This is a genomic window from Mycobacterium dioxanotrophicus, from assembly GCF_002157835.1.
Classification (GTDB): Bacteria; Actinomycetota; Actinomycetes; order Mycobacteriales; family Mycobacteriaceae; genus Mycobacterium; species Mycobacterium dioxanotrophicus.
The window spans coordinates 5362987-5473688 of the sequence record NZ_CP020809.1 but is presented as its reverse complement, the minus strand read 5'-3'; the positions used below and the strand labels follow the sequence as shown (position 1 = coordinate 5473688).

117 protein-coding genes and 3 pseudogenes (2 of these 120 only partly in view) are annotated in these 110702 nt (G+C 66.6%); 69 read left to right on the top strand and 51 right to left on the bottom strand.

Annotation, left to right across the window (positions count from 1 at the left end; translation table 11 throughout):
- The 3 genes in view from BTO20_RS26680 to BTO20_RS26670 are tightly spaced (at most 58 nt apart) and all read left to right on the top strand, a layout consistent with a single transcriptional unit that may run on beyond the window.
- On the top strand, positions 1-18 hold the end of the coding sequence (locus tag BTO20_RS26680) for an RNA polymerase sigma factor (protein ID WP_087079006.1). Its footprint begins 519 nt before the window's first position; 18 of the gene's 537 nt are visible here — the last part of the coding sequence; its start codon lies beyond the left edge, outside the window; its stop codon occupies positions 16-18.
- Positions 15-734, top strand: coding sequence for a QcrA and Rieske domain-containing protein (locus tag BTO20_RS26675; protein WP_087079005.1), 720 nt, complete (start codon positions 15-17; stop codon positions 732-734). The genes BTO20_RS26680 and BTO20_RS26675 overlap by 4 nt, the downstream gene beginning before the upstream one ends.
- A 58-nt stretch (positions 735-792) precedes the next feature.
- Entirely contained in the window at positions 793-1068 is a 276-nt protein-coding gene (locus BTO20_RS26670) for a hypothetical protein (protein ID WP_087079004.1), read from the top strand.
- Positions 1069-1075: 7 nt separating this feature from the next.
- Here BTO20_RS26670 and amaB read toward each other — a convergent pair whose 3' ends face one another.
- Complete coding sequence (gene amaB, locus BTO20_RS26665; protein ID WP_087079003.1) at positions 1076-2626, bottom strand: L-piperidine-6-carboxylate dehydrogenase; 1551 nt, start codon at positions 2624-2626, stop codon at positions 1076-1078.
- 59 nt (positions 2627-2685) lie between these two features.
- Between amaB and BTO20_RS26660 the strand changes: the two genes are divergently transcribed.
- From BTO20_RS26660 to BTO20_RS26645, 4 genes are all read left to right on the top strand, one after another.
- Positions 2686-3150, top strand: coding sequence for an Lrp/AsnC family transcriptional regulator (locus tag BTO20_RS26660; RefSeq protein ID WP_064945715.1), 465 nt, complete (start codon positions 2686-2688; stop codon positions 3148-3150).
- Between the two features lie 52 nt (positions 3151-3202).
- The gene (lat, locus tag BTO20_RS26655; RefSeq protein ID WP_087079002.1) at positions 3203-4621 is read left to right on the top strand and encodes an L-lysine 6-transaminase; all 1419 of its coding nucleotides are present in this window, start codon (positions 3203-3205) and stop codon (positions 4619-4621) included.
- Between the two features lie 306 nt (positions 4622-4927).
- Positions 4928-5221, top strand: coding sequence for a hypothetical protein (locus BTO20_RS26650; protein WP_087079001.1), 294 nt, complete (start codon positions 4928-4930; stop codon positions 5219-5221).
- Positions 5222-5304: 83 nt separating this feature from the next.
- Positions 5305-5784, top strand: coding sequence for a polyhydroxyalkanoate synthesis regulator DNA-binding domain-containing protein (locus BTO20_RS26645; RefSeq protein ID WP_157680330.1), 480 nt, complete (start codon positions 5305-5307; stop codon positions 5782-5784).
- A gap of 12 nt (positions 5785-5796) precedes the next feature.
- Here BTO20_RS26645 and BTO20_RS26640 read toward each other — a convergent pair whose 3' ends face one another.
- Positions 5797-6348: a restriction endonuclease gene (locus tag BTO20_RS26640; protein ID WP_198344075.1), complete on the bottom strand. Its 552-nt coding sequence runs from the start codon at positions 6346-6348 to the stop codon at positions 5797-5799.
- A gap of 74 nt (positions 6349-6422) precedes the next feature.
- Here BTO20_RS26640 and BTO20_RS26635 point away from each other — a divergent pair, with 74 nt between their 5' ends.
- Genes BTO20_RS26635 through BTO20_RS26625 form a run of 3 tightly spaced genes read left to right on the top strand, consistent with a single transcriptional unit; the run spans position 6423 to position 7790 of the window.
- Complete coding sequence (locus tag BTO20_RS26635; protein ID WP_087078999.1) at positions 6423-7112, top strand: PAS and ANTAR domain-containing protein; 690 nt, start codon at positions 6423-6425, stop codon at positions 7110-7112.
- A 59-nt stretch (positions 7113-7171) separates the two neighbouring features.
- Positions 7172-7420: a hypothetical protein gene (locus BTO20_RS26630; RefSeq protein ID WP_087078998.1), complete on the top strand. Its 249-nt coding sequence runs from the start codon at positions 7172-7174 to the stop codon at positions 7418-7420.
- A 1-nt stretch (position 7421) separates the two neighbouring features.
- On the top strand, positions 7422-7790 hold the full coding sequence (locus BTO20_RS26625; RefSeq protein ID WP_087078997.1) for a hypothetical protein: 369 nt from the start codon (positions 7422-7424) through the stop codon (positions 7788-7790).
- An 86-nt stretch (positions 7791-7876) separates the two neighbouring features.
- Here the strand turns inward: BTO20_RS26625 and mbp1 are convergent, their stop codons facing one another.
- Entirely contained in the window at positions 7877-8119 is a 243-nt protein-coding gene (gene mbp1, locus BTO20_RS26620) for a microaggregate-binding protein 1 (RefSeq protein ID WP_087078996.1), read from the bottom strand.
- Positions 8120-8320: 201 nt separating this feature from the next.
- Here mbp1 and BTO20_RS26615 point away from each other — a divergent pair, with 201 nt between their 5' ends.
- Positions 8321-8989, top strand: a complete 669-nt coding sequence (locus tag BTO20_RS26615; RefSeq protein ID WP_087078995.1) for a HemK2/MTQ2 family protein methyltransferase — start codon at positions 8321-8323, stop codon at positions 8987-8989.
- Positions 8986-9189 (top strand): CDGSH iron-sulfur domain-containing protein, encoded by a 204-nt coding sequence (locus BTO20_RS26610; protein WP_087078994.1) that lies wholly within the window; start codon positions 8986-8988, stop codon positions 9187-9189. Before BTO20_RS26615 ends, BTO20_RS26610 begins: the two co-directional genes overlap by 4 nt.
- On the opposite strand, the gene BTO20_RS26605 is transcribed toward BTO20_RS26610, so the two are convergent.
- Entirely contained in the window at positions 9169-10188 is a 1020-nt protein-coding gene (locus BTO20_RS26605; protein ID WP_087078993.1) for an iron-containing redox enzyme family protein, read from the bottom strand. The two genes, BTO20_RS26610 and BTO20_RS26605, sit on opposite strands and share 21 nt — an antisense overlap.
- Before the next feature lie 161 nt (positions 10189-10349).
- On the opposite strand from BTO20_RS26605, the gene BTO20_RS41525 reads away from it, so the two are divergent.
- Positions 10350-10448 (top strand): DUF2795 domain-containing protein, encoded by a 99-nt coding sequence (locus tag BTO20_RS41525; RefSeq protein ID WP_456299077.1) that lies wholly within the window; start codon positions 10350-10352, stop codon positions 10446-10448.
- Here the strand turns inward: BTO20_RS41525 and BTO20_RS26600 are convergent.
- Positions 10445-11323 (bottom strand): PfkB family carbohydrate kinase, encoded by an 879-nt coding sequence (locus tag BTO20_RS26600; protein ID WP_232491274.1) that lies wholly within the window; start codon positions 11321-11323, stop codon positions 10445-10447. The two genes, BTO20_RS41525 and BTO20_RS26600, sit on opposite strands and share 4 nt — an antisense overlap.
- A 127-nt stretch (positions 11324-11450) precedes the next feature.
- Here BTO20_RS26600 and ctaD point away from each other — a divergent pair, with 127 nt between their 5' ends.
- Positions 11451-13178: an aa3-type cytochrome oxidase subunit I gene (gene ctaD / locus BTO20_RS26595; protein ID WP_087078991.1), complete on the top strand. Its 1728-nt coding sequence runs from the start codon at positions 11451-11453 to the stop codon at positions 13176-13178.
- Positions 13179-13257: 79 nt separating this feature from the next.
- Entirely contained in the window at positions 13258-13575 is a 318-nt protein-coding gene (gene usfY / locus BTO20_RS26590) for a protein UsfY (RefSeq protein WP_087078990.1), read from the top strand.
- Positions 13576-13589: 14 nt separating this feature from the next.
- Here the strand turns inward: usfY (BTO20_RS26590) and BTO20_RS39520 are convergent.
- Together BTO20_RS39520 and BTO20_RS26585 are read right to left on the bottom strand one after the other, a co-directional pair.
- A pseudogene (locus BTO20_RS39520) lies at positions 13590-13760 on the bottom strand (NAD(P)-dependent oxidoreductase); the annotation flags it as partial.
- Positions 13760-13954, bottom strand: coding sequence for a hypothetical protein (locus tag BTO20_RS26585; protein WP_087078989.1), 195 nt, complete (start codon positions 13952-13954; stop codon positions 13760-13762). The gene BTO20_RS26585 and the pseudogene BTO20_RS39520, both read right to left, overlap by 1 nt.
- A gap of 80 nt (positions 13955-14034) precedes the next feature.
- Between BTO20_RS26585 and BTO20_RS26580 the strand changes: the two genes are divergently transcribed.
- Both BTO20_RS26580 and BTO20_RS26575 read left to right on the top strand, forming a co-directional pair.
- Positions 14035-15006: a glycosyltransferase gene (locus BTO20_RS26580; protein ID WP_087078988.1), complete on the top strand. Its 972-nt coding sequence runs from the start codon at positions 14035-14037 to the stop codon at positions 15004-15006.
- A gap of 20 nt (positions 15007-15026) precedes the next feature.
- Positions 15027-16262 (top strand): glycosyltransferase, encoded by a 1236-nt coding sequence (locus BTO20_RS26575; protein ID WP_087082726.1) that lies wholly within the window; start codon positions 15027-15029, stop codon positions 16260-16262.
- On the opposite strand, the gene BTO20_RS26570 is transcribed toward BTO20_RS26575, so the two are convergent.
- Positions 16256-17146, bottom strand: coding sequence for a glycosyltransferase family 2 protein (locus tag BTO20_RS26570; protein WP_087082724.1), 891 nt, complete (start codon positions 17144-17146; stop codon positions 16256-16258). The genes BTO20_RS26575 and BTO20_RS26570 overlap by 7 nt on opposite strands.
- Positions 17147-17186: 40 nt before the next feature.
- Here BTO20_RS26570 and BTO20_RS26565 point away from each other — a divergent pair, with 40 nt between their 5' ends.
- The 9 genes from BTO20_RS26565 to BTO20_RS26525 are packed head-to-tail and all read left to right on the top strand — an operon-like array spanning position 17187 to position 27128.
- Positions 17187-18143 (top strand): NAD-dependent epimerase/dehydratase family protein, encoded by a 957-nt coding sequence (locus tag BTO20_RS26565; protein WP_198344074.1) that lies wholly within the window; start codon positions 17187-17189, stop codon positions 18141-18143.
- Between the two features lie 10 nt (positions 18144-18153).
- Complete coding sequence (locus BTO20_RS26560; RefSeq protein ID WP_087078986.1) at positions 18154-19767, top strand: carbamoyltransferase family protein; 1614 nt, start codon at positions 18154-18156, stop codon at positions 19765-19767.
- The gene (locus BTO20_RS26555) at positions 19764-21239 is read left to right on the top strand and encodes an HAD-IIIA family hydrolase (protein WP_232490860.1); all 1476 of its coding nucleotides are present in this window, start codon (positions 19764-19766) and stop codon (positions 21237-21239) included. Before BTO20_RS26560 ends, BTO20_RS26555 begins: the two co-directional genes overlap by 4 nt.
- Positions 21236-22255 (top strand): glycosyltransferase family 9 protein, encoded by a 1020-nt coding sequence (locus BTO20_RS26550; protein ID WP_087078984.1) that lies wholly within the window; start codon positions 21236-21238, stop codon positions 22253-22255. The genes BTO20_RS26555 and BTO20_RS26550 overlap by 4 nt, the downstream gene beginning before the upstream one ends.
- The gene (locus tag BTO20_RS26545) at positions 22252-22833 is read left to right on the top strand and encodes a D-sedoheptulose-7-phosphate isomerase (protein WP_087078983.1); all 582 of its coding nucleotides are present in this window, start codon (positions 22252-22254) and stop codon (positions 22831-22833) included. The genes BTO20_RS26550 and BTO20_RS26545 overlap by 4 nt, the downstream gene beginning before the upstream one ends.
- Complete coding sequence (locus tag BTO20_RS26540) at positions 22833-24215, top strand: PfkB family carbohydrate kinase (protein WP_087078982.1); 1383 nt, start codon at positions 22833-22835, stop codon at positions 24213-24215. The genes BTO20_RS26545 and BTO20_RS26540 overlap by 1 nt, the downstream gene beginning before the upstream one ends.
- Positions 24212-24898 (top strand): SDR family oxidoreductase, encoded by a 687-nt coding sequence (locus BTO20_RS26535; RefSeq protein ID WP_232490859.1) that lies wholly within the window; start codon positions 24212-24214, stop codon positions 24896-24898. Before BTO20_RS26540 ends, BTO20_RS26535 begins: the two co-directional genes overlap by 4 nt.
- Positions 24889-25839, top strand: a complete 951-nt coding sequence (locus BTO20_RS26530) for a glycosyltransferase family 9 protein (protein ID WP_087078981.1) — start codon at positions 24889-24891, stop codon at positions 25837-25839. The genes BTO20_RS26535 and BTO20_RS26530 overlap by 10 nt, the downstream gene beginning before the upstream one ends.
- A complete protein-coding gene (locus BTO20_RS26525; RefSeq protein WP_087078980.1) occupies positions 25836-27128 on the top strand; it encodes a UDP-glucose dehydrogenase family protein in 1293 nt (430 codons plus the stop codon). The genes BTO20_RS26530 and BTO20_RS26525 overlap by 4 nt, the downstream gene beginning before the upstream one ends.
- Positions 27129-27174: 46 nt before the next feature.
- Here BTO20_RS26525 and BTO20_RS26520 read toward each other — a convergent pair whose 3' ends face one another.
- From BTO20_RS26520 to BTO20_RS26495, 6 genes are all read right to left on the bottom strand, one after another.
- Entirely contained in the window at positions 27175-28188 is a 1014-nt protein-coding gene (locus BTO20_RS26520; RefSeq protein WP_087078979.1) for a DNA topoisomerase IB, read from the bottom strand.
- A 30-nt stretch (positions 28189-28218) separates the two neighbouring features.
- Positions 28219-28677 (bottom strand): STAS domain-containing protein, encoded by a 459-nt coding sequence (locus BTO20_RS26515; protein ID WP_087078978.1) that lies wholly within the window; start codon positions 28675-28677, stop codon positions 28219-28221.
- 284 nt (positions 28678-28961) lie between these two features.
- Entirely contained in the window at positions 28962-31070 is a 2109-nt protein-coding gene (locus BTO20_RS26510) for a catalase (protein ID WP_087082719.1), read from the bottom strand.
- A 73-nt stretch (positions 31071-31143) separates the two neighbouring features.
- Positions 31144-32166: an alpha/beta hydrolase gene (locus tag BTO20_RS26505; RefSeq protein ID WP_198344073.1), complete on the bottom strand. Its 1023-nt coding sequence runs from the start codon at positions 32164-32166 to the stop codon at positions 31144-31146.
- A 101-nt stretch (positions 32167-32267) separates the two neighbouring features.
- Complete coding sequence (locus BTO20_RS26500) at positions 32268-32885, bottom strand: flavodoxin family protein (protein ID WP_087078976.1); 618 nt, start codon at positions 32883-32885, stop codon at positions 32268-32270.
- A gap of 28 nt (positions 32886-32913) precedes the next feature.
- On the bottom strand, positions 32914-33138 hold the full coding sequence (locus BTO20_RS26495; RefSeq protein ID WP_087078975.1) for a hypothetical protein: 225 nt from the start codon (positions 33136-33138) through the stop codon (positions 32914-32916).
- Positions 33139-33225: 87 nt separating this feature from the next.
- On the opposite strand from BTO20_RS26495, the gene BTO20_RS26490 reads away from it, so the two are divergent.
- The 4 genes from BTO20_RS26490 to BTO20_RS26475 are packed head-to-tail and all read left to right on the top strand — an operon-like array spanning position 33226 to position 37215.
- Complete coding sequence (locus tag BTO20_RS26490; protein WP_087078974.1) at positions 33226-35010, top strand: thiamine pyrophosphate-requiring protein; 1785 nt, start codon at positions 33226-33228, stop codon at positions 35008-35010.
- 10 nt (positions 35011-35020) lie between these two features.
- On the top strand, positions 35021-36082 hold the full coding sequence (locus tag BTO20_RS26485) for an SDR family oxidoreductase (protein WP_087078973.1): 1062 nt from the start codon (positions 35021-35023) through the stop codon (positions 36080-36082).
- A gap of 32 nt (positions 36083-36114) precedes the next feature.
- A complete protein-coding gene (locus BTO20_RS26480) occupies positions 36115-36669 on the top strand; it encodes a ferritin-like domain-containing protein (protein WP_198344072.1) in 555 nt (184 codons plus the stop codon).
- A gap of 30 nt (positions 36670-36699) precedes the next feature.
- A complete protein-coding gene (locus BTO20_RS26475; RefSeq protein WP_087078972.1) occupies positions 36700-37215 on the top strand; it encodes a DUF6328 family protein in 516 nt (171 codons plus the stop codon).
- A gap of 7 nt (positions 37216-37222) precedes the next feature.
- Here BTO20_RS26475 and BTO20_RS26470 read toward each other — a convergent pair whose 3' ends face one another.
- Entirely contained in the window at positions 37223-37786 is a 564-nt protein-coding gene (locus BTO20_RS26470) for a nucleotidyltransferase (protein WP_087078971.1), read from the bottom strand.
- A gap of 88 nt (positions 37787-37874) precedes the next feature.
- On the opposite strand from BTO20_RS26470, the gene BTO20_RS26465 reads away from it, so the two are divergent.
- The 5 genes and pseudogenes from BTO20_RS26465 to BTO20_RS26445 all read left to right on the top strand — a co-directional run bounded on the left by BTO20_RS26465 (position 37875) and on the right by BTO20_RS26445 (position 46677).
- Positions 37875-38639, top strand: coding sequence for an endonuclease/exonuclease/phosphatase family protein (locus BTO20_RS26465; RefSeq protein ID WP_087082715.1), 765 nt, complete (start codon positions 37875-37877; stop codon positions 38637-38639).
- 74 nt (positions 38640-38713) lie between these two features.
- Positions 38714-39463: an HAD family hydrolase gene (locus BTO20_RS26460; RefSeq protein ID WP_087078970.1), complete on the top strand. Its 750-nt coding sequence runs from the start codon at positions 38714-38716 to the stop codon at positions 39461-39463.
- Positions 39460-41819 (top strand): annotated as a pseudogene (locus tag BTO20_RS26455) (glycoside hydrolase family 65 protein). Before BTO20_RS26460 ends, BTO20_RS26455 begins: the two are co-directional and overlap by 4 nt.
- A 315-nt stretch (positions 41820-42134) precedes the next feature.
- Entirely contained in the window at positions 42135-46406 is a 4272-nt protein-coding gene (locus tag BTO20_RS26450) for an HAD-IC family P-type ATPase (RefSeq protein WP_232490858.1), read from the top strand.
- A 1-nt stretch (position 46407) separates the two neighbouring features.
- Positions 46408-46677 (top strand): hypothetical protein, encoded by a 270-nt coding sequence (locus tag BTO20_RS26445; RefSeq protein ID WP_087078968.1) that lies wholly within the window; start codon positions 46408-46410, stop codon positions 46675-46677.
- Positions 46678-46686: 9 nt separating this feature from the next.
- Here the strand turns inward: BTO20_RS26445 and BTO20_RS26440 are convergent, their stop codons facing one another.
- Complete coding sequence (locus BTO20_RS26440; RefSeq protein ID WP_087082713.1) at positions 46687-47010, bottom strand: hypothetical protein; 324 nt, start codon at positions 47008-47010, stop codon at positions 46687-46689.
- A 96-nt stretch (positions 47011-47106) separates the two neighbouring features.
- Between BTO20_RS26440 and BTO20_RS26435 the strand changes: the two genes are divergently transcribed.
- A complete protein-coding gene (locus tag BTO20_RS26435) occupies positions 47107-48258 on the top strand; it encodes an AI-2E family transporter (protein WP_087082711.1) in 1152 nt (383 codons plus the stop codon).
- Complete coding sequence (locus BTO20_RS26430; RefSeq protein ID WP_087078967.1) at positions 48255-48908, top strand: UdgX family uracil-DNA binding protein; 654 nt, start codon at positions 48255-48257, stop codon at positions 48906-48908. Before BTO20_RS26435 ends, BTO20_RS26430 begins: the two co-directional genes overlap by 4 nt.
- A gap of 42 nt (positions 48909-48950) precedes the next feature.
- On the opposite strand, the gene BTO20_RS26425 is transcribed toward BTO20_RS26430, so the two are convergent.
- Together BTO20_RS26425 and BTO20_RS26420 are read right to left on the bottom strand one after the other, a co-directional pair.
- Entirely contained in the window at positions 48951-49442 is a 492-nt protein-coding gene (locus BTO20_RS26425; RefSeq protein ID WP_332460232.1) for a flavin reductase family protein, read from the bottom strand.
- A gap of 82 nt (positions 49443-49524) precedes the next feature.
- Positions 49525-49794 carry a hypothetical protein gene (locus BTO20_RS26420; protein WP_087078966.1) on the bottom strand — a complete coding sequence of 90 codons (270 nt, stop codon included), beginning with the start codon at positions 49792-49794 and terminating at the stop codon, positions 49525-49527.
- A 267-nt stretch (positions 49795-50061) separates the two neighbouring features.
- On the opposite strand from BTO20_RS26420, the gene BTO20_RS39515 reads away from it, so the two are divergent.
- On the top strand, positions 50062-50493 hold the full coding sequence (locus BTO20_RS39515) for a DUF302 domain-containing protein (RefSeq protein ID WP_157680329.1): 432 nt from the start codon (positions 50062-50064) through the stop codon (positions 50491-50493).
- A gap of 180 nt (positions 50494-50673) precedes the next feature.
- Here BTO20_RS39515 and BTO20_RS26410 read toward each other — a convergent pair whose 3' ends face one another.
- Entirely contained in the window at positions 50674-51648 is a 975-nt protein-coding gene (locus BTO20_RS26410; RefSeq protein WP_087078964.1) for an AraC family transcriptional regulator, read from the bottom strand.
- Positions 51649-52113: 465 nt separating this feature from the next.
- On the opposite strand from BTO20_RS26410, the gene BTO20_RS26405 reads away from it, so the two are divergent.
- The gene (locus BTO20_RS26405) at positions 52114-52515 is read left to right on the top strand and encodes a heme-binding protein (protein ID WP_087082707.1); all 402 of its coding nucleotides are present in this window, start codon (positions 52114-52116) and stop codon (positions 52513-52515) included.
- Positions 52516-52557: 42 nt separating this feature from the next.
- Here the strand turns inward: BTO20_RS26405 and BTO20_RS26400 are convergent, their stop codons facing one another.
- The 3 genes from BTO20_RS26400 to BTO20_RS26390 are packed head-to-tail and all read right to left on the bottom strand — an operon-like array spanning position 52558 to position 55688.
- Complete coding sequence (locus tag BTO20_RS26400; RefSeq protein WP_087078963.1) at positions 52558-53670, bottom strand: M42 family metallopeptidase; 1113 nt, start codon at positions 53668-53670, stop codon at positions 52558-52560.
- Positions 53667-55217, bottom strand: a complete 1551-nt coding sequence (locus BTO20_RS26395; protein WP_087078962.1) for an FAD-dependent oxidoreductase — start codon at positions 55215-55217, stop codon at positions 53667-53669. Before BTO20_RS26395 ends, BTO20_RS26400 begins: the two co-directional genes overlap by 4 nt.
- Before the next feature lie 54 nt (positions 55218-55271).
- The gene (locus BTO20_RS26390; RefSeq protein WP_157680328.1) at positions 55272-55688 is read right to left on the bottom strand and encodes an STAS domain-containing protein; all 417 of its coding nucleotides are present in this window, start codon (positions 55686-55688) and stop codon (positions 55272-55274) included.
- 314 nt (positions 55689-56002) lie between these two features.
- Between BTO20_RS26390 and BTO20_RS26385 the strand changes: the two genes are divergently transcribed.
- On the top strand, positions 56003-57463 hold the full coding sequence (locus tag BTO20_RS26385; RefSeq protein ID WP_087078960.1) for an aminotransferase class I/II-fold pyridoxal phosphate-dependent enzyme: 1461 nt from the start codon (positions 56003-56005) through the stop codon (positions 57461-57463).
- 16 nt (positions 57464-57479) lie between these two features.
- Here the strand turns inward: BTO20_RS26385 and BTO20_RS26380 are convergent, their stop codons facing one another.
- The 4 genes from BTO20_RS26380 to BTO20_RS26360 all read right to left on the bottom strand — a co-directional run bounded on the left by BTO20_RS26380 (position 57480) and on the right by BTO20_RS26360 (position 63080).
- Entirely contained in the window at positions 57480-58049 is a 570-nt protein-coding gene (locus BTO20_RS26380; protein ID WP_087078959.1) for an isochorismatase family cysteine hydrolase, read from the bottom strand.
- A complete protein-coding gene (locus tag BTO20_RS26375) occupies positions 58049-60991 on the bottom strand; it encodes an FAD-binding and (Fe-S)-binding domain-containing protein (protein ID WP_087078958.1) in 2943 nt (980 codons plus the stop codon). The genes BTO20_RS26380 and BTO20_RS26375 overlap by 1 nt, the downstream gene beginning before the upstream one ends.
- Before the next feature lie 276 nt (positions 60992-61267).
- Positions 61268-61606, bottom strand: a complete 339-nt coding sequence (locus BTO20_RS26365; RefSeq protein ID WP_083169050.1) for a PE-PGRS family protein — start codon at positions 61604-61606, stop codon at positions 61268-61270.
- Between the two features lie 76 nt (positions 61607-61682).
- Entirely contained in the window at positions 61683-63080 is a 1398-nt protein-coding gene (locus tag BTO20_RS26360) for a bifunctional lysylphosphatidylglycerol flippase/synthetase MprF (RefSeq protein ID WP_232490857.1), read from the bottom strand.
- A gap of 129 nt (positions 63081-63209) precedes the next feature.
- Between BTO20_RS26360 and BTO20_RS26355 the strand changes: the two genes are divergently transcribed.
- From BTO20_RS26355 to usfY (BTO20_RS26345), 3 genes are all read left to right on the top strand, one after another.
- Positions 63210-63419, top strand: a complete 210-nt coding sequence (locus BTO20_RS26355; RefSeq protein WP_087078956.1) for a hypothetical protein — start codon at positions 63210-63212, stop codon at positions 63417-63419.
- A 40-nt stretch (positions 63420-63459) separates the two neighbouring features.
- Entirely contained in the window at positions 63460-63615 is a 156-nt protein-coding gene (locus tag BTO20_RS26350) for a DUF6131 family protein (RefSeq protein WP_087078955.1), read from the top strand.
- Positions 63616-63743: 128 nt separating this feature from the next.
- A complete protein-coding gene (gene usfY / locus BTO20_RS26345; protein ID WP_087078954.1) occupies positions 63744-64052 on the top strand; it encodes a protein UsfY in 309 nt (102 codons plus the stop codon).
- A 66-nt stretch (positions 64053-64118) separates the two neighbouring features.
- Here the strand turns inward: usfY (BTO20_RS26345) and BTO20_RS26340 are convergent, their stop codons facing one another.
- A complete protein-coding gene (locus tag BTO20_RS26340) occupies positions 64119-64463 on the bottom strand; it encodes a hypothetical protein (RefSeq protein ID WP_087078953.1) in 345 nt (114 codons plus the stop codon).
- Between the two features lie 50 nt (positions 64464-64513).
- Here BTO20_RS26340 and BTO20_RS26335 point away from each other — a divergent pair, with 50 nt between their 5' ends.
- The 4 genes from BTO20_RS26335 (at position 64514) to BTO20_RS26320 (ending at position 67473) form a co-directional block, all read left to right on the top strand.
- Positions 64514-65500, top strand: coding sequence for an LLM class F420-dependent oxidoreductase (locus BTO20_RS26335; protein ID WP_198344071.1), 987 nt, complete (start codon positions 64514-64516; stop codon positions 65498-65500).
- Positions 65501-65793: 293 nt separating this feature from the next.
- On the top strand, positions 65794-66210 hold the full coding sequence (locus BTO20_RS26330) for a ChaB family protein (RefSeq protein WP_087078951.1): 417 nt from the start codon (positions 65794-65796) through the stop codon (positions 66208-66210).
- 91 nt (positions 66211-66301) lie between these two features.
- Positions 66302-66724: an ATP-binding protein gene (locus BTO20_RS26325; protein WP_198344573.1), complete on the top strand. Its 423-nt coding sequence runs from the start codon at positions 66302-66304 to the stop codon at positions 66722-66724.
- A gap of 26 nt (positions 66725-66750) precedes the next feature.
- A complete protein-coding gene (locus BTO20_RS26320; protein ID WP_232491273.1) occupies positions 66751-67473 on the top strand; it encodes an RNA polymerase sigma factor SigF in 723 nt (240 codons plus the stop codon).
- On the opposite strand, the gene BTO20_RS26315 is transcribed toward BTO20_RS26320, so the two are convergent.
- Positions 67444-67773, bottom strand: coding sequence for an STAS domain-containing protein (locus tag BTO20_RS26315; protein WP_232490856.1), 330 nt, complete (start codon positions 67771-67773; stop codon positions 67444-67446). The two genes, BTO20_RS26320 and BTO20_RS26315, sit on opposite strands and share 30 nt — an antisense overlap.
- A 267-nt stretch (positions 67774-68040) precedes the next feature.
- On the opposite strand from BTO20_RS26315, the gene BTO20_RS26310 reads away from it, so the two are divergent.
- A complete protein-coding gene (locus BTO20_RS26310; protein ID WP_087078947.1) occupies positions 68041-68589 on the top strand; it encodes a nucleotidyltransferase family protein in 549 nt (182 codons plus the stop codon).
- 27 nt (positions 68590-68616) lie between these two features.
- Here the strand turns inward: BTO20_RS26310 and BTO20_RS26305 are convergent, their stop codons facing one another.
- The 5 genes from BTO20_RS26305 to BTO20_RS26285 all read right to left on the bottom strand — a co-directional run bounded on the left by BTO20_RS26305 (position 68617) and on the right by BTO20_RS26285 (position 73783).
- Entirely contained in the window at positions 68617-68949 is a 333-nt protein-coding gene (locus tag BTO20_RS26305; RefSeq protein WP_083169037.1) for a hypothetical protein, read from the bottom strand.
- Positions 68950-69024: 75 nt separating this feature from the next.
- Entirely contained in the window at positions 69025-70821 is a 1797-nt protein-coding gene (locus BTO20_RS26300; protein WP_087078946.1) for an acetyl-CoA carboxylase biotin carboxylase subunit, read from the bottom strand.
- Between the two features lie 186 nt (positions 70822-71007).
- Positions 71008-72336: an alpha/beta hydrolase gene (locus BTO20_RS26295; protein WP_087078945.1), complete on the bottom strand. Its 1329-nt coding sequence runs from the start codon at positions 72334-72336 to the stop codon at positions 71008-71010.
- Between the two features lie 140 nt (positions 72337-72476).
- Positions 72477-72881, bottom strand: a complete 405-nt coding sequence (locus tag BTO20_RS26290) for a SufE family protein (protein ID WP_087078944.1) — start codon at positions 72879-72881, stop codon at positions 72477-72479.
- A gap of 2 nt (positions 72882-72883) precedes the next feature.
- Positions 72884-73783, bottom strand: a complete 900-nt coding sequence (locus BTO20_RS26285; protein ID WP_087082703.1) for a sulfurtransferase — start codon at positions 73781-73783, stop codon at positions 72884-72886.
- A 165-nt stretch (positions 73784-73948) separates the two neighbouring features.
- On the opposite strand from BTO20_RS26285, the pseudogene BTO20_RS41400 reads away from it, so the two are divergent.
- Positions 73949-74179 (top strand): annotated as a pseudogene (locus BTO20_RS41400) (hypothetical protein); the annotation flags it as partial.
- On the opposite strand, the gene BTO20_RS26275 reads toward BTO20_RS41400, so the two are convergent.
- From BTO20_RS26275 to BTO20_RS40710, 3 genes are all read right to left on the bottom strand, one after another.
- Positions 74155-74409, bottom strand: coding sequence for a hypothetical protein (locus tag BTO20_RS26275; protein WP_232490855.1), 255 nt, complete (start codon positions 74407-74409; stop codon positions 74155-74157). The pseudogene BTO20_RS41400 and the gene BTO20_RS26275 sit on opposite strands and share 25 nt — an antisense overlap.
- A gap of 185 nt (positions 74410-74594) precedes the next feature.
- Complete coding sequence (locus BTO20_RS26270) at positions 74595-75314, bottom strand: cutinase family protein (RefSeq protein WP_232490854.1); 720 nt, start codon at positions 75312-75314, stop codon at positions 74595-74597.
- A gap of 21 nt (positions 75315-75335) precedes the next feature.
- A complete protein-coding gene (locus BTO20_RS40710; protein ID WP_232491326.1) occupies positions 75336-75728 on the bottom strand; it encodes a hypothetical protein in 393 nt (130 codons plus the stop codon).
- Here BTO20_RS40710 and BTO20_RS26265 point away from each other — a divergent pair.
- Both BTO20_RS26265 and BTO20_RS26260 read left to right on the top strand, forming a co-directional pair.
- Positions 75657-76604, top strand: a complete 948-nt coding sequence (locus BTO20_RS26265) for an alpha/beta fold hydrolase (protein ID WP_232490853.1) — start codon at positions 75657-75659, stop codon at positions 76602-76604. The genes BTO20_RS40710 and BTO20_RS26265 overlap by 72 nt on opposite strands.
- A gap of 177 nt (positions 76605-76781) precedes the next feature.
- Positions 76782-77465, top strand: coding sequence for a hypothetical protein (locus tag BTO20_RS26260; RefSeq protein WP_087078941.1), 684 nt, complete (start codon positions 76782-76784; stop codon positions 77463-77465).
- A 68-nt stretch (positions 77466-77533) separates the two neighbouring features.
- Here the strand turns inward: BTO20_RS26260 and BTO20_RS26255 are convergent, their stop codons facing one another.
- From BTO20_RS26255 to BTO20_RS26240, 4 genes are all read right to left on the bottom strand, one after another.
- The gene (locus BTO20_RS26255) at positions 77534-78427 is read right to left on the bottom strand and encodes a manganese catalase family protein (protein ID WP_087078940.1); all 894 of its coding nucleotides are present in this window, start codon (positions 78425-78427) and stop codon (positions 77534-77536) included.
- A gap of 91 nt (positions 78428-78518) precedes the next feature.
- Complete coding sequence (locus BTO20_RS26250) at positions 78519-79157, bottom strand: Maf family protein (RefSeq protein ID WP_087078939.1); 639 nt, start codon at positions 79155-79157, stop codon at positions 78519-78521.
- 48 nt (positions 79158-79205) lie between these two features.
- Entirely contained in the window at positions 79206-79469 is a 264-nt protein-coding gene (locus BTO20_RS26245) for an acyl-CoA carboxylase subunit epsilon (protein WP_087078938.1), read from the bottom strand.
- Complete coding sequence (locus BTO20_RS26240; RefSeq protein ID WP_087078937.1) at positions 79466-81103, bottom strand: acyl-CoA carboxylase subunit beta; 1638 nt, start codon at positions 81101-81103, stop codon at positions 79466-79468. The genes BTO20_RS26245 and BTO20_RS26240 overlap by 4 nt, the downstream gene beginning before the upstream one ends.
- Before the next feature lie 126 nt (positions 81104-81229).
- Between BTO20_RS26240 and BTO20_RS26235 the strand changes: the two genes are divergently transcribed.
- From BTO20_RS26235 to BTO20_RS26205, 7 genes are all read left to right on the top strand, one after another.
- Entirely contained in the window at positions 81230-82372 is a 1143-nt protein-coding gene (locus BTO20_RS26235; RefSeq protein ID WP_087078936.1) for a PucR family transcriptional regulator, read from the top strand.
- A 115-nt stretch (positions 82373-82487) separates the two neighbouring features.
- Positions 82488-83042 (top strand): nuclear transport factor 2 family protein, encoded by a 555-nt coding sequence (locus BTO20_RS26230; protein WP_087078935.1) that lies wholly within the window; start codon positions 82488-82490, stop codon positions 83040-83042.
- Positions 83043-83053: 11 nt separating this feature from the next.
- Positions 83054-84703: an AMP-binding protein gene (locus tag BTO20_RS26225; protein ID WP_087082696.1), complete on the top strand. Its 1650-nt coding sequence runs from the start codon at positions 83054-83056 to the stop codon at positions 84701-84703.
- Entirely contained in the window at positions 84700-86295 is a 1596-nt protein-coding gene (locus tag BTO20_RS26220) for an FAD-binding protein (protein WP_087078934.1), read from the top strand. The genes BTO20_RS26225 and BTO20_RS26220 overlap by 4 nt, the downstream gene beginning before the upstream one ends.
- The gene (locus BTO20_RS26215; RefSeq protein WP_087078933.1) at positions 86288-87415 is read left to right on the top strand and encodes a Rieske 2Fe-2S domain-containing protein; all 1128 of its coding nucleotides are present in this window, start codon (positions 86288-86290) and stop codon (positions 87413-87415) included. The genes BTO20_RS26220 and BTO20_RS26215 overlap by 8 nt, the downstream gene beginning before the upstream one ends.
- Before the next feature lie 27 nt (positions 87416-87442).
- A complete protein-coding gene (locus BTO20_RS26210; protein WP_087078932.1) occupies positions 87443-88243 on the top strand; it encodes a biotin--[acetyl-CoA-carboxylase] ligase in 801 nt (266 codons plus the stop codon).
- A gap of 9 nt (positions 88244-88252) precedes the next feature.
- Positions 88253-88771, top strand: coding sequence for a PH domain-containing protein (locus BTO20_RS26205; RefSeq protein WP_087078931.1), 519 nt, complete (start codon positions 88253-88255; stop codon positions 88769-88771).
- On the opposite strand, the gene BTO20_RS26200 is transcribed toward BTO20_RS26205, so the two are convergent.
- The gene (locus BTO20_RS26200) at positions 88726-89388 is read right to left on the bottom strand and encodes a GtrA family protein (protein ID WP_087078930.1); all 663 of its coding nucleotides are present in this window, start codon (positions 89386-89388) and stop codon (positions 88726-88728) included. The genes BTO20_RS26205 and BTO20_RS26200 overlap by 46 nt on opposite strands.
- A 114-nt stretch (positions 89389-89502) precedes the next feature.
- Here BTO20_RS26200 and BTO20_RS26195 point away from each other — a divergent pair, with 114 nt between their 5' ends.
- Together BTO20_RS26195 and purE are read left to right on the top strand one after the other, a co-directional pair.
- Positions 89503-90705, top strand: coding sequence for a 5-(carboxyamino)imidazole ribonucleotide synthase (locus BTO20_RS26195; RefSeq protein ID WP_087078929.1), 1203 nt, complete (start codon positions 89503-89505; stop codon positions 90703-90705).
- Positions 90695-91213, top strand: a complete 519-nt coding sequence (gene purE / locus BTO20_RS26190) for a 5-(carboxyamino)imidazole ribonucleotide mutase (RefSeq protein WP_198344070.1) — start codon at positions 90695-90697, stop codon at positions 91211-91213. The genes BTO20_RS26195 and purE overlap by 11 nt, the downstream gene beginning before the upstream one ends.
- Before the next feature lie 33 nt (positions 91214-91246).
- Here the strand turns inward: purE and BTO20_RS26185 are convergent, their stop codons facing one another.
- Positions 91247-91900 (bottom strand): TetR/AcrR family transcriptional regulator, encoded by a 654-nt coding sequence (locus tag BTO20_RS26185; RefSeq protein ID WP_087078928.1) that lies wholly within the window; start codon positions 91898-91900, stop codon positions 91247-91249.
- A 136-nt stretch (positions 91901-92036) separates the two neighbouring features.
- On the opposite strand from BTO20_RS26185, the gene BTO20_RS26180 reads away from it, so the two are divergent.
- Complete coding sequence (locus BTO20_RS26180; RefSeq protein WP_087082692.1) at positions 92037-93206, top strand: acyl-CoA dehydrogenase; 1170 nt, start codon at positions 92037-92039, stop codon at positions 93204-93206.
- Positions 93207-93298: 92 nt separating this feature from the next.
- Here the strand turns inward: BTO20_RS26180 and BTO20_RS26175 are convergent, their stop codons facing one another.
- The 4 genes from BTO20_RS26175 to BTO20_RS26160 form a co-directional block, all read right to left on the bottom strand.
- Positions 93299-95131, bottom strand: coding sequence for a glycoside hydrolase family 15 protein (locus BTO20_RS26175; RefSeq protein WP_087078927.1), 1833 nt, complete (start codon positions 95129-95131; stop codon positions 93299-93301).
- A 2-nt stretch (positions 95132-95133) separates the two neighbouring features.
- A complete protein-coding gene (locus BTO20_RS26170) occupies positions 95134-96138 on the bottom strand; it encodes a glucose 1-dehydrogenase (protein WP_232490852.1) in 1005 nt (334 codons plus the stop codon).
- 178 nt (positions 96139-96316) lie between these two features.
- Complete coding sequence (locus BTO20_RS26165) at positions 96317-97033, bottom strand: TIGR03089 family protein (RefSeq protein WP_087078925.1); 717 nt, start codon at positions 97031-97033, stop codon at positions 96317-96319.
- Positions 97030-98514, bottom strand: a complete 1485-nt coding sequence (locus tag BTO20_RS26160) for an LCP family protein (protein ID WP_087078924.1) — start codon at positions 98512-98514, stop codon at positions 97030-97032. The genes BTO20_RS26165 and BTO20_RS26160 overlap by 4 nt, the downstream gene beginning before the upstream one ends.
- Before the next feature lie 66 nt (positions 98515-98580).
- On the opposite strand from BTO20_RS26160, the gene rfbD reads away from it, so the two are divergent.
- From rfbD to manB, 3 genes are read left to right on the top strand one after another with little or no spacing between them, the layout of a single operon-like run.
- Positions 98581-99477, top strand: a complete 897-nt coding sequence (gene rfbD, locus BTO20_RS26155) for a dTDP-4-dehydrorhamnose reductase (protein ID WP_087078923.1) — start codon at positions 98581-98583, stop codon at positions 99475-99477.
- A complete protein-coding gene (locus BTO20_RS26150; RefSeq protein WP_198344069.1) occupies positions 99474-100370 on the top strand; it encodes a glycosyltransferase family 2 protein in 897 nt (298 codons plus the stop codon). The genes rfbD and BTO20_RS26150 overlap by 4 nt, the downstream gene beginning before the upstream one ends.
- 1 nt (position 100371) lies before the next feature.
- Positions 100372-101451, top strand: a complete 1080-nt coding sequence (gene manB, locus BTO20_RS26145; RefSeq protein WP_087078922.1) for a mannose-1-phosphate guanylyltransferase — start codon at positions 100372-100374, stop codon at positions 101449-101451.
- A 20-nt stretch (positions 101452-101471) separates the two neighbouring features.
- Here the strand turns inward: manB and BTO20_RS26140 are convergent, their stop codons facing one another.
- From BTO20_RS26140 to cofD, 3 genes are read right to left on the bottom strand one after another with little or no spacing between them, the layout of a single operon-like run.
- On the bottom strand, positions 101472-102038 hold the full coding sequence (locus BTO20_RS26140; protein WP_087078921.1) for an NUDIX hydrolase: 567 nt from the start codon (positions 102036-102038) through the stop codon (positions 101472-101474).
- A 28-nt stretch (positions 102039-102066) separates the two neighbouring features.
- On the bottom strand, positions 102067-103410 hold the full coding sequence (locus tag BTO20_RS26135; protein ID WP_087078920.1) for a coenzyme F420-0:L-glutamate ligase: 1344 nt from the start codon (positions 103408-103410) through the stop codon (positions 102067-102069).
- Entirely contained in the window at positions 103407-104414 is a 1008-nt protein-coding gene (cofD, locus tag BTO20_RS26130) for a 2-phospho-L-lactate transferase (RefSeq protein WP_087082688.1), read from the bottom strand. The genes BTO20_RS26135 and cofD overlap by 4 nt, the downstream gene beginning before the upstream one ends.
- A 292-nt stretch (positions 104415-104706) precedes the next feature.
- Between cofD and BTO20_RS26125 the strand changes: the two genes are divergently transcribed.
- Positions 104707-105096, top strand: coding sequence for a WhiB family transcriptional regulator (locus tag BTO20_RS26125; protein WP_064949766.1), 390 nt, complete (start codon positions 104707-104709; stop codon positions 105094-105096).
- 116 nt (positions 105097-105212) lie between these two features.
- Here BTO20_RS26125 and BTO20_RS26120 read toward each other — a convergent pair whose 3' ends face one another.
- Positions 105213-105677, bottom strand: a complete 465-nt coding sequence (locus BTO20_RS26120) for a metallopeptidase family protein (RefSeq protein ID WP_083167927.1) — start codon at positions 105675-105677, stop codon at positions 105213-105215.
- 89 nt (positions 105678-105766) lie between these two features.
- Between BTO20_RS26120 and BTO20_RS26115 the strand changes: the two genes are divergently transcribed.
- The 4 genes from BTO20_RS26115 to manA all read left to right on the top strand — a co-directional run bounded on the left by BTO20_RS26115 (position 105767) and on the right by manA (position 109973).
- The gene (locus tag BTO20_RS26115) at positions 105767-106186 is read left to right on the top strand and encodes a DUF3499 domain-containing protein (RefSeq protein ID WP_087078919.1); all 420 of its coding nucleotides are present in this window, start codon (positions 105767-105769) and stop codon (positions 106184-106186) included.
- A gap of 100 nt (positions 106187-106286) precedes the next feature.
- Positions 106287-107675, top strand: a complete 1389-nt coding sequence (locus tag BTO20_RS26110) for a phosphomannomutase/phosphoglucomutase (RefSeq protein ID WP_087078918.1) — start codon at positions 106287-106289, stop codon at positions 107673-107675.
- Positions 107672-108742, top strand: coding sequence for a TobH protein (locus BTO20_RS26105; RefSeq protein WP_087078917.1), 1071 nt, complete (start codon positions 107672-107674; stop codon positions 108740-108742). Before BTO20_RS26110 ends, BTO20_RS26105 begins: the two co-directional genes overlap by 4 nt.
- A gap of 4 nt (positions 108743-108746) precedes the next feature.
- Positions 108747-109973 carry a mannose-6-phosphate isomerase, class I gene (gene manA / locus BTO20_RS26100; protein ID WP_087078916.1) on the top strand — a complete coding sequence of 409 codons (1227 nt, stop codon included), beginning with the start codon at positions 108747-108749 and terminating at the stop codon, positions 109971-109973.
- Positions 109974-109988: 15 nt separating this feature from the next.
- Here the strand turns inward: manA and BTO20_RS26095 are convergent, their stop codons facing one another.
- Positions 109989-110702: the 3' portion of an FAD-dependent oxidoreductase gene (locus BTO20_RS26095; protein WP_232490850.1), read on the bottom strand. Its footprint extends 723 nt past the window's final position; 714 of the gene's 1437 nt are visible here — the last part of the coding sequence; the start codon falls outside the window, past its right edge; the stop codon is at positions 109989-109991.

Sequence of the window (110702 nt, the reverse complement as noted above, 5' to 3'; positions counted from 1 at the left end):
GAGGGAGGGGCACCGTGACCAGGCGCGGGGTACGCAAATACGTCGACGATCTGCTCGCCGGCCGGCGACCGGAATCCTTCCCCGCCGACGACTTCGAAGCCGCGCAGATCCGCACCGCGATCGAGCTGCGGGCAGCCCGGCCCGGTGCCGACGAGCCCCGCCCGGAGTTCGTCGACGGCCTCAAGAACCGTATCGCCCAACAGCTTTCCCATGAGCAGCCGGAGGAACCGGCCCCCGCTCGGCAGGGGGCGTCGACCACGCGTCGGCAGGTCATCGTCGGTACCGCCGCGGCGGCCACGGCAGCCGTCGCCGCCGTATCCATCGATCATGTGGTCACCGGTAGGCGCGCGCCGACCGACTCGCACGAGGCCGACAGCTCCCAGCTGGTTCCCAACGACGGTGCCTGGCTGCCGGTGGCAAAAAGCGCCGAGCTGAACGAGGGGTCGGTTCTGCCGTTCGATCTGGGTACCGTGTCGGGATTCGTGCGGCGGGCTGCCGGGGGCCGCGTGGAAGCGGTGTCAGGGGTGTGCACGCACCAGGGATGCAAATTGTGGTTCGACGACTCCGCTGACAGTCTGCGGTGCCCGTGCCACGTCACCTCGTTCTCGCCTGCCGGGCAGGTGCTCACCCACCAATTGCCGATTGCTCCGAAACCGCTGCCGCACTTCGATGTTCGAGAGCATGACGGTGTCATCGAGGTGTTGGCGCCCGCCCCTCCGGCCCAGCCGGCATGAGGACGCTGTAACCGTCGCACATATCGATTGTCGCAGGACTCATGCAGGAGGTCCGGAGATGAACAGATCGATATGCGCACTGGCTGCGACCGCATTCGCCGCGGTGGGCTTGGCGGGGGTGGCGGTGGCCGCACCGACCGGGGGCATGAAGGCCCCGGATGTGGTGCGGGACTTGACCGAAGCCGGTTACTCGGTTCAGGTCAACGGCGCCAACGGGGTGCCGCTGTCACAGTGCACGGTGACCGGGGTGCACGGGGTGCCGGTCGGCACTCAGGTGACCGCGCAGCGGTTCACCACCGTCTACGTCGACGTCGAGTGTGAACCCGACGGCTGACCTGGCGCTAACCGAAGTGCACGCCTTGGGCCAGGGGAAGCTCTGACGAGTAGTTGACGGTGTTGGTGGCGCGGCGCATGTAGGCCTTCCAGGCGTCCGATCCGGATTCCCGGCCGCCGCCGGTCTGTTTCTCGCCGCCGAATGCGCCGCCGATCTCGGCGCCGGACGTGCCGATGTTCACGTTGGCGATACCGCAGTCTGATCCGTCGGCGCCAAGGAACCGTTCGGCCTCGCGGACATCGGTGGTGAAGATCGCCGATGAAAGACCTTGCGGCACCTCGTTGTTCAGGGCGATGGCTTCGTCGAGAGAGTCGTAGGTCAGCACGTAGAGAATCGGTGCGAACGTCTCGTTGTGCACCACGGCCGTCTGGGCCGGCATGCGCACCACCGCGGGCGCCACGTAGTACGCGGCTTCGTCACCCATGTCGTTGCGCTCGCCACCGAACACCTCGCCACCGTCGGCGCGAGCCTGGTCCAGCGCACCCACCATGTCGCGGTAGGCACGTGCGTGGATGAGCGGGCCGACGAGCGTGCCGTCCGCTCCGGGCACACCGATCGGCAGACTCCGGTAGGCCGCGACGATCCGCGACACCAATTCGTCGGCGACGCTTGAGTGCGCGATCAGCCGGCGAAGGGTGGTGCATCGTTGCCCGGCCGTGCCCGCGGCCGAAAAGACAATGGCGCGCACCGCGAGGTCGAGATCGGCCGATGGGGTGACCACCGCCGCGTTGTTGCCGCCCAACTCCAGCAGGACCTTGCCGAACCGGGCCGCCACCCGTGGGCCGACCTCCCGGCCCATCCGCACCGAGCCGGTCGCGCTGAGCAGCGCCACCCGCGGGTCGTCGACCAGGCGTTCGCCGAGTTCCCGGCCGCCGAGCACCAATCGGCTCACCGACGCCGGGGCGCCCACATCTGAGGCGGCCCGTTCGATCAGGGCCTGGCAGGCGATGGCGGTCAGCGGCGTCAGCTCGGAAGGCTTCCACACCACGGTGTCGCCACACACCAGCGCGACGGCGGTATTCCATGCCCATACCGCGACGGGGAAATTGAAGGCGGTGATGACGCCGACGACGCCCAGCGGATGCCAGGTTTCCATGAGTCGGTGACCCGGGCGCTCGGAGGCGATGGTGCGCCCGTAGAGCTGCCGGGACAGCCCGACGGCGAACTGGCAGATGTCGATCATCTCCTGCACCTCGCCGAGGGCCTCCGAGACGATCTTGCCGGCTTCTATGGTGACCAGTGCCGCCAGTGCGGCCTTGTGTTCGACGAGCAGTTCACCGAGCCGGGCCACCAGCGCGCCGCGTACCGGTGCGGGTGTGGTCCGCCAGATCGAAAAGGCTTGGGTGGCTTCAGCTATGGCGGTATCGACTTGTTCTGGGCTGTCTTCGGCGATGGTGAACAGCACGTCCCCGGTGATCGGGGTACTGGCGGGCACGCCGGCCGGATGGGCTCCGGGCGGGCCCAGCGTGACCGTTGCGCCAACGGACTCGAAGGCCTGACGCACCTGCACGCGCAGGTCATCGGCGGTGGGCAACTCGGTGCGTTCGGTCGTGGTCATCGTGCGCCTTTCTGATCTGCCCGGAATCGGATCGGGGTCAAGGGGTTACAGTTCGGGCCATGGGCGAACCGGACGAACAACCTCTGGATGGGATCGACCGGATCCTGGTTCGTGAGCTCGTGGCCGACGGCCGAGCGACCCTGGCGCATCTGGCTTCGGTCGCCGGATTGTCGGTGTCGGCGGTCCAGGCGCGGGTGCGGCGGCTGGAGGCGCGGGGCGTGGTGACCGGGTATTCGGTGCGGCTCAACCCCGAGGCGCTGGGCAACATGCTCTCGGCGTTCGTGGCCATCACTCCTCTCGATCCCTCTCAACCCGATGATGCGCCCGCCCGCTTGGAGAGCATCCCCGAAATCGAATCGTGCCACTCGGTCGCCGGCGAGGAGAGCTACATCCTGCAGGTGCGGGTCGCGTCAGCGCGGGCGCTTGAGGACTTGCTGCAACGGATCAGGACAGCGGCCAACGTGCGTACCCGGAGCACCGTGATCCTGCAGACATTTTACACCGGACGGAACTACATTCCGTAACTATTCCGGTTGTCAACCTACTCGAACGTAAAAATCGCGTTAAAATGGCGCTATGACTGCCGTGCTGACCTCCATCACGCCCGGTCGTGTGCGCGAAGTGCTCGCTCGCAGCATCCTGACCGACGGCTACGACTTCGTGCTCGACCTGGACCGGTCGGTGGGTTCCTATCTGGTGGATGCCACCACCGGTGAGCGCTACCTGGACATGTTCACGTTCTTCGCGTCGTCGGCACTGGGGATGAACCATCCGGCCCTGGCCGACGATGCGACGTTCCATGCCGAGTTGCTGCAGGCCGCGCTGAACAAGCCGAGCAACTCCGACATCTACAGCGTCCCGATGGCACGCTTCGTCGATACTTTCCGCCGGGTGCTCGGCGACCCGGCCCTGCCGCACCTGTTCTTCGTCGACGGTGGCGCACTGGCCGTCGAGAACGCACTCAAGGTGGCGTTCGACTGGAAGAGCAGGCACAACGAGGCGCGCGGTATCGATCCGGCGTTGGGCGGCAAGGTATTACATCTGCGCGGGGCGTTCCACGGGCGCAGCGGCTACACGTTGTCGCTGACCAACACCGATCCCAACAAGGTCGCCCGCTTCCCGAAGTTCGACTGGCCGCGCATCGACGCTCCCTACCTCAGGCCGGACGCGGACATGGACGAGCTCGAAGCCGAATCGTTGCGTCAGGCCAGGGCGGCCTTCGAGTCGGCTCCGCACGACATCGCGTGTTTCCTGGCCGAGCCGATCCAGGGGGAAGGTGGCGACCGGCATTTCCGGCCCCAGTTCTTCGCCGCGATGCGCGATCTGTGCGACGAGTTCGACGCCTTGCTGATATTCGACGAGGTGCAGACGGGGTGCGGGATCACCGGGACCGCTTGGGCCTACCAGCAATTGGGCGTGGTTCCCGATGTCGTGGCGTTCGGTAAGAAGACGCAGGTGTGTGGCGTCATGGCGGGCGGCCGCGCACGCGAGGAGCGAATAAGGCCCGGCGCACGCGAGGAGCGAATAAGGCCCGGCGCACGCGAGGAGCGAATAAGGCCCGGCGCACGCGAGGAGCGAATGAAGACCCGCGTGGACGAAGTCGCCGACAACGTGTTCGCCGTGAGTTCGCGGATCAACTCCACGTGGGGCGGCAACCTGGCCGACATGGTCCGCTCGCGGCGCATCCTGGAGGTCATCGAGACCGACGGGCTGCTGGGCCGTGCCGCGTCGACCGGCCGGTATCTGCTCGGCCGACTGCATGAGCTGGCGCATGACTTCCCGGATCTGGTGCTCGATCCGCGCGGGCGCGGGCTGATGTGTGCGTTCAGCCTGCCGACGCCCGCCGATCGGGATGCGCTGATCGGCCGGCTGTGGGACCGGCACGTCATCATGCTGCCGAGCGGCAGTCACAGTGTGCGGTTCCGGCCCGCATTGACGGTGTCGCACAGGGAAATCGACGCCGCGGTGCAGGAAGTGCGCGCCGCGCTCCGGTAGCGGCGACGTCGAGCTGGACGGCCCGTAGGGCTGCTGTTATGACGCACTGCGTATCAAACGCGTCGCGCTGTTTCCGTTGCGTCCCGCGAGGGGGCTTCGTGGCGATGAAGAGGCGTTGTTCCAGGTAATGCGGATTTTTGAGTCCGGTTTTGGCCCATCTGGTTGGTTTGCGGATGGTGTTTTACGCACCGAGTAACGGTGGTGTACATCACAACGCATTGCGTAAAATTTCTGCGGCGCGTAATTTTTGTGGTGCGTAAGGAAACGCAAACAAGACCGAAAACCCGATCAGAAAGCGAGCCGACCATGGCCACCAAGACCGCCACCAAGACCGCCTCGAAGAAGTCCTCCGCCACGGAGTCGGCCGTCACCGAAGCCCACCTGACCAGCTATCTGTCCAGCGTTATCGACAGCGCCAAGAACATCGTCGACGACCTGCTCGATACCGCGGGTGACGTCGAGAAGTCCGCTCGCGACCGCGTCGGTGACGTGCGCGACCGGATCGTGCCGGACAGTGACAGCATCGACAGCCTGCGCGGCAAGGTTGCCGACCTGACCGATCAGGTCGAGAAGCTCGCGCGGATCCGCAAGGGTAAGTGACAAGACGTATCTTGGCGTAGGGGCTGACGCGCCCCTGCGCCAATGATGCGTTCGGGACACGACTATGAGTCAGGATGAGATCCATGTCCGATGACCACGTGATCAAGCGCTACGCGAACCGCAAGCTCTATGACACCGTGCGGCGCCGGTTCACCACGCTCGACGAGTTGGCGCAGCTGCTCGAGTCCGGCGTGCGTGTAGTGGTGCGTGATCACAACACCGGGGCCGACCGAACCGACGAGGTGCTCGCACAGGTGGTCAGCCGTCAGGTCAAGAACATCCCCGGCGGCATCGACATGCTCGCCGGTGTCCTGCGCGCTCCGGTCAACGTCGCTCTGGGTGTGGCCGGGTCGGTCGCAGCATCGACGCCCGCGGCGCAGCCCGCCGCGACGCCGACGCCGGAGCCGGCCGAGGAGCCCGCCAAGCCCAGCGCCGAGGAAGAGATCGACCGCCAGCAGGCCGAGATCCGCGAACTGCGCGAACAGGTTTCACAACTCACCCAGGCGGTGACCATGTTGCTACAGGACAAGGTGCGTGACACCGAGCAGAAGCCCGCGGACTGACGACGGGCCGGGCTATGGCACGGTGGCCCGGCGGATCACCGATTTCAGCCTGGGCAGGTCGGCCCCGCCGACCAGTTCGCAGCCGTGCAGCTCGGCCAGTTTGCGTGCTGCCGGGGTGAACTCGTGATTGGTCACCACCATCGTTCTGGCGCAGTCCTGCATAGGCGCGCCCGCGACCACCTCCTGGACAGCGCCCGCGCCGACCGGGCGGGACTGCCGTTTGCATTGAACGGCAAGCCGATTGGGCCGGTGTCCGACGATCAGATCGACGCCCCAGTCTCCGCTGAGAGGCGTCATGATGACCGGAACACCGCAGGATCGAGCGACGCGCGCCACGTAGTCCTCGAACTCCAGCCCGCTCATCTCGCCGGTCGTGTCCTCGCGCTTACCCGGGGTGCTCGCGCCTGCCACGGCGGCGATGAGGAAGCGAGGCGCAATCGTGAGCGCGAGCGGCAGGCACACTCCTGCCCCGATGCTCACGCCGGGACTGACACCGTACACGTGGAGTGCGGCGGCGCACGCCACCCCTGCCACCAGATAGAGCTTGAACCTCAGCCGCCTCACGCACCGCACGCTAGTTGCCGGCACCGACAGATCGACGCCGTTCAGACCTGCCGGTGAACGGGTAATTTCGTCATATGACGGATGATCCAAATCCGATTGGCGTCGAGTCGCCCATCGAGCATGCGCTCGCGGGCGGCGAACCGCAGCGCGTCGGCTGGTTCCGTTTTTATTTCGCCGACGAACGCTGGGAGTGGTCGCCGCAGGTCGAGCGGATGCACGGATACTCACCCGGTACGGCACAGCCGACGACCGAGCTGGTGCTGTCGCACAAGCACCCGGAGGATTACGGGCAGGTGGCGGCCACCCTCGACCAGATCCGCCGGACCGGCGGCGCGTTCAGTACACGCCACCGGATTCTCGACACCGACGGCAACGTCCACTATGTCGTCGTCGTGGGAGATCAACTGTTCGACGACGACGGCACGGTTGTCGGCACCCACGGCTTCTACGTCGACGTCACCAAGTCGATCGCGGCGGCGCGGGAACGACTGGTCACCGAAACCGTGGCCGAACTCGCCGAAGCCCGCGGCGCCATCGAACAGGCCAAGGGCATGTTGATGGTGCTGTACCGGATCGACGCCGATGCCGCGTTCGAGCTGTTGAAATGGCGATCACAGGAGACCAACACCAAGCTGCGCGTGTTGTCCGAACAGATTGCGCACGACTTTCTTCATCTCGACTACAGCGAGACGTTTCCCAACCGCATCGTCTTCGACCGACTCCTGCTCACCGCCCACCTACGGGCCGTGGATCGGGAGGTTTAGCCCGCCGCGTTTCGGGGAAGTCGCTTCGGCGACATGCGCGCGGATTTCCGGGAGGCGATATGGCGATTTGCGCCACCTGCGGCAACGACTACGACAAGGCGTTCACGGTCAGCTGGAACGGACTGACCGAGACGTTTGACAGTCTCGAATGCGCGGCCGTCCGGGTGGCACCGGAGTGCACGGCGTGCGGATGCCGGATCCTGGGACATGGTGTCGAGGCGTCGGGAATCATGTACTGCTGCGCGCACTGTGCGCGGCAAGCCGGACATCCCGCGATGGTCGACCGGCAGAGCGCGATCGGCGACTGAGATGCTCCACAATTCGGCCCATCTCGGGCCGCGCGACATGCATGGCGATTCGGATTCGCACGCCGCGACGCGGTTTGGGTTCGCGGCCGCAGGCGTCGGGGCGGTGTTGCTGGTCGCGGCGGCCGCATGGATCAGTACCTGTGCCGGGGCGACGGCCGGCGGTTTGGCATGCGGCGCGCCAGAGCGTTCCCTGTTGGCTTTGGCGGCGCCTGCCGTGCTGTTGGTCGCCGGCATCCGTGCGTTCGCGCGGGCTTACCATGCGTCCCGGCAACGCGAGAACTGGCGCAACTGGCAGTGCGCCGCTTTGGCGTTGATGGCCCTGACCCTGCTGGCGCTCACCCTGGCGCTGTCAATGCTGGCCAGGACGTGACCGCTCGCCACGAACTGACGACACGAAAAATGGCTTGTCACAATGGCGATGGCCCAGCCGTACCGGCTGGGCCATCGTCGCGACTACTACGGCCGTTGATGGGCCTGTTCGCGCTCTTCGGCCGCCTTCGCACCTGCTCGGGCGGAATCGGCCTGCGCCTCCTTCTTGGCGGCGTCCTGCTGGGCATCAGCCTTGTCCTGCTGGGCCTTACCCTCTCGGACCATGTCATCGCGCCCGGTTACCGTGCCGACGGCTTCCTTGGCCTTGCCCTTGGCGTCTTCGACGACGCCCCTGACTGCTTCCTGAGGACCTGACTTCTTCTCGGTCATACTTACCTTTCCGCTACTGGAGTGGATTGGTCACTGCACGCGCCGTTGCGTGCACGGCCCGTATTCCCGGATGCCCCCGCGATCAAACGTGGGGCCCGATCGTGGCGGCCAAAGCGGTTATCAGCCGGTCTATCTGGGTCATCGGCGTTTGTGGTCGGCTGCGCGCGGGTACCGGAGGTAAGGCCACGCGAAAGGAATGAGATGACAGCTTTTGCCCTCGACGGTGTGTACCCGCCGCAGGAGGATTCCCAGCTGCTGATCGACGTGCTCGCCGGAGGCGCTCCGCTCAAGGGACGCAGCGTCGTTGATCTCGGCACGGGCAGCGGAGTGGTAGCGGTGGCGGCGGCCCAACTGGGCGCACGGTCGGTCACCGCGTTCGACATCTGCCCGACCGCCGTGCGCTGCGCCCGCGGGAATGCGTTGGCCGCTGGCGTGGAGGTCCATGTTCGGCTGGGTTCTTGGAGTCAGGCCCTGGAATGCGAGCCGTTCGATGTGGTGGTGTGCAATCCGCCCTACGTCCCGTCCGGCGCCGAGGTTGACACCGGTTCGATCCCGCCATGGGCGGGCCCGATGACTGCGTGGGATGGGGGAGAGGACGGACGTCTCGTCCTGGATCCATTGTGTGCGACAGTGCCGCAGATGTTGAGCGATGACGGAGCCCTGCTGCTGGTCCAATCCGAGTTCTCGGACATCGGGAAGTCGGTGACACTGCTGCGCGAGGCCGGTCTGGAAACGAAAATCGCTGCTGTGCAATCTATTCCGTTTGGTCCGGTGCTGTCGGCGCATGCCAGGGAGTTGGAGGCGTCCGGTCGGCTCACCGCTGGCCGACGCCACGAGCTGTTGGCGGTCATCAGGGCGGAAAAACGATGAGCGAGTTCCGGACCGTGCGGGTGGTGGCCGGCGGGCCGATCTTGGTCGAGGGGCCGGTCAAGATCGAGACGCCCGACGGCCGCGTGGTCGAGTCTTCCCGGTTCATGGTCGCGATCTGCGCGTGCCGGCGGTCGAAGAACTACCCACTGTGTGATACCAGCCATCGCAAGGCGCGACGTTCAGTCGAGCGGCCGAAGTAGCGAACTACGCCCGCACGTCCAGCATTTCATCATCCAGTAGGCGAGCCGGTCCTCGACGACTTCCCAGGCGCGGATCCCGAACACCACGTCGTCGGCCAGAGTCGGTTCGCTGCACAGCAAGCTGTTGATCACCTCGGTGCGGACCACCTGCTCGTGCACGGCGTCGGCTTCGACATGCTCACGGTAGAACTTGATGCATGCCTCGGGCGCCTGCATCCGTTGCAGCGCGGCCACCAGCCGCTGTGAGCCCGGGGACGACGTGATCTCCGTCGCCGCGAAATGCCCGACCGCCGCACCCCGCAACCGTCGGTGCAGGCCGAACAGCGACATGAGGTTCACCGCGATCAACGCCTCCGCCGGCACCGCCCCCAGGTAGGCCAGGTAACCGCTGTCCAGTTCTGCGGCCGCCATCAGATCGGCGAACAACTGTTGGTGCACTTGGCTTCCCGAGCCGGCCCCGAACTCGTCGTATTCGACGGCCACGAACGACGCCTTCGCCTGCCCTCCCAACCGCGGGATCAACCACGCGTGCGGGTCGCCCTCCTTGAGGTGGTACACCGAGCGGTGCGCGAAGTATTCGCGCATCTGCTGCCAGGTCCCGTGATCGCGCAGATGGTAGCTGGGCCCGGTGCCGTCCGCCGGTTCGGTCGACAACCGGTCCATCTCGGTCGCCGGCGTGGCGTCCGCCTCGATCGTCCCGACCTCGCGGCGAATCGCCGCGAGGAAGGCATGTTCCATACGCGAGCGCAGGTGCAGCAGACCGGCGTTCCACTCCCATGCCGGGTCGACACCGGCGAAGTCCCGGTAGTGCAGTTCGTAGCACACATAGAGCGCCAGTTGAAGGTCGAGCCCCAACGGGTCGGAGTCGTGCAGTCGTGCTTCGACCGGTTCGAGGTGGGTATGCGGTGCGCAATGAGCGAGCAGTTCGATGACCGCAGCCGAAACGGGTCCGCGGGCGTCGGGCAGCTTGGGCTGTGCGGCGATGGGCAGTGTTGTCATATCGCCGGGGGGTATTCCCAGCGGCGGGCGTGTCAAAACGTCGGTGGGTTGCCGAGCCGACGACGGGGTATCACTGAGGTACCAGACGTCGTCAAACCTGTCGGTCGTCGCGGAACCTCGATCGACAGGTTTGACGCTCGACAGCCGGGTATCGCGTCGGCATGGGATTTCAAGTGACGGAAGTACAGCGGTACCTCGGCGGATTCGACTACCCCGGATCGCCGAAAGACCTTGTGGCCCATGCCCGTCCTCAGCTCTAGGCGTGCCGCAGGCCGTCCAGGTGCGGCCTGCCGCCCAGATGCCCGACTGTGGACCTCGCGGCGGCGGTGGCGAGGTGGCCGGCCTGCACGGGATCGGCGTCTCGGCGTAGCGCCGCGATCAGCCCTGCCATGAACGCGTCGCCGGCACCGGTACGGTCGACCACCGGGGCATCCGAGAGCGGAAACAACTGGCTGCCGCCCCGCCAGACCAACAGGTCGCCGACACCGGATATCGCGAGCGCGACGAGCACCGGGCCTTTGCGCAGGATCCGGTCGGCCAGCACCCTGGCCGCGGCGGGCGTCTTCACAGGTTCGCCGGCGAGCAGTTCGGCTTCGTCCGCGTCCGCGCGAAACACGTGCACGAGCTCGAACAGCTCGTCGGCATGGTCCGGATAGACCGCACCGTCGGCGACAACGAGGGCACCGGCTTGCCTGCCTTGCCGCGCCGCACGCAGGGTCGAGGAGATGGGCTGCTGCAGCTGCACGGAGACGGTGTCGGCGGCGAGCAGACCCGCCCGCCCCCGGTCGATGTCATCCGGCGTGAGCAGCGCGTGCTGCGGAACATGTTCGAGCAACAGCCGATTCGCCGCGTCGTCGATCACGCTCACCAGCAGCGCGGTGGTGCCGCGTCGGACCACGTGGACGGTGTCGATGCCGTCGGACGCTGCCTGCTGCAGTGCTGCGGCACCCGGTTCGTCGGCACCGACCACGCCGATCAGGCCCACCGGAACGCCGAGCTGGGCCAGCCCGACGGCCTGGTTGGCGCCTTTACCGCCTAGCATCTCCCTGCGCTCTTTGACCGGGTGGGTGCCGCCGGTCCCCGACAGTTCCGGTGTCTGCAGCACCACGTCGCGGCCGATCTGGCCGACCACCATCACGCTCACCGCACACCTCCTGTGTGCACTTAGCGCTACCCGGTGGCCGAGCCGCGCAAACTGCCGGGGCGCCGCGTTTGGATGTGCCGGATCCCGGGAAACCGCATCCTGACGAACGGAGTTCGCGATGACGGCTGACGCCCTCGCCCCACCGAAACTCGCGCCGCACCGCCCATTCCCGGCGCGCCTCGGGCCACGTGGCAATCTGGTCTACAAGCTGATCACCACCACCGATCACAAGCTGATCGGCATCATGTACTGCGTCGCCTGCTTCGTCTTCTTTTTCATCGGCGGACTGATGGCGCTGCTGATGCGAACGGAGCTGGCCGAGCCCGGCCTGCAGTTCCTGTCGAACGAGCAGTACAACCAGTTGTTCACGATGCACGGCACGGTGATGCTGCTGTTCTACGCGACGCCGATCGTGTTCGGCTTCGCCAACCTGGTTCTCCCATTGCAGATCGGCGCTCCGGACGTGGCGTTCCCGCGCCTGAACGCACTGTCGTTCTGGTTGTTCGTGTTCGGCGCGCTGATCGCGCTTGCGGGATTCATCTGCCCGGGCGGCGCCGCGGACTTCGGTTGGACGGCGTATTCGCCGCTGACCGACGCGATCCACTCGCCCGGTCCGGGCGGTGACCTGTGGATTCTCGGACTGGCCGTGGGTGGTCTCGGCACCATTCTGGGTGGGGTCAACATGATCACCACCGTGGTCTGCATGCGGGCCCCCGGCATGACGATGTTCCGGATGCCGATCTTCACCTGGAACGTCTTCGTCACCAGCATCCTGGTGCTGCTGGCCTTCCCGATCCTGACCGCGGCCCTGTTCGGGCTGGCGGCCGACCGCCACCTGGGCGCTCACATCTACGACCCCGCCAACGGGGGACCGATTCTGTGGCAGCACCTGTTCTGGTTCTTCGGCCACCCCGAGGTGTACATCGTCGCGTTGCCGTTCTTCGGCATCGTCACCGAGATCATCCCGGTGTTCAGCCGTAAGCCGGTCTTCGGCTACACGACGTTGGTCTATGCCACCGTCTCGATCGCGGCGCTCTCGGTAGCGGTCTGGGCGCACCACATGTTCGCGACCGGCGCTGTGCTCCTGCCGTTCTTCTCCTTCATGACGTACCTGATCGCGGTGCCGACCGGCATCAAGTTCTTCAACTGGATCGGCACCATGTGGAAGGGGCAGTTGACGTTCGAGACGCCGATGCTGTTTTCAGTAGGTTTCCTCGTCACGTTCCTGCTCGGCGGTCTGACCGGGGTGATGCTGGCCAGCCCGCCGCTGGACTTCCACGTCACCGACAGCTATTTCGTGGTGGCGCACTTCCATTACGTGCTGTTCGGCACCATCGTGTTCGCGACGTTTGCGGGCGTGTACTTCTGGTTCCCCAAGATGACGGGTCGACTGCTCGACGAACGTTTGGGCAAGTTGCATTTCTGGTTGACCTTCATCGGGTTCCACACCACGTTCCTGGTGCAGCACTGGCTCGGGAACCAGGGCATGCCGCGGCGCTACGCCGACTATCTGCCGTCCGACGGGTTCACCGCGCTCAACGTCGTCTCGACCATCGGCGCATTCATCTTGGGCGTCTCGATGCTGCCGTTCGTCTGGAACGTCTTCAAGAGCTGGCGTTACGGCGAACCGGTCACTGTCGATGATCCGTGGGGTTACGGCAATTCACTCGAGTGGGCAACGAGTTGCCCACCGCCGCGGCACAACTTCACCGAGCTGCCCCGGATCCGTTCGGAGCGACCCGCATTCGAGCTGCATTACCCGCATATGGTCGAGCGGATGCGCACGGAATCTCACGTCGGGCGTGACCATCGGACCGCGGTGGAACAGGCAGATGCCGCCAGCTGACCCGTCGACCAGCGTGTCGTTTCGGAATGACGCGAGGCGGGTAGCTCCTATGCCAACGACCGAGCCGAGAGGAGCAGTGATGGGGGACACCGCCAAGGACCCAGTGGATCACGCTCGTACCACCCGACCGCACGCCGGCGAGACGATGAAAGACACCAAGAACATGCCGGCGATCGTTCTTCTGTTCGTTGGCGTCGTGTCCTTCGTCGCATGCCTCGCCGCATTCGCCACCTCGCACGGTGACGTCGGCACGTGGTTGGCAGTACTCGCCGCCGTCTTGTTCGTGGCCTGCGCAGTGTGGTTCGGCGTGGAGCATTGGCGCGTGCGCCGCAGGGAAGTCGAGTGGCACGCCGACCATCGCGAGACCGGAGAGGGATCCGCGGAACGCGAGCGGTGATCGACGAAATCCGGTCAGCCGGGCAGTGTTTCGCCGCCAAGCGGTGCGAGCACCTCGCCGCTGTAGTACGAGGACAGCTGGTTGGCAGCGAAGAAGACATACGACGGCGCGATCTCGTCGGGTTGCGCGGGGCGCCCGAAAGGCGGGTTGCCGCCGGAGGATTCGACATGTTCGCGGCTCATCGTCAGGCTTCGCGGTCGTCGAGATCGGGGTCGAGATCCACTTCGTCCCGTTGTTCCTGCCAGTCGCTTTCAGTACTTTCCAAGGGAGGGCTGGAACTCGGTTCGATCGCTTCATCGTCGCCTGGCGGTGGTGGTTTGACGTCGCGCTGCTGCTCGACGGCGTCGGCGATCGGCACTTCGTCGTCTTGGGGTTGCATGCCATGGGGAGTACCCGGAGCTGCCCGGCGCCAAAACTCTTCGCGTGTTTAAGAGTGGATCGCCAGGGTACTTCCGCCCAATGGATTCAGACCCCCCGCGCACGGTGCTCGCGTGGCATGTGCACGGCTCATGGATGGAGTCGTTTGTCGCCGGGCGGCACCGTTATCTGATACCCGTCAACGAGGCGGGTGATGCAGACGGGAAAGGTCTGCTTGGCCGTGATTGGCCACGCGCACAAGAAATTTCGACAGACCAGTTGAGAGATCAGGACATCGACCTGATCGTGCTGCAGCGGCCGAGGGAGATCGAGCTGGCGGCAGAGTTGCTGGGCCGGCGCCCCGGCATCGACATTCCGGCGGTCTACGTCGAGCACAACGCCCCGCGGCCGGATGCGGTCGACAGTGACCATGTGCTGGCCGGGCGCATGGACATCCCGCTGATCCACGTCACCGAATTCAACAGGCTGATGTGGGACAACGGCATAGCCCCGACCAAGGTGATCACCCACGGCATCGCCGACCCCGGCAATCTCTACACCGGTGACGTGGCGGCTGCGGCGACCATGATCAACGAACCGCTGCGCCGGTGGCGCACCGTGGGAGCCGACCTGCTGGCCGAGCTCAGCAGCCAGGTCCCGATCGACGTGTGGGGCATCGGTTCTCGGGAACTCAACCGCAAAGGTGCACTCGCGGCGGTGCGCGGTAAGGGCGACGTCCCGCATCCGCGTGTGCTGTATCAGATCGCCCGCCGTCGGGTGTACCTGCACACCGCACGCTGGACGTCGTTGGGCATGTCGCTGGTCGAGGCGATGTTCCTCGGCATGCCGATCGTCGCTGTCGGCTCGACGATGGCTCCGATGACGGTGCTCGCCGAGGCGGGCGTGGTGAGCGCGGACGTCAAGACACTCGCATACGCGCTGCAGGGGTTCGTGACTGACGCATCCGCGGCTGCGATCGCGGGCAAGGCGGCGCGAGCGTACGCGCTGGCGCACTTCGGCCTCGACCGGTTCCTCAAGGACTGGGACCGGGTGATCGCCGAATGCTGCCGATGAATTCTCCGAAGGAGTTGCGAATGAAGATTGCAATGGTCTCCGAGCATGCCAGCCCACTGGCCGCACTTGGGGGCGTCGATGCAGGCGGCCAGAACGTCCATGTGGCAGCGCTTTCCGCCGCCTTGAGCCGGCGCGGCCACGAAGTCGTCGTCTATACCCGACGCGACGACCGAGCCCTGCCCGAGCGCGTGACCACCCCGGACGGATACACCGTTGTACATGTTCCGGCCGGCCCTTCCGAACACATTCCGAAAGACGAACTGCTGCAATACATGGGGGAGTTCGCCCGGTTTCTCGACGGCGATTGGACCGCTCACCGCCCGGACGTCGTGCACGCACACTTCTGGATGTCGGGAGTGGCCAGCCAACTGGCCGCACGCCACCTGAATCTCCCTGCGGTGCAGACTTTTCACGCACTCGGTGTGGTCAAGCGCAGGCATCAGGGTGCCGACGACACCAGCCCACCGGAGCGGCTCAAGCTGGAAAGCATGGTGGCGCGTTGTGCCACCTGGGTCGCCGCGACGTGCACCGACGAAGTGTTCGAACTCATGCGCCTGGGCCGGTCACGCAGCCGGACGTCAGTGGTGCCCTGCGGAGTCGATCTGGACCTGTTCACCCCGGATGGCCCGAAGTCGCGCCGTGGTGCGGCGCACCGCATCGTCAGTGTCGGTAGGTTCGTGCCTCGCAAAGGTTTTGATCTCGCCATCCGTGCGTTGGCCAGTATCCCTGACACGGAATTGGTGATCGTGGGTGGGCCCGACCGAGCTGCGCTCAGGCGTGATCCCGAGGCCCGTCGGTTGAAGGCGTTGGCCCGCGAACTCGGCGTCGACGACCGGGTCAAGTTGTGCGGATCGGTGGCCCGGGCGAACATGCCTGCCGTATTGCGCTCCGCCGACGTCGTCGCGTGCACACCGTGGTACGAACCGTTCGGCATCGTGCCACTGGAGGCGATGGCCTGCGGTGTGCCTGTCGTGGCGTCGGCCGTCGGCGGCATGCTCGACACTGTTGTGCACGATGTGACGGGGCGGCTGGTCCCCCCGAAGCGCCCGGATCTGTTGGCTGACACGCTGAACAGCCTGCTACGCGACGACTTCCTGCGGCGCAGCCTCGGGGCGGCGGGCCGGGACCGCGCTCGGTCACGGTACTCGTGGGACCGGATCGCAGCCGACACCCTGCGGGTATATGACCGCGTCGGTCCTGCGGCGTACGTACCGCCGGTGGTATCCGCTGATGCCTCCGAGAGTGCTGTTCAGTGATGAGATTTCGCACCGTCCAGCAGTGCGACCGCGTGCTCGACCGCGGCAGGCAGCCGTCGACGGGATGCGATCACGGCGGGCAGCCGCAGCAACGCTTCTGCGGCTGCCCGGGCGTGTGCGGTGTCGTTGGACGCGGCTCGCGCCAACGTAGCGGCTCCACCGAAACACGGCCCGATGGGCCGGCGCAGCCAGGTGGTGAGCACGGCGTTGCGCAGGCTGCGGGCGTCCTGCGCCGCGGTCGTGGCCCGCAGAGCCGACGGCTGATGTATGGCCGTCAGCTCGGGGCAGTAGCACAGGTCCCAGCCACGCGCAGCCAAATCCATTGCCAGCAACTGCTCCTCGCCGCGGAAGTGCAGAATCGGGCTGAATCCTCCGGCCGCTTCGAACGCTGTCTTGCGGACGACGGCAGAGCAGGACAGAAAGCCCAGGATCGACGGCCCCGGCAGATCGGGTCGCCGCCCCAGCGGACTGTTCGCGAGCTGCTCGACCACCGGATCGTCACGTCGCTGCGGCCACACCTCGGTGCGTGCCGCGACCAGGGCGACGCTCGGATGACGGTCGAAGATGTCCGCGGCGAGGGCCGGGGATTCCGGTGTCCACCACGAGTCGTCGTCGCAGAAGGCGATGTACGGAGTGCGGCACGCGGCGACGCCGACGTTGCGCCCCACCGCGCCGAGGTTGGACCGCAGGCCCAGCACGGTGACCCGGCCGGCCGATTGCGCGGCGACCTGTCGGATGCCATCGACGGCTCCGTGATCAGAACCGTTGTCCACCACCATGATCGGACACGGTGTCGTGTCCAGGAGCCTGCTCACCACGGTGGCGAGTTCGGCCGGGCGATTGCGGCTGGCGATGACGAACGAGATCTTGCCTGCATATTCCATAGCGCAGGCGGCTACCCGCGACGGCGAGGGGCAAACCCTCATGCGTGAACTGAACCGAGTGTTGGTGACGGGCGGCGCAGGGTTTGTGGGCAGCCATCTGTGTGATCGACTGCTGGACTCCGGCGTCGAGGTGGTGTGCGTGGACAACGGGGTGACCAGCATGCTGGATGCGCCGACCCGGCTGGCGGAGCGGCCCGGCTACCGGTTCGTGCTTCACGACATCGTTCATCCCCTGCCGACACTGCCCAGCGTCGACACGGTCTTTCACCTCGCGTCGCCTGCGTCACCCGTCGACTATCAGCGGCTACCGGTGCAGACCTTGACCACGAACTCCGTCGGCACCGCCAACGCACTGGATTACGCCGAGCGGTACGGCGCGCGTTTCGTGCTGGCGTCGACGAGCGAGGTGTACGGCGACCCGTTGCAACATCCGCAGCGCGAAGACTATTGGGGCAACGTCAACCCGGTTGGTCCGAGAAGTGTCTACGACGAGGGCAAACGATATGCCGAAGCCCTGACGTTCGCCTACGGGCGCGCGCGTTGCGCCGACATCGCCGTGGCTCGGCTGTTCAACACATACGGTCCCCGGATGCGCCGTGCGGACGGCCGCATCGTCCCCACGTTCTGCGAACAGGCACTCGCCGACAAGCCGATCACGGTACACGGCAGTGGACGGCAGACCCGGTCGCTGTGCTACGTCGACGACACCGTCGACGCGCTCTTGGCGTTGGCCCGGGCCGAATGCCAGGGGCCGATCAACATCGGCAATCCGGACGAACTGACCGTACTGGCGATCGCGGAACTCATCCGGGAGCTGGCCGGCAGCGAATCGCCGATCTGCCGGGTGCCCGGAGTCGACGACGATCCGCAACGCCGCTGCCCGGACATCACCGAGGCGGGCAGGCGGCTCGGCTGGAAGCCGCAGGTGGATTGCCGCAACGGGCTGGCGAGGACCATCGAATGGTTTGTCCAACAAGGCTTGTCAGAAAGCGACTGAGGAGGAGTCGGTGCGAGTACTGGGAATCAACGCGGTGTTTCACGATCCGGCCGCCGCACTAGTGGTGGACGGTCGGATCGTCGCGGCCGCCGAGGAGGAACGGTTCAGCCGCCGCAAACACGGCAAGGACGCCGTCGCGTTCTCGACCTGGGAACTGCCGGTGGCCTCGGCGCGGTGGTGCCTGGAACAAGCTGGTCTCGAACCCGCCGACCTGGACGCGGTCGGTTACTCCTACGATCCCGGACTGCTCCACGGCAGTGAGACTGATCTGATCGGTCATGACGGACAGTGGGAGAGCCTGCGGACGCTGTACGCCGAACGCGCGCCCAAGTTTCTGCAATCGGCCTTGCCGGGCCTTGATCCGGGCATCGTCCGCTACGTCCGCCACCATGTCGCCCACGCCGCATCCACCGCGTTGGCCTCACCGCACCCGGACTGCGCTGTTCTCGTGGTCGACGGGCGGGGTGAGACCAGCTCGATGCTGGCCGGCGCCTACACCGACAACAAGTTGGATGTGCTCGCGACTCAACAGCTTCCGCACTCACTCGGCCTGCTCTACGAAGAGCTCACCGAGCATCTTGGGTTCAAACGCTCCAGCGACGAGTACAAGGTCATGGCGATGTCGTCGTATGGTGAACCGCGTTTCGCCGACCGGTTCCGAGAACTCGTGTACAGCTGCGGGGAAGGCGGATTCCGCACCGAACCGGTGGACTGGCAGTCGTTCGGCACCAGCTGGCAGGACAGGGTGGATCTGGCCTGCAGCGTGCAGCGGGTCCTCGAAGAGGTGCTGCTCGAGCTCGTGGCGTGGCTGCGTGACCACACCGAACACCGCAACCTCTGCCTGGCGGGGGGAGTGGCGCTCAATTGCGTCGCCAACTCGAAGATCCACCAGCACAGCGGATTCGACGAGGTGTGGATCCAGCCCGCCGCGGGCGATGCGGGTACCGCGCTGGGCGCTGCGCTCGCCCTGGCCGCCGAGGCGCACGATCCGATCACACCGATGCCGTCGGCCGCACTGGGCCGCGGTTGGACCGAGGCTCAGATCGCCGAGGTACTCGACACCGCGGCGGTCCGGTATGAACGTCCCGATGATCTTGCCGCAACGGTCGGTGACGCACTGGCCGATGACCAGTTGGTGGGCTGGTTCCACGGCCGCGCCGAATTCGGCCCGCGGGCGCTGGGCGGGCGGTCCCTGCTGGCCGATCCACGCAGTGCGGCCAATGTCGAGCGCCTCAACGCGGTGAAGGGCCGTGAGCAATTCCGGCCCGTTGCGCCCATGGTGCTGGCCGAACGCGCGCACGAGATCTTCTCGGGCGGGCCGATTCCCAGCCCCTACATGCTGTTCGTGCACGACGTAGCAGCCGAATGGCAGCCGCGGATCCCGGCCGTCACGCACGTCGACGGTACCGCTCGGATCCAGACGGTCGACGGGACCGATCCGTTGTTGTACGGCACCATCAGTCGGTTCTGCGATCGCACCGGGGTGCCGGTGATCGTCAATACCAGCTTCAACACCGCCGGTCGGCCGATGGTCGATTCGCCGCGGGACGCCCTCGAATGTTTCGGCAGCGCACCGATCGACCTGCTGGCGATCGGGCCGTTCGTGGTCCGGAGGCGACTGTGAGCTTCGCGATCGTGATACCGACGATCGGGCGAGCGACGTTGCAGCGGTTGCTGTTGGCGTTGGAGCACTCCGCGGGCCCGGCGCCGGACGCGGTGGTCGTCGTGGACGATCGCGTCGATCCTGACCCGCCGCTGCTGACCACCGCGACACTGCCGGTCAAGCTGCTGCGCTCCGGCGGGCGTGGTCCCGCAGCGGCGCGCAATGTCGGCTGGCGCAGCTGCGCGACGGACTGGATCTGTTTCCTCGACGACGACGTTCTTCCGCAAATCGATTGGCTCACTGCGCTTTACCAGGACCTGCTCGATGCCGAGGCGGCCGGGGCCGTCGGCTCGCAGGCGGTCATCGAAGTGCCCGCGCCGTACGGGCGGCGCAGCACCGATGACCAACGCCGAACCCAGCGGCTCGCCGACGCTCAATGGATCACCGCCGATATGGCATATCGGCGTAGCGCACTGGTGGCCGTGGGCGGGTTCGACGAGCGATTTCCCCGGGCCTATCGCGAAGACTCGGATCTCGCTCTGCGCATCACACTGACCGGCGAGTCGATTGCGCGTGGTGCCCGGCGCTCGCGCCATTCGTTGTCCCGCGCCTCGTGGGGAGCCAGTGTGCGTGCGCAGCGGGGCAATCGAGACGACGCACTGATGCGCCGCAAGCATGGGCGCGGTTGGCGTTCGGCGGTGGGCGAGGGACGCGGACGCTTGCCGTTGCATACGGCGACGACGATCGCGGCGGTCCTCTCGCTCGCGACACCACCGCCGGTGTCGTGGCTCGCGCGCGCCTCGTGGTGTTCACTGACAACCGATTTCGCCGTGCGCCGGTTCCTTGCGGGACGACGCACGCCCGTCGAGGCGGTCAAGATGCTGGTCACCAGCATCGTGATTCCTCCTGTCGCAGTGGCGCAACGGCTGCGCGGCGAGTGGGAATTCCTTGACTCGCACCGGGATCCGTGGCTTGCCGTACTGTTCGACCGCGACGACACCATCATCAAGGACATCCCGTATCTCAACGATCCTGCCGGTGTGCAGCCGGTGGCCGGCGCTGTGGAGGCGATCGAGCGTCTTCGGCAACGCGGACTGCTCCTGGCTGTGGTGTCCAATCAGTCCGGTGTGGCACGCGGACTGATCAGCACCGACCAACTCGACGCGGTCAACGCGCGGGTCAACGAACTTATGGGCCCGTTCGATTCTTGGCAGGTGTGTGTGCATGCAGAGCAGGCCGGATGTGGTTGCCGCAAGCCCGAGCCAGGGATGGTACGAGCGGCTGCCGAAGTGCTCGGCATCGAGCCGCGCCGATGCGTGCTGATCGGCGATACCGGAGGCGACGTGCGTGCCGCGCTCGCAGCCGGGGCCGCCGCGATTCTGGTTCCCACTGAACGCACATTGCCCGACGAGGTCACCGAGGCACGTGCCGTCGCGCGGGTCGCGGCGACTCTTCAGGATGCGGTTGAGCTCGTTCTGCAGGGGGCGCGATGACCGCGGTGGTGGCCCGGCTCGACAGTGCGGGCGACGTCTTGATCACCGGCCCCGCCGTGCGTGCGGTCGCGAGCCGCCACGGCCCCGTCGTCTTCGTGGCGGGACCGCGCGGCAGCGAGGCCGCACGGTTGCTGCCCGCCGTTGCCGACGTCATCGAATGGCAGGCGCCCTGGGTGGATTTCGACTCCCCGGAGCTCACCTCCGGCCATGTCGAGTCACTGGTCAAACAATTGCGTGACGTCGGGCCCGATCGGATGTTCATCTTCACGTCGTTCCACCAGTCACCGCTGCCACTGGCCCTGATCGGTCGCATGGCCGGGGTGCCGTGGATCGGTGCCATCAGCGAGGACTATCCGGGCACGCTGCTGGATCTTCGGCATCACGCCGAACCGGGGGTGCCGGAACCGGAGCGGGCGTTGTCCTTGGTCAACGCCGCCGGATGCGCCTTGCCGAGCGGCGACGACGGCGCGCTGAGGGTCGACGTCGCCTCGGCATTGCCGCCCGATCTCGATGAAATCACCCGGGTGGCACCGTATGTGGTGTTTCACCCCGGTGCGGCGGTGCCCGCTCGGCGCCCGACAGTCGGCCGCAGCGCGGCAATGGTGCACGCACTCACCGCCGCCGGCTACCGGGTGCTGGTCACCGGCGACCACTCCGAACACGCCCTGACCGCCCGGGTGGCCGGTGACGCCGCAGTCGATCTCGGCGGAAGAACCTCACTGGCGACGCTGGCCACGGTATACGCCAGATCCCGGGTCGTCGTGGTACCCAACACGGGCCCGGCGCATCTGGCCGCGGCCGTCGGAACACCGGTCGTGTCGCTGTTCGCGCCGGTAGTGCCCGCATCGCAGTGGCTTCCGTACGGCCGCAACGTGATCCGGCTTGGCGACCAAACGGCCCCGTGTCGGCTGACCCGGGCGCGGCAGTGCCCGGTACCCGGGCATCCGTGCCTCGATGGCATCACCGATGCCGAGATGTTGGCCGCTGTCGATCAATACGGAGGTAGGACAACATGATTGCTTCGCACATGCACGCTCTGACCAATGCGGTGGATCGCATCGACTGCGAGACCGCGCGACTGACCCGGTGGGGAGAGCACCTCGCAGCCGTACTGACGGGCGGCGGTCGGCTGCTGGCCTGCGGCAACGGTGGAAGCGCCGCGGAAGCGCAGCATCTCACCGCAGAGCTCGTGGGCCGATTCAAGGATGAACGAATCCCGTTGTCGGCCATTTCTCTACACGCCGAGACGTCCGCGCTGACCGCGATCTGCAACGACTACGGCATCGAAGACATGTTCGCCCGCGGCGTGCGGGCACACGGCCGACCCGGCGACGTGCTGGTGGCACTGTCGACCAGCGGCACCAGCCCGAACGTGCTCTCGGCGGTCAAGGCGGCACATGACATCGGCCTGACCACGTGGGCGCTGACCGGGCCCGCGCCCAATCCGTTGGCGTCCATGTGCGACGACGCGATCTGTGTCGAGGCGCCGAGCACCGCGACCGTTCAGGAGATCCATCTGCTGCTCGTGCATTCGTTGTGCATCGCGCTCGACGATGTCGTGTTGGGCACCTCTGGCGTGCCGGGGGGTGTCTGATGGCCAGGCCCATCGTCGTGGTGGGGGACTGCATGCTCGACATCGACATCGATGGCAGTGCGACCCGGTTGAGCCCCGAGGCGCCGGTTCCGGTCGTCGATGCGGAGCGGGTCTGGCATCGTCCCGGTGGGGCGGGCCTGGCGGCTGTGCTGGCAGCTCGCACGGATTCGGACGTGATTCTGGTGACCGCGATCGCCGACGACGCCGAGGGGCACGAACTCACCGAACTGCTCGAGTCGGCGGGCGTGACGGTGGCTCGGCTGCGGCTGAGCGGCACGACTGCGTGTAAGACCCGAATCCGCGCCACCGGACAGTCCGTGCTGCGGCTGGACCACGGCGACGGTACGGTGCCTGCGGGGACCCTTCCCGCACCCGTCGTCGAAGCGTTCGACGACGCGGCTGCGGTGTGTGTGGCCGACTACGGGCGCGGGGTGACTGCGCATCCGGCGTTGCGCACGCTGATCGAGTCGGCCGCGCAGCGCGTACCCGTGGTGTGGGATCCGCATCCGCGCGGCGCCGATCCCGTCGCTGGATGCCGACTCGTGACTCCAAACCAGGGTGAGGCGCAGTCGTGTTCGGCGGATGCGCTGAGGCAGAAATGGCAAGCCCACGGCGTCTGCGTGACGCTCGGCTCCGACGGCGCCGTGCTGTCCACCGACACCGGTGACACCACGCATGTGCCGGTGCCACCGTCGGCCCGAGCGGGCACCGGCCGTACCGACGCCTGTGGCGCGGGAGATCGGTTCGCGGTCGCGGCAACGCGCGCGTTGGCCGACGGTGCCGACATCGTCACGGCGGTTCAGGCCGCGGTCACCGCCGCCAGCCGGTTCGTCGCCACCGGTGGCGCCGTGGCGGTTTCCACTCCGGTGGCCGTGGGTACGCCGGGTCGCGGGACCGACGGGCCGGCGATGATCACCACGGACGCCGCCCAGGTTCGCGACCACCTGCGGGCCAGACCGGGCAAGTTGGTGGCCACGGGAGGCTGCTTCGACCTACTGCACACCGGCCACGTACGACTTTTGCACCAGGCCGGCCAGCTCGGCGACTCGCTGGTGGTCCTGCTGAACTCCGATGCTTCGGTACGGCGGCTCAAAGGGCCGGGACGGCCCGTGACGACCGCGTTGGACCGGGCGAGAGTGCTTGCGGCACTGGCCTGTGTCGATGCCGTACTGATATTCGACGAGTCCTCGCCCGAATCTCAGCTGGAGACACTACGTCCGGATGTGTGGGTGAAGGGCGGCGACTACACCGAAGCCGATCTGCCGGAGGCGGCTGTCGTCCGTGGCAACGGCGGTGAGGTGGTTTTGCTGCCGACCGTCGCCGGTTACTCGTCATCGAAGTTGATCCGCGACGCAGCCATGACCGAAAGGGGTAATTCGTGAACTTGGGGAACGTCATCATCACCGGCGGTGCATCCGGTCTAGGTGCGGCAACGGTCGAAGCCGTTGCGCGCCATGGTGGGACACCGATGGTCATCGACCGTAAGCGGCCACAGGCCGACGTCCCATATCAGGCTGCCGACCTCGCTGATACCGAAGCGGTCGATTCCGCGGTGTGCCTGCTGGCCGATCAGGCCGACAGAAGGATCGACGGACTGTTCACCGCCGCGGGCATCGATTCCTGCGGCAAGCTGGCCGATGTCAGCGCGAAGGACTGGGAACGGGTGATCCACGTCAATCTGCTCGGCACGGCGGCCGTCGTCCGCTCTGCGCTACCCTTCCTCAAGGCCAGTGGCGGCCGCATCGTGACGTGCGCGTCGACCCTGGGCATCAAGGCGGTCAGCGATGCAACCGCATACTGCGCATCGAAATTCGGCGTCGTCGGGTTCAGCCGCGCGTTGGCGGCCGAACTCGCCGGAGAGGTCGGGGTCACGATGCTGATACCCGGCGGCATGTACACGCCGTTCTTCGACGGCCGGTCCGACCAGTACAAGCCGCCGACCGACGCCGTGCTGAACAAACCGGAAAACGTCGCGGAGACAGTAGTTTTCGCGCTATCGCAGCCCGCCGGCTGTGAGATCCGCGAACTCGTGGTCTGTGCCTCGACGGAATCGTCATGGCCGTGAGTTCGGCGGACTCGCCGCATGTCCTCGTCCTGCGGGCGCTGGGCCTCGGCGACCTGCTGACGGGGTTTCCGGCACTGCGTGGGTTGCGGCGAGCGTATCCGGACGCACGCATCGTACTTGCCGCGCCGGAGCGGTTCTCTCGGCTGGCCATGCTGTCGGGGGCGATCGACGAACTCGATCCCACACCGGGTCTGGGACGCCTGCATCCCCGGCAGCGGGTACCTGACATCGCGGTGAACCTGCACGGCAGCGGGCCCGAGAGCATCGCAGACCTCACGTCGCTGCAACCGAAATCGATGCTCAGCCATCGTCACGCTGATCATCCCGATGTGCAGGGACCGCCATGGCGCGCCGACCTGCACGAGGTCGACCGCTGGTGCGCCCTGCTTCAGTGGTACGGGATCGCTTGCGATCCAGAGGATCTGGCGATCAGTCGGCCGCCAGGCTACCCCGACCGCTCCGGCGTGGTGGTCATCCACCCAGGTGCCACGACGGCGGCCCGCCGGTGGCCCGTGGACCGATTCGCCACGGTGGCCGCGGCGTTGCGCAATTCCGGCTACGACGTAGTCCTCACCGGCGACAGCAACGAGATCGAACTCGCCCGGGCGGTGGCCGATCAGGCGGGACTGCCCCAATCGGCCGTTTTGGCAGGCACTCTCGGGCTCCTCGGCCTGGTTGCGTTGATCAGCGATTGCCGCCTGTTGATCTGCGGCGACACGGGGGTCGGGCACATCGCCACCGCGACGGGTACCCCGTCGGTGCTGTTGTTCGGCCCGACCCCGCCGAAGCTCTGGGGACCGCGCGGCCCCGGCGAGCATGTCGCGCTGTGGGCGGGGGACAGAGGCGATCCGCACGGTGACGAGCCCCATCGCGGGCTGCTGCTGATCACCCCGCAGCGGGTCCTCGAAGCGGTCGAGGGCGTCCTGGGGGTGAAGACATGAGGATCGGAGTTGTCGGCGCCGGATATGTCGGGCTCACCTCCGCGGTATGTCTTGCCGAACGCGGGCACGCCACTGTCTGCGTCGACGTCGACGCACAGCGGGTGCGTACATTGACGGCCGGCGAGGCGCCGATCGACGAACCGGGCCTTCCGCAGCTGCTGGCTTCGACGCTGCGCGACGGGACCCTGAGATTCAGTGGGCGTTTCGAGGACTTGGCCGAGTGCGAGGTGGTGTTCGTCTGCGTACCCACCCCGAGCCGGCCAGATGGATCCGCAGACATCACTGCTGTCGATGCGGCCGTCGGCCAGCTGAACCGGACCTTGCACCCCGGGGCGGTGGTGGTGATGAAATCCACTGTGCCGGTGGGCACGACCCGCATGGTGATCGACCGATTGCACGGCACCGGCATCTCGGCGGTGTCCAACCCCGAGTTCTTGCGGGAGAGCCACGCGATCTACGACTTCCGCCATCCCGATCGGATCCTGATCGGAGCGGCCGATGACCGGGCCGCAGACGTGCTGCAGACGGTCTACGGCGTGGGAGACACCGAGGTGCTGCGGATGAGCCCGGAGAGCGCCGAACTCGCCAAGTACGCCAGCAACGCGTTTCTGGCAGTGAAGATCTCGTACGCGAACTCGCTGGCGCAGCTGTGCTCGCGCGTCGGCGCCGATGTCGCAGATGTGGCCCGGTGTATGGGTGCCGATGTCCGGATCGGTAAGCACTTCCTGCAGCCCGGCCCAGGCTGGGGCGGCTCCTGTCTGCCCAAAGACACTGCAGCGCTGTTGGATACCGGGCGCCGCAACGGGGTCGAACTGGCCGAGGTGGCCTCGGCCCGCGATACGAACCTGGGCCAGGCCGACCGCATCGTGGCGGCCCTGTCGCAATCGATGGCCGGTCCGCTCGCGACAGCGCGGATCGCGGCGTTCGGTCTGACCTTCAAGGCGGGCACCTGCGATGTGCGAGATTCGCCCGCGCTCTTCATCAGCGACCGGCTGGCAAGTCTGGGCGCGCAGGTGAGTGGTTACGACCCACGGCTGGCGATGATCGACCAAGATACGTTGCGCCGGTCGTCTATCGGCGCTGTCGACGACGCATACCTCGCCGCCAAGGCGGCGGACGCGATCGTCGTCTTCACCGAGTGGCCGGAGTTCCGCGACCTGGACTGGTTCCGGATTGCCGGGCAGGCACCGGCTGCTGTGGTGCTGGACACGCGAAACCTTCTCGACCCCACCGAGATCAGGCATGCCGGGCTCAGGTACCTCGGCAACGGAAAAGTACCTGGATTCTGACGAGGTGGGTGGGTTCTGCGACGGTCACCTCATTGGTGCCCAAGGGCTAGTGCGCCACCTTGCGGATCAGTCGTGCTGTGCCGCGCCCCAGAATGGCCTGGCGTTTGTCGGCGTCCTTGGTGTGCGCTGATCGCCGGACACTCGTCGCGATCGTGAGGCCATCCCGATAGGCCTTCGGCACGCGCGGGTCGACATAGGCGCTGCGCGCAACGGCCGGCGTGTTGCCGAGTTCCTCGGCGACCTCGCGCATCACCGCAGCCTCGACCCGCTTGATCACTTTCTCGTGGACCGGGGGATCGGCGTCGGCGAATGCCGCAGCCGCCAAAACCGTTCCGTGCCAAGTGCGTAGGTCCTTGACCGTGTATTCGTCACCGACCATCTGCTTGAACCGAGCGTTGAGATCGTCGGCGTGAACCGTGCTGAACCCGTCCCCGTTCCGGTACGACAGCAGGCGATGATCAGATCCGGCCGCGCGTCGCAGACTGCGGACGGCGCGGACCGTGTCCGGGTCTTTGATGTCGAGGACGCGACGCACACCACTTTTCGCGGGATAGTCGAATTCGACTGAGCCCGAATGTACGGTGACGTGTTCGCCCATCAGCGTCGCGATGCCGAAAGAATTGTTTTCCTCCGCGTATTGATCACCGCCGGCACGGAAATAGCCGAGATCCAGCAGCCGCAGGCCGACAGCGAGCACCCGCTCCATCGACAGTCCCGGCCGCCGCAGGTCCGCCGCCACGGCGGCACGCCAGTCCGGTAGCCGCGCAGACATTTCCAGGACGCGATCGAACTTCTCTTCGCTCCGGTCCTCATGCCACTGCGGGTGGTAGAGATACTGACGGCGGCCCGCCGCGTCGGTCCCGACGGCCTGGATGTGACCGTCGGGACGCTGACAGATCCATACGTTGTTCCAGGCCGGCGGGATCACCAGCTCCTCTATACGTTGCAGCACCTTCGGCGAGGTCACCCGTTGGCCGTCGTCGGTGTGGTAGCTGAAACCACGACCACGACGTACCCGGTGTAGACCTGGACCGCCGACTACGCTGCGGCGCAGGCGCATCTCGACCGACGTCGGCCTGGATGCGGCCGATCAGACAGCAAAGATGGCATTCGTTGCGATGCTCCCGTACGGAGCGCTGGGCGGGAACCCGTTGCGCAGCCTCGACAAGGCAATCTTGATCGTTGGTGCGGCGGGTAATTGTTCATCGGGATCGCAGATTCGGAGGACCCGCAACACTGCGGCGCTCGGTACGAACGCCCAGCCGACACCTTCCCGCGCGCAGCGCATGTTCAGGTTGTGAAGCGTGGGAACGCAGGACACCGAGAAGAATTGCACGGATTGCAGGTCGAGGATGAGCTCTTTGCTGCGGCTGATGTGCCCCATCGCATACTCGGCGAATTGGCGGGCGTTGGCGGCGTCGAGTTCGCCGCCGACGGTCACCAGTGCCGTCGATGGCCGGACCCAGCGGGTGCTGAAGCCTGCCATCTGGTCGCCACGGTGAGCGGACTGCCCAGCGGCAGTGGGGGGCGCCACGTTGACTATTGACACGTTGCCTCCATCAATCGAAAAACGTCGATTCATACATGGCACGCAAACGAGCTCTGGGTTTTCAAAGCAATGGGCGCAGGGAGTCACGTAGCTCTGCGCGCCAACGCGCGTGTTTGGCTGCTAACTCAACCTGATCATGACTCTACGTCGCGGCGGCGTTATGGACAATCGGCATAAGGGATTTCTCATGGTTGCTTGCGCAAATTCGGGCGGTAAAAGCCCAGGTCATCCCTAATTGACGAGAGTGTTTGCAGAATTGTCACAGACAAGTGGGACGGCGATTCTCAGGCAGGAATCATGTCGGTCACGCGGTCCCATACCCGATGACGTTCGACCGCTCCGACGAGTGCGCCGATGAACGCATCGTCGAGGTCGTCGCCGCTCGTGCGCGACGTGATGACCCCGTCGTCCGACACGGCTCCGGATCCGTTGGCCACCCGAGTTCTCACACCGGCCGCCTGCAGCACATCGATGCCGGCGCCGAATGCGGCGATGGGCTTGAGGTGCTTGTACGCCTCGCTCACGAAGTGAATCATCGACCCGTCTTGTGTCAGCTGTTCGACGGATTCCGCTCCGCCGGGTACGAGGACCGCGTCGTAGAGGGCCGACGAGGTGGTGTTGATGCCCAGGTCCACGGCGAGTTCGTGGCCGGTGTCGCACCACACCGTGCCGCCGCCGACCGTGCTGATGATGTCGACCGTCGCACCGAGCCGGCGCAGCGCCGCAGCTGCGCGCTCGATCCCACGGACATCGACCCCGCCTGCCGCCAGGACGGCGATGCGTCGGGTGTCTATCGTGTGCGGGACCGCATTGAGCTGGGACAAGGCGGGTGACGGTGCGTGACGGACGTCGATGGATACTTCTGCCGGTGCGGTCAGGCCCAGCTTCGCCGCGACCCGCGCGGCGAGATCGTGGTCGATCAGGTTGAGTTGTTCGACCACCCGCGGCCGTATGCCGGTCTCGGGCCCGACTTTGCCGAGTTCGAATGCGAACGCGGCGACAATGTGCTCGGCCTCGACCGCGGACATGCTGTCCCAGAACAACCGTGGTTGGCTGTAGTAGTCCTTGAAACTCTCCGCGCGCCGGCGGATCTTGTGGCCGTCGACGCGTTCGGTGTAGTGCCGGAAGACATCCTCGTCGGCAAGGGCAGGACAGCCGCCGCCGAGGGTGTTCTTGTAGTAGCTCGTCGGTCCCTGGGCGATCGTGTGCTGGCTGTAGCCATCGCGCTGGTTGTTGCGGACATCGGCGATCGGACGGTTGACGGGAAGATGGGCGAAGTTCGGACCGCCCAACCGAATGAGCTGCGTGTCGAGGTACGAGAAGTTGCGGAACTGCAGCAGCGGATCGTTGGTGAAATCGATTCCCGGCACCAGGTTGGCCGTGTGGAACGCCACCTGTTCGGTCTCGGCGAAAAAGTTGTCCGGATTGCGATCCAGCACCATCCGTCCCACCGGAAGCACCGGCACCCGTTCCTCCGGAACGATCTTGGTGGCGTCGAGCAAGTCGAAGGGGAAGTCGAATTCGTCGGACTCGGGAATCAGTTGCACCCCGAGCTCCCATTCCGGATAGTGCCCGGCCTCGATGGCCTCCCACAGATCGCGTCGGTTGAAATCGGGGTCCTTGCCGGCGATCTGCTGGCATTCCTCCCATATGAGCGAATGCACGCCGAGCAGCGGCTTCCAGTGGAACTTGACGAAAACCCCTTGGCCGGAGGCGTTCACGAGGCGGAACGTGTGCACGCCGAACCCCTGCATCATCCGGTAGCTGCGGGGAAGCGCGCGGTCGGACATCAACCACATGATCGCGTGCAGCGTCTCCGGCTGCAGCGACACGAAATCCCACAGGGTGTTGTGCGCCGATGCGGCCTGCGGAATCTCGTTGTGCGGCTCGGGTTTGACCGCGTGGACGAAGTCGGGGAATTTGATGCCGTCCTGGATGAAGAAGACGGGGAAGTTGTTGCCGACAAGGTCGTAGTTGCCTTGTTCGGTATAGAACTTCGTGGCGAACCCGCGAACGTCACGGACGGTGTCGGCCGAGCCGCGTGAGCCTGCCACGGTGGAGAACCGGACGAACACCGGCGTTCGCAAGCCCGGTGTGGTGAGGAACTTCGCTGCGGTGAAATCCGCCAGGCCATCGTCATACGGCTCGAAATAGCCATATGCACCAGCACCTCTGGCGTGCACGACCCGTTCCGGAATGCGCTCGTGGTCGAAGTGGGTCACCTTCTCCCTGGCGTGGAAGTCTTCCAGCAGGGTCGGCCCGCGTTCACCGGCTGTCAGGGCGTCATCGGTGTGGTCGATCCGCACGCCCTGTTGGGTGGTCAAATACCCCTTGCCGTTGTCGACTCGGGCGCCTTCGAGTTGTTGTTGCTTCGGGTTTGGGGTGTTGTTCACCGCGATTCCTCTCATGGTGGGACCTCCGCGCTGAGTACCCGAGGCGGACGAAGGCAAACCGGTGAATCGGCGGTCAGAGAGAGGCGGCCCTCGCGTAATCCCGGGCTACCGCGTCCTCGACTGACGCGGGCGTAACTCGCTTCACGAAATCGCCGACGTAACGAAGTGCCCGCCGTCCTTCCGGCAGGATGTCTGCGGCCAGTGGGAAGTCGTGGATCTGACCGTCCCACAGGTGCAGGTCGCACTGCGCGCCCGCATCGACCATCCGCCGATACATCAATTCCGCGTCGGACAGCAGGAATTCATCCGTGCTCACGTGGATCGACACCGGCGGCATGTTCTCCAGGTCCGCATCGACGGGTGAGACGATCCGCCGGTTGAAGCGGCCCCGACGTTGCGCGGTGAGATAGCGAGAGAATGCCGTCATCGCGCGGGCGGTGAACATCGAGCATCGCGAATGAGGCTGTGCCAGCCGGTGCGCCGAATCGAGATCGGTCAACGGCGAGATCGCGACCACGCCGGCCGTGGGGGTGCGCCCGCGGTGTAGGAGTTCGAGCGCGGTCGCCAGCGCGAGGTATCCGCCGGCCGAGTCGCCCGCGAGTACGATTTCGTGGTCACGGTATCCGCGGCGTAGGAGCCAGCGCAGCCCGTCGAGCGCATCGGCAACAGCGGCCGACGGTCCGTACGAAGGGAACATGCGGTAGCCGACGTTGAGAATCTCGGCGTCGGCCGCACTCGACAACCTGGCGACGAGTGATCTGTGCGTGTTGAGGCCACAGGTCAAAAACGCCCCGCCGTGCAGGTACAGCACCGCGCGACGCGCGGACGTCCCTGGCGCGCACACCAACTCAGCGGGGCAGGTGGGTAGTTCGACCCGGCGTATCGATACCGCAGGCGGGTGCGGGGCCCAGCCGGCGATGCGGTCGATGGAGTCGAACGGCCAGTGCAGATTCGGCTGCAGTGCCCACAGCCGCACGGCGTTCTTGACGATGATTCGGCAGCCGGCTGTCAATGCCATCGACTGCGGGCTGCGGCCGCGATGGTGGTGTCGCGTTCCCGAGTGCACGACGTTGTCTTTGCCCTGCGTTTTCCTCATGGCGCTCAACTCCTGTCGCGGGTGGGATACCCGCAGGTGACGGCGTCAAAACGCGACGATGCGTCAAACTTGTTCCGCACGTGATGGTTTCGCCACCAGGGTTACTCGTAGGGCGGATACTGCGAGGCCTTGAGCGCGCGAGCCAGGTGTGCGGCGTTGCGTGCCGCCGCTTGGGTCGCGGCCGCGACCGCGCTGGGAACGGTGTCGAGTTCGTTGTAGTCGGTGGACTCCATCGCGGCGCCGTTCCAGTAGGTACAGCCTTGCGCGGGAATGGTGTAGCCGACGTCGTTGAGACCCTGGAACAGGTCGGCCACCGTCTTGTGAGCTCCGTCCTCGTTGCCCACGACGCTCACGATCGCCACTTTGCCTGCGAGTATCGGTCGCCCGCCGTCGCCCTTCTCGGAGAGCTCGGCGTCGAGGCGCTCCAGGACGCGCTGTGCCACGCTCGACGGATGTCCGAGCCAGACCGGAGTGCTGATGAGCAGGATGTCGGCGTCGAGCACCTGCCGGCGCAAGGTCGGCCACTCGTCGCCGTCGCCCATATCCGCCGCGACACCCGGAGCGATGTGGTAATCGGCACACCGCTCCAACCCGTAGGTGACACCCCACGGCGCGAACGCATCCATGACGTGCTGAGCCATCAGCGCGCTGCTGGAGTCCGCCGGGCCGGGTTTGAGTGTGCAGATCAGTCCCAGTACTTGCAACGGTGTTTCAGCCATGGCGCTGACGTACCCGGAGGCGATTGCATCAAACGCCTGGCGGCGACCTGCGTCGCGTCAGCCGCTCGTCGCCTGCCACGGTCACCGCGTCGTCGGGGCTCTTGTCGTAGAAGCTGAACACGCCGGCGCCCTCGCCGGCAACCACCTGGATCTCGTTCACGGTGAACCACCGGGCGGCTGCCGGATCCCTGATGACATCGCCTTCTCTGACCTCGTCAGGAAGGACCGTCTCAACCGCGCCGTCAGCAGTCATGTCTGCGGATTACCCAGCGGTTGCGGCGGTTACTCCTGCAGGCAGGCGGGTACTCGGCGAACGGAGCGCGACAGACCAGGAGGCGGCATGACGACGAGCGTCGGTGACTACTTGATCGAACGACTGCGGGATTGGGGCATCAAGCACGTCTTTGCCTATCCGGGTGACGGGATCAACGGGATCGTGGCGGCGTTCGGCCGGGCCAAGGATGCCCCGCAGTTCGTCCAGGCCAGGCACGAAGAGATGGCGGCGTTCGAGGCAACGGGCTATGCGAAGTTCACCGGCGATGTCGGCGTGTGTATGGCGACCTCGGGGCCCGGCGCCATTCACCTGCTCAACGGGCTCTACGACGCCAAGCTCGACTGGGTCCCCGTCGTGGCCATCGTCGGTCAGACCGCCCGCAGCGCCATGGGCGGTAGTTACCAGCAAGAGGTCGACCTTCAAAGTTTGTACAAGGACGTCGCCAGCGATTACCTGGTGGAGGTCAACGTCGCCAGTCAGCTGCCGAATGCCTTGGATCGGGCCATTCGTACAGCGCTGGCGCGGCGCGCACCCACGGCCCTCGTGATCCCGTCGGATCTGCAGGAGCAGCCGTATTCGGCGCCCGGCCACGAGTTCAAGCAGGTCCCGTCGAGCGACGCGATGTATGTGCGTCCCGTGGTGGATCCGCAGAGCGACCAGATTCGCAGGGCCGCAGACATACTCAACGCGGGGTCGCGGGTGGCCATCCTGATCGGCCAGGGCGCGCGGTCGGCCGCGGCGCAGGTACGCGAGCTCGCCGAGCTCACCGGCGCGGGGGTGGCAAAGGCGCTGCTCGGCAAGGACGTGCTGTCCGATGACCTGCCCTATGTCACCGGATCGATCGGGTTGCTCGGTACCCGACCCAGCTACGAGATGATGCGCGAGTGCGACACGCTGGTGATCATCGGCTCGAATTTCCCCTACAGCCAGTTCCTTCCGGATTTCGGCCAGGCCCGCGCCATCCAGATCGACATCGACGGCGCGGCGATCGGCATGCGTTATCCCACCGAGGTGAACATCGTCGCCGATGCCGAAAGCGCACTGAGGGCATTGCTTCCGCTGGTCGAACCGAAGCAGGACAGGTCGTGGCGGGAGGGTATCGAACGTGGTGTGGCCCGGTGGTGGGAAACCCTGGAGCGCCAGAGCATGCTTTCGGCCAAGCCGGTGAACCCCATGCGCATCGCGTGGGAACTCTCAGAGCGGTTGCCGGACAACGCCATCGTGACCGCCGACTCGGGGTCGTCGACCAACTGGTATGCCCGCTGCCTGAAGTTCCGGGACGGAATGAGGGGATCGCTGTCGGGGACGTTGGCGACGATGGGCCCGGGTGTGCCGTATGCGATCGGGGCGAAGTTCGCGCATCCGGACCGGCCGGTGATCGCGCTGGTCGGTGACGGCGCCATGCAGATGAACGGCATGGCCGAACTTCTCACGATCCTGCGCTACCGGTCGGAGTGGTCCGACCCGCGGCTGGTGGTCTGCGTGTTCCACAACAACGACCTCAACCAGGTCACCTGGGAATTGCGCGCCATGGGTGGCTCTCCGAAATTCGTTGACTCTCAATCTCTTCCCGATGTTTCGTACGCAGACATCGCGTGCACCATGGGGTTGAACGGTGTTGCGGTGACAGATGGGGATTCAGTCGGGGCGGCCTGGGACCAGGCCTTGTCGAGCGACGTGCCGACCGTGCTGGACGTCCACTGCGACCCCGAAGTGCCGCCGATTCCGCCGCATGCCACCTACGAGCAGATCAAGGACATGGTGTCCGCTGTGCTCAAGGGTGACCCCAACGGCTGGCACCTGGTGTACCAGGGGGCCAAAACCAAGGCCCAGGAGCTGATTCCACACTAGGGACAACGAGATGAACAGCAACGCACCGGCAGAGCAGTCGGACACCATCGGTGACGACTCGCGGCCCACTGTGGTCGTGACGGGCGCCAGCGCTGGAATCGGGCGTGCGGTCGTGCGTGAGTACGCCGCTGCCGGTGCCCGCATCGGGATGATCGCACGTGGTCGGGCCGGTCTTCAGGCAGGCGCAGAGGAGGTCGAAAAGCTCGGTGGCACAGCGCTCGTCGTACCTACCGACGTCTCCGATTACGCCGCGGTGGACCGGGCCGCCGACATGATCGAGAAGGAGCTCGGTCCGATCGACATCTGGGTCAACGGGGCCTTTGCGACGATTTTCGCACCGTTCCGTGAAATCACTGCGGAGGAGTTTCGCCGCGCCACCGAGGTCACCTATCTCGGAGCCGTACACGGAACGATGGCAGCGCTCAAGCGGATGAGGCCGCGAGACCGTGGCACGATCGTCCAGATCGGTTCGGCCCTGGCCAAGCGGGCCATCCCGCTGCAGTCCGCCTATTGCGGGGCCAAACACGGCATCGACGGGTTCAGCGAATCGCTGCGCACCGAGCTGCTCCACGATCACAGTGGTGTCCACGTCACCGTGGTGCGGATGCCGGGTGTCAATACACCGCAGTTCTCGTGGGTACGTTCGCGCCTGGCGCGGCAGCCGCGTCCTGTTGCGCCCGTCTACCAACCCGAGGTGGCGGCACGGGCCGTACGCTATGCCGCCGAACACCCTACGCGTAAACAGTATTGGGTCGGCGGAAGCACTGTGCTCACCCTGCTGGGGCAGCGCGCCGTTCCGGCGGTGCTGGACCGTTATCTGGGCCGTACCGGCGTCGATTCACAACAGACGGCTCCCGACATCGGACATGAGGCGGGTAATCTCTTCGTCCCGCTGGATGAACACCCCGGTACCGACCGTGGTGCGCACGGCATCTTCGACGACGAGGCCCACGACCGCAGCCCGACATGGTGGCTGCGCAGTCATGCGCGAGGCCTCACTGCCGCCGCTGCCGCAGGCACGGCCGCCATCATCGCCGGCGGCGCCGCGCGAACCCGACTACGCCATATGTGACGACCAAAGCGCCCGTACAGAAAGGAAATCCGGTGCCGACCAAAACCAGCAGGACGGACAACCAGTTCGAGATCGACGTGACCGCCATCCGTGACGACGCCCGTAAACACATGGACGCCGGAGCGGTCACCAGTGGGAACACCATCGACGTCAAGCGGCTGATCGACGTGCTCAACGAGGTCGTCGCCACGGAGGTGGTGTGCTACCTGCGCTACACCCAGCATGCGATCGCCGCGACCGGGATCGATCGGGCCCAGGTGGCCGCGGAGTTCACCGAACATGCCGCCGAGGAGCTGCAGCACGGAAAGTGGGCCGCCGAGCGGGTCAGCCAGCTCGGCGGTGAACCCGACTTTGACCCGACCACCCTGGCCCAACGCAGCCACACCGAATATGTGACGGTCGAAGATGCCGACCTCAACCGGATGCTGCAGGAGAATCTGGTCGCGGAGCGGATCGTCATCACCAGCTATCAGGAGATCATCCGGTGGATCGGAGATGCCGACCCCACCACCCGACGCCTGATGGAGAAAATTCTGGAACAAGAAGAGGAGCACGCCGACGACCTCAACGATCTGCTGGGCAACTAGCGGACAACAGCGGCGGCGCACGGTGAGATCATGGACGTCGATCACCCGGAGGAGGACCAGCGGTGGGACACCCGGCAACGAAACGAGACGGAAACCGAACGCCTGGACCGTAATTGGGCCAGTCTGCTGCAGGAACTGAGAGTTACCCAGACCGGTGTGCAGCTGTTGACGGGATTCTTGCTGACCCTGCCTTTCCAGCAGCGATTCGGAGTGCTCGACGAGCGGATGCGGATTGTCTATCTGGCAACGGTGGGCGCGTCGGTCGCGGCCACGGTGCTGTTGATCGCGCCGGTCGGTATGCACCGGTTGTTGTTCCGCCGGCACCGGCTGGCAGTTCTCGTGGCCGCGGCGCACCGGTGCGCGTATACAGGACTGATTCTGCTCGGGGTGGCGCTCGTGGGTGTCACGGTGATCGTCTTCGATTCGGTGGCCGGTACCGCGGTCGCCTTGATCGCCGGTGCCGTCGCGTTGATGTTGTTCGCGTTGTTCTGGCTGGCGCTACCGCTTTTCATGAGAACAGGCGAAGTGCAACCGCCGACGCCGTGACTGCCGCTCACACGGTCAGGCCGAGTCGTTCGGTCAGCACAAGAAACGCGACGGCGTAGTCGTTGTCCGCGGTCTCCTTGCGAATGCGATCCCAGTCCAACACCTCTCGCGTGGCCCGCACAGCCGGCAGCAGCGATGTGAAATCGCATCGGTGTTCCTCGAGGGCCCGCAGTTTCTGAATCATGACGGTGGTCGGTGGCAGGACCGGCATGCGGACCGCGAGCACATCGCGGTACTCGGCGGCCTGCAGAATCGCCGGCTCGACGGCCACTCCGTTGACGTGGTGCAGTACATCGACCACCACATCGCCGACGCGGGCTTTGAACAACCAATCCTCGGGCGGCTGTTCGATGACGAATCCCGCGGCGGCCAGCGTGAGCGCCGCGGACTGCGCGTCGGCTTGGGCGACCATCAGATCGACATCGTGGTCCGGTTCCGGGGCCCCGTAGACCCACAGCGCGTAGCTGCCCGCCAGTGCGAAAGACGGGCCGTGGTCCCGCAGCGCGGCCGCCGACGTCTTCATCGCCGTCCGCAGCCGCTCGCGCCGGGCGATGTGGTCGATCGCATCCATGCAGGCTTGATACCCAAGACATCGGCACCGCAATCGGAATTCAGTCGTGGGTCGTGAAGCACGGGCCCACAACGGGTACGCCGAGATCATGCGACTGGCTACCTTCAACATCCTGCACGGCCGCACCGTCGATGACGGTGTGCATATGGACCGACTGCGGTCGTGTGTGACCACCTTGGAGCCCGATGTGCTGGCGCTGCAGGAGGTGGACCGGGACCAGGAGCGGTCGGGACGGGCCGATCTCACGGCGGTGGCGGCCGAGGCGATGGGAGCCGCCGAACACCGGTTCGTGGCCGCGATCTCCGGCACACCCGGAGCGACGTGGATGGCCGCCACCGGACGGGAACAGCCCGGTACCGCGGCGTATGGCATCGCGCTGTTGTCCCGGTACCCGGTGAGCAGCTGGCAGGTACTGCGGCTGCCGCGTATCCCGGTGCGGTTCCCGATGTACCTGCCGGGACCCAGGCGCGTGCTCATGGTCCATGAAGAGCCGCGCACGGCCGTCGTCGCCCGGATCGAGACTCCGCTCGGTGCGATCACCGTCGCGTCGACCCATCTGTCCTTCGTCCCCGGGTGGAACCGGCTGCAGTTACGCCGGCTGGTCCACGATCTGGCGGGTTTCCCAGGCCCGCGGATCCTCGCCGGTGACCTCAACCTGCTGGCCCCCGCCGCGCATCGCTGGTCCGGCATGAGGCCATTGGCTCACGGGGCCACGTTCCCTGCACCGGAGCCGACGCGCCAGCTCGACCACATCCTCACCGACGATCGACGACTGTATGCCCGCACCTCCGATGCTCCGCAGATGCCGATTTCGGATCATCGCGCGCTGGTGGCAGATATTGCCCGCACGTGAGGTCGGTCCGGTTCGCACGTCGCCTGGCGGACGTGGCGCGTTGAGGAAGCCGGCAAACGGGGTAACCGGCAGGTATGGCTGCCGAACACAAGCCGCGACACCTCGGACTGCCTGAACGCGTGCGCGCCTGCCTGTTCGACCTGGACGGTGTGCTCACCGAGACGGCGAGCATCCACGAGCGGGCGTGGAAATCGATGTTCGACGAATATCTGCGCCGACATGGCGACGGTCTCGCGTTCAGCGAACACGATTACCTCCGGTACGTCGATGGGCGTACCCGCGAAGACGGCGTACGCGACTTTTTGGCCAGCCGGGGCATCGAACTGCCCGAAGGCGATGCGGACGACAGCGCCGACGCCGACACCGTGCACGGTTTGGCCGCGCGGAAGAACGCGCTGTTCCGGCAGTTCCTGCATCGCGACGGCGTCACCGCTTTCGAGGGCTCCCGGCGTTATCTCCAGGCGGTGCGGGAGGCCGGGCTAGAGATCGCGGTCGTCTCGTCGAGCATGAACACCCGCGAGGTACTCGACATCACCGGTATCAGCACGTACGTGGCCTGCCGGGTCGATGGCATCACGGTGGGCGAGCAGCATCTGCTGGGCAAGCCGGCACCGGATTCATATCTGTATGCGGCCCGGCAACTCGGTGTGACGCCGGCGCAGGCCGCGGTGTTCGAGGACGCGGTGGCCGGTGTACAGGCGGGCCGGGCCGGAAACTTCGGTTGCGTGGTCGGGGTGGACCGGACCGGGTCCGCAGCTGAATTGCGCAGCAACGGTGCCGATGTCGTCGTGCGTGATCTGGCCGAGTTGCTGGTGGCGCAATGATCACCGACACTGCTTTTCCGGTCGAGCCCTGGCAGCTGTGCGAGACCCAACTCCAGTTGAATCTCATCGCGCAGACCGAATCGGTGTTCGCCCTGTCCAACGGGCACATCGGGTTTCGCGGAAATCTCGACGAAGGGGAGCCGCACGGGCTTCCCGGCACCTACCTGAATTCGTTCTTCGAACTGCGCCCGCTGCCGTATGCCGAAGCCGGCTACGGCTATCCGGAAGAAGGCCAGTCACTGATCAACGTGACCAACGGAAAGGTGCTGCGGCTGCTGGTCGACGACGAACCGTTCGACGTCCGCTACGGCGAACTGCTCGAACACCAACGAACCTTGGATTTCCGGGCGGGTACGTTGACACGACGGGCGCGCTGGTGTTCGCCGGCAGGCAAGCAGGTACTCATGCAGTGGACCAGGCTCGTGTCCCTGCAGCATCGCAGCGTTGCCGCGATCGAGTTCTGCATCGAACCGGTCGATGAATTTGCGCGTATCACAGTGCAATCCGAACTCGTTGCCAATGAGGACCAGCCGATCACATACCGGATCCGCGGGCCGCGGCGGTGCTCAGCCATCCCCTGAAGTCGATCACCCACGAAGGCCGCGGCCAGCAGGCGCTGTTGATGCACCGCACCCGCTCAAGCGAATTGACCATGGCTGCGGCCATGGATCATGTCATCGAGGTTCCCGGCAGGGTCGACGTGTCCACCGAGACCACCGCAGACCTGGCTCGCACCACCGTGATCTGTGGGCTGCGGGCGGGTCAACGGCTGCGCATCGTCAAATTCCTCGCCTACGGCTGGTCCAGGCTGCGCTCGCGCCCGGCCCTGCACGATCAGGTCGCGGGCGCCATCGCCGGCGCTCGTTATTCTGGATGGCAAGGGCTGCTCGACTCGCAGCGGGCGTACCTCGACGACTTCTGGGACAGCGCCGACGTGGAAATCGAAGGCAATCCACGCTGCCAGCAAGCCGTGCGTTTCGGGCTCTTTCACGTGTTGCAGGCCGGGGCCCGCGCAGAGCGCCGGGCGATACCCTCAAAAGGATTGACGGGCCCGGGGTATGACGGTCATGCCTTCTGGGACACCGAAGGTTTCGTGCTGCCGGTGCTGACCTACACCTGGCCGCAGGCCGCCGCCGACGCGCTGCGGTGGCGGGCTTCGACCCTGAATCTCGCCCGCGAGCGCGCCCGGGAGCTGGACCTGGCCGGGGCCACCTTCCCCTGGCGGACCATCGGCGGTGAGGAATGCTCGGCATACTGGCCGGCCGGGACCGCCGCGTGGCATGTGAACGCCGACATCGCAATGGCTTTCGAGCGCTACCGGGTCGTCACCGGTGACGGATCACTCGAATCCGAATGCGGTCTGCCCGTTCTGGTCGAAACGGCTCGGCTCTGGTACTCCCTCGGACACTACGACCGCCACGGGGAATGGCACATCGACGGCGTCACCGGTCCCGACGAGTACACAGCGGTCGTGCGCGACAACGTCTTCACCAATCTGATGGCCGCAGAGAACTTGCGTATCGCCGCGGCCGCCTGCGAGCGCCATCCCGATCTGGCCGCGGCTGCGGAAGTCACGGCCGACGAGATGGCGAGGTGGCGGGAGGCCGCCGACACCGTCCATGTGCCCTACGACAAGGAGCTGGAGGTGCATCAACAGTGTGAGGGGTTCACCCGGCTGCGCGAATGGCAGTTCACCGACGACACCACCTATCCGCTGTTGCTCAGCCAGCCGTATGTGCGGCTTTATCCGTCACAGGTGATCAAGCAGGCCGACCTGGTGCTGGCCATGCACTGGCTGGGACACTGCTTCACCGACGAGGAGAAGGCCCGCAACGTCGACTACTACGAGTCGCGCACCACGCGGGACTCGTCGTTGTCAGCGTGTACGCAGGCCGTGCTCTGCGCCGAAGTCGGCCATCTTGAGCTCGCCCATGATTACGCGGCCGAAGCCGCTCTGATGGACCTGCGCGACCTGGAGCACAACACGCGCGACGGACTGCACATGGCGTCGCTCGCCGGTGCCTGGACCGCATTTCTCGCGGGGTTCGGCGGGCTACGCGACGGGGAGGGCATCCTCACGCTGGACCCGCAGCTACCCGAGGACATCACGCGTTTGCGGTTTCGCCTGCGGTGGCGGGGCTGTCGGGTCACCGTCGACATCACCCGGGACACCGCGACGTACACCTTGCGCGACGAGACCCACGGGCGGTTGCGACTACGCCATGCCAACCGTGACCTCGAACTGACCACGGAATCACCGATTTCCGTCCCGCTGCGGCGGCGCACCCCGCTACTGGCGCGGCCACGCCAGCCACCGGGACGCGAACCCGGCCGGTGGGACAGCCAGCCGGAGTGAACCTGCGTCTCCACGCACACAGCACATCCCCAGATTGAGCTGCGGCCAGACGGGCAACTCTGTGTGAATCCGTGACGACCATCGGTGGAACTTGAGATGTGGAGCTGACATGAACGTCCTGAACACCGCCGCAGACGTTGTGACGCGCACCGCTGAGGCAGCCGGGGCGGTCACGGAAACTGCCGCGTGGCCGCCGGCCAGGCGTAGATCCCGCACCGCGGCCACGGCACGGAAAGCCAAGGCGCCCGCCGGAAAGTAAGGCCACCCGTGCATCTTCCGCGAACATTGCAGGGCGCGGCGCTCCTCCCATTCCGCATGGCGAACGCCGGCATCTGCACGGCGATGTCGCTGACCGTGGCCAGTGCAGCACTGCTCGAGCGGCCGGTCCGCGCCGGCGACGGGATGCTGCGGTCCGTGGCCGGTGCCGTGTCAGAAGTAGTCGGCGCCAGCGCCTCCCGCCGATGCCGGCAAGCCGGCGATCGGTGCTGGATCGAGGTGCGCGGGCTCGGCGAGACCGAGCCCGGAGGTGATCTCGGCACCGCGGTGATACGGCTGCTCGAGCGCAGGCCCGGGGTCTTGGCGGTGAAACTGAACTACCCGCTGTCCCGGGCCATCGTGCGGGTGGACCCGGATTCAGCTGTGCTGAGCGAACTCTGCGCAGCGGTGGCCACAGCTGAGCGCCAGGCGGGATCACCAGGAGCGCACCGGACGCCGACCGATCTGCCCGGCGACGGCGCAACCTACGCGGGTGCGCTCGCGGTGGCGGCCGTGAACGCGTGTGGGCTCGCAGTGGCGGTGACCGGTCGGCTACTTCCGTTGCCCCGGGTGCCCAGCGCACTCAACGCGGTGGTCAACGTGGTCGATTATCAGCCCCGCCTGCGCCGCGCGCTCGAAGACCGGTTCGGCGCCACCGCCGCAGACACCGGACTGGGGCTGGTCACTGCCTTGAGTTACGCCCTCACCCAGGCGCCCGGGTCGCTCGCGGTCGATTTCCTGGTAAAGGCGCTGAGAGCGGCTGAAATTCGGGCCGCCGCACAGGCTTGGTCGCGACGTGAACCGCTGATGGCCGAGCGCGTCGAATGCGTCGACGGCGTGCGGCCCGCGCCCCGGCCGTGCCCACGGCCCCCGGGTCCGGTCGAACGGTACAGCGACCGGGCGGCAGCCGCCCAAGTGTGCGGAGGCCTCGCGGCCGGAGTGATCGCCACAGACGTGGGCGCCATGGCCACCGCGGCGGTCATCGCCGCGCCCAAAGCGGCCCGCAACTGTCGCGAGTCGTTCGCCGCTACGCTCGGCCGCGGGCTCACCGACCGAGGTGTGCTGACGCTGCGGCCCGCCGCGCTGCGCAGCCTCGACCGCATCGACGCCGTCGTGCTCGACCCGCGCGCCCTCGAAGGGGACGAACTGCGGGTAGGTCGCATCCGCGATGTCGAAGAGGACGACCGGCGACCGGTATGGCGTTGGGCGCAGGAAGCATTGGGCCGCGGTGCACTCCAGCCCGGATGGCAGCGGGTCCGCGACGGCGCGGCACCGGGTGAGGTACTGGTGCGCCCGGCCCACCATCCGCTGGCCGGCGCGCTCATCGGCGAACTGCAGGGCGACGAGACGCTTGCGGTCTCCCTCGATGTCGAGCGCCTCGACGAACTGCGCGCCGGGTTCGACGACCTGGCCGACTGTGTGTCGTCCCTCGACGAAGCGTTGGCAGCCGCGGTGGCCGCGCTGCAGCGCAACGGACATACGGTGGCGGTGGTGTCAGCCGTCGCAGCCCAGGCTCTCGCCGACGCCGATGTGGCCATCGGCATCGCCAACGGGGATACCGGCGTATGGCATGCCGATCTGTTGTGCGACGACCTGGCCGGCGTCTGGCATGTACTGCATGCCCTGCCCGCCGCGCGCCGGGCCAGTCATCGTGGCGTCGAGCTGGCCGTCGGAGGATCGCTGCTCGGTGCGTTGTTGATGATCCCCGGTGTCCGCGGCCGCGGACCCGGGCCGGTCACCGCGGGTGCGGGTGCCGGAGCGTGGACCGGTCTGACGCTGGCGCGCAACGCACTGAAATGCGAAACCCCCTCTGCGGCAACGGTCCATGAGTGGCACGCGATGACACCGCAGCAGGTCCGTTCGCTGCTGCCGGCTCCGCCCGATCCGCTTCGAAGGCCGCGCGCGCGGATGAGCGGCAGCGCAGTGGCGATGCTGCGCGGCACCCGCTCGGTTGCGGGCCCGTTGGTACGCGCGGTCACCGACTTCACCGAGGCGGTCCGCGACGAGTTGTCCGACCCGCTGACCCCCGTGCTCGCCGTAGGGGCCGCGGCCAGTGCGGTCCTCGGATCCCCGGTCGATGCGGTCCTGGTGGGGTCGGTGCTGGGCGGCAATGCGGTGCTGGCCGCCGCCCAGCGCGTTCGTGCCGAACGGCTCCTCAGAAGGCTGATCACGGGGCAAGATCCGGTGGCGCGCAGGATGTCTGCCGACGGACAGGTACACAACGTCGGCAGCGCCGAGCTCCGTCCGGGCGACGTGATCGTGGTCGCAGCGGGCGAAGTGGTGCCTGCCGATGCCCGGCTCACCGAGGCTGTCGATGTCGAGGTCGACGAGTCCGCGTTGACCGGTGAATCGCTGCCCGTGGTCAAACACGTCCATGAGACACCGGCCGCCCCGCTGGCCGAACGGGCCTGCATGCTGCATGCGACCACGACCGTGGTCGCGGGATACGCAGTCGCCATCGTCACCGCGGTGGGCGCCGACACCCAGGCACACCGTGCGGTCCACGGCATTCGCACGCGAGCGCCCGACGTCGGATTGCAGAGCCAGCTGCGCACTTTGACGAACAAGGCCTGGCCGTTCAGTCTCTTCGGCGGTGCGTTGGTCAGCGGGCTCGGGTTGCTGCGGCGCACCGGTCTGCGCGAGGCCGTGAGCAGCGGGGTGGCGGTCGGCGTGGCGGCGGTGCCCGAAGGCCTGCCACTGGTGGCGACCCTGGCGCAGCAGGCTTCGGCGCGGCGGCTCACTCGTTGCGGTGTGCTGGTCCGCGCACCACGCTCCGTGGAAGCCCTCGGTCGCGTCGATGTCGTCTGCTTCGACAAGACCGGCACGCTGAGCGAAAACCGGTTGCGCGTCGTACAGGTCCACCGGGCAACCGGGGTCTCCACTGAACACGTTCTCGCGCAAGCAGGTTCGGCCACACCGCCGCCGAACGGCGACCGCCACGAACACGCGACCGACCTTGCAGTCGCCGAAGCGGCGCGCGGCACGGGGATGGCCGAAATGGACACCGACGCAATACATCTGCCGTTTCGTTCGGGTCGGCCGTTCTCGGCGTCCATCAGCGGAATGCGGCTGTGCGTGAAGGGCGCCCCCGAGGTGGTGCTCGCCGGGTGCGACGGCAAAACAACGGCCGACGTGTGGCAGCAGGTCCAGGCCATGGCGGCCGACGGTTTGCGCGTCATCGCGGTCGCGCATCGGGAACTCTCGCAGCGTCAGGCGGCGGCAGCCCGCGGGGACTCCGAGCTGTTCGCGGCGTTGTGCGTCGAGAATCTGTGCTACAGCGGGCTGCTCGGGTTGTCCGACACCCCGCGGCCGGATGCCGAGCAGGTCCTGGCGAGCCTCACCGATCGTGGTATCGGGATCCGGTTGATCACCGGCGACCATCCGGTGACCGCCGCAGCGATTGCCACCCGGCTGGGGTTGTCCGTATCCGTCGACGATGTGATCAGTGGCTCGCAGTGGGAGTCGATGCCGCGCCGACTGCGGGAGCGGGCGGTGTGCGAGGGAGTTGTCTTCGCCCGCATGTCTCCCGAGCACAAGATGCAAGTGGTGGAGATGCTGGAGAAGTCCGGCCTGGTGTGCGCCATGGTCGGCGACGGCGCCAACGATGCCGCCGCGATCAGAACCGCGACGGTCGGCATCGGAGTCGCCTCGCGGGGCAGCGATCCCGCCCGTACCGCAGCCGATGTGATGCTGCTCGACGGCCGCATCTGCTCACTGTTGGATGCGCTGGACGAAGGGCGTCAGCTGTGGGACCGGGTCCAGGCCGCAGTGTCGATCCTGTTGGGCGGCAACGCCGGTGAGGTGGCGTTCGCGGTGGCGGGGACCGCGCTCACCGGGCGGGCGCCGCTGAACACCAGGCAACTGCTCCTGGTGAACATGCTGACCGACGCGTTGCCGGCAGCGGCTCTGGCGGTGGCTCCGCCCGATGCCGGGTCGCAGTCTGGGGCTGGCGGACCAGATCAGGCCGCGTTGTGGCGCACAGTCGGGATACGTGGTGCGACCACGGCCAGTGCCGCGACCGCGGCGTGGATGGTGGGCCTGATGACCGGGCGCCGCAGCCGGGCATCGACGATCGCGCTGATCGCGTTGGTCGCAGCGCAACTGGGTCAGACGCTGATCGACTCACGCAGTGCGTTGGTGATCGGCACAGCGGCGGGTTCCCTGCTGGCGCTCGGCGTCGTCATCAGCACGCCCGGATTGAGCCATCTGCTGGGCAACACACCGCTGGGTCCACTGGGTTGGGCACAAGCTCTGAGCTGTGCGGCCGTCGCGACCGGTATTGCCGCGCTCGCGACGCGGTTTATGCGCGCTCACGGCACGAGAGGGGAATGAGATGGAGCAGAAGTCGTCCACGAAGCATCACCTGACCGTCAACGAGCGGGTGCGTGACGTCGACAGCGTGGAGATCGGCCTGCCCGTAGTGGGCAAAGTGCGCATCCGGCAACCCGAGCGGCTGGTCTACTACGGCGCCGTCGCCGTCCTGGCCGCCGCCGAGATCATCGAGTGGCCGGTGGCGCTGGTGCTCGGCGTGGGGCATGCGCTGGCCGACAATCACCACAGCAAGGTCGCGCAAGAACTCGGGTCAGCCCTCGAAGAAGCGTGACGGGCAGCGTCATTCGACGACGTCGTAGAACGAATCGCCGTCCTCCGGCGTGCCGTCGATCTGTCCCTTGGTGCGCGCCTGCTCGTTGCGCGTGAGCGCGTCCGGCTCCGATTCGGATCCGCGCAGCGGCGTTTCGGCATCCGGATCGGTCCCCACGTCGTCGGGCGACACCTCAGGGGCTTCCTCGGAGAGCCGATCGTCCAGCGACTCGTTTTCCTTCGGTTCGATCCATTGTTCGGGTGGATCCACCGTCTGGTCCCCGTCGTCGTTGCGCACCTCGTCGGAGTCGAGGCTTTCCTGCTGGTCGAGCATGTTGTCGTCTTCTCGTGCCATCACCGAAGATTGCCCGTCGCCGTGGTCGGCCAAACCGGACGCCCCGGCTTGTGGGTTACCGGTTTCGAGTGGTCCGGTCACGGCAACCCCACGGGCATGCCGTTGTCGGGGCCTCGTGGAGATGACGCGGCGGTGACACCGGTTGTGCGGCGGACCGCGGCGTGGGCGTGGCGTCTGCTCGTGATCGCGGCGGCCGCGGTGGTGTTGCTCGAGGTGTTGCGTCGCCTCGGCGTGGTGGTGGTGCCGGTGGCGCTGGCGCTGCTCGTCACGGCGCTGCTGCTGCCCGTGGTGGATCTACTCGACCGGTTCGGCGCACCACGCGGAGTGGCGGTCGCATTGGTGATGGTGGCCGGGCTGGCCGTGGTGAGCGGAATACTGGCGTTCGTCATCACCCAATTCATCGACGGCGTCCCCGGTTTGGTCGAGCAGGTCACCCACAGCATCGATTCGACACGCGACTGGCTGATCAATGGACCGGCTCACCTCAGCCCCGACCAGATCAACCATGCCGGCGACACGGCGATCCAGTCTTTGCGCAACCACCAGGAACAACTCACCACCGGGGCGTTGTCCACCGCGGGCACGTTGTCGGAGATCCTCACCGGCGCGTTGCTGGGGCTTTTCACCGTGATCTTCTTCCTCCTCGACGGCCGGAACATCTGGCGATTCGTCACGCTGATCGTGCCGTTGAACGTGCGCGACGGGATTCGCAAGGCCGGCAACGCCGGATTCCACTCATTGATCGGCTACATCCGTGCGACGTCCCTCGTCGCGCTCGTCGACGCCGCGGGCATCGGGACCGCGCTGGCCATCATGGGCATACCGCTTGCGTTGCCGCTGGCATCGGTGGTGTTCCTCGGTGCGTTCATCCCATTGATCGGGGCATTGGTGTCCGGATTTCTGGCGATCGTGGTGGCACTGCTGGCCAAAGGGCTGCTGTACGCACTCATCACGCTCGGGGTCATCGTGGCCGTCATGCAGATCGAGGCGCACGTTCTGCAGCCCCTCGTGATGGGTCGCGCGGTCTCCATCCATCCGCTGGCCGTAGTCCTCGGTATCACCGCGGGCGGGGTTTTGGCCGGGGTGGTGGGGGCGCTGGTGGCGGTGCCGACCATTGCGTTCGTCAACAGCGCCGTACGGGTGCTGATGAACCAGAGGCCTGCGGCGCAGGGCAGTGCCGTCGACGGCGACACGTCCGACCATGCGGTGACCAAGCTCGGACGTTCAGTTGGAGGAGCCAGATCATGACGGCCAGACATGTCGAAGGCGCAGCCGCGTACGTTCCCGAGACCGTGGACCTCGGTCGCCTCGCCGGCGCAGTGCAGGGCTGTCGGGGGTGCGATCTGTTCCAGGGCACGACGCAGGCCGTGTTCGGCGCCGGGCCCGCGGCCGCCACCATGATGCTGGTCGGCGAGCAGCCCGGTGATCACGAGGACCGCGACGGTAAGCCTTTCGTCGGACCGGCCGGTCGAGTTCTCGACGACGCTCTGCTGGCCGCCGAGATCACCAGGGAGCAGGTCTATCTGACCAACGCCGTCAAACATTTCAAGTTCACCCGGGCGGCCGGTCAGAAGCGCCGCATCCACAAGACGCCGAGCCGCACCGAGGTCGTCGCCTGCCGGCCATGGTTGTTCGCCGAACTCGGCGCCGTACAGCCCGACGTACTGGTGCTGCTCGGTGCCACGGCGGCAAAAGCGTTGATGGGAAACGACTTCCGTCTTTCTGCGCACCGCGGCGAGGTGTTGCGGCCACCGGATCCGGGCGTGCCTGACAACGATCTGCAGGTGGTGGTGAGCATCCACCCGTCCGCGGTACTGCGCACGCCGCGAGAGGGACGTGACGCGGCCTATGACGGGCTGGTGGCCGACCTGCGGTTGGCCGCGTCGCTGCTCGTATGACTGCCCTGCTCACGTGGCGGCCGATGTCACGCGGCGGGAATTTCACGCGTCATGCCCGGGATCGAGATCCGCGACGTCGGTCAGGGTGACCAGTTGACCGAGCGCGGCCGGTGCCTGTCCCGCCACCGGCTCCAGCAGATGGCCGACATGATCACCGGTGTCGACGCGGGTGAGTATCTTGCCGACGAACCATGCCGCCGCATCATCGAGGATCGGCATGTTCTGCGTCCCGACGTGCCAGCTGCAGCGAGCGAACTTGTCACACGTGTCTCCGGTCTGGCCGCCGAACAACCGAGCCAGCTCCGCGTGTTGACGGCTCACTACATGCACCGCCAAATGATCCGCATCGCGAGCGATGCGGTAGGTGTAGTTGCGCTTGGACAGCCCGACCAGAAACCGCGGTGGCTGGATGCTGCATTGACTCGCAAAGCCGACGAGGCAGCCCGCGCGGCGACCCTGGACCGCGGTGGTGACGACGAACATGGGGTAATCCAGCTGGCCGACCAGCCGCTCAAAAGCATCCGATCCCGACACGACACTGCCTCTCTGCACGCCTTGAAAGTCAACGTGCGGATACCCGCATTCCGCGAACGTCTGACAACCCCGGGACTGAGCGCTACCCGCGATGCATCTTTGCGCGCACTTCGATCGAGGCCTGCCGTGCACCGGCGGCGCGCTCACGGGCCGCGCGGGCTTTCGAACGGGTTTGCCGGGCGACGGCGATCGCATCGGCAAGGGCGGGTGTCGGCAGCGTGTCCGTCGCGGCTTGCCGGTGAGCGCGTTCTCGGTACGCCTTCTGTCGGCATGAGCCGGTGCAGTAGCGCGCGTCGGCCCGACCGTAGAACGACGCGCCGCATTGCCAACAGTGCTTGCGTGTGGCCGCCATGGCGCCATGTTACGGATATCCGTAACGGGGAAAACAAGATCATTGAAAGGCGAAGGGCGGCAGCGGAAATCAAACGACCGATCCACAGCTCTGGTCAACAGACAGTTGCGCCGGGCGACGGTATCGTCGTGGCATCGCTGTCCGTCAGAACGGACGGCCGCGAATAGGGCGCCGGAGATACGTGGCCCCGCCTGCGACCGCGAACGTCCGCTCGCGATGTGGCAGGTCAATGTGCAGCCAGGGGTCGGGCGAGAAACGGGGTTTGCGATGACTGTCGCCGTCGCGACCGTCCTGTGTACTTCATTCAGCGACGCCCTGGAACGCACCCGCGAATCCTTGGCGCAGAACGGCTTCCGTGTCACCAACGAAGTGGACGTGACAGAGACGATAAGGCAGAAGCATGCCGTCGGCATGGAGCGTTACCTGATTCTCGACGCGTGCCACCCGCAGTTCGTGACCCGACAAGACGGTGAGGGTGATCCGTCCGGCGAGTTGCGGCTGGTGTGCAACGTCGTAGTCCGGGTTGATCCGGCCACCGCGGGCAACGTCATCGTCGAGGTGATGAATCCGTGTGTCGTGTCGGGCGGCGGCGACGGCATCGCCCACAGTGACATTGCCGGTCAGGTCGGCGTCGCCTTGCGGGCCGTGATCGACGGGCTCGCGGCACGGGATGAGGGCGTGACGAATCTTCCCGGCTGAGAGGTGTCCTCGGCTGGTTTGACGCGGTCTGCCTGCGGGTACGTGAAGCCTCCATGTGGTTGAGCAGATCTGTGACGACAGCACTGGATTTTCTGCGAGCTGACAACCCGTTCCCGCACGGACACATCGCGGCGGTCGTGCTGCTGCGCCACACCGGAGGACAGGCGCCGACCGGCACCGTCAGGAAGAGTGGCCAGTAATCTCGGTGGGGCGAGGCAAGGGATTGAGCAGTTCCTGCGGCGAGCACCCATAGTGTTCCCGGTGATACGCGGCGAATCGGCCGGCGTGCGCGAAGCCCCACCGGCGGGCGACTTCGCCGACCATTGTCGTCTCATCGGCCGCAAGCAGGTCGAGATGAGCGTTGTGCAGCCGGACACGGCGCAGATACTCCATCGGCGTGCTGTCGCGGTGGCGGCGGAACAGGTACTGCAGGGCCCTGGGTGTCACGTAGACAGCGGCAGCGATATCGGCAAGTGAAATATCGGTGTGGGCGTTGTCATCGATGAATGCGATGGCCCGCCGCAACAGGACCGGGGTGCTGTCGCGACGATCCTGTGCAGTCGGTTGCAGGGTCGAGTCATTGGGCAGAGTGGCCAGCAGTACGGCGGCTACATGCTGTTCCAACATCCCGGCCAGCAGAGGGTTGCCGTGCAGCTGTGGATTGGTGGCGCAACGACGCAGGTAACCGATGAGGTTGGCCAGCTGCTGGTTGGCCGCGGCCGAGACGGGGGCGGCGCCGGTGATGTGCACGGCATCATGTGCGCCCGTGATATCGGTCAAGGTGCTCGGGTCGACCACGAGCACGTGATAGCGGCCGCGCAGGACCCGTCCCTCGAACGAGGGTGCGTCACGCGGTCCGAACGCGGTGACGTCGCCCGGGCCGGAGCGGGTGCCGCGCGAATGGGGCGCGCGTTGCTCGACGCCGCCACTGACCACATGGCACACCAGAATCTGGGCAGGCGGGTCCATCTCGTAACCAAAGGCGCAACCGTAATCGGCGGTGTCGATGCCGAGCGACCCGATGACAGAGCGTTCGAGGCGCATCGGGACGGGAGCGCCGCGGTGCGGCGTCCGAATCCGAATCTTTGAAAAGATCGTGCTCAACGTGGCCTCGGCAGCACCGACATCGTCGGTGTCGAGCAGAACGGCGGACATCGCACTCACCCCTGGACAGCACAAAACGACCAACGGCATCGCTCTGAGCCGACCTAGCTTGTCCAGGCTATCCGAACATCACGACAAGCCTGGTCACGGTGGTCTTGCGAGGCCACCGAACGAATATCGACATCCGAAAAACGAACGGCCTCCGTGCCGCCCCTGATAAGTAGACCTGCTGCGCGGGCGGCGCCGGTGGGCGCCCAAGGTCACGATTCATTAAGAAGAACGCTGAATTTCTGTGGTCCGATTCAATTTTCTGGCGAATTTCGCGGGAAATGCGGTCAATGTCACGGCGGTTGGGCGTAACGGCACGGTGGTGTTCGCTCAGTGCGAACTGGCTACCGGGCGTCGAAGCCGCGGGTACGGCAAACCGCGTACCACCGAAGCGCTTTCGGTCCGCGCTACCGTGGATTTCGGGGTTGGGGAAATCCATGACAATTCGCAGTCAAAGAAAGAATGATCATGAAAATTAGCAGCAGAACTGCGCGCCGGGGTGTTGCCGGTATTGGCGTGGGATTTCTGTTCGGCGGGGTATGTGCGGCCACCATCGCCACGCCCGTCGCCTCCGCCGCGCCCGACCAGTGCAGCGCACAAGCGCTGTCGGGCACGGTCAGCTCTGTGACCGGTGCGGCGCACCAGTACCTCGCCGCGCATCCCGGTGCCAACAACGCGGTGACGGCTGCCTACGGCAAGCCGCGTGATCAGGCCGCGGCCGACCTGCGCGGGTACTTCACCGCCAACCCTGGGGAGTACTACGACCTGCGCAACATCCTGGCGCCGATCGGCGACGCGCAGCGGCAGTGCAACGTCACGGTGCTCCCTGCCGACCTGGCCTCGGCCTACGAACAGTTCATGGCCGGCTGAGTGGTGAAGCTCCGGCCCGCCGAGCCCTGGCGGGCCGGAGCCTCACGCCTGTGCGGCGGTTGGCTGCCGGAGAAACGCCGTGAGCACGTCGGCCAGCTGCGGGATCGATTCCCGCGCGATCACTTCGTACCCGTGGGTGCTCATCGTCGGCAGGCACAACAGGCCAGCCTTGGGGGTGAGACCGCCGGCCTTGGCATGCGAGGCGTCGGATCGGAACGCTCCGAGCACAGCGGCCTGCGGGTGTAGGCCCAATTGCCGCGATACGTCCATCAGCCGGTCGGCGACGGACTTGTCGTAAACACAGACGGCGTCGCTGTAGGCCACGATCGGACCACCCGTCACGGTGGTGCCGTACTCGGGCTCGGTGGGCCCGACCTCCACGGCGAGAGCGAGCTCCGCGGGCAGCGCCCGGTTGGCGTACGCGGCTCCCACCGCGCCGATCTCCTCGTTCGTGGTGAACACGAAATACACATCTCCGGCCGGACGCGTTGCACCGGAATGTAATTCGCGAGCACTTCGCAAGAGTGCCAGCACCGCGGCCCGGTCGTCCATGAAATAGCAACCCAGATAGTCGCCGATTTCGATCAGCGTGCGCTTGCTGCGATCGATGCACACACGGGTGCCCGGCCCGATGCCCGCTGCCTCGAGTTCGGATGTGCTGCGGCCGGTGAACACATACACGTCAGGCCAGTCCAGCGCCCGGTCGCCTTGATCGGGTTTCGTCTGCCAGATCCGGGCACTTTCCTGCGTCGTGTGCTCGGAACCCAGGGCAAGGACACCGCAGAGCGTTTCGTGGTCGCCCAGGATGGTGACCGGGCCGAGGCCGAAGTTCGCCGGATACATGGTGCCCAGCGGTGTGAGATGCAGAGTTCCGTCGGGCTCCACCCGTTTCACCAGCATCGACAGCTCGTCCAGGTGGGCCATCACCGTGGTGGCAGGACCGTCGCCACCGCGGATCACCCCGATCAGGTTGCCTGCCGGGTCGATCCAGATGTGGTCGGCGACGGGTGTCAGTTCTCGCCGGCAGATATCACGCACGGCGTCTTCCTGACCGGCCGGGCCATAGGCGGCCAACAGTTCCTGCAGAAGTTCGACAAGCTGCTGATCGTTCGGACGCGACGGGTCTGCGCCGGTAGGTGCGATGGTCCGGCTCATTGCCCACCCGACCGCGAATCACCCCTGAGACGGTCTACGTCGGCACGGGATAACCCATGCGTCGCAGGCCCTTCCAGCAACGCGCCGTCGGGTGCGAAGCGCGAGCCGTGCAGCGGGCACTCCCAAGCACGGTCCGCATCATTGAACGTCACGATGCCGCCAAGATGCGGGCACACCGGCGAGACGGCATGGGTGACCCCGTCGACCACGCATTCCGCGCGCAACCGCCACGGCGGACCGCTGACCGCGCCGTGGCCTTCGGACGGGGCGACCGCAGGCCTGGTCAGCGGTGCCAACCAGCCTTTGGCGAGATTGAGACCGACCTCCAGATTCGCCCGCAGCGCGGTCGGTGTGCCGCTCACATCGTGTGGGCTCCAACTGGCAAAGGCATCGGCCCAGTCCATGCGGCCACCGAGTAGCCGCGCCGAGAGGGCCAATGCCGCGGCCACGCCATTGGACATGCCCCATTTGTCGAAACCTGTTGCGACCTGGATGCTCTCGAGCTTGGGCAGCAGCGGACCGACGTACGGGAGATCCCCGGCCGGCGTGTAGTCCTGCGCTGACCAGAAGTGCGTTCGTGTCGCGCCCGGGTAATGCTGCTGCACCCAGTCGGTGAGTTCGGCGATGCCCTTGGCCGGTGACTGTGCTCGGCCTACGACGTGACCGGCGCCACCGACGATCAGCCGGTCTCCGGCCGGCGTGGGTGCGTGGCGCACCGAGCGGGTGGGGGAGTCGACCGAGATGAACATCGAGCGAGTGATGTCACCCGGTGCGTCGAACGCCATGCAATAGGAACGCTGGGGCGTCAGCCGGGCGAAGAACAGGCCGCGGTCGAGAATCGGCGTCCCGGTGGCCAGGATGCACTGCCGGGCCGAGATGGACCACCCTTCGTCGTCGGGCACTGCCGGACGACGAACGTGCACCTGCAGCGGACCCAGGCCCGTCACCGATACGGCACGCGTGCCCTGCAGCACCGATCCGCCGTGCAACTCCAGCTCGACCACCAGGCTGTTCAGCAGCGGCATCGGATCCAACTGGGCCTGAGCGGGCAGTTGCACTCCGCCCACGAACGGGAAGGGCACGTCGGCGCGCTGGACCCAACGGGCGTCGTGGAGGCCCGCGGTGCGGCACGCGGCCAGCGTCGCCTTCGCCGTGGCCAGGCCGTGCCGATCTTGCGCGTATGCGTGATCGTCGGCACGCTGCACATCCAGCCCGTGATCGTCGCAGTGCCGCAACAACCAATCCCGCCCTTCGACGTTGCCCGTCACGTAGGCCGTCAAGACGTCATGGCCGTGCTTGGCAGCGATGCGCGCCAGCTTGGTGCCTTGCAGGGCACTGACTTTGCCGGTGGTATTGCCGGTCGTCCCGGCACCTACCCATCGCGCCTCCACGACCACGACACGCTTGCCGGCGCGGGCAAGGAGTACTGCCGACGTGAGACCGGTGATACCCGCACCGATGATCACGACGTCGGCCGAGTCCACAGCGTTGTCCGCGCCCGGGGGTGTGGCAGATTCGATCCGGTCGGCGTTCCACAGTGAGGGCATGAAGTGCTGTTACCCGGGCACCGGCAGACCAAACGTGACGTGCCGCGCCCGGCTTCAGCCGGTTTCGGCGGGTACCGCGGGGCGAACCGCGCGCTTTGCCTCGAGGAAGGTGGTCACGACGTGCAACGGCTGGCCTGGGCAGACGATGCTGATCAGGCGGGGAATCGCCGGGTCCGCCAACAACACCCAAGTGGTGCCGGAGCGGGAGCATTTGTCATCGAAACACTGCAGTCCGCGAAGCCCCAGCGTGCCGATGAAGCTCATCGGACGCAGATCGACGATCACCGCGCGCGGTCCCGCGGCGAAGCGGGTGAGCGATGTGACGAAGATGTCGGCGTTGGCCGCGTCGACCTCGCCGGTGGCGGTCAGGATGATGCAATCGTTTTGGTGGCGCGCCTCGATGTCCGCGCCACCACAGTTGATGTGATGACGAAATGTCGCGGCCTTGGACTGTCTGTCCGCAGTAGTCACGGGGTACCCCCTCGCTGAATGCAAGCACTCAGACGGGTTGGTTGCTCAACCCGCCGAGTTTCTGGACAGGCTGTCGACTCAACCGATCCCAAGACTAGATCAGCCCCGTCTGCCTGGGTCCGAAATCATCCGGATGCCGCTGCGGTCCGGCACGGGCAGTGTCGTCAAAAGGGCTGCTGGGCAGGGGGTTTTGGCGCTCCGGGCGGCCTTCTCCGGGCGGGTCAGCTTTTCGTTTTCTGGATATGCCGCCACGTGTCCCGGACACTGGGTACCCGGCAGGTTTGACCCCGCAGTAGTCGGGCTACGCCCAAACCATGCAACACGGAAATGCCCCGATCCTGGACGCATTGGTCGACTACCGGGCGCGCAACCGGTACGGCTTCACTCCACCGGGACACCGACAGGGGCGCGGCGTCGACGAGCGCGTCACCGCCGTGTTGGGCCTCGACCCGTTCCGCGCCGACGTCCTGGCCAACGGCGGTCTCGACGATCGCCGGTCGCGTGGGGCCTATCTGGCCTGCGCCGAGGAGTTGATGGCAGATGCTGTCGGCGCCTCCTACGCCTATTTCTCGACCTGCGGAAGCTCGTTGTCGGTCAAGGCGGCCATGATGGCCGTGGCCGGTGGTGGTGACGGTGGCCTGCTGGTCAGCCGAGACAGCCACAAGTCGATCGTGGCCGGCTTGGTGTTCGGCGGTCTGCAGCCACGCTGGATCACCCCGCGCTGGGACGCGGACCGGCACTTTTCGCACCCGCCGTCGCCCCAGCAGGTCCAAGAGGCGTGGCAGCGGTACCCGGATGCCGACGGTGCGCTGGTCGTCAGCCCGAGCCCGTATGGCACGTGCGCCGACCTGCGCGGGATAGCCGAGGTCTGTCATCGGCGGGGCAAGCCGCTGATCGTCGACGAGGCATGGGGCGCGCACCTGCCCTTCCACTCCGACCTTCCGACGTGGGCCATGGACGCCGGGGCTGACATCTGTGTGGTCAGCGTGCACAAGATGGGAATGGGTTTCGAGCAGGGCTCGGTCTTTCATGTGCAAGGCGAACTCATCGACCGCAACCGGTTGACGGCGTGCGCCGATCTGCTGATGACCACGAGCCCCAATGTGCTGGTGTACGCCGCCATCGACGGGTGGCGACGCCAGATGGTAGAGCGCGGTGAGGAGTTGCTGGACGCGGCACTGGGTACCGCGGAATCGGTTCGTGCTGCCCTCGGGCGGTTGCCCCAGGTGTCGGTGATGGAACAGGAACTGCTCGGTGTGCAGGCCTCACACGACCTCGACCGCTTGCAGGTGTTGGTCGATGTATCGGCAACCGGGACATCGGGATATCAAGCGGCCGACTGGCTTCGCGAGCACTGCAGCGTCGACATGGGCATGTCCGACCACCGCCGGGTGCTGGCCACCATGTCGATGGCCGACGACGAGGACACCGCGGGACGGCTGCTCGACGCGTTCGGTGCCTGGCGGTCGGCCGCGAGCGATTTCGACCCCCCGCCGCAGATCCAGTTGCCCGACCCGGGTCAGCTTCTGCTGGAGACAGTCATGCTGCCGCGGGACGCGTTCTTCGGCGACACCGAGATGGTCTCGGCGGCCGACGCCGTGGGCCGCGTATCCGCCGAGCAGATCACGCCCTATCCGCCCGGCATCCCGGCCGTGGTGCCGGGCGAGCGCCTCGACACCGCCGTCATCGAATATCTGCGCACCGGTATCGAGGCCGGCATGAACGTGCCGGATCCCGCCGACCCTTCGCTCAAAGAATTCCGCGTCGTCGTCTGACGCCTGCGCCGCGATGTCAGCACTGGGCGGCATCGGGAGGGCACGCCGTGGGCAGACAGTGCGCCGATTCGACGATGCGAGCGTCCATGTTGCGTCTCATCATCTCCAGGGCCGCAGTGCCGAGATTTTCGTCGATATGCGCCACGGCATCAGCGGGGATGACGACGTCGAAATGACGCAGATAGGCGTCCAGCGCGCTGTAGAGAATGCACTGCTCGGTGACCTGCCCGGCCAGGACCAAGGTCTTGGTGCCCAACCGTTGCAGGAGATAGTCCAGGGCCGTGGCGTAGAAAACGCTGTGCCTGACCTTCGTGAGAAACGCGCATCCGTCAGTGGGCAGCAGCGGTTCGACCAATTCGGGATGGCGCCCACGCTGCGCCGAGCGGACGATGTCGTGGCCGCTGGCGTTGAAATTTCCGTGGTTGTCGTTGACGTAGACGATGTCGACCGCCCGGTGTTCCCGCGCAGCGTTCTGCAGCCGCTGCAGCGGCCCGAGAATCTGGGCGACGTTGGCGGCGAGTTGGTCGGCATCCTCGTGCCGGTAGTCGTTGAACATGTCGATGATCAGCAGTGCGGCGTCACTCATCAGCGCGTGGCGCCTCCGGTGGCGCCGGCCGCACGCGCCTGCTCGGATGCGCGGAGTGCAGCAGCGAGGAGCTGAACGGTGTGTCGTGGCTGTGAGTGCGTCGTCAACTCACGGATCTGGGTGCGGCAACTGAACCCGTCTGCGATAAGCACGGTTTCCGGATCGGCCTGCCTGATCGCGGGGAGCAACTGGTCCTCGGCGCATGCGACAGATACGTCGTAGTGGCCCTTCTCGAATCCGAAATTGCCTGCCAGGCCGCAGCATCCCGCATCGAGGACCTCGACCGAGATTCCGGCCTTTTCGAGGAGCTGCTTCTCGTGCGCATAGTGCAGGACGGCATGCTGGTGGCAGTGCGGTTGCGCCATCGCGCTAGCCGGGTGACGGGGAGGCTGCCAGTCTGCGGCCTTGCGTTGCAACACTTCTCCAATCGTGTAGGTCTGTGCGGCAAGTCGGTGGGCATCCTGATCTCCGTAGAGCAGATTGGGTGCGTCGGACTTGAAGACCGCGGCACAGCTCGGTTCCAGTACCACGATCGGCGTACCGGCACGCAGCGCCGGTCGCAACATCCGCAGTGTGCGGCGCAGCACGCGTTTGGCGACCCCGAGTTGGCCGGTGGATATCCAGGTCAGCCCACAGCATGCGGCGCGTTGTGGCACCTCGACGTCGAATCCGGCGGCTTCGAGCACCTCGACGGCGTCGTGGGCGATGTCGGGATCGAAGTTGTTCGTGAAGGTGTCAGGCCACAGCACGACGGTGCCGCGCGTGGCGGCGGATCTGGCCGGACAGGCCTGCGGTGAATCGGTGAACCGCGCGGACGCGAACTCGGGAAGGGCACGCCGCTCGTCGATCCCGCCCAGGCGCTTGAGCATGGTCGAGGTGCCACGGGCATGTGCCACGGCGTTGACCGGCCCGGGCATGGTCGAGGCCAGCCGGGCCAACAGGGGCAGCCAGCCCATCGAGTAGTGCGCCATCGGCCGCAACCGGTGGCGGTAGTGGTGATGCAGGAATTCCGCTTTGTACGTGGCCATGTCGACATTGACCGGGCAATCCGAGAGGCATCCCTTGCAGGCCAGGCACAGGTCGAGAGCATCCCGCACGGCGGTCGAGCGCCATCCGTCGGTGATGACATCGCCCTGCAGCATCTCGAACAACAGCCGTGATCTGCCTCGTGTCGAATGCTCCTCTTCTCTGGTGGCCCGGTAGCTGGGGCACATCACCCCCGACTTCTCACTGCGGCATTTCCCCACTCCCACACAGCGATTCGCGGCGTTGCTGAAGCGGTGCGCCACGTCGGGATAGGCGAAAGCCGTCTTGGGTTCCAACGGCAGGTAATCCGTTCCCAGCCGTAGATTGTCGATGTTGCGGTGTGGCCTGACGATCTTGCCGGGATTCATCTTGTCGCCCGGGTCGAAGAGTGCCTTGGTCTCTTCGAAGGCGTGGACAACGTTGTCGCCGAACATGATCGGCAGCAATTCCGCCCGCGACTGGCCGTCACCGTGTTCGCCGGACAGCGACCCGCCGTAGCGGGTGACGAGCCGGGCGGCATCGACGGTGAACCGGTGGTAGGTGTCGATGCCCGCCGCGGTACGGAGATCGAACGGAATCCGGGTGTGTACACACCCTTGGCCGAAATGGCCGTAGAGCGAGGACGACCCGTAGTCATAACGGTCGAGCAATGCGCGGAAGTCACGAAGATAGTCGCCCAGCCGCTCCGGCGGTACAGCGGCATCCTCCCAGCCCTCGTGGGTCTCCGGGCCGTCCGGCGGGAACGCGGTGGCCCCAAGCCCTGCCTCGCGTGCTGCCCAGAGTTGTTTCATGTGCTGGGCGTCGTCGACGATGAACGAGTGTGCTGATGCGCAGGATTGGAGCTCTTGGGCAAGGATTTTCGCCTTGCGATCAGCGTCGCGCTGGTCGTCGCCGTTCATCTGGACCATCAGCCAGCCAGAGCCTTCGGGCAGATCGCGCAGCGCGCGCTCGGCGAGGCGCTGACTGTGTTCCAGTGACACCAGTCGGTGATCGATGGCCTCCAATGCGGCCGGATGGTGTGAGAGGACGGCGGGCACCGCGTCGGCAGCGGCGATGACATCGTCGAAGCCGAGGACTGTCAGCGATGTGGCCGCAGGAACTTTCACGAGATCGATCTCGGCCCGCAGCACAGTGACCAGGGTGCTCTCGCTGCCCACCAACGCCTTGGCGAGGTGAAAGCCGTTCTCCGGCAACAAGGAATCGAGGTTGTAACCTGACACCCGCCGGGGGATGTGCGGGTACCGCGACCGGATGTCGTCGCGGTGCCGATCGACAATCGAGCGCAGACCGTCGTAGATCTGCGCCGCCCGGTCGCTGCCGGCCGCGATACGCTCCACCTCTGCGTCATCGGAACACCCCACCCACATGCGTGTGCCGTCGTAGGTGAGGATCTCCAGGCGCCGGACGGCGTCGACCATCTTGCCGTAGGCCTGAGCGGTCGACCCGCAGGAGTTGTTCCCGATCATGCCGCCGATCGTGCAGCTCACATGGGTGGACGGTTTCGGCCCGACCATCAGGCCGTAGCGCGCCAGGTGCCGGCTCAACGCATCGAGCTTGATGCCCGGTTCGACGATCGCCGTGGCGGCGTCGGCGTCGACGGAATCGACCCGGGTGCAGTATTTGCTCCAGTCGATCACGGTGCCGACATTGCAGCATTGCCCGGCAAGGCTGGTACCGCCGCCGCGCGACAACACCGGAACATCGTGCCGGCGGCACACGGCGACGGCTTCGGCCGCTGCCTCGGGCGTGCGCGGCACGACGACGCCGATCGGCACCTGTCGGTAGTTCGACGAATCGGTCGAATAGGCGCTGCGCGAACCGGGGTCGAAGCGCACCTCGCCGTGGACCGTTGTGCTCAGATCCTCGGCCAGGGACGCGAAGGGAAATGAGCTGGCGCCCCGTCGCTGCTGGCTCATGTCGACTCCTCGTAGATCTCAGCTGCCGCGGTGGCGCCTCGTATCGAGGGCACGCATCAGGCCGACGGTCGCGGCGGGACCGATGTCCAACCTGTCCCGTTGCGACCGCCGGCCTGCGCTGCCACCACGAAGTTCGTGGTGGCATCCCATTCGAGCGCGCCGTCGGACTGAGGCCCGTCGATGGGAGTTCTGTACGCCGCAGCCGAGATGGCGGTTATCGTCGCGTCATCGTGCATGCGGCGTTGTCGTCCGCGTCATCCCGCGGGGAGCCGCACGTCAGCCGTGACCGGACCCGCAGCCCATGCCCGGCACGCAGCCGCCGCCTCCGGGAACGCCGCCGGGCCCGCCGTTGACCCCGCCGGAGCCGCAGATCGGGCCGTTCGGGCCAGGCACGCAGCCGCTGCCGCCAGGGCCGCCACCAGGTCCGTCATTGGTGCCGCCGGAGCCGCACTCACCGTTGATACAGCCACCGCCACCCGGGTCGAGCGGGACGAACTGGACAGTTGCGATGCCGCCCGACACCTGCCCGGGGACCTCCGCGGCCGCGAACGGTGCGGCGGCCAATGCCGATGCGACGGCACCCGCGAACACCAGCGGTGCGACGCCGCGCTTCATCCTGGTTCCTAGGTTCAGTTTCATCATGATTTCGGGGTATCCGCATCACGCGGACACGAAACCCGTATTACCGATCTCATCGGTTCCGGGACGGCCGGTGGCCGAACTCCAGGCGCAGCAGGACGAACAGAGCCGGGAGCAGTTGAGTCAGTGAGATGAGCACGTATCGGCGTTCGCCCAAGGCGTCGAACTTCCGCAGATACCGGTAGAGCGACTCCAGCTTGATGAGCCGGTCACCGGTATGCGCGAGCAGGTATAAGGCGCGGACCACGATGCCGGTGCTCGGATCCTTGGAAAACAGCTCGGGGAACGGCGCGAAGGCTAGCGAAACCCGTTGAACTCCAGTGTGTCTCGCCCACTCGATCATATCGACGCTGAGGCGTTCGTCGATTCCGTTCGGGGCGCCTCTGCGGCGCCACGGCAATTCGAGGCTGAGATCTGTTCCACGACCGGTGCCTGCGTACCGGTGAAAGGCCTGAGCCTGCCCCGAGCGGTCGCGCGCGATGATCAGCCACACGTCGGGGTAGTGGCCGGACAAGGTGTCGCCCAGCATCATTGCGAAGCCGCGTTCGCCGGCCCCAGCCCTACCGGATGCCTGCATGACGTCGTCGAGTTCGGCACGCAATGGGGCATCGAGCGCCTGCTCGGCGATGACCTCGGTGCTGATGCCTGCGTTGTGGGTGCGTTTGACGGCCTGGCGCAGGTTGCGTTTGCCGCGACCCGACAGACTGAACGTGCCGACGTCGACGACGACGTCGCGTCCGATCGGGATGGCCTTGAGTCCGGTGACCCCGCCACTTTCCTGCCACAGTGTCAGCCGGGATTCCGAGGCGCCCAGGACCACGATCCGCCAGCCGCGGGACCGGCACAGCGCCGCGAACCGGGAAACCACCTCCGGGTAACGAGGCGCGTCGCCTATCGGATCGCCACTGACCACCGCCAGCCCGCCCAGTGCCCGGTACGCCAAGCCTGCGCTCGCGTCGGCACTGAAGACGTAACTTTTGTTGGCCGCCATGGCAAATGGGGCCAAGGGATCGTCATGTGTCCGGTCGACCAGCCGGTGTACCTGCGGCAGCTCCTCCGGCTCGGCGCGTGACCGACACGGCAACAGCAGCAGAAGGCCGGCGGCCAGGACCAAGGCCGCGAAGACGTCGGCTTCGCCATGGTCACCGGCCAGGATCGCCAGCAGCACAGCGGCCGCCGCGAGCGCGCCGTGAAACCAGGTGACGGGCCGGCCCTGGGCCAATCCGTGTCCGACGATCGTGACGGCCACCGCGGCCGCAGCAGCCTCCACCGACGCCCCTTCCAAGCTGACGTGGACGAGGCCGAACCACGCCGTGAAGACGACCACCACACCTCCGGCGACCATCAGCGCAGGCATGCTGCGGCAGAACTGATTTCGTCCGGAATCCACCGAGCCGGACGCACCGGTGACCCGCGGGTGCACCCCTCGTGCACGATCGCTTTCGAGCATCGCCGGAGACCTCCTCGATGGCATGTGACCTGCGTGGTGACCCACTCGAGGGTTACCCCGCACGCGACCTGCCGCAACCCGTTGATCGTGACACGTTTCGACTTAGCTCGAACGGGTATTCCGCGAGTCATGAGACTCGGTGGTTCTCTTGGACTGATCGTCCTGATCTGGTTGCTGATCGGGGTATTCGCGGCCTGGCAGCGCGATTACTTCCAGACTGGCTCGGCGAGTTGTGCGACTGCCGGCAGCGTTGCGCTGACAGTCGTGGCGGGGCCGCTCAACTATGCGGGTGTGAACCCGAAGGTTGCCCAGTGCCATCTGCCTGAACCGTCGCAATGATCCGATATCCATCCCAACATCCATTGGAAACGAGGTCCCGATGATCGTCTTCGGAGCGATACTGCTCATTCTCGGTTTGGTGTTCAACGTCTACCTGCTCTGGGTGATCGGGGTCATCCTGATGGTCGTAGGTGCCGTGTTCTGGTTACTGGGCTCGATCGGTCGCCCGGTCGGCGGCCGACGCGTTTGGTATTGACCTGCGCGGCATTGCGTTGATTTCGCCGGGCTGACGGATTGGTCGTCGGCCCGGCGAAATCGTTCTACTGTGGATACAGCCCCGCGCAGGGGCAGCAGGGCCAGCAGTTATGGCGGGAAGGAGTAGCCATGAAGGGTCCGAAAGATCCGGTGGATCACGCCAGGACGACACGGCCACACGCCGGTGAGTCGATGAAGGACAACGCGATCATGCCCGCGCTTGTCGTGATCGGTCTCGCGCTGGTGTTGTTCGTCGCTTGCCTGTCCGCCTTCGCGACAGGCCATTCCGATGTCGGATTCACCGTGGGCAGCCTGTCCGCGGCCGGGTTCCTCGTCGGGTCGCTATGGCTGGCGTTCGAACACATCAGGGTCAGACGCATCGAGGAGCGTTGGTACGCCGACCATCCCAGCGTGATGAAGCAACGCCCCAGCAGCTGACCACGTTGCCACAACCGCACAAGGCCACCAGCCGCAAGCCGGCCGGACGGGGAATCGCGCCGGCCGTCAAGGCCGGAACGTCAGCGCGAGCACGGCGAAATCGATGGCCAGAAGTGCCAACGCGACCAGGGGAACCACGATGCCGCGGCGCAGTCGCGCGGTGAAAGCCGACACCACGATGGTCACGATGGGGACCACGAGCGCGCCGTAAAACAGGATCCCGAACCAGAATTCATTCGGCCCTTTGTGGGCGCACGTCTGGTCGGTGCAGCCGGCCAGGCTCATTACGGCCGCCATGCCGTACAGAAAGACCGCGATGGCCGCGGGAACCGTCAGAATCGCAAGCACCCAGGTCACGGACAGCCGACGCTTTTGCTCCGTGCGCGCAATGTCTGTGTGTGATTCGGTCATGGCGGCTGGGTACCCAGTTTCGCCAAGACATGCACGGGTATCCGGTCGGCATGACGCGATTCGGATACACGTTGATGACCGAACAGAGCGGCCCCCGCGATCTCGTCGACTACGCGGTTGCCGCGGAGCAGGCAGGCTTCGATTTCGAGGTGTGCAGTGATCACTTCTCGCCCTGGCTGGCCGCGCAGGGCCACGCGCCCAACGCTTGGCCGGTGCTTGGCGCTGTCGCCCACGCGACCGATTCGGTGCACCTCTACTCGTACGTGACCTGCCCGACCATCCGGTATCACCCGGCGGTGGTCGCCCAGCAGGCCGCGACAGTCCAGATCCTTGCCGACGGACGGTTCACCCTCGGTCTGGGCACCGGCGAAAATCTCAACGAACACGTCGTGGGACGGGGCTGGCCCACCATCGAACGGCGGTTCGACATGCTCGCCGAGGCAATCAAGATCATCAGAGAGTTGCTCGGGGGAGACCTGATCGACTTTCGCGGTGAGTACTTCGAAGTCGACTCCGCCCGGATCTGGGACATCCCGGACGAGCCGGTGACCATCGGCGTCTCCATGACCGGCGAGAAGGCTGTCGACAAGCTTGCACTGCTTGCCGACCACCTGATCGACGTCGCTCCCGACCGCGCGATCGTCGACGAATGGCGCGACAGGCGTCATGCGACCGGCGTGCTACCCGAGGGCAGAGTCATCGGGCAGATCCCGGTGTGCTGGGACACCGACCGGGACCGCGCGGTCAAGAGAGCCCACGAGCAATTCCGGTGGTTCGCCGGGGGCTGGTCGGTGAACGCGGACTTGCCCACCCCCGCGGGATTCGCTGCGGCCACGCAATTCGTCAGGCCTGAGGATGTCGCCTCGGCCATCCCGTGTGGCCCCGACCTCGACGCCATCATCGAATCTGTGGACGAGTACCGCAAAGCCGGTTTCACCGACATCGCCCTCGTTCAGATCGGCGGCGAGAGCCAAGAGCACTTCTTGACCGAGGCAGCCAAACCGCTGTTGGCCGCGTTGCGCGCCGAGCTCGACTGAACAGTCCGGGCACCCGAACAGTTTCCACGGCAGAACCGACGGGTACCCATGAGCGTGTCGGGGAGGCATGCACACCGCGAAAAGTCTCGCCCGGCAAGGTAATCGAACACGAAAAATCGAACTGTACCGGTGCTGGCGCTCATCGCCAGAGCGGTAGCTCTCATTGCTGCAAACGGAAGAACCGGGAAAGTCACGTTTGGACTGCCCGGTTCGGGGGCACTAAGACCTGAGGAGTTACCCATCCTGCGGTCGAAATCTCGAACGCGCTGATATCGCCGAGAGGAGTCGGAACGTTGCCGAAGACCACCAGGCAGGGCGAGGCAAAGCAAAGTGAACTGCCGAGTACGTTGAAGAAATCGGATGCCAAGGCGCAGAGGACGTTCGCGAAGGCGCATGACTCGGCCGTGGAGTCCTACGGCGAGGGCCGGCGTGCGCATCGCGTCGCGTACTCGGCACTCAAACACAGCTACGAGAAGGTCGGCGACCACTGGGAAGCCAAGGACCACAAGGGGCCATCCGATGCACGGGCCCGCAGCGGTGGCCCGAATGCGAAGGGCGCGACCGCCGAAGGTGTCGACGCGAATGCCAGCAAGAAGCACTTGCTCGAGGTGGCCCGCAGGCTCGACATCCGGGGCCGCTCCACGATGGACAAAAAAGAGCTCGTCAACGCAATCGAGAAAGAGAATCGCAAGGAAACCCGCAAACGGTGAAATGTTGTCTCAATCCATCCGCCGGCGCCGCATGGAAGCGGTGAAACCGATCGCCGGGAGTATCGTGGGCACGAAAATGCCTGGAGGTTACATGGCCCAAGACAATCCACCCGGCGCAGGCGCGCGGTCCGTCGAATTGAGGGTCGCGGCCAGAGTGGAAAACCTCGCTGTCGTGAGGACATTGGTCGGCGCCGCTGCCACATTCGAGGATCTCGACTTCGATATGGTCGCCGACCTACGACTGGCAGTGGACGAAGCCTGCACCGCGTTGATCCGGTCGGCACTGCCGGATTCGACGCTCGTCGTGGTGATCGATCCGCGTGACGACCAGGTGATCATCACGGTATCGACCACCTGCCGGGGCGACCACGTCGTGGAGCCCGGTAGCTTCAGCTGGCATGTCTTGACGTCATTGGCGCACGAGGTACGGACCTTTACCAACGGCCAAGGTGTAGACGCCGGCGCGGTCTTCGGTATCTCGCTGACAGCAAGGCGAGCGAGCCTATTGCAGTGACCTCGGAATATGCGGACGTACTCGACATGTTCCGGGTGCTCGGCGAGTTGGACGAACATTCGCCGACCTATGCGGAACAACGCGAAAAGATCGTCAGCCGGTGTCTGCCGCTGGCGGACCACATCGCTCGTCGCTTCGACGGACGAGGCGAATCGCGAGAAGATCTCGTACAAGTAGCCCGAGTCGGGCTGGTCAATGCCGTCAACCGATTCGATGTCGAAACCGGCTCGGACTTCGTGTCCTTCGCCGTACCGACGATCATGGGGGAGGTCCGGCGACACTTCCGGGACAACAGCTGGTCGGTCAAGGTGCCACGCCGGCTCAAGGAACTGCACCTGCGGCTCGGAACCGCGACATCCGAACTCTCGCAACGGTTGGGCCGGGCGCCGACCGCGTCCGAATTGGCCGCCGAGTTGGACATCGACCGCGACGAGATCGTCGAGGGGCTGGTCGCGGGAAGTTCGTACAACACGCTGTCCATCGACAGCGGGGGAAGCGGAGACGAGGATGCGCCTGCCATCGTCGACACTCTCGGCGACGTCGACACGGCCTTGGAACGGATCGAGAATCGCGAGACGCTCAGGCCACTGTTGGCGGCGTTGCCCGAGCGGGAACGCACCGTGCTGATCTTGCGATTCTTCGAATCGCAAACTCAGACGCAGATCGCCGAACGCGTCGGTGTCTCGCAGATGCACGTGTCGCGGTTGCTCGCGAAATCGCTAGCGCGGTTGCGGGACCAGTTGCAGTGACCGCGCGGCCTTCGCGTCGAGTTCGGTGAGGGCCTTGGACACTGTCGGGTACACCGGCAGCGTAGCGGTGCTGAGTCTCAGCAGACGATCGACCGCCGGGCAGGACGTGAGGCCCCAGGCCACACTCTTGGCGCTGCACCTGCCGTCGAGATCTTCGAGCGCTGCGAGCCCCGCAGTGCCGAAGAACTCGACCCCGGTCAGGTCGATCACCAGCCTGCGGGTGTGAAAGGTGTGGCGCATCGCGTAGGTCGCGAACGCAGGTGCCGAGGCGGCATCCAATTCGCCATGGACGGTGATCACGGCCGCTGACTGAGGTAGCCAGCGCGTCGCGAACGAAGCTGTATGGCCGCGGCCGGCTGTCATGGGTGCGGTCGGTGAGGTGACGTGCATTGTGACTCCATCAGTCGGAATACATGTATTCGTTCTGTGGCGCATGTAACGGGGAAGGACGGGAGTTCCGCCTGTTACGTCGTGGACGCCGCAGCGGCTGTGAACTCAACCTGCTTCGAACACTACGCCCCCCGCCATGGGGCGACAACCAATCTCGGCTTGGTCCAGACTGTGCGTATGCCGAAACCCGGATCAGTGGCCGCGGTGGTACTCGCCGCGGGCGGCGGAACCCGATTCGGGATGCCGAAAGTTCTTGCTGCGCAAGGTGATTGGCTGCGCATCGCAGTCGAGGCGCTGAGCGACGGAGGTTGCGGGGACATCGTGGTGGTGCTGGGCGCCGCCGTGGTCGACGTGCCGGAGCCTGCTCGCGCCGTGGTGACGCCGGACTGGCAAGACGGTCTCGCGGCCTCGCTGCGGGCCGGCATCCTCGCCGTCGACGCCGGCCCGGTCGACGCCGTGATGCTGCACCTCGTCGACACCCCCGACGTCGGGGCTGACGTGGTGCGACGGGTCCTTGCCAGCGCTCCGCACTCCGGCCTGGTCCGCGCCGTCTACGACGGTCGTCCGGGGCATCCGGTGCTGATCGCGCGCAGGCACTGGCCTGCCTTGCTGGCGTCACTGCACGGTGATGAGGGCGCCAGGACCTTTCTGCGCGGCCGCGACGACGTCGAGGTGGTGGAGTGCGGTGACCTGGCCACCGGTGCCGATATCGACGTCAGGCGGTGATGCGGAGGCGGTCGTGCGCACCGCACGTCACGTGTGCACCTCCAAGCCCAATACCGCCTCCGCATACCGCCGCACGGTGTCCTCCGAGATCGCGGCGGCGTCCTCGAAGCCGGGACGGCCCCGACTGCTCATGAACCCGGTGACGGGATCGAGCACGACCTCGGCGAGCAGTTCGCCGGTGGTGGGCTCGCATACGGCCCACGTGTAGCGGGTGTCGTCGGCCCAGCCGTCCTCGGCGTCGTGCACGTAGTCCAGATCCGTCTCGCCCAGATCGGCGAGTGCGGGCCGGTCGTCGACGCGGTCATCGGCACGCAACCCGCGCAGGTACCACTGGCCGTTGTTGATCTCGACAGGTTCCACATGCCCTCCCAGAAAGCCGAGTGGCCACTTATGACACAGGATCTGCGTCATAGGTGGCCACTCGGCGCGAAAGTTTTACTTGATCTCGGCGATCACGGTGCCCTGGGTGATGGCGGCGCCCGCCTCGACGGCCAGGCCGGTGACCACACCGTCCTTGTGCGCGGTCACCGGGTTCTCCATCTTCATCGCCTCAAGCACCACCACCAGATCGCCCGCGGAGACCTCCTGGCCTTCCGCGACGGCGACCTTGACCACGGTGCCCTGCATCGGCGCGGTCACCGCGTCGCCCGAGGCGGCAGACGCGCCGCCGGCGCCACGCTTGCGCGGCTTGGGCTTCTTGCGGATCACGCCGGCGGGGGCACCGCCGCCACCGCCACCGAGTGCCAGATCGCCCGGCAGCGACACCTCGAGGCGGCGTCCGCCGACCTCGACCACGACGGTCTGCCGCGGGACGGTGTCCTCTTCCTCGATCGGGTCGCCGCCGGTGAACGGCTCGACGGTGTTGTTCCACTCGGTCTCGATCCAGCGGGTGTGGACGTCGAACTTCTCGCCGTCACCGATGAAGGCCGGATCGCTGACCACGGCGCGGTGGAACGGGATGACGGTCGCGAGGCCCTCGACCTTGAACTCGTCCAGTGCCCGGCGGGACCGCGCCAGTGCCTCCTCTCGGGTGGCGCCGTAGACGATCAGCTTGGACAGCATCGAGTCGAACTGGCCGCCGATCACCGAGCCTGCCTCCACGCCGGAGTCCAGTCGGACGCCGGGGCCGGTGGGGATGTCGTAGCGGGTGACCGGGCCGGGGGCGGGCAGGAAGCCGCGGCCGGCGTCCTCGCCGTTGATGCGGAACTCGATGGCGTGCCCGCGCGGTTCGGGATCTTCGGTGATGTCCAGTTTCTCGCCGTTGGCGATCTTGAACTGCTGCTGGACCAGGTCGATGCCCGCGGTCTCCTCGGTGACCGGATGCTCGACCTGCAGACGGGTGTTGACCTCGAGGAAGCTGATCAGGCCGTCCTGACCGACCAGGTACTCGACGGTGCCTGCACCGTAGTAGCCGGCCTCCTTGCAGATGCGCTTGGCAGACTCGTGGATCTCCTTGCGCTGCGCGTCGGTGAGGAACGGCGCCGGGGCCTCCTCGACCAGCTTCTGGAAGCGGCGCTGCAGCGAGCAGTCGCGGGTACCCGCGACGACGACGTTGCCGTGGGTGTCGGCGATGACCTGGGCTTCGACGTGGCGCGGCTTGTCCAGGTAGCGCTCGACGAAGCACTCTCCGCGGCCGAACGCGGCGACGGCCTCACGGGTCGCCGACTCGAACAGCTCGGGAATCTCCTCGATGGTGCGGGCCACCTTCATGCCACGGCCGCCGCCGCCGAATGCGGCCTTGATCGCGACCGGAACGCCGTACTCCTTGGCGAACGCGACGACCTCGTCGGCGTCCTTGACCGGGTCCGGGGTGCCCGGGACCAGCGGCGCCTGCGCGCGGGCCGCGATGTGCCGCGCGGTGACCTTGTCACCGAGGTCACGGATGGACTGCGGGCTGGGCCCGATCCAGATCAGCCCGGCGTCGATGACGGCCTGCGCGAAGTCGGCGTTCTCACTCAGGAAGCCGTAGCCAGGGTGGATGGCGTTGGCGCCGGACTTCGCGGCGGCGTCCAGGATCTTCTCGAAGACCAGGTAGGACTCGGCCGAGGTCTGTCCACCGAGGGCGAACGCCTCGTCGGCGAGCCGTACGTGGGGCGCGTCGGCGTCAGGCTCGGCGTACACGGCCACGCTGGCCAGTCCGGCGTCCTTGGCGGCACGGATCACCCGTACCGCGATCTCCCCGCGATTGGCGACAAGCACCTTGGAGATCTTTGAGCTGGCGTGGTTGGCCACGGTGCCTCCTCGGCAGGTTCTCTAAGAATCGTCTTTAAGAATGTATCGCGGGAAGTTTAAGCGGCGCTCCTTAAGGCTCGGTGAGCCGGTCCGGTTACCGACAAGTAAGTTTCCGCAGGGCGCAAAGACCGCCTGTCAGAACGGTAGCGCGTCGTGCCGTCGATGTGGCCACGGCCACATTTTTCGTCAGCCGATGAGGCCCGTGCGGGTGGCCAACCACGGCAGTTCCTTCGTCAGGGCCGACCGGGCGGCGCCCCAGTCATGTCGCCCGGGCACCTCTGTGTAGTGGGTGTCCATGCCGCCGGCCCGGGTCGCCTGCAGGACGAGGTGAGCAGTCGTCTTGGCGTCGTCGTCGCTGGATCCGGCCACGATGGCGCCGGCCGAGCCCGCGAAGGTGCGGGTGCGCAGCAGATCGAGGGGGTCGACCCGGGCGAGTGCGGCGGCATCTCCGCCGAAGGCTGCATCGATCGTCGTCTGCAGGTCGCCCAGGCTCGGCTCGGCGTCGCCGGAGATGTCCAGGAATGTGGGATACACCTGCGGATAATTGGTCGCCAGCTGCAATGCGCACGTGCCTCCGTAGGAGAACCCGCCGACCGCCCACGCGCTGGGATCGCTGTCGACGTTGAGGTGCGTCTTGATCCACGCGGGCAGATCGACGCCGAGATAGGTCGCCGACTTGCCAAGTTTGGAATCCAGGCACAATGGATTGGCGAAATGGCTGCCGGTGGCGTCGGCGACCACCACAACAGGGGCGAGACCGCGATGCGCGGAGGCGAAATCGTCCATCAATGCCGCGAGCCGTCCGGCGGTGAGCCAGTCCCGAGGGCCGCCCGGCTGACCCGGTACCAGGACCAGCACCGGCAGCACCGGTCTCGGATCGGCGAAATACGCTGGGGGAAGGTAGATCTCAGCGGGACGGGTGGCGAATCCCGACGTTGGTGCCGGTATCACCGTGGAGGTCAGCTGTCCGTGAGCCGGTGCGGGAACCCTTGGCTGCCAATACTTTTCGATGGGACGCAGGGTATGGTGCACCGGCGCGGGTGGCGGTATCTCGGCGAACGGCATCTGGTGGCGGTTGTCGATTCCGAGAGTGTCACGCACCGCGGGATACGCCTCGTAGAAACGGTTGATCTGATTGGCGCAGCAGGCTGTGACCAACACCACAGCCGTTACCGCGGCGATCGAGGGCGACAAGCGGCGATCGCGGCTGACGACGACCACGGCGAGGGCGAGCGCGAGCACCGCGGTGGCGATCCACGCATACACCGGAGGTGTCAACTGATCCGGGAACAGGCGCAGGACGCGGCGCGCGAGATAGACCAGCACGACCGTTGCCGCCGCCGACGACAAGACGCACAGCGCCAGGACCCGAAGCGGTGCCGGTCGTCGTACCCGCCACAGCAGCCAGCCACCTGAACCGGCTGCAAGCACTCCCAGCACCGGCGGAATCGGCCCTGACAACAGCGACCAGTCCAAAACCTCCACCGCTGTTGTCGACTCCGTTCCAGCCCCCATGGCGACACATCCGCGATGACTTATAGCTAGCGGACGGCGTGATGTTACCGCCGGAAACTGTGCACAGCCTTGCGTCGAGCAAGAGTGTCGGCGTCAGGCAGGAGTTGCTGACGACCTGCTGTCAGCCGAGCGGGCCGGGCTCAGCGCAGACGGCGCTTGATCCGGGAGAGCATCGCCGACATGCCGCGTAACCGCAGCGGGCTGATCAGTGCCGCCAGGCCTAGGTCGCTGTAGAAGTCGTCGGGCACCGCCAGGATGTCGGCCGCGGACTGTCCGTCGAGCCCGGCGGCGAGGATCGCCGCGAAGCCCCGCGTCGTGGGGGCCTCGGCGGGCGCGCTGAAGTACAGCCGGACGTGGTCGGGGTCGGACGCGTCGACGTCGAGGAACAACGGTGACTGGCACTCCGGCACCGGCTCCATCGCGGCTTCTTCGAGCTCAGGCGGCAGCGACGGCAACTCGTTGGCGAACTCCAGCAGTAGCTGCAGCTTGTCCTGGCCGGCCACTTCCTGGAAGTCCGAAACCACCTCCGCGAGAGCGGCCGGCATGCTCACTGTGCCGACCCCGGAGCTTCACCTGCATCGGGGCCGACCGCGACCGGTACCCGTACCGCGTTGCCCCACTCGGTCCACGAGCCGTCGTAGTTGCGGACGCCGGGCAGGCCGAGCAGATGCGTCAGGACGAACCAGGTGTGGCTGGAGCGTTCACCGATGCGGCAGTAGACGACCGTCTTGTCCTCGGGCGTGAGGAACCCGTAGAGCTCGGCGAGTTCGTCGCGACTGCGGAATTGACCGTTGTCCCTGGCTGCCTTGGCCCAGGGGATGGAGCGAGCCGTCGGGATGTGCCCGCCGCGCAACGCGCCTTCCTCCGGATAGTCGGGCATATGCGTGCGCTCGCCGGTGTATTCCTGCGGCGAGCGGACGTCGATCAGCGGCTGTTTGCCGAGGATGTCGAGCACGTCCTGCTTGTAGGCGCGGATCGGGGCGTCGTTGCGCTCGACCACCGGGTAGCCCGAGGTCTGCCGGTTGGGGACGTCCAGCGTCGTGTCGCGGCCGTGGGACACCCACAGGTCGCGGCCGCCGTCGAGCAGTCGCACGTCGGGATGACCGAACAGCGTGAACACCCACAGGGCGTAGGCCGCCCACCAGTTGCTCTTGTCGCCGTAGATCACCACGGTGTCATCGCGACCGATGCCCTTGCGGTCCATCAACTCGGCGAACTGTTCGCCCGTGATGTAGTCGCGGACATGGGGGTCGTTGAGGTCGGTGTGCCAGTCGATCTTCACCGCGCCCGGAATGTGGCCGGTGTCGTAGAGCAGCACGTCCTCGTCGGACTCGACGATGGCGAGCCCGGGCCTGCCCAGATTGCTGGCCAGCCAGTCGGCGGTGACCAAGCGTTCGGGGTGGGCGTAGTCGGTCAATGTGGGGCTGGGATCTGCAGGCAGCGGCACAACCATGAGCGTACCGCCGAGTGGGAAACCGCTGCTCGGCGGTGTGCCGGACGCCATTACGATCCGTCCATGGGGGTCGCGGTTCTGTGTCTGCTCATCGGTATCCCGCTCGGGCTGGTCATGCTGTGCAGGCCGAAGCAGATGTGACGGGCGACCCAGTCGTGGAAATACAAGAACCCCGAAGCCAACGAGCCCAGCGAGACCGGCTACGCGATGTCGGCCCTTGGCGGCCTCGCCGTGATCGCCGTCGCGATCGGCATGGCATCGCTGCTACCCCCGCCGGGTCTGGCAACGCCGTGCCGCATCTCGGTGCGACTCCGCGCCGCTAGCGCTGATCGGACAGCGTTGGGGTGCAGCCTATTACGGTGTTATCAGGCGGTGTACACGAATTCGTAGGCGACGGCGTAACGGCGCATGGCCTGGCCGGTGCGGCTGGTCATCTGAGAGGACCGGGTGCGGAACAGCGACCCGCCGTCCTGGCACCATGTGACCACCCGCAGCAGGCGTTTGCCCGGTGCGAGCTGCTTGGCGATGACGTCGGCGAATGCGGCGCGCAGCCGCTCCAGATCATAGGTCCCGATGTCGCGTGTCACGCGTACGTCCCACATCGTCTCTTCGACTGGCATGCGGCCAAGTGTCGACCCGCCGGAGCGCTTATCGGAGTCAACGCCCCGGCGCGCCGCCGCTGAAAAAGGTTGCAATTTGGTCACTGCGGATCGGCGTAATAGGCCCGGCGCCGTCTGCTCGGGACTGATTTGTCTGCTCCGGTGGTGAATCATGTTGGTACGCAAAGGTATTGCTCTTTCCACTGTCATCGCCAACTGTTGTCCAGATGGCGCAATGCGAAATCGACCGCTTGACTGTCCATCCCGTCCGACGCGTAGAGAACGTGAGCCGCGTTGTCGTTGCCGTCTACCGAGCAGATGGGGTCTCCGTTGGCGCACACGTCGACGGTCTTGTCCTTGTACAGCCGACCGATGGTGATCGGCGGCGCGCCAAACCGATTCAGGAAGTCGTTGGACGGCCTGCCGAACAGTGCCACCGCCGCGACGTGGTCGGCTACGCCGGCCGGCATCGGGCCGGTGATACCCGGCGGCGGGATGTATCCGGCGGGCACGGCATCGGAGGTGATGTAACCGATCACCGCTGCGCCTTGGGAGTAACCGCCGAGCACCATCTCGGTGGCCGGGCAGTTCGCGGCCATGTTCTGAACATGCGCGCTGGCATCGATGACGCCGTCGGCCGCGGTGGGGAAGTCCAAACTCGCGGGATAGTTCACCGCATAGACACCGAGGGAGCGTCCGCCCAGGCGCGTACGGAGCGAATCGACGAACGCCTGTCCGGTGTCGCCGACGCCCGGTGGTTCGTTGGTGCCCCGGGCGAACACGACCTCCACGTCGGGGCATGGCGCCGCGGCGGCCGTGGGCGTGCCGACCGGCAATCCCAGGATGGCCGAGGACGTCGCGGTGAGCACTGCGAGGGTGCGGCCAGATCGGGTCAGCTGAGTCTTGTTCATCGTGATGCCGGTCATGTCCGTCGCACCCGCCTTATGTCACTGCTGCATCCGCTCGAATCGCAATACCCGCTGGTGAGGCTGTCGAAACCAGTTCCATGTTTCCTTCGGCGGCATGCGGGTAATGGCGTCGTCGGCCCCGGAGTTTGACGCAGCCTGCCGTGGGTATCCACGTCCCAAAAAGAGGAGAGAGGCCCGATGAGTGCGGCGACATCCCGTCGAGCGGGAACGAGAGTTCGACTGTCCCACCACGTGATTCGGCTCGATGACGGACACCAGGTCGGTGTTTCCGTCGGCGGCAGGGGGGTACCGTTGGTTTTTCTGCACGGCTTGGGACTGAGCCGTCGGGCGTATCTCCGCATGCTCAGTCGTGTCGCCGGTCTCGGCTTCCTGGTTGTCGCCGTCGATACCGCCGGCCACGGGGATACGCATGATTTACCCTGTGACGCAGGGGAACTCAGCGACCGTACCGATCTGGTGATCCGAACCCTGGATGCGCTCGGCATCGACCGCGCGGTGTTTGCGGGGCATTCGATGGGTGGCAGGATGACGATCCACCTCGCGGCCACCGCGCCTGACCGGGTGATCGCGGCCATCCTCTTCGACGCTGCCGCGGGGTCTTCCTTCGACGCGGCCGTCGCGGCCGCGGTGCATTCACCGCGGCAGATATGGCGCGCCGTGTCCGGAGCTTTGACCGACTTGTACCGGGACCCGTTCTGGATGCAGATCGCGTCCGCCAGCAGGTACCTGCGGCTGCTGACCGCAGTCGCGATGGGCAGGCTGCTACCCCCGACGGGCCTTACCGGCGCGGCGCGGGCGATCCTGCAGTCGGGGGAATGTACTCCACTACTGCAGGTGATGCGCGAGCGTCGCATTCCGACGATGGTGGTGCACGGGGATGCCGACGCGATCGTGCCCTTCGAAAGTGCCTGCGACGTCGCGGATGACGCCAACGCCACGCTCTACCGGGTGCGCGACGCATGCCACTCCTGGCTGATCGCCAACCCCCGGCAGGCAGCCGATTCGATGCGTCGACTGCTCGAGGGTGCGTTGGGCGACGTCCTTCGCCAGTCCGGCGGCGAGTTGGGCATCAACGACTGGCGCGACGTCGAGGCGTGGGACCGGGCCCTGGTCGCACCGGACGCCCGGGTGCGGAAACTCAACGCGGACAACAACTTACTCGGTATCGACGTGCGTGAGCAGGTCGACATGGAACTGGTGCGCCGAGCCGAGAGACCCAGCGCTTCCCGGCGAAACGTTGCGGCGGTGGGCGAGTTGCTGAGACCGCGCGACGCCCGTACCGCGTGAGGTCATGCTGCCCGGCGTGCTCGCTCGCGCTGCCATCGGCCTGCGCCTCTCCTGACATGTCGAGCCAGCACCAGCCGGCCTGCGGCGGAGGTGATACCTCGGACGGCCCGCCCGAAACGCACGGTTTTGTTCGTCGAGGCCCGGGTATCCGCCGTCCTGATCGACAGAAGGGTTCGCATGGGTGTTCTCGCTACGCTCGCCGTGCCGCTGCAATGGGGTGCGGCCATCCGTCATCGGCGCGTGTTTCACCCTGACGGGATCCTGACGACCGGTTCGATCGCGCGGCTGGCACCCCACGGTGAGGGTCTCCCGATCGAAGACACAGAGCACGTCGTGGCCCGAATCTCGAAGGGAGTCGGCACCCCGGGACCCCTGCCCGACGTCATCGGACTGGCGATGCGGTTGCCTGCGCTACCCTTCGCGGCGACACCGTGGGACATTCTGCTGGCCTCGGCCGGAACCGGCACGGCCGCCAGGGTGCTGGGGGTCCGGCCGGTGCTCCGGTGGACGGGGCAGTCGATGTCCAGCCTCATGCCGCTGCGGTACGACGGTGGTGTCTGGTGGATCAGCGCTCGGATGGCCACGGGCGTAGGTACTTTCGGTGTGTCGCTGGCCAGTGTGCGGGAGCGCTTGCGCACCGACGGCATCGAGTTCGACATCGCCCAGGCTCGTGGTGCCGCGGCATTCCGGCCGTTGGCGAGGCTCACGGTGCGAGGAGTGACCGAAGCGGCCGAATCACGTGATGTCGCCTTTGATCCTGTCCGCCACACCACACCCGGGGTGCGGTTGATGCCGACGTGGCTGTCGACGTTCCGCGAGCAGGCCTACGAACGCAGTCGGCGCGGTAGGCACGCCGACTGAGAACGGTCGGCGGCCGTGACCGATGAACCGCGAAGGGGCCGGCGCTGCGCCGGCCCCCTGGGCTACGGTTACGTTGTCGCCGAATGCTGTTCGTGGGTGAACGGTTTGTCGCTGTGCACGGCGGGCGCGCCGTCGGGGTTGTTCTCGACGCCCTTGTTCGCCCGCATGGAGCTCCCCAGCCATTCTTCTGCCGGAGACTTGATGTATTTCCACTTCATGCCCTCGGGCCACGGCCCTTGACCCTGGTTCCACGGCCCCCGGACATCCCCGTCGCCGTTGGACATGTTGAAGGCCACGTTCTGGAAGCGGTCGTCGCCGGCCAGCGTGCCGGGCGGGAAGTTCACCGGCAGTTCGTTGAGTGCCGCAGTGAACTGCTGGAAGTGCGCGACTTCGCGAGTCATCAAGAACGTCAATGTGTCCTGTACGCCAGGGTCATCCGTGAACTGCTTGAGGTACTCATAGACGATCTTTGCGCGCGACTCCGCAGCGAGGTTGCTGCGCAGGTCCACTGAGGGATCGCCGTTGGCATTCACGTACGCACCCGACCACGGCACCCCGGCCGAGTTGCTCACATCGGGGCCGCCACCTGTGAGGGCAAAGTAGAGCGGGTTCACGGCAACCTGATGAATCGCCTGCTCTTTCCCGTCGGCACTGGCCACCGCCGGCATCCAGTCGCAGCGTTCGTTGGCCAACTTGAGGTCGTCGTTGCAACCGTCGAGCAACATCGTGATGGTGGCACCGACCATTTCGAGGTGACTCAGCTCCTCGGTGGCGATATCCATGAACAGGTCGTACATCTTGGGATTTTTCTGCCGGAGGATGAACGCCTGGGTGAAATACTGCATGGCAGCTTTCAATTCACCGTTTGCGCCGCCGAACTGCTCCTGCAAGATCGTGGCGAACCGCGGATCGGGCTGACTCACCCGCACTTCGAACTGCAGGTCTTTGTTGTGAACGAACACCGGTACTCCTTGGGCTGGCTCGGATTGATCCCGCTCGCATACCACGCGATATGCCGCACCAAACCCGGGACCGCCAAGTAGCCGGTCGCGATCAGACCGAAGCCGACGCCTTCCACAGCTCGGCGACCGACACCCCCGCCGCCGCCAACATGCGCCGCAGCAACGGCAGGCTCAGGCCGATCACGTTCGACGGATCACCTTCGATGCGGTCGATGAACCAGCCGCCCAGCCCGTCGAGCGTGAAACCGCCTGCCACGCCGAGAGGTTCCCCGGTGGCCAGGTAAGCCTCCAGATCCTCAGCCGTCGGAGTCGCGAAATGCACTGTGGTTACTGCAGTTTCGATGAGGCGATGGCTGACCGAGCCATTGCGCACCGTGATGACGGCGTGTCCGGTGTGCAGCTGGCCCGACTGCCCGGACATCGCCAGCCACTGCTCACGGGCCACCTCGGGCGTACCCGGCTTACCGCTCAGCCGGCCGCCCAGGAACAGCATGGAATCGCATCCGATCACCACACAGTCGGTGGCGACCGTGGCGGGCAGTCGGGTCACGACGTCGTCGGCCTTGGCTGCGGCCAGCTCACCCACCACCAGTCCCGGTGCGGCATCGCCCAACCCGGCGATGATCGCATCCTCATCGACACCCGAGACCACCACGAGCGGGGCGATGCCGGCTTGGCGCAGCACGCCCAGCCGGCCCGTCGACGCGGAACCCAGGACGACCCGGGTCATCGGTACCGCTTCTTCTTCGCGCAACCGCTCATCATCAGGCTGTTTGGCTCAGTGCCGGATGTGGGTCCGCTCCAACAACGTCACCCTCTGCCAGCTGAAGATCGAATACCGCAGCTTGTCCACCGGGTGGCCCCACAGATTGCGGTCACGCCGCACCGGTTCGGTGCCGCCACCACCGGCGGCACCCAGCACGGCCATCAACGCGGCCATGTCCTCGTCGGTCGGGTTGCCGCTCAGCACCTTGATGTGGGCTTCGTGGTCGACCTTGGCTTCCTCGGCCGGAGCTTCCACGGCCACTTCGTCCCCGCTCACAGTGGAATGTTCCCGTGCTTCTTCGGCGGCGTCTGGACGATCTTGCGCTCCAGCAGTCGCAGGGCGGTTCCGATGTATCCGCGGGTGTGCGACGGCGGGATCACCGCGTCTACGTAACCCCGCTCGGCGGCGATGTACGGGTTGACCAAGGTGTCCTCGTAGGTCTGCTGCAGTTCGAGGCGCAGGGCGTCAACATCCTTGCCCTCCTTGGCGGCCTCCTTGAGCTGCCCGCGGTAGACGAATCCGACCGCGCCGGACGCGCCCATGACCGCGATCTGCGCCGTCGGCCACGCCACGTTCACATCGCAGCCCATGTCCTTCGACCCCATCACGCAGTACGCGCCGCCGTAAGCCTTGCGGGTGATGACGGTGATCTTGGCGACCGTGGCTTCGCCGTAGGCGTAGAGCAGCTTGGCGCCGCGGCGGATGATGCCGTTGTATTCCTGATCGGTGCCGGGCAGGAAGCCGGGAACGTCGACCAGCATGACGATCGGGATGTTGAAGCAGTCGCAGGTGCGGACGAACCGCGCCGCCTTCTCCGAGGCGTTGATGTCGAGGCAGCCGGCGAACTGGGTGGGCTGGTTGGCGACGATGCCGACCGGGCGGCCCTCGATGCGACCGAACCCGATGATGATGTTCTGCGCGTAGCCGGCCTGGACCTCGAGGAACTCGTCGTCGTCGAGGATGCGCGAGATGACCTCGTGCATGTCGTACGGCTGGTTCGGGGAGTCCGGGATCAGGGTGTCGAGCTCTAGGTCCTCTTCGGTGAGGTTGTCCTCGATGGCCCCTTCCGGTGCCGGAGCCGGGTAGTGCGGCGGCTCCGCGTAGTTGTTCGGGGGCAGGTAGCTCAGCAGGTCACGGACGTAGTCGAAGGCGTCCTGTTCGCCCGAGGCGACGTAGTGCGCGGTACCCGACTTGGCCTCGTGCGTATGCGCACCGCCGAGCTCCTCCATGGTGACGTCCTCGCCGGTGACGGTCTTGATGACGTCAGGGCCGGTGATGAACATCTGGCTGGTCTGATCGACCATGACGATGAAGTCGGTCAGCGCGGGGGAGTAGACGTGGCCACCGGCAGCGGCGCCCATGATCAGCGAGATCTGCGGGATGACGCCCGAGGCCAGGATGTTGTTGCGGAAGATCTGGCTGTACAGGCCGAGGGAGACCACACCCTCCTGGATGCGGGCACCGGCGCCGTCGTTGATGCCGATCAGTGGCCGGCCGGTCTTGATGGCCAGCTCCTGCACCTTGACGATCTTCTCGCCGTAGACCTCACCGAGGCTGCCGCCGAACACCGTCGCGTCCTGGCTGAAGATGCAGACGTCGCGGCCGTCGATGGTGCCGTAGCCGGTCACCACGCCGTCGCCGAGCGGGCGGTTCTCGGCCAGGCCGAAATTGGTGCTGCGGTGCCGGGCCAGGGCGTCCAGCTCGACGAACGACCCCTCGTCGAGCAGCGCGTAGATGCGCTCCCGCGCCGTCAGCTTGCCCTTGGCGTGCACCTTCTCCACGGCGGCCTCGCCGACGGGGTGCAGCGTCTCTTCGGTGCGCTTGCGCAGGTCGGCAAGCTTGCCTGCGGTGGTGTGGATGTCCACCTGGTGCTCGGCTTGGGCTTCCGGCGGCTCGGTAACGCTCGTCATGGGTCACGATGCTATCGGTAACCCTAAGATACGTCTAAGAGAGGTGGACGTGGCGCGCGTCACTCTGTCCGGCTGTGTGTGCTGCGTGGGGACTGCCCGCAGTGCGCTGGGCATACGCTCTGGAGCATGACCACGGGGCCGGTTCTGCTGTCGGACCTGGGCACCGATCCCGCATCGGTGCTGCGTCTCGTCGCGCAGTTCGACGCGCTTGAGGAAGAAGAGGCCACCGCCGACGCGGCCGTGCGGTTTGCCGCGCTCGTCGCGCAGTGCCCGGTGGGCGTGCGGTGGCCGGGCGGGACCGTCGTCCGTTACGACGCGTCCGGACGGCCGGACCCCGTCGACCGCGGCGGACCACCCGTGTCAGATGGACTCGAGGCGGTCGTCTGGCTGGAACGTGACGGATCCGGACACCCCCTCGACGACGTACTGCTCGACCGGCTGCGCCGGGTGGTCCGTCGGGTCGCCGCCCGAACCGGCGTGAGTGGAACCCCGCATCTGGGCGACCCGGCCTTGCTCGAGGTCGTGCTGTCGGGCAAGGAGCACCGCGAAGACCGCGCTCGGGCCATCCGGCTGCTGGGACTCGACGAGAGCAGGCCGACATGCGTGCTGGCGACGTCGGGGCATTCGCCGCCCGAGACCGTGCGCCTCATCACCGGCGAGCTGCCCGTGCCGACGGTGCGCTCGGCGGTCATCGGGAATGCGACAGCCATCCTCTGCCAAGGGTCCTTCGACATGCGAGAGCTCTCGGATCGTCTCGAGCGCGTCGTCGTCGAGCATTTTCCGGCGGTGGTGAACACGCACACCGCAGCGGGGCCCTGGGTGGGAATCGGCTCCGTGGGAAACGCATTCGGCGCGTCGACCTCGTGGCACGAAGCCGTGCGCGCGTTGCGGTTCGCGTCGTCGACGGGATTCGGCAGGCGCGTGGTCGCCTACGAACGGCTCAGCTCGCTCGAGCTCTTGGCCGACCTTCCGATCGACCGGGTGCGGCGTAATCGAGATGTGGCCCGGATCAACGAGATTGCGTCAACGCCCGCGGGCGAGCTGGACGTGGAGACCACCGAGGCCTTCTTCGTCTACGGGTCACTGCGACGGACCGCCACCGAACTGCACGTGCACCACAGCACGGTCGCGGCCCGGTTGGCGAGGATCCAGGCCAGGATGGGATGGGATTTCGAAGATCCGGTGGACCGCTTCCGGGGCACGTTGGTGCTCATGGTTCGGCGGATCGCGCTGTCGTCGGCCGAGCTCGCCGACGCCGACCTGCTCTAGACGCGACTGTCGGGCGGATTGGCCGAATCGGCCGACACACGTCTGGTGACCCCCGTCACCGTATTGACCAAGATTGCGGTGCAGCCCAGTACAGCTCACCCAACAAGGAGGCCTCGTGGCCATCATCGATCCGACCCGCACCTGGGAACCCCTTGAGAAGCGTCTCGCCGCGACCACCAACGAACGCCACCGGGTCGTCCTGCAGACCGTCATCGACCACATGAAGGCCGAGCGCAACGCCGACCTCGACGCGTTGATGGCGACCGTAGCCCCGAACCCCGAATACCACTTCTGGAGCTCCGGCACCGACGATTTCGGCCCCAAGGGCTTCGACGTGGTCCGCGGCTACTACGCCGATTTCGTCGCCAGCCGCACCAATGTCCTGGAGTTCGAGGTGACCCGGCTGATCGTCGACGACAATTCCCTGGTGACCGAGGGCCTGCTCAAGCAGATCTACCCCGGCGCCGCAGCGGCGGCCATCGGCATCCCCGTCGACGACGAATCCGCCGATTACCTCGTGGTGTTCCGCCAGCTGCTGGTGTGGCCGATCGACGAGAACGGACTGGTGCTGGGCGAGGACTCCTACTGCCCGGGTGTGATCAGCGTGACCAAGCTCTCCGCCGAGGATCTGCCGCAGGCCTACGTCGACATGATGGCTGCCCCGGCCTGATGACAGAGCCGATGCGTGACAACGTGGCGGACATGCTGCTCGACCGGGTGGGCGATGAGCGGCTCGGCCTGCGCACCCGGGAACAGGACTGGACCTGGGACCAGGTCGTGGCCGAATCGGCCGCTCGCGGCGCCCTGGCCCAGTCGCTGCGCCGCGACGGGCCCTTTCACATCGGTGTGCTGCTGGAGAACGTGCCCGACTTTCTGTTCTGGCTGGGTGGCGCCGCGCTCGTCGGGGCCACCGTCGTCGGTATCAACCCGACTCGCGGCGCCGCCGAGCTGCAAGCCGAAATCCGGTTTGCCGATTGCCAATTGATCGTCACCGACACCGCGGGTGGGCAGCGGCTGAGTGGCCTGGACCTCGGCTTGGACACCGGCCGGTTCCTGGTCGTCGACACCGACGAGTACCGCGACGCCGTCGCCGCGCATCACGTGGTGCCCACGGTCGCCGCAGGCGTCGATGCGGGAACGCTGATGCTGCTGCTGTTCACCTCCGGCACCACAGGGGCATCCAAGGCGGTCAAGTGCAGCCAGGGCCGGCTGGCGATGATCGCCTACGCCGCGGCAGACAAGTTCGGCCATGTCCGCGACGACGTCGAGTACTGCTGCATGCCGCTGTTCCATGGCAACGCGATCATGGCGCTGTGGGCGCCTGCGCTGTCCGTAGGCGCCACGATATGCCTGACTCGGGCGTTCTCGGCGTCGGGATTCCTGCCCGACGTCCGGTACTTCGGCGCGACGTTCTTCACCTACGTCGGAAAGGCCCTTGGCTACCTCATGGCGACCGAGGAACAGCCCGACGACGCCGACAACACGCTGCAGCGCGGCTTCGGCACCGAGGCATCACCTGACGACCAGGCCGAGTTCCGGCGTCGCTTCGACGCCGAACTCTTCGAGGGATACGGATCGAGCGAGGGCGGCGGTGCGGTCGCGATCGCGCCCGACGCGCCCGCCGGAGCGTTGGGCAGGCCCGCGCATCCCGGTGTCGCGATCGTCGATCCCGAAACGCTCAACGATTGCGCGCCGGCAGTTTTCGATGAGCACGGCCGAGTGCTCAATCCGGATGACGCGGTCGGCGAGATCGTCGACAAATTCGGCACCCGCACCTTCGAGGGCTACTACAAGAACGACGAAGCCAACGCCGAACGCATCCGCAACGGTTGGTACTGGACCGGCGATCTCGGGTATCTCGACGAGCAGGGCTTCATCTACTTCGCCGGCAGGCGCGGTGACTGGATCCGGGTCGACGGCGAGAACACCTCGGCCTTGACCATCGAGCGGGTGCTGCGCCGGCACTCCGACGTGGTGGCCGCCGGCGTGTACGCCGTGCCAGATCCGCGCTCGGGAGACCAGGTGATGGCGGCCGTCGAGGTGGCCGATCCGTCGACGTTCGATACCGCCGAATTCGCCGCGTACCTCACCGGGCAGGCCGACCTCGGGGTCAAGGGCGTGCCGCGGTTCCTGCGGCTGTCGAAGAACCTGCCCGTCACGGGATCCAACAAAGTTCTCAAACGCGAACTGCAACAACAGCGTTGGCACACCGACGAGCCGGTGTACCGGTGGGTGGGACGGGGCGCGCCGGTGTATGAGGCCATGAGCGACGATGCCAAGCGCGCGCTGGACGCCGAGTTCGCGCAGTACGGGAGGCAGCGTTACCTATGACGACGTGGGACGAAGACTGTGATGTGCTGGTCGCCGGATCCGGTGGCGGAGGGGTCACCGGCGCGTACACCGCTGCGCGCGAGGGCCTCGACGTGATCCTGGTGGAGGCCACCGACAAATTCGGTGGCACCACAGCGTATTCCGGCGGCGGGGGAGTCTGGTTCCCGCGCAACCCGGTACTGCAGCGGGACGGCACCGACGACACCATCGAGGACGCGCTGGAGTACTACCACGCCGTCGTCGGGGACCGCACCCCACGGGAGCTGCAGGATGTATACGTACGCGGCGGCGCCGGCCTCATCGAATACCTCGAGGCCGACGACAACCTGAAATTCGCGGCGTTGCCGTGGCCCGACTACTTCGGCAAGGCGCCGAAGGCACGTGCCGACGGGCAGCGGCACATCGCGGCACGCCCACTCAAGGTGGCCAAGGCGCCGCACCTGCGGGAGTTGGTGCGCGGCCCGCTGGACGCCGACCGCCTGGGCGCCACGCAGCCCGACGACTATTTCATCGGTGGGCGCGCTCTGATCGCCCGGTTCCTGAAAGCCATCGAGCAGCACCCGAACGCGGTGTTGCGGCTCAACACGGCCCTGGTCGAACTGGTCCGGTCCGACGGCCGCGTGACCGGCGCCGTCGTCGAGTCCGACGGCGTGCGCCGGGCTATCCGGGCGCGCCGCGGTGTGCTGCTCGCCGCGGGCGGATTCGAGAGCAACGATGCATTGCGGGCCCGCTACGGCGTGCCCGGTACCGCGCGGGACACCATGGGGCCGTGGGGAAATCGCGGCCAGGCCCACGAAGCAGGCATCGCCGTGGGCGCCGACGTCGACCTGATGGACCAGGCCTGGTGGTCACCTGGACTGACCCACCCGGACGGCCGGTCGGCGTTCGCCCTGTGGTTCACCGGCGGCATCTTCGTCGACCAGAACGGATGTCGGTTCGTCAACGAGTCGGCGGCCTATGACCGGATCGGTCGCGCCGTGCTGCAGCGGCTCGCCGACGGCGCGATGACGCTGCCGTTCTGGATGGTCTACGACGACAAAGAAGGACTCGTGCCGCCCATCAAGGCCACCAATGTCTCACTGCTCCAACAGAATCGCTACGTCGAGGCCGGGCTGTGGCACACCGCGGACACGCTCGCCGAGCTCGCCGAGAAGATCGGCGTGCCGGGCGAGGCGCTCACCGCCACCGTCGAGCGGTTCAACACGTTCGTCGCCAGTGGCGTCGACGAGGACTTCGGCCGCGGCGACGAACCGTATGACCGGGCCTTCTCCGGAGGTGCTTCGCCACTGGTGGCCATCGACCGAGGACCGTTTCACGCCGCCGCGTTCGGAGTGTCCGATCTGGGCACCAAAGGCGGGTTGCGCACCGACACCGCCGCGCGGGTGCTCGACACCACGGGCGCTGTGATCGACGGTCTGTACGCGGCGGGCAACACGATGGCCGCTCCCAGCGGCACCGCCTACCCGGGCGGCGGAAATCCGATCGGCACCAGCATGCTGTTCAGCCACCTGGCGGTCAAAGACATGCTAGGCAGGAATGTGGGAGATGCGATGAGCGCTTGCGCGAAGAACCGAGGAATCTGCCATGAGTGACATCCGTGAAATCGATGCAGGCACACCGATGACCCGGTACGCCCGAGGTTGGCACTGCCTGGGCCTGGCCGAGAATTTCCGCGACGGGCAGCCGCACGGTATCGAGGCATTCGGCACCAAGCTCGTGGTGTACGCCGACTCGGCCGGTGCACTGCACGTACTCGATTCGTACTGCCGGCACATGGGCGGTGACCTGTCGATGGGAACGGTCAAGGACGACAACCTGGCCTGCCCGTTCCACGACTGGCGGTGGGGTGGCGACGGCAAGTGCAAGCTGGTGCCCTATGCCAAACGCACGCCGCGCCTGGCACGTACGCGCAGCTGGCCGGTCCACGAGGTCAACGGTCAGTTGCTGGTGTGGCACGACCCCGAGGGGTCGACCCCGCCGACGGAGCTGCTTCCACCGACCATCGATGGCTACCACGAGGGCATCTGGTCGCCGTGGCAATGGAATTCGATCCTCATCGAGGGATCGAACTGCCGCGAGATCGTGGACAACAACGTCGACATGGCGCACTTCTTCTACATCCACCACGCCTACCCGACGTTCTTCAAGAACGTCATCGAAGGCCACACCGCCAGTCAGTTCATGGAATCGAAGCCACGTCCCGACTACGCCACCCGAGAACTCTGGGACGGCACCTACTTGCGTTCCGAGGCAACGTATTTCGGGCCCGCTTACATGATCAACTGGCTGCACAACGATCTCGCACCGCAATTCACGGTCGAGATCGCCCTCATCAACTGCCACTACCCGGTCACCCACGACTCGTTCGTGCTGCAGTGGGGCGTCGCGGTCCAGCGCAATCCCGGACTGCCACCGGAGAAGGCCGAGAAGCTCGCGGCCACGATGAGCCGCACCTTCGGCGACGGCTTCATGGAGGACGTCGAGATCTGGAAGAACAAGACCCGCATCGAGAATCCACTGCTCACCGAGGAGGACGGCCCGGTCTATCAGCATCGCCGTTGGTACGAGCAGTTTTACGTCGACCTCGCCGACGTCCAGCCGGACATGACAGCGCGCTTCGAGCAGGAGGTCGACACCACCCACGCCAACGACCTCTGGCAGCAGGAAGTCGCCGAGAACATGGCGGCGAAGGCGAGTACTACCGCCGGTTGACGTCGGCTTGGCCGTAAGCTGACCGCGATGAACACCAGGCCACCACTGGACGTGACGGTGCTGCGCGACGGGCTGGCCGGCCTGCCGTGGCGGCGCGTCGACGTCGTCGAGGAAACCGGATCCACCAACGCCGACCTGCTGGCCAGGGCTGCTGCCGGTGAGGACATCGCAGGCAGCGTGTTGTTCGCCGAATATCAGAGCGAAGGCCGCGGCAGGCACGGCAGACACTGGTCGGCGCCGGCGCGCTCACAACTGTCGGTGTCGGTCGGCGTGGACGCCTCCGGGTTCCCCGTCGAAACGTGGGGCTGGCTGCCGCTGGCGACCGGCGTCGCCGTCGTCGACGCGGTCGCCGAGGTCACCGGCGTGCGCGTCGGCCTCAAATGGCCCAACGATGTGCTGGTCGGTCCCGACGGCGGCAAACTGGCAGGCATCCTGTCCGAGGTGGCGTCGCCGTCCCAGGTCATCGTGGTCGGACTCGGCCTGAACGCGACCATGACCGCCGAAGAGGCCCCCGACCCACGGGCCACGTCGCTGACGCAACTCGGTGCCGCCACGGTGGATCGCAACCCGTTGGCACAGGTGCTGCTTCGGCACCTGGCTGCACGCATCGATGCGTGGCGCCGCGGCGATTCCACCTTGGCCGGCGACTATCTGAGTCGCAGCGTGACCGTCGGCACCCGGGTCCGTGCCATCATGCCCGGCGATCAGACCGTGGTCGGCGTCGCCGAGGCGATCGACGAGCTGGGCCGGCTGGTCATCGACACGGGCAGCGAGCAGGTGACGGTGTCCGCCGGTGACATCACCCATCTCCGTCCCGACGAACCGTAGGGTGCTGCCGTGGGTTACCCGCACAACGTGCTGGCCAACGACGAGCAGGTGGTCCTGCACCGACACCCGCACTGGAAGCGCCTGATCGGCGCGGTGGTGGTGCTGGTGCTCGCCAGCGCGGTCGCTGCGTTCGCGGCCGCGGTGGTCAACACCACCGACTGGCAGTCGACCGCCAAGAATGTGTTGTTCATCGTGATCGGCGCGATCTGGTTGATCGTCGTCGGCTGGCTGACGGTCTGGCCGTTTCTGAACTGGTGGACCACCCACTTCGTCATCACCGATCGACGGGTGATGTATCGCCACGGCGTACTGACCCGCGCAGGCATCGACATTCCGCTGGCACGGATCAACAGTGTCGAATTCCGGCACGGCCTGAGCGATCGGCTGCTGCGCACCGGAACGCTGATCATCGAATCGGCGTCACAGGATCCGCTGGAGTTCCACGACATTCCCCGCGTGGAGCGGGTGCACTCACTGCTGTATCACGAAGTTTTCGACACCCTGGGCTCCGAGGAGTCCCCGAGCTGACGGTTGCGCCGGCCGGGCCGACGTAACGGAGTGACAGTGCTCGTCTGTCGCTGATGCTCCGCGTGATCTTCGAACGCTTCGGCGATACCACCACCGGTGAAGGTGGACTCCAGCGCCAGTTCGGGGTTGTCGACGAACTCGTCGGGGAACACCCAGCGACGGAACGCCCAGAAACGGAAGGCCATCTGCAGCAGGTTGCCCAGGATGTAGGCCGAGATGAAGTCGGCGATGTTCTCGACCGTCAAGGAGACTTCCGGCACCCGCAACCCCAGCACGTAACTGGAGAAATACAGCGGGAGCATCGACAACAGGACGCCAACACCACTGAACGCGAAGAACAGCAGCGCTTCGTGGTGGCGTTCCCGGCCGCCGCGGTTCTGGAAGCTCCATTCGCGGTTGAGAATGTAGGACGCGATCACCGCGACGATGCCCGCGATGATCTTCGCAGTGACCGGTTTGGGCTCCAACACCGTGAGCTTGAGGGTGTAGAAAATCGCCGAGTCGATGACGAACGTCGTCGCCCCGACGATCGCGAACTTGATCAGTTCGTGATGACGTTCGGCGAACGGACGGACGAATCGCGGTAGTCGTGCGATCGTCGCATCGGCAAAGGACACAACTACGCAGTGTACGTAAACAACCTGTCACTTGCCGCATCGTTGCCTGCCGCCAAGCCTTAACAGCAGGTCAATGCGGTGGCCGTGACGAACACGTGAATGCCACATGACACGATGTACACCGTGCCGAATACACCTAACAGCCCGGTCGTCGTGATGATCGGCGGTGGTCAGCTCGCCCGGATGACACACCAGGCGGCCATCGCGCTGGGCCAGACCCTGCGGGTCCTGGCCCACGGGACCGACGAACCCGCCGCCCAGGTCACACCCGACGTCGTCCTCGGGTCGCACACCGACCTCGATGCGCTGCGCCAGGCCGCCAAGGGCGCCTCGGTGCTGACTTTCGACCACGAGCATGTGCCCACCGAGCACCTGGAAAAGCTGGTTGCCGAGGGTGTCACCGTGGCGCCCCCGCCGCAGGCGCTGGTCCACGCACAGGACAAGTTGTTGATGCGTCGCCGCCTCGAGGCCCTCGGTGCCCCGGTGCCGCGGTACACCGAGATCACCTCGGTCGAGGACGTCGAGGCGTTCGTGCGCCGGATCGACGGTCCTGTGGTGATCAAGACCATCCGCGGCGGCTACGACGGCAAGGGCGTGTCGATGGCCGACGACATGGAGAAGGCCCGCGAGATCGTGGCGGGCTATCTGGCCGACGGGGTGCCCGTGCTTGCCGAGGAACGGGTGGAGATGCGCCGGGAGCTCGCGGCGCTGGTCGCGCGTTCGCCGTTCGGGCAAGGTGCTGCGTGGCCGGTCGTGGAGACCGTGCAGCGCAACGGCATCTGTGTCGAGGCCTACGCCCCGGCACCCGGCTTGTCCGACGAGCTGGGCGCCGAGGCGCAGGAACTCGGCCTGCGACTGGCCAACGAACTCGGTGTCGTCGGTGTGCTTGCCGTCGAGTTGTTCGAGACGGTCGACGGCAAGCTGCTGGTCAACGAGCTCGCGATGCGACCGCACAACTCCGGGCACTGGACCATGGACGGCGCCGTCACCAGCCAGTTCGAGCAGCATCTGCGTGCGGTACTGGACTACCCCCTCGGCGACACCTCGGCCATCGCACCCGTGACGGTGATGGCCAACGTGCTCGGCGCCCCGGAGACACCGGCCATGTCGATGGATGAGCGCATGCATCACCTGTTCGCCCGGATGCCCGAGGCCAAGGTGCACCTGTACGGCAAGGGGGAGCGGCCCGGCCGCAAGATCGGGCACGTCAACATGCTCGGTTCCGACGTGACCGACCTGCGGGAGCGGGCGGTCCGCGCAGCGCATTGGCTGTCGCACGCGGAGTGGACCGATGGATGGGATTCACATGCCGAGTGAGGCGAATCAGCCCCGCGTCGGGCTCATCATGGGCAGCGACAGCGACTGGTCGGTGATGTCCGACGCGGCCACCGCGCTGGCCGAGTTCGAGGTCCCGTTCGAGGTCGGGGTCGTCTCGGCACATCGCACGCCGGGGCGGATGCTCGACTACGCCAAAGGTGCGGCCGACCGCGGCATCGAGGTGATCATCGCCGGGGCCGGCGGGGCAGCTCATCTGCCCGGCATGGTGGCCTCGGCCACACCGCTGCCCGTGATCGGTGTTCCGGTGCCGCTGGCCAGGCTCGACGGCATGGATTCGTTGCTGTCCATCGTCCAGATGCCCGCCGGTGTGCCGGTCGCCACGGTCTCGATCGGCGGCGCCCGCAACGCGGGGCTGCTGGCCGTGCGCATCCTCGGTGCCGCGGACACCGCACTGCGGGCGCGCATGTCGGCATTCCAGGCCGATCTGGAGGCCATGGTGCTGGCCAAAGACGCTGCACTGCGCGAGCGCCTGCTCGGCGACAGCTGACCAAGGCGCGGGGGTCAGCCCCCGCGCCGGTCGTCAATCACTGATCAGCCCGCGAATGCGGGGTGTCAGAGACTCGATCGGTTCATCGGTCGACATCACCACAACCGCCGTGCGGCCGCCGCCGCCCCGATAGATCGGCCATGTCGCGGCCAGCGCCTCGGCCAGGTCGGACCGCGGATTGGGCACGTCCCCGCGCAGCCATCGGCGCAGAACGTGGTTGTGTGCAGCCACCACGGCGTTGGCGAATAGTTCGGCGCGCAGGTCCGCCGTCCAGTCCCCGGTTTGCGCCGCCCTCAGGTGCTTGGTGAACAACCGCGCATACCGCGACACCACCGCCGTTTCGAAGTCGCGCAGGGCAGGTACCGAGCGGGTGAGCCGATACCGCGTCCGGGCCCGATCGCCCTCGGCGAGATAGTGCTCGAATACCGAGGTTGCCACCGCGATGACTTCGGCCGGGAGTGCTTCGGCCGGCACCGTCGACAATCTCTCGTCGGCGCGGCGCAGCAACGCCTCGTGATCAGGAAAGATCAACGCCTCTTTCGATCCGAACTGACGAAATGCGGTGGTGCGTCCCACCCGTGCCCGGGCCGCGATCTCATCGACGCTGGCGGCTTCGTACCCGCGTTCTTCGAACAGTTCGAATGCCGCGCTCACCAGGCGCTCTCGGGTGTTGGGCTGGCCGGCCATGCGCGCACCTCTTTCGGGTACTGAGTTCCGATGATATGGTACTGAGTACCAAAAGTAGCAGGGCGATGTACTCGATGTGCAGCCCGGGCAACGATGGAATCAAGCGAGCCACGAGCTGAACATGAAGGAGAAGATCATGGCTGCATGGGGCGGTAACCCGTCTTTTGATCTGTTTCAGCTGCCGGAGGAGCATCAGGAGCTTCGCGCGGCGATCAGGGCGCTGGCGGAGAAGGAAATTGCCCCGCACGCCGCCGACGTCGACGAGAACGCGCGCTTCCCGGAGGAAGCTCTGCAGGCGCTGAACGCCTCGGGGTTCAACGCGGTGCATGTGCCCGAGGAGTACGGCGGGCAGGGCGCCGATTCGGTTGCGGCGTGCATCGTCATCGAGGAAGTCGCCCGGGTGGACTGCTCGGCGTCGCTGATCCCGGCGGTCAACAAGCTAGGCACCATGGGGTTGATCCTGCGCGGCAGCGAGGACCTCAAGAAGCAGGTGCTGCCGTCGCTGGCCGACGGGACGGCAATGGCGTCGTATGCCTTGTCCGAGCGGGAGGCCGGCTCGGATGCGGCGTCGATGCGCACCCGCGCCAAGGCCGATGGCGATGACTGGATTCTCAACGGAACCAAGTGCTGGATCACCAACGGCGGCAAGTCCACCTGGTACACGGTGATGGCGGTGACCGATCCGGACAAGGGCGCCAACGGCATTTCGGCGTTCATCGTGCACAAGGACGACGAGGGCTTCAGCGTGGGTCCCAAGGAACGCAAACTGGGCATCAAGGGATCCCCGACGACCGAGTTGTATTTCGAGAACTGCCGAATCCCGGGAGACCGCATCATCGGAGATCCGGGCACGGGGTTCAAGACGGCGTTGGCCACCCTGGACCACACCCGCCCGACCATCGGCGCCCAAGCGGTGGGCGTCGCGCAGGGGGCCTTGGATGCGGCGATCGCATATACGAAGGACCGCAAGCAGTTCGGACAGTCGATCAGCGATTTCCAGGCCGTGCAATTCATGTTGGCCGATATGGCGATGAAGCTGGAGGCCGCCCGGTTGATGGTGTATCACGCTGCCGCGCGCGCCGAGCGCGGTGAGACCAATCTCGGGTTCATCTCGGCGGCGTCGAAATGTTTCGCCTCAGACGTTGCCATGGAGGTGACCACCGATGCGGTGCAGCTGTTCGGCGGCGCGGGCTACACGGTGGATTTCCCGGTCGAGCGAATGATGCGCGATGCCAAGATCACCCAGATCTACGAAGGCACCAACCAGGTCCAACGCGTGGTCATGAGCCGCGCCCTGCTCAAGTAATCTGCGCGCCACCTTCTCTGCGCGAGCAGACACGGAGGTCCGCGACACGCCGCGGTTCCGGTACCCCCCTGTCTGCTCGGCGGGAAAGGCGATCAGTGCGAGCCGAGGTGCTGTTCGTGGCGGCGGGCCGAGGTGATGGTGCGATGCCCACTGAGATGGCGAGCGGTGTTGATGAGCCCGACCAGACTGAAAGCCTGTGGCGTGTTGCCGATCTGACGCTGGGCAACAGTGTCGTATTCCTCGCTGAGCAGCCCGACATCGTTGCGCAACGTCAGCAGCCGCTCGAACAGTTCAGTGGCCTCGTCGGTGCGCCCGATACCTGCCAATGCGTCGGCGAGCCAGAAGCTGCACGCCAGGAACACCCCCTCGCGACCGGGCAGGCCGTCGTCGCTCTTGCCCGGGCGGTAACGCAGCACGAAACCGTCGTGACACAACTCGTCACGCACAGCCTCCACCGTGCCGATCACCCGCGGGTCGTCCCATGGTAGAAAGCCGACCCGGCCGATCAGCAGCAGTGCCGCGTCCAGATCCGGCTCGCCGTAGGACTGTGTGAACGTATTGCGTTCAGCGTCATAGCCGTTGGCGCACACGTCGCGGTGGATCTCATCACGCAACGCGCGCCAGCGGTCGACGGGCCCGTCGAGATGGTGGTTGACGACCGTGCGCACCGCGCGGTCCACGCCGGCCCAGGCCATCACCTTCGAATGGACGAACTGCCGTCGCGGGCCGCGCATCTCCCACAGGGAGCTGTCGGCGTCGCGCCAATGTCCTTCCAGATAGTCCAGCAGCGCGCACTGCACGTCCCAAGCTGTCTCGTCCACCTTCATGCCGGCTTCCCGCGCGAGATGCAGGCCGTCGAGGATCTCGCCCCACACGTCGAGCTGGAACTGCTCAGCGGCCGCGTTGCCCACCCGCACCGGCTGCGAATTCTCGTAGCCGCCAAGCCAATCCAGCTCGTATTCGGACAGTCGGCGCCTGCCGTCCAGGCCGTACATGATCTGCAGTTCGGCAGGGTCGCCGGCCACCGCCCGCACGAGCCACTCGCGCCACGCCTGCGCCTCCTCGACAAAGCCGGTGCCCAGCAGCGCCTGCAGCGTGAACGTCGCATCGCGCAGCCAGCAGTAGCGGTAGTCCCAGTTGCGTGGTCCGCCAAGCTGTTCGGGCAGCGACGTGGTGGCCGCCGCGAGGATCCCTCCGGTGGGCGCATATGTCAACGCTTTGAGCAGTAGCAGCGAACGCTTCACCTCGGACTTCCAGCGGCCGTTGTAGGTGCACCGCTGCACCCACTGCGTCCAGTACTGCTCGGTCTTGTCCAGTGCGTCCTCGGCGTCGACCGGCTCGGGCCGGGGCAGGTGCGACAACTGGTAGGTGAGAACAAAGGGAATCCGTTGTCCCGCAGACACGTCGAACTCCGCGACCGTCGACAAATCCTCTCCGCGGGTGGCTATCGGGGTGCGCAGCCACACCGCGTCGGGTCCGGCGACCGCGGTGAGATCCTCGCCGCGGCGGCGTACCCAGGGCACGATGTGTCCATAGTCGAATCGCAACCGCAGGTTCATCCGCATCGGTACGCGCCCGCGGACACCTTCCACGATCCGCACCACGTCGGCGGCGATCCCACGCGGCGGCATGAAGTCGATGATCCGCACTGTGCCGTCGTCGGTCTCCCACACACTCTCGAGCACCAGGGAATCGTCGAGGTACTGCCGGGAGGTAGCGGCCCGGCCCGCAGCCGGCGCCAATTCCCAACTCCCGGCGTGCTTGTCGCCCGAATCACCGTCCTTGCCGCCATCCGCCAGCAGTGCCGCGAAGCACGCCGGTGAATCGAAGCGGGGCAGGCACAGCCAGTCGACCGAGCCGTATCGACTCACGAGGGCGGCGGTCTGCAGATCGCCCAGCAGGGCGTAGTCCTCGATCCGGGCCATCGTCAGTTTCCGGAATCCAGTTCGATGACGACCTTGACATCCGTGGGGTGTGCGGTGAATGCCTCTGTGGCGCGGTCCAGCGGTACGCGCCGGGTGATGAGGCCGGCGAGCCAGTCGACGTCGGCCTTGGCCAGTGCGGCGGCGGCCTGGTGATAGTGGCGCAGGTTGGCGTTCACCGAGCCGACGACGGCGTCGTTCTCCAACACGATCTCGCGGTTCACGTCGCCCGCGTCGATGCGTAGCGTCCGTCCGGACGGTGACACGCCGGTCAGGCAGACGATGCCGTATGCGCCGGTGTTTTCGATGGCCCCGAACACCACCGGTCCCGCGCCGGTGGCCTCGATCACCACATCGGGTTGCAACTTGCCGGCGACCTCGCAGACGTCGTCATGGTGATACGTGGCGCCGAGGGCCTTGACGATGCCCGGTTTGGGGCCGTCGACGACGCGGTCCAGGACATGGGTATCCAAGCCCTTCTGCACGGCCAGCAGTGCGGCGAGCAGACCGATCGGGCCGGCCCCGGTGACCAACACCCGCTCGGGTTCGAACCAGGCGCGTTCGCCCACCCGCTGCGCCTGTTCCCAGGCCTTGCAGACCACCGTGGTGGGCTCCATCAGCATGCCGACGTGCTCGAGTCGCGGGTCCAGGCGCACGGCGAAATCGGTTTCCACACACCATCGCTGACTGCCGTAGCCGTCGATCTCCTTGATGCCGCGCTCGGTATAGCGGCCATTGCGACACATGTCGAACTCCCCGTGGGCACATGCGCCGCATGGCACCGGGTCGGGGCGTCGAACGACGCCGACCACGAGATCACCGGATTCGAAATCACTGTCGCGCGGGGCACGCACCACCCGGCCCAAGGATTCGTGTCCCAGGATGAGCCGGTCCCGCTGCGGCGGGGCCCAGCCGTATTCGCCGCGCGCGATCTCCCTGTCGGTGCCGCACACACCAAGGGCCAGGGCGTCGACCAGCAGCTCGTCGGCTGCGGGTTCCGGGTCGGGCACCTCGGAAACCTCAAGTGAACCAGACTGTTTCGGTGCAACGGTCAGGGCACGCATATCCACCGTCACTCCCTTCATGGTCACGTTGAAGGCGCATGGTGCTGAGTGAATAGTTACCGTAACGCGGGAAAATCAAACACTCGGGCGGAGCGGGCCCTGCTGGCGCGACGCGCGATACCCGTCAGCCCCGAGTGACCTTCTCCATCGCACGGCGACGCTCCAGCGCCGCCGGATCTGGATTCGCGACCTGCACCAGCGACGCGCCCGCGACGAACACCGACAGCAGGTGGTTCACGAGGTCGTCGGCGGTGTCCCAGGTCGCGGTGGAGAGCACCCTGTCCCGCGCGGTGAAACCCTGTACAGCTGCGGCGTTTCGGGCGGCGTCGAGAACCTCGGTGACGGACCGGCCGGCCAGCGCCGGGCCGGGCTGACGTTCCGGAACGATCTGGTCGCCGTGCACCCGCACCGCGGTCGCGTAATCGGTCACGCCGATCGGCAGATCCGCGGCGGGCTTGCCGAACGGATCCAGCGACAGCACCGCCACCTCACCGCCGCTCACGGCGTCGTCGGCCTCGTCGAGTCGGTCCCGCGTGCACAGGGCGACGTCGGCGGGCTGGTCGGAACTACCGTTAAATACCACTTCACTGCCGATCCACCACGCGCCGAACAGCACCGCGGCGGTCTGCCAGTGCGCGGGCAACAGGACCGAGACTCGCGTCCCCGGGCCTGCACCCAGCTCATCGCGTAACAGGTTGGCGGTCTTGGCCGCCCAGTTGGCCAACGTCACCGCGGACAACTCGATGCGCTCACCGGTGGCATCGTCGTAATACGTGATCCGCGGCCCCGCCGGATCGGATGCCAACAGGGGATCGAGGACGGCCGCGCTCAGCGTGCTCAATTCACGCACGCCGGATCATCCGAACCCGCGGTGAGGATGGGCGAGGGCGGTGGCGGTGCTTCACCGGTGTCGGTGCTGGTGGAAGCCGCACCGGTGGTGGCCGATTCGGCGTCCAGGGTGGCATCGCGACCGTCGAGACCCGAGCCGGGGCCGGTGTAGTCCGCGGTCAGCACCACGCGCACCGTTCCCGGCGGGACCGAGGCGTCCTCGGTGACCGGGAGTCCGCCGAGATCCTTCGAAACCGCTTGGGCGCCAAGGTCGTCGGTCTTGGCTACCTGCACCTGGCTGCCGGAAACCGTGCCGCCCTGGTGATTGCCGGTATCGCCGGGAGTGAAGCCCTTGGTGGTCAGCACATGTGACACCGCGGCGGCCAGTCCGTTGATGTCGCTCGCGTTGACCACCTGCACGGTGGTCTTGTCCGGTGAATACGCGACCTGTTCGGTCTTGCCCTCACTCTGGTCCTGCAGCAGGCTGGACACCCACTCGTGCACCTGGGTCGGGTCGACCCGAACCACACTCTGCATACCGTCGTCGCTCCAGCCGTCCTCCTGCAGCACGGGGATGGTCGCGAACGCCACATTGCCCGCCGCCAGCTTCTGCAGCTGATCGATGAAATCCATGACGTCCCACCCGCTGGACATCACCACCGAGCGCTGCACGGCTTCGCGCAGCTTGCCCAGCGTGGACGGGCTGGACAGAGTCTTGCCCGAGATCACGTCGTGAGCCAGCGCAGCCATCACGGCCTGCTGTCGCGTGACGCGGTCCAGGTCGCCGCGCGGAAGGTCGTGGCGCTGCCGCACGAAGCTCAACGCCTGCGGGCCGTTGAGCTTCTGCCAGCCGGCCGGGAAATCCGCACCCGAAAGTGGTTCATCGACGGCATTTTTCAGGCATACGTTCACGCCGCCGAGCGCATCGGTGATCAATGCGAAGCCCAGCAGCCCGATTTCGGCGTAGTGATCGACAGTGACCCCGGTCAGATTGGCGACCGTCTTGATCAGCTCTTCACGTCCGGCCTCGACGGCCTGCGGCTCGGCGACGGCGGGATCCTCGCCCTGGACCTCGACGAGCTGTTTCATCTTGTCGAGCTTGACGTCGCCGAACACACCGTTGATCTTCATCTTTCCCCAGCCCGGCGCCTCGACGTAAGAGTCGCGCGGGATGGAGATCGCGGTGGCGGACTTCCCGTTGTTCGGGATGCGCACCAGGATGATCGTGTCGGTATTGGTCGACACGTCGTCGCCCGCACGCAACGTCTCCAGTTCCTGCTCGGACAACGGGTTGCCGTGCGCATCGGTGCGACTGTCCATCCCGACCAGCAGGATGTCGATGGCACCGTCGTCGCCACCCCCGCCGAGCGCGGCGGAACTGATGTGGTTGATGCCCGATTCGAACGAACGGATCTGGCTCCAGGCCACTCCCGTCCCGAGGACCACGGCGGACGCTGTGGTCACAGCGAGCGCGCGGATGAGGCGGTTAGGCACCTGCCCAGGCTACTTGCGGGGTACGCGTGAGCCGGGTAACGCCGACCGGCGTGCCAGACTCGGCGTATGTCGCAGCGCATTGTCGTCACCGGGGCCGGTGGCATGCTTGGCCGTGTTTTGACTGATCAGGCCCGTCGCGCCGGGCGTCAGGTGCTGGCCTTGACGTCGTCGGAATGTGACATCACCGATCTTGAATCGGTGCGTCGGCACGTCGCGAGCGGCGACGTGGTGATCAACTGCGCGGCATACACCCAGGTCGATGCTGCCGAAGCCGACGAGGCCCGGGCCTACGAGGTCAATGGGGTCGGCGCGGGCAACATCGCCAAGGTCTGCGCGCAGACCGGTGCCGACCTGGTCCACGTCTCGACCGACTACGTGTTCAACGGTGTGTTCGACGGGGATCGGCGCCCCTACGAGATCGACGACGAAACCAAGCCGATCAACGCCTACGGTCGCACCAAACTGGCAGGTGAGCAGGCTGTGCTCGCGGCCAAACCGGATGCGCACGTGGTCCGCACGGCCTGGGTGTACAAGGGTGGCGACGGCACCGACTTCGTCGCCACCATGCGGCGGCTGGCCGCGGGGGACAAGGCGATCGACGTCGTGGACGATCAGATCGGCTCGCCGACATATGTGGACGACCTGGCGACGGCGTTGCTCGAGGTTGCCGGCGGCGGGGTCGGCGGGCCCGTGTTGCATGCCGTCAACTCCGGAGTGGCCAGCCGTTTCGAACTCGCGCAGGCCACGTTCACCGCGGTGGGCGCCGATCCCGGGCGGGTGCGCCCGGTGGGCAGTGACCGGCATCCACGCCCGGCGACCCGGCCCAACTACACAGTGCTCTCCCAGCAGCGTTCGGTGGCCGCCGGGCTGACCGGTCTGCGGGACTGGCGCGATGCGCTGATCGCGGCGGTCGCAGACGCTGGCAGGAACAGTGCCGCCGGACCGCTACCCTCTACGCCGTGACACAGGAAGCCCTGCGCCCACTTGTCGTGGTGACGGTGACGTACTCGCCGGGGCCGCACCTGGAGCGGTTCTTGGCGTCGCTCTCGCTGGCCACCGACCGCCCTGTGACCGTGGTGATGGCCGACAACGGCTCCGTCGACGGCGCCCCCGAAGAGGCCGAACAGCGGTACCCGAACGTGCGGCTGCTGCGTATCGGCGCCAATCTCGGCTACGGCAGCGCGGTGAACCGCGGCGTGGCGGCCTACCACAACGACGACTTCGATCCCGAGTTCTTCGTGGTGGCCAACCCGGATGTGCAGTGGGGTCCCGGCTCGATCGACGTGCTGCTGGAGGCCGCGGCACGCTGGCCAAAGGCCGGCGCGCTGGGGCCGCTGATCCGCGATCCCGACGGCTCGGTGTATCCGTCGGCGCGCCAGCAGCCCAGCCTGGTCCGCGGTGGCATGCACGCCGTCGTCGGGCCGTTCTGGAAATCCAACCCGTGGACCGCGACCTACCGGCAGGATCACGAGCAGCCCAGCGAACGCCCCGTCGGGTGGTTGTCGGGATCGTGCCTGTTGCTGCGCCATGCCGCGTTCGATCAGATCAACGGCTTCGACGAGCGCTACTTCATGTATATGGAGGACGTCGACCTGGGAGATCGGCTCGGGCGGACGGGTTGGCAGAACATCTACGTCCCGGCCGCCGAGGTGTTGCACTACAAGGGCCACTCGACCGGGCGTGACCCCGCCCGCAATTTGGCCGCCCATCACCGCAGTACCTACACTTTTCTGGCCGATCGATACCCAGCGTCCTGGCAGGCTCCGTTACGGTGGACGATCCGGGGCGCGCTCGCGGTGCGTGCGGGCCTCGTGGTCGGCAGTTCTCGGCGTAAACAGGCGAAAGGGCGGCGTTGAGGTGACCAATCCTGCGGAGGTCGATGCCGTCATCCTGGTCGGCGGGCAAGGCACCCGGCTGCGTCCGTTGACGCTCTCGGCGCCCAAACCCATGCTGCCGACCGCGGGGTTGCCGTTTCTGACGCACCTGCTGTCGCGCATCGCCGCGGCGGGCGTCACCCACGTCGTGATGGGGACCTCATACAAGGCCGAGGTGTTCGAGTCCGAGTTCGGCGACGGATCCAAGCTGGGCCTGCAGATCGACTACGTCACCGAAACCGACGCGCTGGGCACCGGAGGTGCCATCGCCAACGTCGCCGGGCATCTGCGCCACGACACCGCGCTGGTGTTCAACGGCGACGTGCTGTCGGGAGCCGACCTCGGTGCGCTGCTGGATTCGCACGACAATCATCAGGCCGACGTGACGTTGCATCTGGTCCGCGTCGGGGATCCGCGTGCCTTCGGTTGTGTGCCGACCGACCCCGACGGCGTCGTGACCGCGTTCCTGGAGAAGACGCAGGATCCGCCGACCGATCAGATCAACGCCGGCTGCTACGTGTTCAAGCGCGACGTGATCGACCGCATCCCCAAGGGCCGGGCCCTGTCGGTGGAGCGGGAGGTGTTCCCCGGTCTGCTTGCCGACGGGCACCGCGTGTGCGGATACGTCGACGCCTCCTACTGGCGGGACATGGGTACGCCCGAGGACTTCGTCCGCGGCTCGGCGGACCTGGTTCGGGGCATCGCCCCGTCGCCGGCGCTGCACGGCCAGCGCGGCGAGTCACTCGTGCACGACGGTGCCGGGGTGGCGCCGGGCGCGCTGCTGATCGGCGGCACGGTGGTGGGCCGCGGGGCCGAGATCGGTGCCGGCGCGCGCCTCGACGGCGCAGTGATCTTCGACGGCGTGCGGGTCGAGGCCGGTGCGGTGATCGAACGCTCGATCATCGGCTTCGGCGCCCGCATCGGGCCGCGGGCCCTGATCCGCGACGGCGTCATCGGCGACGGGGCCGACATCGGTGCCCGTTGCGAACTGCTGCGCGGGGCCCGGGTCTGGCCCGGGGTGTCGATTCCCGACGGCGGCCTGCGCTTCTCCACCGACGTCTGAGGCGTCAGGCCTCGCCGAGACTACGCTTCTTGGCGCGAATCGGCGGAAACCGCAACAGAAACCGTAGTTTCGGCGAGTTGGCGCAAGCCGAAGTCGGTGCCTGCCGGTAACCCGTCCAGCGGCCACCACTGCAGATCCAGCGACTCGTCGCTGCGGATGATCTCGGCGTCGGCCGGGGCCCGCACCACGAATTGCAGATCGAGGTGCCGTGTCGGGACTCCCAGCGAGCAGGTCACCGGATGGACATGCAGCGCAGCAAGTTCCGGGTCGATGGTGAGCCCGGCGATACCCGATTCCTCGGTGGCCTCGCGCAGTGCGGCCGAGCGGATGTCGGGATCGGTGTCCTCGCAGTGCCCGCCGAGTTGCAGCCACCGGCCGAAGCGCGGATGCAGGGTGAGCAGGGTGTGGGTGCCGGTGTGGTCGAGCACCAGGGCCGACGCGGTGATATGGCCTGGGACACAAGCCCGTTGGCAGGCGTCGGGCCGGGCCGCCAGAAACGCCAGCACCGCGTGCCGCAACGTGTCCTGCGCGGGATCGGTTGTCTGCCAAGCTGTGAGAATCCCGACGACGGAAGTATGCAGACTCAACTCAAGCCATCTTTCTTCGCGCAAGCGCTCATCGCAATATCAGCAGGTCGGTGGTCGCCACCGGGTCACGGGGCGGCTGCGGCTCCTCGGGATAGCCGATCGCGATGGCGCCCAACGGCTCCCAGTCGGACGGCAGGTCCAGCTCGGTACGCACCAGATCGGCGGCGAAGATCGTCGAACCGATCCAGCAGCTACCCACGTCGCGCACGGCCAGCGCGACCAGCAGAGCCTGTACGGCGGCGCCTACGGCCACGGTGAACATGGTGTGCTCTGCCGCGGTGCGAGCGGCGTCGGGGTAGCTGTGCGCACCGTCGGGCACCATGAAGGGGATCACCAGTTCCGGTGCGGCGTAGAGGATGTCGCCGCGGGCGACGCGGCGTTCGACGGATTCGGCGGACCTGCCGTCGCCGGTGAGGTCAGCACGCCACTGGTCTTTCATCCGATCGAGCAGCCGCGCGCGCGTGTCCCGGTCGCGGACCCAGACGAACCGGACCGGGCGGGTGTGGTGTGGGGCCGGCGCGGTCAGCGCCTCGCCGACTGCGGCTTCGATGAGTTCGGCGGGCACGGGTTCGGTCGAGAACCGGCGCACCGATCGGCGCAGCAGTTGAGCCTGCTTGCGTCCCAAGTCGATCGACTCGGCAGTGCCCAGCCAGAACAGATCGTCCTCGCCGGAGCGCAGCAGGGTGCGCGCGGTGGATCCGTCATCGGGCAGTCCCAGCCCACGAACCACGGCCACCGGGATCGCGGTCAGCTTGCCCTTCACCAGATCGGCGGCGGCCGCGATTTCGTCGGCCACCGCCACCTCGGTGACGACGAGTTCGTTGCCGTGCCGGTCCATCGCCCCGGCGTAACCGTGCAGCACCGTCAATCCCGATGCGCCGATGGCGAAATCGGTCTGGCCGTTGCGCCAGGCGCGGCCCATGGTGTCGGTGATCACCACTGCCACGGTGACGCCGAGTCGGTCACGTAGGCCGTCGCGCAGTGCCGCGGCGCTACCGTCCGGGTCGACGGGCAGCAGGGCCAGCTCGGTGGACCCGACGTTGGAACCGTCGACCCCGGCGGCGGCCTGGACCAGCCCGATGGCGTTCTCGGTGATCAAGGTCCGGCCCTTGCGGGCCAGCACCCGCACCGCCTCGCTGTCGATCAACTTGCGCCGCAGGGTATCCCGCTCATCGGGATCGGCAGGCGCGTCGACGATGCGGCCCTCGCACTTGGACACGACCTTGCTGGTGACCACCAGCACGTCGCCGTCCCGCAACCAGGGTGCCGCGGTGGCGAGTGCACCCACCAGGTCGTCCCCGGGCCGGAACTCGGGCAGGCCCGGCACCGGCAGGATCTCCACCCGGTCGGCAGAACCGTGCTCGGTCCTCACAGCCGAACCCCCGCGAGATCGAGGCCGGCACGCACCATTTCGGCGGTGGTCGCAGGATCGGTCATCAACAGCGGCACTGCGCGCACAGCGACGCCCTCGATGTCGGCGTGGTCACCGGTGTCCACCAACCAGCCGTCCAGCAGGCCGGTGGCCGATCGGGCCCCGAAATGGCGACCGACGGCTTCGGAGGTGGACTCCACCCCGATGATCGACAGGCACTCATCTGCCATGCCACGCAACGGTTTTCCCGCCACGATGGGAGAGTAGCCGATGACCGGCGCCGCGGTGGAGCGAAGTGCGCCGCGGATGCCGCCGATCTGCAGGATCGATCCGATGCTCACGACGGGGTTCGACGGTGCCAGCAACACCGCGTCGGCCTCGGCGATGGCCTCGGCGACACCCGGTGCGGCGGTAGCTTGTTCGGCGCCGACGTACGCGAAGCTGTGTGAGGGCACCTGAGCGCGGTAGCGCACCCACCACTCCTGGAAGTGGATCGCGCGCCGCTCGCCCTCGTGTTCGCCGGGGCCCGGGTCGGTGATCACCACATGCGTCTCGCAGCGGTCGTCGCTGGCGGGCAGCAGTCGAGCACCGGGTGCCCAACGCTTGCACAACGCCTCTGTGACCTGCGACAACGGGTAGCCGGCCCGCAGCATCTGGCTGCGGACCAAGTGGGTGGCGAGGTCGCGGTCGCCCAGGCCGAACCAGTCGGGCTGCACGCCATAAGCGGCGAGTTCCTCCTTGGCGTGCCAGGTTTCGTTACGATGCCCCCAGCCGCGCTCGGGGTCGATGCCGCCTCCGAGCGTGTACATACACGTGTCGAGGTCGGGGCAGATCCGCACGCCATACATCCACGCGTCGTCGCCCACATTGACGATCGCGGTGAGTTCATGCTCCTGTGTCTGGTTGCCAGAGCCGTCGGCAAAGGCGCCGAGTCGCAACAGTTTCTGGACGCCCAGCAAAAACCGAGCGCCGCCGACGCCGCCGACCAAAACGGTGATCTTCACAACGGTCGACATTAGGCGCACAGGGGTCTCGCATGGAAACGACGTCGTCACGACCAGGACACGCCGATGTTGCGACGCGCCGAATTGATATCACGGGATGGTATGAATTCCCGCCGATCCGCTTGACCCTGGCAGCTAACACGTGTGTAATCACAGCAGTGTCATTTCCCGGTTAGCGACTGATTCCGGTGTTGCAAACCGAGATTCGATCAAATGTTCGAATGAAATGGCCTATATCACAATAGTGGGGCTCCACTGTGGATCTACGAGACCGAGTGAGGAGGCGGGGGAGATGTCTTATGAGAGCGGCGATTTCGATCGTGTTGTCCGGTTTGACAACCGGCTGCTCGGCTCGGTAGACAACGCACCGCACATCAACACCGGGCCGACACCGATGGGGGCGACCGGACGTCCTCAACTGAGTTTGGTTCCCGATCAAATTGATGTTGATCCGGCAACTGAAGATGACCAATGGCAGGAACGCGCATTGTGCGCGCAGACCGATCCTGAGGCATTCTTCCCGGAAAAGGGCGGGTCTACCCGTGAGGCCAAACGCATCTGCCAGGGCTGCGAAGTCAAGGATGCGTGCCTCGATTATGCGCTGGCGCATGACGAACGCTTCGGGATCTGGGGCGGGCTGTCGGAGCGTGAGCGTCGTCGGCTCAAGCGCGGCATTATCTGAAGCTCTGCGCGAAGCGCTTCAGAATGCACTCTGAGCCGCTTTGCGAAGCGCTCGTGGCGTTCTGAGGCGCTTCGCGTGAGGGTCCGGTGCGGTTGCTCTGCTACCGCCGGCGACACTCAGTCGTCATCGATCGTCGGATCGATGACCGACGGTTCTACCCCCAGATAGGTGGCCACCTGAGCCACCAGGATTTCATGCAACAGCTCCGCGAGGTCGTCGGCACTCTTCGCCCGACGCTCGATCGGCTTGCGAAACAACACAATTCGGGCCCGGGTGGTATTTCCCCGGACATCTACCCCCGCCGGTATCAACCGGGCCAACGCGATCGGACCATCCGCGATGACTTCCGGTGGCCACTGCACCGTCTCGGGATCCCGCGGTGACATCCGGGGTATCTCGTCGACAGCGACGTCGAGCACACTGACCCGAGAAGCCCACCGCCGCTCGATCGGCTCATAGGCCTCCAGCACTGCCATGTCGAACCGTTCGGCGCGGCTGCGCCAGCCGGGAACGGATCGGGGAAGCAGCGGCCCGCGGACATCGCGACCGCGACGCGATCGCCAAAGGTTCCGCTGAGCCACGCAGGAGATCGTAACGGTTCGAGATCGGCCGCTCGGCGGCTGCGCGTGTCCGAACGCGTCCAGCGACCGTCCAAGATAATCTCTGGTGCGTGAATGTTCCCCGTCGCTGCTGCCGGCCCGGGTGCCCGCATTATGCCGTGGCGACGCTGACCTTCGTCTACTCCGACTCGACAGCCGTCGTCGGACCGCTCGCCACGGTCTCCGAACCGCATTCGTGGGACCTGTGCGTAGGGCATGCCAGCCGGATCACCGCACCGCGCGGCTGGGAGTTGGTACGCCACGCCGGGCCGCTGCCGACGCATCCCGATGAAGACGATCTGGTGGCGCTCGCCGACGCGGTACGCGAGGGCCACGACGGCGCCGCGATGCGCGGTGGGGTGACGGCCGGTTTTTCCGATCCCACCCCCGGGGTAACCGGCGGTGCGGTGATGGCACCGGCCGTGCGTCGGCCCGAACAGAACGGCAGACGCCGGGGTCATCTACGGGTGTTGCCTGACCTCGACGATTAGACAACTGTTAAGGCAGCGTGGTGGGCTCAAGCTAGTGCCCGTGTGGTCGTCTTACGGCGGTTAGGCTGGCGCCAACGATCCCGTTTGCAAGGAGTTCCTAATGTCTCGGCCAGCTGCTGCTGTTCAGCGTGTCATCAAGGCGTATGACGTACGTGGTTTGGTCGGCTCGGAGCTCGACGAGCACCTCGTCGCCGAGGTGGGCGGGGCCTTCGCCCGTCTCGTTCGCGGTGAGGGCGCGTCCCAGGTCGTCATCGGACACGACATGCGGTCGAGCTCGCCTGCACTGGTCGCGGCGTTTGCCGAGGGTGTGCGCGGGCAGGGGCTTGACGTCGTCCGGATCGGGCTGGCCTCCACCGATCAGCTCTACTTCGCCTCCGGTCTGCTGGACTGCCCGGGAGCGATGTTCACCGCCAGCCACAATCCGGCCGCCTACAACGGCATCAAACTGTGCCGGGCCGGGGCCAAGCCCGTCGGCAAGGACACCGGGCTCGGAACCATCTCCGACGAGGTGATCGCCGGGGTGCCCGCATTTGATGGCGCGGCAGGCACCATCACCGATCGTGACGTGCTCGTCGAGTACGGCGAGTTCCTGCGCTCGCTGGTGGATCTGAGCGGGCTGCGGCCGCTGCGCATCGCGGTCGACGCGGGCAACGGCATGGCCGGGCACACCACCCCTGCGGTGCTCGGCCCGATCACCGGAGCCACCGTGCTGCCGCTCTACTTCGAGCTGGACGGCACCTTCCCGAACCATGAGGCCAACCCGCTGGACCCGGCGAACCTGGTGGACCTGCAGGCCCATGTGCTGGCGACGGGGGCCGACATCGGCCTGGCCTTCGACGGCGACGCCGACCGGTGTTTCGTCGTCGACGAACTCGGCCGTCCGGTCTCGCCGTCGGCCGTGACCGCACTGGTCGCGGGACGCGAACTCGGCCGCGAGATCGGCGCGACCATCATCCACAACCTGATCACCTCGCGGGCGGTGCCGGAACTGGTCGTCGAACGCGGCGGCACACCTGTGCGCTCGCGGGTCGGGCATTCCTACATCAAGGCCCTGATGGCCGACACGGGCGCGATCTTCGGCGGCGAGCATTCGGCCCACTACTACTTCCGTGACTTCTGGGGTGCCGACTCCGGCATGCTCGCCGCGATGCACGTGTTGGCCGCGCTCGGTGAGCAGGACCGCCCGCTTTCCGAGCTGATGGCCGACTACCAGCGTTACGAGTCCTCCGGTGAGATCAACTTCACCGTCAGTGATGCCGCCAAATGCGTCGACGCGGTGCTGGAGACCTACGGTGCCGGCATCCAGAGCATCGACCACCTCGACGGCGTCACCGTGGACCTCGGGGAGGGCAGCTGGTTCAACCTGCGTACGTCGAACACCGAGCCGCTGCTGCGACTCAACGTGGAGGCCCGCACCACCGAGGACGTCGACGCGATCGTGAAGACCGTGGCCGACCGGATCAGCACGGTGAGTGAGGCGGCGAGGTGAACGCCGTCGACTCGACGGTGGACCTCGACGACGGCGACGGTCTGCTCGCCGCTGACCGCAACGGTCTGCTGCGGGCCGCGGCGATGGCCGGCGCGCAGGTTCGTGCGACGGCCGCGGCACTGGCCGAAGGCGTGCTGGAACCGCTGAGGTCGGACCTGCCGCCGCGCACGGTGGTCTGGGTGGCCGGTCGCGGGGTGGCGCAGAGCGCGGGCACGATGCTGGCCGCCGCGCTCGGCGGAACCGTGGCCGCCCCCATCGTCATCGCGTCCGAGGCACCGCCGTGGATCGGCGCTCTGGACGTGGTGATCGTGGCCGGCGACGATCCGGGGGACCCGACGCTGGTGAATTCCGCGGCCACCGCGGTGTACCGCGGTGCGCGGGTTTTGGTGGTGGCCCCGCAGGAAGGACCGCTGCGCGACGTGACGGCGGGCCGCGCCGTGGCACTGCCGCCGCGCCTGTGGGTGCCCGACGACTTCGGGCTCACCCGCTATCTGGCCGCCGGGCTGGCGGCGCTGCATGTGGTGGATCCCGGTACCCGGGTGGACCTCTCGGCGTTGGCCGACGAACTGGACGCCGAGGCGTTGCGCAACAGCACGGCGCGCGAACTGTTCACCAACCCCGCCAAGACGCTGGCCGAGCGGATGTCGGGTGCCGACGTGGTGCTGGCGGGGGACACTGCGGCGACGCTCGCGCTGGCCCGGCACGGTGCGGATGTCATCTTGCGACTGGCCGGGGAGGTGATGGCCGCCGCGGGTCTCGGTGATGTGCTCGCCGCCGTCGCCAACCGGGCGTCCGACCGCAGCGGCGCCGAGCGGTCGCTGTTCCACGACGAACAGATCGACGGGCCGTTGCCCAGCCGACTGCGGACATTTGTTCTCACCACGGACACCGAACGGCCCGCGGTGTCCGCGCGCATCGCCGGGTTCGACGACATCACCGCGATCGGTGCCGAAGACGTGCCCGACGCGGGGCCGGCCATCCCGGTCGGGCGGGCGGAACAACAATTGGCGATCCTCGCCGTGCGGTTGGAGATGACGGCCGTCTACCTGAAACTGGTTCGAGGTTAAGCGAGTGCATCTGCTACGGGGAGCGGTGCGGACCTATGCCTGGGGTTCGCGGACCGCCATTGCCGATTTCACCGGAAGACCCAGCCCGACAACTCATCCGGAGGCCGAACTGTGGTTCGGCGCGCATCCCGGTGACCCCGCGTGGCTGCAGACCGAAGACGGCGAGGAGTCGCTGCTGCAAGCCGTAGCCGACGATCCCGAGGGTCAACTCGGCGCCTCGACCATCGGACGCTTCGGCGACACCCTGCCGTTCCTGGTCAAGGTGTTGGCCGCCGGGGAACCGCTGTCCCTGCAGGCACATCCGAGCGCGCAGCAGGCCCGTGAGGGCTACGACCGCGAGGACCGCCTCGAGATCCCTGTCTCGGCACCGACCCGCAATTACCGCGACCGCAGCCACAAACCCGAACTGCTCGTCGCGCTCGAACAGTTCGACGCGCTGGCAGGCTTTCGCCCGGTGGTGCAGACGGTCGAATTGATGCGGGCATTGGCGGTCTCCGACCTCGACCCCTACATCAACCTGTTGTCCGACCAGTCCGATGCCGACGGACTGCGGGCCTTGTTCACCACCTGGATCACCGCCCCGCAGCCCGACCTCGACGTGCTGGTGCCCGCGGTGTTGGACGGCGCGATCAACTACATCCGTTCGGGGCAAAAGACTTTCGCCGCCGAGGCCAAGACGGTGCTGGAGCTCGGTGAGCGCTACCCGGGCGATGCGGGCGTGTTGGCGGCGTTGCTGCTCAACCGGATCAGTTTGCAATCGGGTGACGGCATGTATATCGCCGCCGGCAGTTTGCACGCCTATCTGCACGGCATCGGGGTCGAGGTGATGGCCAACTCCGACAACGTATTGCGCGGTGGCCTGACCCCCAAACACGTCGACGTTCCCGAACTGCTGCGGGTGTTGAATTTCACGCCGACCCCGCAGGATCAGTTGCGCCCCAAGATCATCAGGGACGGACGCGAACGGATCTACAAGACGCCGGCATCGGAGTTCGCCGTCTCGGTGCTGGAAGTCGACGGGGATCAGCTCGGCCACGAGATCGACGCGCCGTGCCGTCACGATGGTCCGCAGGTGCTGCTCTGCACCGAGGGGGCCGCGGTGGTGCACGCCAAGAGCGGCACGCTGACGCTGGAACGCGGGTCGGCGGCGTGGGTGCCTGCCGACGACGGGCCGATCCGGCTGACCGCCCAGCGGCCGACCCACCTGTTCCGGGTCACGGTCGGGCTGTAGCGCCCGACCGGTCCGTCACTCCGCCGGAGTGCTCAGCGTGGGCTCGGTACGTTCGGCAGCCGGGACCACGGCCGAGTGTGCAGCGGCGGAACCGCCGGTGTGCATCCGCTGCCGCTCCGCCCGCCACAGCCGCACGTTGTTACGGATGGCGCGGCCGACGAGCCGCGGCGGCGGCACGACCCAGAGGCTGTCGAGCAGGCTGGTGCGCCGCAGGAACCATTCGGCCAGCACCGGATCCGTTTCCGCGGCGCCGACGAACTGTTTGAACAAGCCGAACAGCGGCCCGTACCACCATGGCCTCGGGCCCTGGGCGCCGTGCTCCTCGATATCGGCGACGGCGTTCATCAGCCACACCGGGAGCGTGGTCCGCGCGGTCGCCTTCGCCAGCCGGGCAACCAGGTTGTCCGTACCGTCGTCGAGCACGGCACGCAGATTGTTGGCCTGCAGCGCCGCCATCGTCACGCCCTGCCCGAAGGTGGGGTTGAGGCTGGCGACGGCGTCGCCGAAGGGGATGATCCCGCTCGGCAACTCGGCCATCTTGTCGTAGCGGCGCCACTTTCTGGTGGGGTAGCGATGGAAGTTCATCTTGCCCACCGGGTCGCCTGCCCGCAGGGCGGCACTGATGTGCGGCGGTAACAGGGTCTCGGCCAGCGCGCAGATGCCGGCGAAGTCCCGTGGCGGTTCGGTCTTGGCGACCCCGAACGCGGTGACGATCCAGATGCCGTCCTC

What these genes read in the sequence shown, in the direction of transcription:
- BTO20_RS26670 (WP_087079004.1), top strand. Translation starts at nt 793, where the DNA reads ATGAACAGATCGATATGCGCACTGGCTGCGACCGCATTCGCCGCGGTG.
- amaB (WP_087079003.1), bottom strand. Translation starts at nt 2,626, where the DNA reads ATGACCACGACCGAACGCACCGAGTTGCCCACCGCCGATGACCTGCGC.
- BTO20_RS26660 (WP_064945715.1), top strand. Translation starts at nt 2,686, where the DNA reads ATGGGCGAACCGGACGAACAACCTCTGGATGGGATCGACCGGATCCTG.
- lat (WP_087079002.1), top strand. Translation starts at nt 3,203, where the DNA reads ATGACTGCCGTGCTGACCTCCATCACGCCCGGTCGTGTGCGCGAAGTG.
- BTO20_RS26650 (WP_087079001.1), top strand. Translation starts at nt 4,928, where the DNA reads ATGGCCACCAAGACCGCCACCAAGACCGCCTCGAAGAAGTCCTCCGCC.
- BTO20_RS26645 (WP_157680330.1), top strand. Translation starts at nt 5,305, where the DNA reads ATGTCCGATGACCACGTGATCAAGCGCTACGCGAACCGCAAGCTCTAT.
- BTO20_RS26635 (WP_087078999.1), top strand. Translation starts at nt 6,423, where the DNA reads ATGACGGATGATCCAAATCCGATTGGCGTCGAGTCGCCCATCGAGCAT.
- BTO20_RS26630 (WP_087078998.1), top strand. Translation starts at nt 7,172, where the DNA reads ATGGCGATTTGCGCCACCTGCGGCAACGACTACGACAAGGCGTTCACG.
- BTO20_RS26625 (WP_087078997.1), top strand. Translation starts at nt 7,422, where the DNA reads ATGCTCCACAATTCGGCCCATCTCGGGCCGCGCGACATGCATGGCGAT.
- mbp1 (WP_087078996.1), bottom strand. Translation starts at nt 8,119, where the DNA reads ATGACCGAGAAGAAGTCAGGTCCTCAGGAAGCAGTCAGGGGCGTCGTC.
- BTO20_RS26615 (WP_087078995.1), top strand. Translation starts at nt 8,321, where the DNA reads ATGACAGCTTTTGCCCTCGACGGTGTGTACCCGCCGCAGGAGGATTCC.
- BTO20_RS26610 (WP_087078994.1), top strand. Translation starts at nt 8,986, where the DNA reads ATGAGCGAGTTCCGGACCGTGCGGGTGGTGGCCGGCGGGCCGATCTTG.
- BTO20_RS26605 (WP_087078993.1), bottom strand. Translation starts at nt 10,188, where the DNA reads ATGACAACACTGCCCATCGCCGCACAGCCCAAGCTGCCCGACGCCCGC.
- BTO20_RS41525 (WP_456299077.1), top strand. Translation starts at nt 10,350, where the DNA reads ATGGGATTTCAAGTGACGGAAGTACAGCGGTACCTCGGCGGATTCGAC.
- BTO20_RS26600 (WP_232491274.1), bottom strand. Translation starts at nt 11,323, where the DNA reads ATGGTGGTCGGCCAGATCGGCCGCGACGTGGTGCTGCAGACACCGGAA.
- ctaD (WP_087078991.1), top strand. Translation starts at nt 11,451, where the DNA reads ATGACGGCTGACGCCCTCGCCCCACCGAAACTCGCGCCGCACCGCCCA.
- usfY (WP_087078990.1), top strand. Translation starts at nt 13,258, where the DNA reads ATGGGGGACACCGCCAAGGACCCAGTGGATCACGCTCGTACCACCCGA.
- BTO20_RS26585 (WP_087078989.1), bottom strand. Translation starts at nt 13,954, where the DNA reads ATGCAACCCCAAGACGACGAAGTGCCGATCGCCGACGCCGTCGAGCAG.
- BTO20_RS26580 (WP_087078988.1), top strand. Translation starts at nt 14,035, where the DNA reads ATGGATTCAGACCCCCCGCGCACGGTGCTCGCGTGGCATGTGCACGGC.
- BTO20_RS26575 (WP_087082726.1), top strand. Translation starts at nt 15,027, where the DNA reads ATGAAGATTGCAATGGTCTCCGAGCATGCCAGCCCACTGGCCGCACTT.
- BTO20_RS26570 (WP_087082724.1), bottom strand. Translation starts at nt 17,146, where the DNA reads ATGGAATATGCAGGCAAGATCTCGTTCGTCATCGCCAGCCGCAATCGC.
- BTO20_RS26565 (WP_198344074.1), top strand. Translation starts at nt 17,187, where the DNA reads ATGCGTGAACTGAACCGAGTGTTGGTGACGGGCGGCGCAGGGTTTGTG.
- BTO20_RS26550 (WP_087078984.1), top strand. Translation starts at nt 21,236, where the DNA reads ATGACCGCGGTGGTGGCCCGGCTCGACAGTGCGGGCGACGTCTTGATC.
- BTO20_RS26545 (WP_087078983.1), top strand. Translation starts at nt 22,252, where the DNA reads ATGATTGCTTCGCACATGCACGCTCTGACCAATGCGGTGGATCGCATC.
- BTO20_RS26540 (WP_087078982.1), top strand. Translation starts at nt 22,833, where the DNA reads ATGGCCAGGCCCATCGTCGTGGTGGGGGACTGCATGCTCGACATCGAC.
- BTO20_RS26530 (WP_087078981.1), top strand. Translation starts at nt 24,889, where the DNA reads ATGGCCGTGAGTTCGGCGGACTCGCCGCATGTCCTCGTCCTGCGGGCG.
- BTO20_RS26525 (WP_087078980.1), top strand. Translation starts at nt 25,836, where the DNA reads ATGAGGATCGGAGTTGTCGGCGCCGGATATGTCGGGCTCACCTCCGCG.
- BTO20_RS26520 (WP_087078979.1), bottom strand. Translation starts at nt 28,188, where the DNA reads ATGCGCCTGCGCCGCAGCGTAGTCGGCGGTCCAGGTCTACACCGGGTA.
- BTO20_RS26505 (WP_198344073.1), bottom strand. Translation starts at nt 32,166, where the DNA reads ATGAGGAAAACGCAGGGCAAAGACAACGTCGTGCACTCGGGAACGCGA.
- BTO20_RS26500 (WP_087078976.1), bottom strand. Translation starts at nt 32,885, where the DNA reads ATGGCTGAAACACCGTTGCAAGTACTGGGACTGATCTGCACACTCAAA.
- BTO20_RS26495 (WP_087078975.1), bottom strand. Translation starts at nt 33,138, where the DNA reads ATGACTGCTGACGGCGCGGTTGAGACGGTCCTTCCTGACGAGGTCAGA.
- BTO20_RS26490 (WP_087078974.1), top strand. Translation starts at nt 33,226, where the DNA reads ATGACGACGAGCGTCGGTGACTACTTGATCGAACGACTGCGGGATTGG.
- BTO20_RS26485 (WP_087078973.1), top strand. Translation starts at nt 35,021, where the DNA reads ATGAACAGCAACGCACCGGCAGAGCAGTCGGACACCATCGGTGACGAC.
- BTO20_RS26475 (WP_087078972.1), top strand. Translation starts at nt 36,700, where the DNA reads ATGGACGTCGATCACCCGGAGGAGGACCAGCGGTGGGACACCCGGCAA.
- BTO20_RS26470 (WP_087078971.1), bottom strand. Translation starts at nt 37,786, where the DNA reads ATGGATGCGATCGACCACATCGCCCGGCGCGAGCGGCTGCGGACGGCG.
- BTO20_RS26465 (WP_087082715.1), top strand. Translation starts at nt 37,875, where the DNA reads ATGCGACTGGCTACCTTCAACATCCTGCACGGCCGCACCGTCGATGAC.
- BTO20_RS26460 (WP_087078970.1), top strand. Translation starts at nt 38,714, where the DNA reads ATGGCTGCCGAACACAAGCCGCGACACCTCGGACTGCCTGAACGCGTG.
- BTO20_RS26450 (WP_232490858.1), top strand. Translation starts at nt 42,135, where the DNA reads ATGGCGAACGCCGGCATCTGCACGGCGATGTCGCTGACCGTGGCCAGT.
- BTO20_RS26445 (WP_087078968.1), top strand. Translation starts at nt 46,408, where the DNA reads ATGGAGCAGAAGTCGTCCACGAAGCATCACCTGACCGTCAACGAGCGG.
- BTO20_RS26440 (WP_087082713.1), bottom strand. Translation starts at nt 47,010, where the DNA reads ATGGCACGAGAAGACGACAACATGCTCGACCAGCAGGAAAGCCTCGAC.
- BTO20_RS26435 (WP_087082711.1), top strand. Translation starts at nt 47,107, where the DNA reads ATGCCGTTGTCGGGGCCTCGTGGAGATGACGCGGCGGTGACACCGGTT.
- BTO20_RS26430 (WP_087078967.1), top strand. Translation starts at nt 48,255, where the DNA reads ATGACGGCCAGACATGTCGAAGGCGCAGCCGCGTACGTTCCCGAGACC.
- BTO20_RS26420 (WP_087078966.1), bottom strand. Translation starts at nt 49,794, where the DNA reads ATGGCGGCCACACGCAAGCACTGTTGGCAATGCGGCGCGTCGTTCTAC.
- BTO20_RS39515 (WP_157680329.1), top strand. Translation starts at nt 50,062, where the DNA reads ATGACTGTCGCCGTCGCGACCGTCCTGTGTACTTCATTCAGCGACGCC.
- BTO20_RS26410 (WP_087078964.1), bottom strand. Translation starts at nt 51,648, where the DNA reads ATGTCCGCCGTTCTGCTCGACACCGACGATGTCGGTGCTGCCGAGGCC.
- BTO20_RS26405 (WP_087082707.1), top strand. Translation starts at nt 52,114, where the DNA reads ATGAAAATTAGCAGCAGAACTGCGCGCCGGGGTGTTGCCGGTATTGGC.
- BTO20_RS26400 (WP_087078963.1), bottom strand. Translation starts at nt 53,670, where the DNA reads ATGAGCCGGACCATCGCACCTACCGGCGCAGACCCGTCGCGTCCGAAC.
- BTO20_RS26395 (WP_087078962.1), bottom strand. Translation starts at nt 55,217, where the DNA reads ATGCCCTCACTGTGGAACGCCGACCGGATCGAATCTGCCACACCCCCG.
- BTO20_RS26385 (WP_087078960.1), top strand. Translation starts at nt 56,003, where the DNA reads ATGCAACACGGAAATGCCCCGATCCTGGACGCATTGGTCGACTACCGG.
- BTO20_RS26380 (WP_087078959.1), bottom strand. Translation starts at nt 58,049, where the DNA reads ATGAGTGACGCCGCACTGCTGATCATCGACATGTTCAACGACTACCGG.
- BTO20_RS26375 (WP_087078958.1), bottom strand. Translation starts at nt 60,991, where the DNA reads ATGAGCCAGCAGCGACGGGGCGCCAGCTCATTTCCCTTCGCGTCCCTG.
- BTO20_RS26365 (WP_083169050.1), bottom strand. Translation starts at nt 61,606, where the DNA reads ATGAAGCGCGGCGTCGCACCGCTGGTGTTCGCGGGTGCCGTCGCATCG.
- BTO20_RS26360 (WP_232490857.1), bottom strand. Translation starts at nt 63,080, where the DNA reads ATGCTCGAAAGCGATCGTGCACGAGGGGTGCACCCGCGGGTCACCGGT.
- BTO20_RS26355 (WP_087078956.1), top strand. Translation starts at nt 63,210, where the DNA reads ATGAGACTCGGTGGTTCTCTTGGACTGATCGTCCTGATCTGGTTGCTG.
- BTO20_RS26350 (WP_087078955.1), top strand. Translation starts at nt 63,460, where the DNA reads ATGATCGTCTTCGGAGCGATACTGCTCATTCTCGGTTTGGTGTTCAAC.
- usfY (WP_087078954.1), top strand. Translation starts at nt 63,744, where the DNA reads ATGAAGGGTCCGAAAGATCCGGTGGATCACGCCAGGACGACACGGCCA.
- BTO20_RS26340 (WP_087078953.1), bottom strand. Translation starts at nt 64,463, where the DNA reads ATGACCGAATCACACACAGACATTGCGCGCACGGAGCAAAAGCGTCGG.
- BTO20_RS26335 (WP_198344071.1), top strand. Translation starts at nt 64,514, where the DNA reads ATGACGCGATTCGGATACACGTTGATGACCGAACAGAGCGGCCCCCGC.
- BTO20_RS26325 (WP_198344573.1), top strand. Translation starts at nt 66,302, where the DNA reads ATGGCCCAAGACAATCCACCCGGCGCAGGCGCGCGGTCCGTCGAATTG.
- BTO20_RS26320 (WP_232491273.1), top strand. Translation starts at nt 66,751, where the DNA reads ATGTTCCGGGTGCTCGGCGAGTTGGACGAACATTCGCCGACCTATGCG.
- BTO20_RS26310 (WP_087078947.1), top strand. Translation starts at nt 68,041, where the DNA reads ATGCCGAAACCCGGATCAGTGGCCGCGGTGGTACTCGCCGCGGGCGGC.
- BTO20_RS26295 (WP_087078945.1), bottom strand. Translation starts at nt 72,336, where the DNA reads ATGGGGGCTGGAACGGAGTCGACAACAGCGGTGGAGGTTTTGGACTGG.
- BTO20_RS26290 (WP_087078944.1), bottom strand. Translation starts at nt 72,881, where the DNA reads ATGCCGGCCGCTCTCGCGGAGGTGGTTTCGGACTTCCAGGAAGTGGCC.
- BTO20_RS26275 (WP_232490855.1), bottom strand. Translation starts at nt 74,409, where the DNA reads ATGCCAGTCGAAGAGACGATGTGGGACGTACGCGTGACACGCGACATC.
- BTO20_RS26270 (WP_232490854.1), bottom strand. Translation starts at nt 75,314, where the DNA reads ATGACCGGCATCACGATGAACAAGACTCAGCTGACCCGATCTGGCCGC.
- BTO20_RS26265 (WP_232490853.1), top strand. Translation starts at nt 75,657, where the DNA reads ATGCTCAGTCGTGTCGCCGGTCTCGGCTTCCTGGTTGTCGCCGTCGAT.
- BTO20_RS40710 (WP_232491326.1), bottom strand. Translation starts at nt 75,728, where the DNA reads ATGCGTATCCCCGTGGCCGGCGGTATCGACGGCGACAACCAGGAAGCC.
- BTO20_RS26260 (WP_087078941.1), top strand. Translation starts at nt 76,782, where the DNA reads ATGGGTGTTCTCGCTACGCTCGCCGTGCCGCTGCAATGGGGTGCGGCC.
- BTO20_RS26250 (WP_087078939.1), bottom strand. Translation starts at nt 79,157, where the DNA reads ATGACCCGGGTCGTCCTGGGTTCCGCGTCGACGGGCCGGCTGGGCGTG.
- BTO20_RS26240 (WP_087078937.1), bottom strand. Translation starts at nt 81,103, where the DNA reads ATGACGAGCGTTACCGAGCCGCCGGAAGCCCAAGCCGAGCACCAGGTG.
- BTO20_RS26235 (WP_087078936.1), top strand. Translation starts at nt 81,230, where the DNA reads ATGACCACGGGGCCGGTTCTGCTGTCGGACCTGGGCACCGATCCCGCA.
- BTO20_RS26225 (WP_087082696.1), top strand. Translation starts at nt 83,054, where the DNA reads ATGCGTGACAACGTGGCGGACATGCTGCTCGACCGGGTGGGCGATGAG.
- BTO20_RS26220 (WP_087078934.1), top strand. Translation starts at nt 84,700, where the DNA reads ATGACGACGTGGGACGAAGACTGTGATGTGCTGGTCGCCGGATCCGGT.
- BTO20_RS26215 (WP_087078933.1), top strand. Translation starts at nt 86,288, where the DNA reads ATGAGTGACATCCGTGAAATCGATGCAGGCACACCGATGACCCGGTAC.
- BTO20_RS26210 (WP_087078932.1), top strand. Translation starts at nt 87,443, where the DNA reads ATGAACACCAGGCCACCACTGGACGTGACGGTGCTGCGCGACGGGCTG.
- BTO20_RS26195 (WP_087078929.1), top strand. Translation starts at nt 89,503, where the DNA reads ATGTACACCGTGCCGAATACACCTAACAGCCCGGTCGTCGTGATGATC.
- purE (WP_198344070.1), top strand. Translation starts at nt 90,695, where the DNA reads ATGCCGAGTGAGGCGAATCAGCCCCGCGTCGGGCTCATCATGGGCAGC.
- BTO20_RS26185 (WP_087078928.1), bottom strand. Translation starts at nt 91,900, where the DNA reads ATGGCCGGCCAGCCCAACACCCGAGAGCGCCTGGTGAGCGCGGCATTC.
- BTO20_RS26180 (WP_087082692.1), top strand. Translation starts at nt 92,037, where the DNA reads ATGGCTGCATGGGGCGGTAACCCGTCTTTTGATCTGTTTCAGCTGCCG.
- BTO20_RS26175 (WP_087078927.1), bottom strand. Translation starts at nt 95,131, where the DNA reads ATGGCCCGGATCGAGGACTACGCCCTGCTGGGCGATCTGCAGACCGCC.
- rfbD (WP_087078923.1), top strand. Translation starts at nt 98,581, where the DNA reads ATGTCGCAGCGCATTGTCGTCACCGGGGCCGGTGGCATGCTTGGCCGT.
- BTO20_RS26125 (WP_064949766.1), top strand. Translation starts at nt 104,707, where the DNA reads ATGTCTTATGAGAGCGGCGATTTCGATCGTGTTGTCCGGTTTGACAAC.
- BTO20_RS26110 (WP_087078918.1), top strand. Translation starts at nt 106,287, where the DNA reads ATGTCTCGGCCAGCTGCTGCTGTTCAGCGTGTCATCAAGGCGTATGAC.